At 69.4% G+C, this 114,011-nt stretch carries 103 protein-coding genes and 4 tRNA genes (2 of these 107 running past the window's edge); 44 read left to right on the top strand and 63 right to left on the bottom strand.

Features of this window, described 5'->3' with window-relative positions; translation table 11 throughout:
* Positions 1-205, bottom strand: partial view of a helix-turn-helix domain-containing protein gene (locus EER34_RS07585; RefSeq protein ID WP_205791407.1) — the 5' portion only. Its footprint begins 1,385 nt before the window's first position; only the first 205 of its 1,590 coding nucleotides appear in the window; its start codon is at positions 203-205; its stop codon lies beyond the left edge, outside the window.
* Positions 206-338: 133 nt separating this feature from the next.
* Between EER34_RS07585 and EER34_RS07580 the strand changes: the two genes are divergently transcribed.
* From EER34_RS07580 to EER34_RS07545, 8 genes are all read left to right on the top strand, one after another.
* Positions 339-2,204 (top strand): siderophore-interacting protein, encoded by a 1,866-nt coding sequence (locus EER34_RS07580; RefSeq protein ID WP_127474336.1) that lies wholly within the window; start codon positions 339-341, stop codon positions 2,202-2,204.
* A gap of 42 nt (positions 2,205-2,246) precedes the next feature.
* Complete coding sequence (locus EER34_RS17740; protein ID WP_127473885.1) at positions 2,247-3,245, top strand: ABC transporter substrate-binding protein; 999 nt, start codon at positions 2,247-2,249, stop codon at positions 3,243-3,245.
* Between the two features lie 35 nt (positions 3,246-3,280).
* Entirely contained in the window at positions 3,281-4,285 is a 1,005-nt protein-coding gene (locus tag EER34_RS07570; protein ID WP_240642175.1) for a FecCD family ABC transporter permease, read from the top strand.
* Between the two features lie 116 nt (positions 4,286-4,401).
* Positions 4,402-5,391 (top strand): FecCD family ABC transporter permease, encoded by a 990-nt coding sequence (locus EER34_RS07565; RefSeq protein ID WP_240642174.1) that lies wholly within the window; start codon positions 4,402-4,404, stop codon positions 5,389-5,391.
* Positions 5,388-6,212, top strand: a complete 825-nt coding sequence (locus tag EER34_RS07560) for an ABC transporter ATP-binding protein (protein WP_127473883.1) — start codon at positions 5,388-5,390, stop codon at positions 6,210-6,212. The genes EER34_RS07565 and EER34_RS07560 overlap by 4 nt, the downstream gene beginning before the upstream one ends.
* Before the next feature lie 480 nt (positions 6,213-6,692).
* Positions 6,693-6,923 carry a hypothetical protein gene (locus EER34_RS07555; RefSeq protein ID WP_127473882.1) on the top strand — a complete coding sequence of 77 codons (231 nt, stop codon included), beginning with the start codon at positions 6,693-6,695 and terminating at the stop codon, positions 6,921-6,923.
* Between the two features lie 2 nt (positions 6,924-6,925).
* On the top strand, positions 6,926-7,927 hold the full coding sequence (locus EER34_RS07550) for a zeta toxin family protein (protein WP_127473881.1): 1,002 nt from the start codon (positions 6,926-6,928) through the stop codon (positions 7,925-7,927).
* The gene (locus tag EER34_RS07545; RefSeq protein ID WP_164743486.1) at positions 7,924-8,490 is read left to right on the top strand and encodes a recombinase family protein; all 567 of its coding nucleotides are present in this window, start codon (positions 7,924-7,926) and stop codon (positions 8,488-8,490) included. The genes EER34_RS07550 and EER34_RS07545 overlap by 4 nt, the downstream gene beginning before the upstream one ends.
* A 4-nt stretch (positions 8,491-8,494) precedes the next feature.
* Here EER34_RS07545 and EER34_RS07540 read toward each other — a convergent pair whose 3' ends face one another.
* The 5 genes from EER34_RS07540 to EER34_RS07520 all read right to left on the bottom strand — a co-directional run bounded on the left by EER34_RS07540 (position 8,495) and on the right by EER34_RS07520 (position 10,797).
* Positions 8,495-8,701 (bottom strand): hypothetical protein, encoded by a 207-nt coding sequence (locus EER34_RS07540; RefSeq protein ID WP_127473879.1) that lies wholly within the window; start codon positions 8,699-8,701, stop codon positions 8,495-8,497.
* Positions 8,702-8,911: 210 nt separating this feature from the next.
* The gene (locus tag EER34_RS07535) at positions 8,912-9,166 is read right to left on the bottom strand and encodes a hypothetical protein (RefSeq protein WP_127473878.1); all 255 of its coding nucleotides are present in this window, start codon (positions 9,164-9,166) and stop codon (positions 8,912-8,914) included.
* A gap of 32 nt (positions 9,167-9,198) precedes the next feature.
* Positions 9,199-10,269, bottom strand: a complete 1,071-nt coding sequence (locus EER34_RS07530) for a hypothetical protein (RefSeq protein ID WP_127473877.1) — start codon at positions 10,267-10,269, stop codon at positions 9,199-9,201.
* Positions 10,266-10,580 carry a glutaredoxin family protein gene (locus EER34_RS07525; RefSeq protein WP_420845966.1) on the bottom strand — a complete coding sequence of 105 codons (315 nt, stop codon included), beginning with the start codon at positions 10,578-10,580 and terminating at the stop codon, positions 10,266-10,268. Before EER34_RS07525 ends, EER34_RS07530 begins: the two co-directional genes overlap by 4 nt.
* Complete coding sequence (locus EER34_RS07520) at positions 10,573-10,797, bottom strand: helix-turn-helix transcriptional regulator (protein ID WP_127473876.1); 225 nt, start codon at positions 10,795-10,797, stop codon at positions 10,573-10,575. Before EER34_RS07520 ends, EER34_RS07525 begins: the two co-directional genes overlap by 8 nt.
* A 113-nt stretch (positions 10,798-10,910) precedes the next feature.
* Here EER34_RS07520 and EER34_RS07515 point away from each other — a divergent pair, with 113 nt between their 5' ends.
* Both EER34_RS07515 and EER34_RS07510 read left to right on the top strand, forming a co-directional pair.
* The gene (locus tag EER34_RS07515; protein ID WP_240642173.1) at positions 10,911-11,501 is read left to right on the top strand and encodes a hypothetical protein; all 591 of its coding nucleotides are present in this window, start codon (positions 10,911-10,913) and stop codon (positions 11,499-11,501) included.
* Positions 11,494-12,666, top strand: a complete 1,173-nt coding sequence (locus EER34_RS07510) for a tyrosine-type recombinase/integrase (RefSeq protein ID WP_127473875.1) — start codon at positions 11,494-11,496, stop codon at positions 12,664-12,666. Before EER34_RS07515 ends, EER34_RS07510 begins: the two co-directional genes overlap by 8 nt.
* A 226-nt stretch (positions 12,667-12,892) precedes the next feature.
* Here EER34_RS07510 and EER34_RS07505 read toward each other — a convergent pair.
* The 4 genes from EER34_RS07505 to EER34_RS07490 form a co-directional block, all read right to left on the bottom strand.
* Positions 12,893-12,983: transfer RNA gene (locus EER34_RS07505), tRNA-Ser, on the bottom strand.
* Positions 12,984-13,040: 57 nt separating this feature from the next.
* Positions 13,041-16,733 carry a hypothetical protein gene (locus tag EER34_RS07500; protein WP_127473874.1) on the bottom strand — a complete coding sequence of 1,231 codons (3,693 nt, stop codon included), beginning with the start codon at positions 16,731-16,733 and terminating at the stop codon, positions 13,041-13,043.
* Entirely contained in the window at positions 16,733-23,581 is a 6,849-nt protein-coding gene (locus EER34_RS07495) for a DUF6603 domain-containing protein (protein ID WP_127473873.1), read from the bottom strand. The genes EER34_RS07500 and EER34_RS07495 overlap by 1 nt, the downstream gene beginning before the upstream one ends.
* A gap of 231 nt (positions 23,582-23,812) precedes the next feature.
* Positions 23,813-24,649 (bottom strand): class II glutamine amidotransferase, encoded by an 837-nt coding sequence (locus EER34_RS07490; RefSeq protein ID WP_127473872.1) that lies wholly within the window; start codon positions 24,647-24,649, stop codon positions 23,813-23,815.
* 111 nt (positions 24,650-24,760) lie between these two features.
* Between EER34_RS07490 and EER34_RS07485 the strand changes: the two genes are divergently transcribed.
* Positions 24,761-25,714, top strand: coding sequence for an L-lactate dehydrogenase (locus EER34_RS07485; RefSeq protein ID WP_127473871.1), 954 nt, complete (start codon positions 24,761-24,763; stop codon positions 25,712-25,714).
* 158 nt (positions 25,715-25,872) lie between these two features.
* Positions 25,873-26,643, top strand: a complete 771-nt coding sequence (locus EER34_RS07480) for a cupin domain-containing protein (protein WP_127473870.1) — start codon at positions 25,873-25,875, stop codon at positions 26,641-26,643.
* Between the two features lie 61 nt (positions 26,644-26,704).
* On the opposite strand, the gene EER34_RS07475 is transcribed toward EER34_RS07480, so the two are convergent.
* Positions 26,705-27,154, bottom strand: a complete 450-nt coding sequence (locus tag EER34_RS07475) for an SRPBCC domain-containing protein (protein WP_127473869.1) — start codon at positions 27,152-27,154, stop codon at positions 26,705-26,707.
* A gap of 58 nt (positions 27,155-27,212) precedes the next feature.
* Here EER34_RS07475 and radA point away from each other — a divergent pair, with 58 nt between their 5' ends.
* On the top strand, positions 27,213-28,583 hold the full coding sequence (radA, locus tag EER34_RS07470) for a DNA repair protein RadA (RefSeq protein WP_127473868.1): 1,371 nt from the start codon (positions 27,213-27,215) through the stop codon (positions 28,581-28,583).
* Positions 28,584-28,588: 5 nt separating this feature from the next.
* On the opposite strand, the gene EER34_RS07465 is transcribed toward radA, so the two are convergent.
* The 7 genes from EER34_RS07465 to EER34_RS07435 form a co-directional block, all read right to left on the bottom strand.
* Positions 28,589-28,978, bottom strand: coding sequence for a hypothetical protein (locus tag EER34_RS07465; RefSeq protein ID WP_127473867.1), 390 nt, complete (start codon positions 28,976-28,978; stop codon positions 28,589-28,591).
* Between the two features lie 134 nt (positions 28,979-29,112).
* Positions 29,113-29,517 (bottom strand): dehydrogenase, encoded by a 405-nt coding sequence (locus tag EER34_RS07460; RefSeq protein ID WP_127473866.1) that lies wholly within the window; start codon positions 29,515-29,517, stop codon positions 29,113-29,115.
* Positions 29,518-29,677: 160 nt separating this feature from the next.
* Entirely contained in the window at positions 29,678-30,379 is a 702-nt protein-coding gene (locus tag EER34_RS07455) for a FadR/GntR family transcriptional regulator (RefSeq protein ID WP_127474332.1), read from the bottom strand.
* A gap of 142 nt (positions 30,380-30,521) precedes the next feature.
* A complete protein-coding gene (locus EER34_RS07450) occupies positions 30,522-31,295 on the bottom strand; it encodes a 3-oxoacyl-ACP reductase (RefSeq protein WP_127473865.1) in 774 nt (257 codons plus the stop codon).
* 217 nt (positions 31,296-31,512) lie between these two features.
* Positions 31,513-32,874: an aldehyde dehydrogenase family protein gene (locus tag EER34_RS07445; protein WP_127473864.1), complete on the bottom strand. Its 1,362-nt coding sequence runs from the start codon at positions 32,872-32,874 to the stop codon at positions 31,513-31,515.
* On the bottom strand, positions 32,871-33,677 hold the full coding sequence (locus EER34_RS07440; RefSeq protein ID WP_240642169.1) for a gamma-glutamyl-gamma-aminobutyrate hydrolase family protein: 807 nt from the start codon (positions 33,675-33,677) through the stop codon (positions 32,871-32,873). Before EER34_RS07440 ends, EER34_RS07445 begins: the two co-directional genes overlap by 4 nt.
* Positions 33,678-33,690: 13 nt before the next feature.
* Positions 33,691-35,046 carry a glutamine synthetase family protein gene (locus EER34_RS07435; RefSeq protein ID WP_127473862.1) on the bottom strand — a complete coding sequence of 452 codons (1,356 nt, stop codon included), beginning with the start codon at positions 35,044-35,046 and terminating at the stop codon, positions 33,691-33,693.
* A gap of 162 nt (positions 35,047-35,208) precedes the next feature.
* On the opposite strand from EER34_RS07435, the gene EER34_RS07430 reads away from it, so the two are divergent.
* Entirely contained in the window at positions 35,209-36,756 is a 1,548-nt protein-coding gene (locus EER34_RS07430) for an amino acid permease (RefSeq protein WP_127473861.1), read from the top strand.
* 592 nt (positions 36,757-37,348) lie between these two features.
* Here the strand turns inward: EER34_RS07430 and EER34_RS07425 are convergent.
* Entirely contained in the window at positions 37,349-38,053 is a 705-nt protein-coding gene (locus EER34_RS07425; protein ID WP_205791401.1) for a hypothetical protein, read from the bottom strand.
* Positions 38,054-38,169: 116 nt separating this feature from the next.
* On the opposite strand from EER34_RS07425, the gene EER34_RS07420 reads away from it, so the two are divergent.
* Positions 38,170-38,505 carry a TFIIB-type zinc ribbon-containing protein gene (locus EER34_RS07420; protein WP_127473860.1) on the top strand — a complete coding sequence of 112 codons (336 nt, stop codon included), beginning with the start codon at positions 38,170-38,172 and terminating at the stop codon, positions 38,503-38,505.
* An 18-nt stretch (positions 38,506-38,523) separates the two neighbouring features.
* Here the strand turns inward: EER34_RS07420 and EER34_RS07415 are convergent, their stop codons facing one another.
* A complete protein-coding gene (locus EER34_RS07415) occupies positions 38,524-39,027 on the bottom strand; it encodes an amino-acid N-acetyltransferase (RefSeq protein WP_127473859.1) in 504 nt (167 codons plus the stop codon).
* 196 nt (positions 39,028-39,223) lie between these two features.
* Positions 39,224-41,749: an ATP-dependent Clp protease ATP-binding subunit gene (locus EER34_RS07410; RefSeq protein WP_127473858.1), complete on the bottom strand. Its 2,526-nt coding sequence runs from the start codon at positions 41,747-41,749 to the stop codon at positions 39,224-39,226.
* A gap of 205 nt (positions 41,750-41,954) precedes the next feature.
* On the opposite strand from EER34_RS07410, the gene EER34_RS07405 reads away from it, so the two are divergent.
* From EER34_RS07405 to EER34_RS07390, 4 genes are read left to right on the top strand one after another with little or no spacing between them, the layout of a single operon-like run.
* The gene (locus EER34_RS07405) at positions 41,955-42,692 is read left to right on the top strand and encodes a hypothetical protein (RefSeq protein ID WP_127473857.1); all 738 of its coding nucleotides are present in this window, start codon (positions 41,955-41,957) and stop codon (positions 42,690-42,692) included.
* A 23-nt stretch (positions 42,693-42,715) separates the two neighbouring features.
* On the top strand, positions 42,716-43,399 hold the full coding sequence (locus EER34_RS07400) for a hypothetical protein (RefSeq protein ID WP_127473856.1): 684 nt from the start codon (positions 42,716-42,718) through the stop codon (positions 43,397-43,399).
* Positions 43,399-44,022 carry a hypothetical protein gene (locus EER34_RS07395; RefSeq protein ID WP_127473855.1) on the top strand — a complete coding sequence of 208 codons (624 nt, stop codon included), beginning with the start codon at positions 43,399-43,401 and terminating at the stop codon, positions 44,020-44,022. The genes EER34_RS07400 and EER34_RS07395 overlap by 1 nt, the downstream gene beginning before the upstream one ends.
* Positions 44,019-44,252: a helix-turn-helix domain-containing protein gene (locus EER34_RS07390; RefSeq protein ID WP_127473854.1), complete on the top strand. Its 234-nt coding sequence runs from the start codon at positions 44,019-44,021 to the stop codon at positions 44,250-44,252. The genes EER34_RS07395 and EER34_RS07390 overlap by 4 nt, the downstream gene beginning before the upstream one ends.
* Positions 44,253-44,686: 434 nt before the next feature.
* Here EER34_RS07390 and EER34_RS07385 read toward each other — a convergent pair whose 3' ends face one another.
* From EER34_RS07385 to EER34_RS07370, 4 genes are all read right to left on the bottom strand, one after another.
* Entirely contained in the window at positions 44,687-45,622 is a 936-nt protein-coding gene (locus tag EER34_RS07385) for an endonuclease domain-containing protein (protein ID WP_127473853.1), read from the bottom strand.
* A 313-nt stretch (positions 45,623-45,935) separates the two neighbouring features.
* Positions 45,936-46,679: a hypothetical protein gene (locus EER34_RS07380; RefSeq protein WP_127473852.1), complete on the bottom strand. Its 744-nt coding sequence runs from the start codon at positions 46,677-46,679 to the stop codon at positions 45,936-45,938.
* A 130-nt stretch (positions 46,680-46,809) separates the two neighbouring features.
* On the bottom strand, positions 46,810-48,276 hold the full coding sequence (gene cls, locus EER34_RS07375) for a cardiolipin synthase (RefSeq protein WP_127473851.1): 1,467 nt from the start codon (positions 48,274-48,276) through the stop codon (positions 46,810-46,812).
* Positions 48,277-48,331: 55 nt separating this feature from the next.
* Positions 48,332-48,538 carry a hypothetical protein gene (locus EER34_RS07370; protein WP_127473850.1) on the bottom strand — a complete coding sequence of 69 codons (207 nt, stop codon included), beginning with the start codon at positions 48,536-48,538 and terminating at the stop codon, positions 48,332-48,334.
* Positions 48,539-48,729: 191 nt separating this feature from the next.
* On the opposite strand from EER34_RS07370, the gene EER34_RS07365 reads away from it, so the two are divergent.
* A complete protein-coding gene (locus EER34_RS07365) occupies positions 48,730-49,953 on the top strand; it encodes a DUF4192 family protein (RefSeq protein ID WP_127473849.1) in 1,224 nt (407 codons plus the stop codon).
* A gap of 5 nt (positions 49,954-49,958) precedes the next feature.
* Here EER34_RS07365 and lysS read toward each other — a convergent pair whose 3' ends face one another.
* The 14 genes from lysS to tilS form a co-directional block, all read right to left on the bottom strand.
* Positions 49,959-51,488, bottom strand: a complete 1,530-nt coding sequence (gene lysS / locus EER34_RS07360; protein ID WP_127473848.1) for a lysine--tRNA ligase — start codon at positions 51,486-51,488, stop codon at positions 49,959-49,961.
* Between the two features lie 76 nt (positions 51,489-51,564).
* The gene (locus EER34_RS07355; protein WP_127473847.1) at positions 51,565-52,347 is read right to left on the bottom strand and encodes an MBL fold metallo-hydrolase; all 783 of its coding nucleotides are present in this window, start codon (positions 52,345-52,347) and stop codon (positions 51,565-51,567) included.
* Positions 52,348-52,362: 15 nt separating this feature from the next.
* Entirely contained in the window at positions 52,363-53,211 is an 849-nt protein-coding gene (panC, locus tag EER34_RS07350; RefSeq protein ID WP_127473846.1) for a pantoate--beta-alanine ligase, read from the bottom strand.
* Positions 53,208-53,921, bottom strand: a complete 714-nt coding sequence (locus tag EER34_RS07345) for a DUF2520 domain-containing protein (protein WP_127473845.1) — start codon at positions 53,919-53,921, stop codon at positions 53,208-53,210. Before EER34_RS07345 ends, panC begins: the two co-directional genes overlap by 4 nt.
* Positions 53,918-55,657, bottom strand: a complete 1,740-nt coding sequence (locus tag EER34_RS07340) for a PH domain-containing protein (protein WP_127473844.1) — start codon at positions 55,655-55,657, stop codon at positions 53,918-53,920. The genes EER34_RS07345 and EER34_RS07340 overlap by 4 nt, the downstream gene beginning before the upstream one ends.
* Positions 55,654-56,238 carry a PH domain-containing protein gene (locus tag EER34_RS07335; RefSeq protein ID WP_127473843.1) on the bottom strand — a complete coding sequence of 195 codons (585 nt, stop codon included), beginning with the start codon at positions 56,236-56,238 and terminating at the stop codon, positions 55,654-55,656. Before EER34_RS07335 ends, EER34_RS07340 begins: the two co-directional genes overlap by 4 nt.
* Positions 56,180-56,677, bottom strand: coding sequence for a DUF3180 domain-containing protein (locus EER34_RS07330; RefSeq protein WP_127473842.1), 498 nt, complete (start codon positions 56,675-56,677; stop codon positions 56,180-56,182). Before EER34_RS07330 ends, EER34_RS07335 begins: the two co-directional genes overlap by 59 nt.
* Complete coding sequence (folK, locus tag EER34_RS07325) at positions 56,674-57,207, bottom strand: 2-amino-4-hydroxy-6-hydroxymethyldihydropteridine diphosphokinase (protein ID WP_127473841.1); 534 nt, start codon at positions 57,205-57,207, stop codon at positions 56,674-56,676. The genes EER34_RS07330 and folK overlap by 4 nt, the downstream gene beginning before the upstream one ends.
* The gene (gene folB / locus EER34_RS07320; RefSeq protein ID WP_127473840.1) at positions 57,204-57,578 is read right to left on the bottom strand and encodes a dihydroneopterin aldolase; all 375 of its coding nucleotides are present in this window, start codon (positions 57,576-57,578) and stop codon (positions 57,204-57,206) included. The genes folK and folB overlap by 4 nt, the downstream gene beginning before the upstream one ends.
* A complete protein-coding gene (folP, locus tag EER34_RS07315; RefSeq protein WP_127473839.1) occupies positions 57,551-58,393 on the bottom strand; it encodes a dihydropteroate synthase in 843 nt (280 codons plus the stop codon). The genes folB and folP overlap by 28 nt, the downstream gene beginning before the upstream one ends.
* Positions 58,390-58,977 (bottom strand): GTP cyclohydrolase I, encoded by a 588-nt coding sequence (folE, locus tag EER34_RS07310; protein ID WP_127473838.1) that lies wholly within the window; start codon positions 58,975-58,977, stop codon positions 58,390-58,392. The genes folP and folE overlap by 4 nt, the downstream gene beginning before the upstream one ends.
* A 10-nt stretch (positions 58,978-58,987) precedes the next feature.
* Positions 58,988-60,994, bottom strand: a complete 2,007-nt coding sequence (gene ftsH / locus EER34_RS07305) for an ATP-dependent zinc metalloprotease FtsH (RefSeq protein ID WP_127473837.1) — start codon at positions 60,992-60,994, stop codon at positions 58,988-58,990.
* A 147-nt stretch (positions 60,995-61,141) separates the two neighbouring features.
* Complete coding sequence (gene hpt, locus EER34_RS07300) at positions 61,142-61,693, bottom strand: hypoxanthine phosphoribosyltransferase (RefSeq protein WP_127473836.1); 552 nt, start codon at positions 61,691-61,693, stop codon at positions 61,142-61,144.
* A 9-nt stretch (positions 61,694-61,702) separates the two neighbouring features.
* The gene (gene tilS / locus EER34_RS07295; RefSeq protein ID WP_127473835.1) at positions 61,703-62,707 is read right to left on the bottom strand and encodes a tRNA lysidine(34) synthetase TilS; all 1,005 of its coding nucleotides are present in this window, start codon (positions 62,705-62,707) and stop codon (positions 61,703-61,705) included.
* A gap of 172 nt (positions 62,708-62,879) precedes the next feature.
* On the opposite strand from tilS, the gene EER34_RS07290 reads away from it, so the two are divergent.
* Positions 62,880-63,413 (top strand): inorganic diphosphatase, encoded by a 534-nt coding sequence (locus tag EER34_RS07290; RefSeq protein ID WP_127473834.1) that lies wholly within the window; start codon positions 62,880-62,882, stop codon positions 63,411-63,413.
* 69 nt (positions 63,414-63,482) lie between these two features.
* Here EER34_RS07290 and EER34_RS07285 read toward each other — a convergent pair whose 3' ends face one another.
* Positions 63,483-64,835, bottom strand: coding sequence for a M23 family metallopeptidase (locus EER34_RS07285; protein WP_240642167.1), 1,353 nt, complete (start codon positions 64,833-64,835; stop codon positions 63,483-63,485).
* A 220-nt stretch (positions 64,836-65,055) separates the two neighbouring features.
* Between EER34_RS07285 and EER34_RS07280 the strand changes: the two genes are divergently transcribed.
* The 3 genes from EER34_RS07280 (at position 65,056) to EER34_RS07270 (ending at position 65,380) form a co-directional block, all read left to right on the top strand.
* Positions 65,056-65,128: transfer RNA gene (locus EER34_RS07280), tRNA-Glu, on the top strand.
* A gap of 28 nt (positions 65,129-65,156) precedes the next feature.
* Positions 65,157-65,230, top strand: a tRNA-Asp gene (locus EER34_RS07275).
* 77 nt (positions 65,231-65,307) lie between these two features.
* Positions 65,308-65,380 (top strand) — tRNA-Phe (locus tag EER34_RS07270).
* A gap of 38 nt (positions 65,381-65,418) precedes the next feature.
* Here the strand turns inward: EER34_RS07270 and EER34_RS07265 are convergent.
* The 3 genes from EER34_RS07265 to EER34_RS07255 form a co-directional block, all read right to left on the bottom strand.
* Complete coding sequence (locus EER34_RS07265) at positions 65,419-66,687, bottom strand: FAD-dependent oxidoreductase (protein ID WP_164743485.1); 1,269 nt, start codon at positions 66,685-66,687, stop codon at positions 65,419-65,421.
* Positions 66,688-67,023: 336 nt separating this feature from the next.
* Positions 67,024-67,539, bottom strand: coding sequence for a glycine cleavage system transcriptional repressor (locus tag EER34_RS07260; protein ID WP_127473831.1), 516 nt, complete (start codon positions 67,537-67,539; stop codon positions 67,024-67,026).
* Positions 67,540-67,586: 47 nt separating this feature from the next.
* The gene (locus tag EER34_RS07255; RefSeq protein ID WP_164743484.1) at positions 67,587-68,252 is read right to left on the bottom strand and encodes a DUF305 domain-containing protein; all 666 of its coding nucleotides are present in this window, start codon (positions 68,250-68,252) and stop codon (positions 67,587-67,589) included.
* A gap of 257 nt (positions 68,253-68,509) precedes the next feature.
* Between EER34_RS07255 and EER34_RS07250 the strand changes: the two genes are divergently transcribed.
* Complete coding sequence (locus EER34_RS07250) at positions 68,510-70,294, top strand: LVIVD repeat-containing protein (protein WP_127473829.1); 1,785 nt, start codon at positions 68,510-68,512, stop codon at positions 70,292-70,294.
* 63 nt (positions 70,295-70,357) lie between these two features.
* On the opposite strand, the gene EER34_RS07245 is transcribed toward EER34_RS07250, so the two are convergent.
* Positions 70,358-70,717 (bottom strand): hypothetical protein, encoded by a 360-nt coding sequence (locus EER34_RS07245; protein WP_127473828.1) that lies wholly within the window; start codon positions 70,715-70,717, stop codon positions 70,358-70,360.
* 120 nt (positions 70,718-70,837) lie between these two features.
* Between EER34_RS07245 and EER34_RS07240 the strand changes: the two genes are divergently transcribed.
* Positions 70,838-71,866, top strand: a complete 1,029-nt coding sequence (locus EER34_RS07240) for a glycosyltransferase family 4 protein (RefSeq protein ID WP_164743483.1) — start codon at positions 70,838-70,840, stop codon at positions 71,864-71,866.
* Positions 71,863-72,981: a glycosyltransferase gene (locus EER34_RS07235; RefSeq protein ID WP_127473826.1), complete on the top strand. Its 1,119-nt coding sequence runs from the start codon at positions 71,863-71,865 to the stop codon at positions 72,979-72,981. Before EER34_RS07240 ends, EER34_RS07235 begins: the two co-directional genes overlap by 4 nt.
* 1 nt (position 72,982) lies before the next feature.
* On the opposite strand, the gene EER34_RS07230 is transcribed toward EER34_RS07235, so the two are convergent.
* The gene (locus EER34_RS07230) at positions 72,983-74,539 is read right to left on the bottom strand and encodes a sugar transferase (RefSeq protein ID WP_240642166.1); all 1,557 of its coding nucleotides are present in this window, start codon (positions 74,537-74,539) and stop codon (positions 72,983-72,985) included.
* A 488-nt stretch (positions 74,540-75,027) separates the two neighbouring features.
* Between EER34_RS07230 and EER34_RS07225 the strand changes: the two genes are divergently transcribed.
* Positions 75,028-75,594, top strand: coding sequence for a flavin reductase family protein (locus EER34_RS07225; protein ID WP_127473825.1), 567 nt, complete (start codon positions 75,028-75,030; stop codon positions 75,592-75,594).
* A 59-nt stretch (positions 75,595-75,653) separates the two neighbouring features.
* On the top strand, positions 75,654-76,799 hold the full coding sequence (locus EER34_RS07220; RefSeq protein ID WP_127473824.1) for a glycosyltransferase family 4 protein: 1,146 nt from the start codon (positions 75,654-75,656) through the stop codon (positions 76,797-76,799).
* Here EER34_RS07220 and EER34_RS07215 read toward each other — a convergent pair.
* The gene (locus EER34_RS07215) at positions 76,792-78,744 is read right to left on the bottom strand and encodes a glycosyltransferase (RefSeq protein WP_127473823.1); all 1,953 of its coding nucleotides are present in this window, start codon (positions 78,742-78,744) and stop codon (positions 76,792-76,794) included. The genes EER34_RS07220 and EER34_RS07215 overlap by 8 nt on opposite strands.
* 172 nt (positions 78,745-78,916) lie before the next feature.
* Here EER34_RS07215 and EER34_RS07210 point away from each other — a divergent pair, with 172 nt between their 5' ends.
* Both EER34_RS07210 and EER34_RS07205 read left to right on the top strand, forming a co-directional pair.
* Positions 78,917-79,459 (top strand): hypothetical protein, encoded by a 543-nt coding sequence (locus tag EER34_RS07210; RefSeq protein ID WP_127473822.1) that lies wholly within the window; start codon positions 78,917-78,919, stop codon positions 79,457-79,459.
* Positions 79,456-80,541 carry a hypothetical protein gene (locus EER34_RS07205; RefSeq protein WP_127473821.1) on the top strand — a complete coding sequence of 362 codons (1,086 nt, stop codon included), beginning with the start codon at positions 79,456-79,458 and terminating at the stop codon, positions 80,539-80,541. Before EER34_RS07210 ends, EER34_RS07205 begins: the two co-directional genes overlap by 4 nt.
* A 43-nt stretch (positions 80,542-80,584) precedes the next feature.
* Here the strand turns inward: EER34_RS07205 and EER34_RS07200 are convergent, their stop codons facing one another.
* Together EER34_RS07200 and EER34_RS07195 are read right to left on the bottom strand one after the other, a co-directional pair.
* Positions 80,585-81,721 carry an acyltransferase family protein gene (locus EER34_RS07200; protein ID WP_164743482.1) on the bottom strand — a complete coding sequence of 379 codons (1,137 nt, stop codon included), beginning with the start codon at positions 81,719-81,721 and terminating at the stop codon, positions 80,585-80,587.
* A 181-nt stretch (positions 81,722-81,902) separates the two neighbouring features.
* Positions 81,903-82,775 (bottom strand): glycosyltransferase family 2 protein, encoded by an 873-nt coding sequence (locus EER34_RS07195; RefSeq protein ID WP_127473819.1) that lies wholly within the window; start codon positions 82,773-82,775, stop codon positions 81,903-81,905.
* Between the two features lie 164 nt (positions 82,776-82,939).
* Here EER34_RS07195 and EER34_RS07190 point away from each other — a divergent pair, with 164 nt between their 5' ends.
* Positions 82,940-83,881: a glycosyltransferase family 2 protein gene (locus EER34_RS07190; protein ID WP_164743481.1), complete on the top strand. Its 942-nt coding sequence runs from the start codon at positions 82,940-82,942 to the stop codon at positions 83,879-83,881.
* A gap of 42 nt (positions 83,882-83,923) precedes the next feature.
* A complete protein-coding gene (locus tag EER34_RS07185; protein WP_127473817.1) occupies positions 83,924-84,961 on the top strand; it encodes a glycosyltransferase family 2 protein in 1,038 nt (345 codons plus the stop codon).
* Here the strand turns inward: EER34_RS07185 and EER34_RS07180 are convergent.
* Positions 84,958-85,782: a polysaccharide deacetylase family protein gene (locus EER34_RS07180; RefSeq protein WP_127473816.1), complete on the bottom strand. Its 825-nt coding sequence runs from the start codon at positions 85,780-85,782 to the stop codon at positions 84,958-84,960. The two genes, EER34_RS07185 and EER34_RS07180, sit on opposite strands and share 4 nt — an antisense overlap.
* A 141-nt stretch (positions 85,783-85,923) precedes the next feature.
* On the opposite strand from EER34_RS07180, the gene EER34_RS07175 reads away from it, so the two are divergent.
* Together EER34_RS07175 and EER34_RS07170 are read left to right on the top strand one after the other, a co-directional pair.
* Positions 85,924-86,997, top strand: coding sequence for a glycosyltransferase family 2 protein (locus EER34_RS07175; protein WP_164743480.1), 1,074 nt, complete (start codon positions 85,924-85,926; stop codon positions 86,995-86,997).
* A 56-nt stretch (positions 86,998-87,053) separates the two neighbouring features.
* Complete coding sequence (locus EER34_RS07170; RefSeq protein WP_127473814.1) at positions 87,054-88,124, top strand: GNAT family N-acetyltransferase; 1,071 nt, start codon at positions 87,054-87,056, stop codon at positions 88,122-88,124.
* Here the strand turns inward: EER34_RS07170 and EER34_RS07165 are convergent.
* Positions 88,113-89,219, bottom strand: a complete 1,107-nt coding sequence (locus tag EER34_RS07165) for a DegT/DnrJ/EryC1/StrS family aminotransferase (protein WP_127473813.1) — start codon at positions 89,217-89,219, stop codon at positions 88,113-88,115. The genes EER34_RS07170 and EER34_RS07165 overlap by 12 nt on opposite strands.
* Before the next feature lie 275 nt (positions 89,220-89,494).
* Here EER34_RS07165 and EER34_RS07160 point away from each other — a divergent pair, with 275 nt between their 5' ends.
* Complete coding sequence (locus tag EER34_RS07160; protein WP_164743479.1) at positions 89,495-90,457, top strand: glycoside hydrolase family 16 protein; 963 nt, start codon at positions 89,495-89,497, stop codon at positions 90,455-90,457.
* A gap of 53 nt (positions 90,458-90,510) precedes the next feature.
* Here the strand turns inward: EER34_RS07160 and EER34_RS07155 are convergent, their stop codons facing one another.
* From EER34_RS07155 to EER34_RS07140, 4 genes are all read right to left on the bottom strand, one after another.
* Entirely contained in the window at positions 90,511-91,641 is a 1,131-nt protein-coding gene (locus EER34_RS07155; protein WP_127473811.1) for a DegT/DnrJ/EryC1/StrS family aminotransferase, read from the bottom strand.
* Complete coding sequence (locus EER34_RS07150; protein WP_127473810.1) at positions 91,638-92,639, bottom strand: SDR family NAD(P)-dependent oxidoreductase; 1,002 nt, start codon at positions 92,637-92,639, stop codon at positions 91,638-91,640. Before EER34_RS07150 ends, EER34_RS07155 begins: the two co-directional genes overlap by 4 nt.
* Entirely contained in the window at positions 92,636-93,694 is a 1,059-nt protein-coding gene (locus EER34_RS07145; RefSeq protein ID WP_127473809.1) for a Gfo/Idh/MocA family protein, read from the bottom strand. Before EER34_RS07145 ends, EER34_RS07150 begins: the two co-directional genes overlap by 4 nt.
* Positions 93,695-93,777: 83 nt before the next feature.
* Positions 93,778-95,319: a glycosyltransferase family 39 protein gene (locus EER34_RS07140; protein WP_127473808.1), complete on the bottom strand. Its 1,542-nt coding sequence runs from the start codon at positions 95,317-95,319 to the stop codon at positions 93,778-93,780.
* 122 nt (positions 95,320-95,441) lie between these two features.
* Here EER34_RS07140 and EER34_RS07135 point away from each other — a divergent pair, with 122 nt between their 5' ends.
* Positions 95,442-96,641, top strand: a complete 1,200-nt coding sequence (locus EER34_RS07135) for a GNAT family N-acetyltransferase (RefSeq protein ID WP_127473807.1) — start codon at positions 95,442-95,444, stop codon at positions 96,639-96,641.
* Positions 96,642-96,730: 89 nt separating this feature from the next.
* Complete coding sequence (locus tag EER34_RS07130; protein WP_127473806.1) at positions 96,731-98,206, top strand: acyl-CoA dehydrogenase family protein; 1,476 nt, start codon at positions 96,731-96,733, stop codon at positions 98,204-98,206.
* 23 nt (positions 98,207-98,229) lie between these two features.
* Here the strand turns inward: EER34_RS07130 and EER34_RS07125 are convergent, their stop codons facing one another.
* On the bottom strand, positions 98,230-99,126 hold the full coding sequence (locus EER34_RS07125; protein WP_164743478.1) for a GT-D fold domain-containing glycosyltransferase: 897 nt from the start codon (positions 99,124-99,126) through the stop codon (positions 98,230-98,232).
* Between the two features lie 146 nt (positions 99,127-99,272).
* On the opposite strand from EER34_RS07125, the gene EER34_RS07120 reads away from it, so the two are divergent.
* Positions 99,273-100,220: a glycosyltransferase family A protein gene (locus EER34_RS07120; RefSeq protein WP_127473804.1), complete on the top strand. Its 948-nt coding sequence runs from the start codon at positions 99,273-99,275 to the stop codon at positions 100,218-100,220.
* Positions 100,221-100,260: 40 nt separating this feature from the next.
* On the opposite strand, the gene EER34_RS07115 is transcribed toward EER34_RS07120, so the two are convergent.
* Genes EER34_RS07115 through EER34_RS07100 form a run of 4 tightly spaced genes read right to left on the bottom strand, consistent with a single transcriptional unit; the run spans position 100,261 to position 104,345 of the window.
* The gene (locus EER34_RS07115; protein ID WP_127473803.1) at positions 100,261-101,307 is read right to left on the bottom strand and encodes a glycosyltransferase family 4 protein; all 1,047 of its coding nucleotides are present in this window, start codon (positions 101,305-101,307) and stop codon (positions 100,261-100,263) included.
* A 7-nt stretch (positions 101,308-101,314) separates the two neighbouring features.
* Complete coding sequence (locus EER34_RS07110; RefSeq protein WP_164743476.1) at positions 101,315-102,136, bottom strand: ABC transporter permease; 822 nt, start codon at positions 102,134-102,136, stop codon at positions 101,315-101,317.
* A complete protein-coding gene (locus tag EER34_RS07105; RefSeq protein WP_127473801.1) occupies positions 102,136-103,344 on the bottom strand; it encodes an ABC transporter ATP-binding protein in 1,209 nt (402 codons plus the stop codon). The genes EER34_RS07110 and EER34_RS07105 overlap by 1 nt, the downstream gene beginning before the upstream one ends.
* A 59-nt stretch (positions 103,345-103,403) precedes the next feature.
* Positions 103,404-104,345: a glycosyltransferase family 2 protein gene (locus EER34_RS07100; RefSeq protein ID WP_164743475.1), complete on the bottom strand. Its 942-nt coding sequence runs from the start codon at positions 104,343-104,345 to the stop codon at positions 103,404-103,406.
* A gap of 115 nt (positions 104,346-104,460) precedes the next feature.
* On the opposite strand from EER34_RS07100, the gene EER34_RS07095 reads away from it, so the two are divergent.
* The 3 genes from EER34_RS07095 to EER34_RS07085 are packed head-to-tail and all read left to right on the top strand — an operon-like array spanning position 104,461 to position 107,457.
* Positions 104,461-105,285 carry a hypothetical protein gene (locus EER34_RS07095; RefSeq protein WP_127473799.1) on the top strand — a complete coding sequence of 275 codons (825 nt, stop codon included), beginning with the start codon at positions 104,461-104,463 and terminating at the stop codon, positions 105,283-105,285.
* Positions 105,285-106,445: a glycosyltransferase family 4 protein gene (locus EER34_RS07090; RefSeq protein WP_127473798.1), complete on the top strand. Its 1,161-nt coding sequence runs from the start codon at positions 105,285-105,287 to the stop codon at positions 106,443-106,445. The genes EER34_RS07095 and EER34_RS07090 overlap by 1 nt, the downstream gene beginning before the upstream one ends.
* Before the next feature lies 1 nt (position 106,446).
* Positions 106,447-107,457: a glycosyltransferase family 2 protein gene (locus EER34_RS07085; protein ID WP_164743474.1), complete on the top strand. Its 1,011-nt coding sequence runs from the start codon at positions 106,447-106,449 to the stop codon at positions 107,455-107,457.
* Positions 107,458-107,486: 29 nt separating this feature from the next.
* On the opposite strand, the gene EER34_RS07080 is transcribed toward EER34_RS07085, so the two are convergent.
* A complete protein-coding gene (locus EER34_RS07080; protein ID WP_127473796.1) occupies positions 107,487-108,734 on the bottom strand; it encodes a glycosyltransferase family 4 protein in 1,248 nt (415 codons plus the stop codon).
* Positions 108,735-108,796: 62 nt separating this feature from the next.
* Here EER34_RS07080 and EER34_RS17455 point away from each other — a divergent pair, with 62 nt between their 5' ends.
* Both EER34_RS17455 and EER34_RS07075 read left to right on the top strand, forming a co-directional pair.
* Positions 108,797-110,113, top strand: a complete 1,317-nt coding sequence (locus EER34_RS17455) for an O-antigen ligase family protein (protein WP_164743473.1) — start codon at positions 108,797-108,799, stop codon at positions 110,111-110,113.
* The gene (locus EER34_RS07075) at positions 110,113-111,261 is read left to right on the top strand and encodes a glycosyltransferase family 4 protein (RefSeq protein ID WP_164743472.1); all 1,149 of its coding nucleotides are present in this window, start codon (positions 110,113-110,115) and stop codon (positions 111,259-111,261) included. The genes EER34_RS17455 and EER34_RS07075 overlap by 1 nt, the downstream gene beginning before the upstream one ends.
* Here EER34_RS07075 and EER34_RS07070 read toward each other — a convergent pair whose 3' ends face one another.
* The 3 genes in view from EER34_RS07070 to EER34_RS07060 are tightly spaced (at most 55 nt apart) and all read right to left on the bottom strand, a layout consistent with a single transcriptional unit that may run on beyond the window.
* Positions 111,262-111,861: an arsenate-mycothiol transferase ArsC gene (locus tag EER34_RS07070; RefSeq protein ID WP_127473795.1), complete on the bottom strand. Its 600-nt coding sequence runs from the start codon at positions 111,859-111,861 to the stop codon at positions 111,262-111,264.
* Entirely contained in the window at positions 111,858-113,573 is a 1,716-nt protein-coding gene (locus EER34_RS07065) for a tyrosine-protein kinase domain-containing protein (protein WP_127473794.1), read from the bottom strand. Before EER34_RS07065 ends, EER34_RS07070 begins: the two co-directional genes overlap by 4 nt.
* Before the next feature lie 55 nt (positions 113,574-113,628).
* A protein-coding gene (locus EER34_RS07060; protein ID WP_127473793.1) for a phosphatase PAP2 family protein crosses the window boundary here: on the bottom strand, positions 113,629-114,011 show its 3' portion. Its footprint extends 466 nt past the window's final position; 383 of the gene's 849 nt are visible here — the last part of the coding sequence; its start codon lies off the right edge, out of view; its stop codon occupies positions 113,629-113,631.

Raw genomic sequence — 114,011 nt, 5'->3', positions numbered from 1 at the left:
TGACCAGCCAACGGTTTCCGGCACTCATCGGAATCCAGACACCCTCACCTTCGCGGAGGTGGATCTCCGGATCGTCCTCGATACAGACGCTTGCCGCTCCCCTCCGGACCCAGAGCAGCAGATTCTCGCTCTGATCCCAGAGTCCGCTGGCCTGCACTCGAGGAATCGGTGGTGGTCCGCTGGTGCTGAGCGGCGGAAGATCCACGGCACACGTCCTAACTAAATGGCGAGCGGCGCACCCAATTGTAGGTGAGGGTTACCTAACCTGGAGAGCGGTCCTGCCGACGGTGGCGCGCGGCCTCGTCACCCGAACCCGTCCGAAAGGGACTGTCACCAGCATGCCGAAAACCTCGCGCCGGACGGCCGTGCATCCCCTGGCTCTCCGGGAAGTGGCGGTCGTCAGACTGGTGGATCTGACACCGGGGATGCGGCGGATCACGTTCGCCGGTGAGCAGCTGGGCGCGTTCACATCGTCGAACGGCTTCGCTCAGCCAGCGTTCGAGTCGAACGGCTTCGACGACGACATCCGCTTGGTCTTCCCGTATCCGGGCCAGACCGAGCCGGTGCTGCCGGTGCAGAAGGAGATGGGGCTGGATCTTCCCAGAGACCCGCGGCCCCTGTCGCGGATCTACACCGTGCGGCGGTGGGATCCCGCAACCGGCGAACTGGACATCGACTTCGTCAAGCACGGCATCGGCGTCGGAACGACGTGGGCCTACCGGGCCAAGGTCGGCGACCGCATCCACTTCTTCGGCCCGAGTTCGTCACGGGCGCTCCCGCAGGATGCGGACTGGCTACTCGTCGCCGGAGACGACACGACGATCCCCGCGATCGACCGCCTGCTCCGGGCGCTGCCGGGCGGCACCCGGGCGCAGGTGTTCATCGAGATCGCCGAGTCGGAAAACCGTCAACCTCTCCGGGAACTGCCCGGCGTGCAGGTCACCTGGCTCTCCCGCGAGGGCGCCGAGGCCGGCACCACCGCTCTGCTGCGGGATGCAGTCAGCACGTGCGACTGGTGGGACGGCAGACCGTTCGCGTGGGTTGCCGGCGAACAGGCGACCGTGCGCAACATCCGGCGCCATCTGGTCGAAGACAGGGAGGTCCCGAAGGAGGACATCGAGTTCATCGGGTACTGGCGTCGTGGCGAAGTCATCGCGCTGGAGACCGACGGAGCGGTGCCCGACCCCGCGAAGACGAGAACCCCGATGGAGAAGGTCCACGACTTGACGGAGTTGATCGCCCCGGTGGCGATCCGGACCGCAGTCGAGCTGGGCATTCCCGAGCTGATCTCCCGCGGCGTCACCGAGGTGAAGGATCTCGCCGTCCGCACGGATGCCGATGAGCGGGCACTCGCCAAACTGCTGCGCTACCTGGTCACCCTCGATCTCCTGACCGCGACCGAACCCGGCCACTACGACCTAACCACCGTGGGTGACGTCCTCACCGTCGAGTTCATGATCGACTTCCTGCATCCCGCCGGTGTTGCTGGTCGCGAGGTACTCGGCATCCACGGGCTAACCGAGTCGATCCGCACGGGACGGTCGTCCTATGCCTCGGTCACCGGGCAGACCTTTGCCGTGGTCCGCGCGGAACAGGACTACGAGAATCGCTACCTGGAGCGTCTGGCGAACTTCCAGGTCACGCTGGCCGAGCCCATTGCGACCTCCGACATCCTCACCGGCGTCGGGCACCTCGTGATCCACTCGGGCGGTGCCGGTGCCCAGGCGCGCGAGTTCGTCGCCGCTCACCCTGACCTGAAGGTGACGATCTGCGCGTTGCCCGCCCAGGCCGACTGGTTGCGCCGGGACCTTCCCGACACCATCCCCGACGAGCAGCAGCGCGCGCGGGTCACCGTGGTCGAGCAGTCCGTCTTCGAACCCAGCCCGGCGGCAGACGCGGTGTTCGTCATCCGTGCATTCAAGACCCTTCCGGATGCCGATGCCGCCCATGCCCTTCGCCGAGCAGCCGAGAACCTTGCCCCCGCGGGCCGGGTGCTGCTCGTTGAAGACCTCTTCGATACCGACGACCTCGACGAACACGACGGCGAAGCAGACCTGCTTGCGCTCACCGTGCACGGCTCGGGCCTCCGCACCGCCGCCGAGCTCGACGATGTCATCTCCCAAGCCGGACTCGTTCGCAGCGCTACGCACACGGTCGGCTGGGGCACGACCGTTCACGACCTCATACCCGCCGACACCCACTGACCCCCGTCGAAGACAAAGACAAAGACAAGGAACAACACAGCAATGACCATGACACCCCTGACGCGCCGCGGCGCGGGCCTCGCAGCCGTAGTCCTGAGCGCGGCGCTCGCCCTCACGGCCTGCGCCAGTAGCGGCGACGGCACCGGCGGAGCTGGGAGCGAGACGACCGGCAACACCCGCAGCATCACGGCGGACAACGGCACGACCGAGATCCCCACAGACCCGCAGCGCGTAGCCACGATCGGCAACACGACCCTGGCGTTCATCGACCTCGGCGGAACGCCCGTCGGCGCCACCGCGGAGTCGGAGTCCGTCGTCGGCCTGCTGCCCGAGGACCAGCAGGCGACGTATGCGGCGGCGACGCTTCTCGCCTCCAGCGCCGACGAGGTCGACATGGAGCAGCTCGCCAGCCTGAAGCCGGATCTCATCCTGGTTCAGATTCCCGACGAGGAGTTCGAACTGCTCGAGGAGCAGCTCGAGGCGATCGCCCCGACCGTGTTCTACGGCCTCGACAAGGAATGGAAGGCCCTCGCGGACGGAGTCGCAGACGCCGCCAACACCACGGATGCGCTCACCGAGCAGAAGGCAGAGTTCGAGGAGCTCCTCGCCAGGATCCAGGAGAGCTACGGCGAGATCATCGCCGACACGTCCTTCGTCGACATCATCCGCTGGGACTCGTCCGATCCGGGAACCTTCGCCATCGCCGACATCGGCTGCTCCGAGATCGCCAGGGACGACGTCGGCCTGAATCTTCCCGAAGCGGCCGAAGGCGAGGACCCGTTGGCTTGGACCGCCCGGCCGTTCGAGCAGCTCAGCGAGCTGACCGAGTACGACGTGATCACCTACCCCGTCGACGCCGAGGGCCAGCCGACCGAGCCCTTCGTCCCGGTCGTCGAGACCAACACATGGAAGGCACTACCAGCAGTGACCTCTGGTCACGCCCTCGGCGTGTTCTGCCCCGGCAACAACTCCTACGGGCAGGTCAATCGCTACCTCGAGTCGCTCGACAGTGCACTGGCGTCCCTCCCGACTCAGGAGTGACAACCTCCGCTCGCCGGCAAGACAGTCCGGGTACCGTGAAGGTGCCCGGACTGCGTCGTCATCTGCTCGGCCTGGTCATCGCGCTGATCCTGCTGGCCGCCCTGTTGGTGCTGAGCGTGTTGATCGGATCGACGTCGATCGCACCGTCAGTGGTTTGGGACGCACTGTTCAACCCGGCACCCGGCATCGATCAATTCGCGATCCGGGACTTCCGGATTCCGCGCACGATCGTAGGTCTGGTCGTCGGCGTCGCGCTCGGACTGGCGGGCGCACTGATCCAAGCGGTCACCCGCAACCCCTTGGCCGATCCGGGCCTCCTCGGAGTAAACGCCGGCGCCTCCTTCGCGGTGACGGTCGCGGTGGGGGTGCTCGGCTTTCGCGACATCCAGGGCTACATGTGGTTCGCCTTCGCGGGCGCGCTGATCGTCACGCTCCTGGTGCTCGCCCTCGGGTCGACTCGGCAGGGGTCCTCACCGGTCCTCATGGTCCTCGCCGGACTCTGCGTCGGCGCGGTCCTGGGAGGCGCGCGGGAAGCGCTGCAACTCACGAATCCGGACGCCTTCGACGTGATGCGGTCATGGAATGCCGGTTCGATCGCGGGGCGCCCTCTGGATGTCGTGTGGCCGATCCTGCCGATCCTTGTCATCGCCCTTGTCCTCGCCTTCGCGGTCTCGGGCTCGCTCAACGCGATGGCACTGGGTGACGATCTCGCCGTCACCCAAGGAGTCCGCCTACTGCGCACCCGCGTGCTCGCGGTGATCGCGCTCACCCTGCTGGCCGGTGGTGCCACCGCTATCGCCGGACCTATTGCGTTCGTCGGCCTAATGGTGCCGCATGTCGCGCGCTGGATCGTCGGACCCCACCAACGCTGGATCTTCGCCTACAGCGTGCTGCTTGCCCCGAGCCTGCTGCTGGCCTCTGACATCCTCGGGCGGGTCGTGATCCGGCCCGGTGAGATTCCCGTGGGCATCGTCACGGCCTTCGTCGGCGCCCCCGTGCTCATCGCGCTGGTGCGGCGCAAGAACGCGAGTGGTCTGTGAACACGCACAGCGGCCACGATCCGCACACCCTCTCCTCTCGGACGACTCAGCCGCCGGGGACGGGACCCGTGGACTTCGGGCGTCGGGAACTGGTGCTGCGACGAGGCCCAGTCGCCGTGCGGTTCGAGTGGCGATCGCTCATCGTCTGCTCAGCGCTCGCAGTCGCCATCGCGTGCCTGGTAGTGCTCTCGCTGATGACCGGCTCGTATCCATTGACACCAGGGCAGGTGATCTCCGCCCTCACGGGCGGGGAGCCCGCGCTCGTCAACGAGATCGTCGTCGAGTGGCGACTGCCACGGGTGACCGCGGCACTCGTATTCGGTGCGGCGCTGGGCATGAGCGGGGCGGTCTTCCAGTCACTGTTGCGCAATCCGCTCGCCGACCCCGGCATCATCGGCTTCTCCCAGGGCTCGTTCACGGGCGCACTGATCGTCATCCTGCTCGTCAACGGCGCATACTGGCAGCTGGTCTGCGGAGCGTTGCTGGGAGGAATGGTCACCGCCGTCGCCGTCTACCTGCTTTCCTACCGGCGAGGCGTGCAGGGGTTCCGGTTGATCGTCGTCGGCATCGGGGTCTCCGCAATGCTGGGCTCGCTCAACACCTGGTTGATCCTCAAGGCCGACCTGGACCAGGCGATGGCCGCAGCCGCGTGGGGCGCTGGATCCCTCAACGGCATCTCCTGGAACCAGGTCATCATCGGCGGCGCCTGCATCGCCGTGCTCATGCTGCTGGCAATGATGATGAGCCGGGCGATGCGACAGCTGGAACTGGGTGACGACACAGCCGCCGCCCAAGGGGTACGCGTGTCTGCGACTCGTCTCGGACTGATCGTGGTGGGGGTCGCGCTGACCGCCACGGTCACCGCCACGTCAGGCCCGATCGCGTTCATCTCCCTGGCGGCACCGCAGATCGGACGCCGCCTCGCACGCACCGCCGGGATCACCCTCGCGCCCGCGGCTTTCGTCGGCGCACTCCTCTGCCTGGGTGCGGACTACATCGCCCAGCACATCGTCCCCACTCCCCTGCCCGTAGGGATTCTCACCGTCATGCTCGGCGGCGGCTACCTCGGCTGGCTGCTGTACATCGAAGCCCGGAGACGTCTATGAACACCCGCACTACTTCACGACTCCACGTGGATTCCGCGACGATCGGCTATGACAAGCGCGTCATCTCAGAGCGTCTGTCGGTGTCCATCCCAGATGAGTCATTCACCGTGATCGTGGGGCCGAACGCGTGTGGAAAATCCACCCTCCTGCGTGGCCTGGCACGGCTGCTGAAGCCCTCGGCCGGCCAGGTCATCCTCGACGGTGCCGATATCAACTCGTACAAGACCAAGGAGGTGGCGCGGCGAGTCGGACTGCTCCCACAGACCTCGATCGCCCCCGACGGCATCACCGTGGCCGACCTGGTGGCTCGAGGCCGGTATCCGCACCAAGGGTTCGTCCGGCAGTGGACCGAAGAGGACGAGAAGGCTGTGGCTCGGGCCATGCACCAGACAGCGGTCGCCGACCTGTCCGGGCGCCTGATGGACGAGCTGTCGGGCGGGCAGCGACAGCGGGTGTGGATCGCGATGGCACTCGCGCAGCACACCGACATCCTCCTGCTCGACGAGCCGACCACCTTCCTCGACATCACCCATCAGATCGAACTGATGGAACTGCTCACCGACCTGCACAGCGTCGGCCACACCCTGGTCGCCGTCCTCCACGATCTGAACCATGCCGCCCGCTACGGAACTCACCTGATCGCCATGAAAGACGGGCAGGTCGTCGCCGAGGGCACCCCCGATCAAGTTGTCACTGCCCAGCTGGTCGAAGAGGTATTCGGCCTACGCTGCCTAGTAGTGCCCGATCCGGTCGCTGGTACTCCACAAGTGGTTCCACTAGGCCGAGACCGCAGGGCGGAGCACGCGCAGGACGGCCCTTGAGCAGCACGGCTGACTCGAGCGCCCCCGTCCGGCCCACACTCTGCGCCCATGGGCGCCGACTCTGCGTGACTGATCACTCAGTTCACGAGTGACCCGATTGGGCGCAGTCTCAATCCACCTTCGCGTGGGTGCGGCCGGGTTCAAGACGTGGGAGAAGGCGACGGTGCTCGCCGCTATCCGCCGTGAATGTTCGGCATCTCGGGATCGAGGGGCTGCTGCGCAAACTGAGCGAAGGACGTGTACTTGCAGGCGGGGCAGATCCACCCGCCGGCGATGTCTCGCATCACGATGCCGCAGCGAGGGCATCGTGGCTGCGCGGCTTCTTCGACTGGATCCACGCGCCACACCCTATCCCCGGCTGAAGTGTCCGGGGCAACGATTGTGCACCGATCACTCAGTATCCGCCCGATACCCATTGTGGGGCGAGCGCTACGATGGTGGGGGAGGTAGTGGATGCGCGAGGCGCGGTCAGCTTGGCGGGTGAGCGATGCCGTCGCGTACGACGAGTTACGTGCCCGCGTGAACGACGCCACGGCACGCCTTCTGGCAGTCGCGCAGGGCAGCTCTGACGGTGCGGACGCCGCCCGATCCGAGGTGATCGAACTTCGCCGCGAGTCGCTGGCCGTTGACGGGTTCGACCGCGCCGAAGTGGATGCGTTCCTGGCGCAGCTCGAGGAGCACTCGAGTGCTCCGCGCGAGGGCCCGGAGTGAGCATGGCGAGCCTCACGTCCGAGCAGCTCGATCTGATCCTTACTCGCGACATCGTGCCGATGACTTTTCCGCCGGCTGCAGATGAGCGCGAGCCGACGCTGACTCTGCTGCACGTTCCGCGAGGAAGTGGGGCGGCTCGCGCGACAGCCAGGCTCGCTTCGACGCGCCCGGCGCAAGCGGTCCTCTCCGCCGCTGACCTCCGCGCCTTCCATCCCTCATTCGAGGAAGCGCGGGGCGCTGGCTCGGAGCGCGCGCGGTCGGAGGTCGATGCCGCCGTCGCCGAGTGGTTCCGCGCCTGCTTGGTATATGCGCGCGGCAACCACCGGTCATTGTTGATCGAGGGACCTTTCATGACGCCGGCGACGGCGGCGGGAACTGCGCAGGGCTTCGCGGACGCGGGGTTCGCCACACGGGTTGCCGTGGTCGCGACCTCACGTGCGGAAGCACTGTTGACGACCATGTCCGTGCACCTCCGTTCGATGAGGGCACAGCGCCCGGAGCCGCTGCCGTCTCGCAAGGCGCGCGAACGGGACTGGGAAAGCACCGGCGATCTTGTGGCCGCGATGGCCGATTCCGCGGCGGTCGGTCGCGCAATTGTTATTGGGCGGAGCGGCGAGGTCGAAGCGAACGTCACTCACGGTGACCCCGGCGGATCCGCGGCGGTCGGGGCCGCGCTCCGAGCGGCGCAGGAGCGACCCCTCACAGCGTTGCTAGCCGCGCAGTGGCTAAGCGAGCTACGACGGATGACGGACTTCATCGATTCCCGGCGTGAGCCGATGGTCGAGGTGCGTGAGGCGTTGGTGGAGCTACATGTCCTCGGGATCCGCGAGATCGTGCCGCGGCTGCCGGTGCCGGCGGGATCTGAGGTTGTCTCTCGGGAGGAGAGGCGGCTGTCGGCGGAGTTGGTTCGACTGCGCAGATCGATACCGACAGCGGAGCGGCCCGACGCGACCGGGCCAGTGGTCGCCGGCCCGAGCCAGGGTCCGGAGGGGCCGTCGCGGTGACCCGAGTCGTCGGATACTCTCGCGGGTTCTCAAGCGACGCAGACGCCACGCTGGATGTCGCCGAGCTCACTCGCGAGGGCGCAACACTCGTCTTCAGCGACCCCGCCGGCGTGGACCCACGGGCACGACCACAACTTGCCAGGTGCCTGGACGAGCTCGCGGACGGTGACGTGCTGCTGGTGTCGAGCGCGGCGCGGTTGTCGCATAGCGTGAACCACTTCCTCGCAACGATCGTCGCTCTGGATGCCCGTGGTGTCGAGTTCCGCTCGCTCGCGGAAGCGTCACTGTCGACGGGGCTCAGCGCGGTCGCTCCCACCGCTGTGATGTCGGAGCTTGATGGACTACAGAAGCGTCTAGTCGGGTTACGGACCCGGGACGGGATGTCCGCCGCGTCGACGGCCGGGAGGCGTCCGGGGCGCCCGACGGTCATGACCGATGAGTTGGTGGCGATGGCGGTCGAGCTGCGTGCCGAGGAGCGTTCCTACGCGCAGATTGCCCGCGTGCTGGGCGTCAGCGCCAGTGCGGTCCAGCGAGCGCTGTCGATCACGCCGCCGGCCGATTAGGCATTCAGGGGACGATCGGCAGACCGGCGGGAGCGGCGCCCTCGAGGTATGCGCCGAGGACCGTCGTGAGGACTGCGCACACGGCGATGGTCAACGCCAGCCGCACTGCTGTTCCGGCGTCGCCGCGTACGGCAGCCACGCACAGTGTCGGCAGGCAGAGGGCGAGCAGGCACGCCGCGACGGCAGCGCCGCCGACTGCGAAAAGTGTCATGGTCTTCCTCCGTTCAACTGCAGGTTAAGTCGGTCTGGCAACTGGCTCAAGAGTGAGCGGATGCGGCGCAGTGCCGGGTCGTGGAATACCGAGCGCAGCGAGGCTATGCCGCGAAAGCCCGGAACGGAGCCGCGGAAGCGAACTATCATCGCCCGGCCAGACAGGCGGGCGCGTGACCGATTGGCAGAAGCATCGCGATTGGGCATCACCTCATGCGTCGGAGAGGTCGATCACGTCACGGATGAACGGTTGACGATCACGGGCGGGGTCGGTGATCAGCGCGCGGATCTCGTCCCGCAGTCGGCGCTGCACTTCCTCCGGGAGCCCCCTGAGCGGCTGAGTGCACCAGTCGAGGTCTTCGTCGATCGTGTACCCGGGCTCGTCGATGTGCTTGTCGGCGTAGTAGGAGAACGCGGCGACCGCGGTGCGGTAGATGGCCGACTCCGCATCTGACCGATCGATCATGGGGTGTCCTTCGCTTGATGATGTGTCGAGTGTCACAGTCCGATTCCTCTCGTGGTGGATGCCGGCCCGAGCGGCGGGGAGGCCGTGTCGATCGCCGGATGCCGCTGCCGCGGTTGGGTGCGCAGGCGGTCGTTGACCCGGCGCGCGATGGCGTCGAGGCGTGCCGCTTCTTCCGCGGCACGTTCGGCGCGCTCTCGGCGCGTCTGTTCCGCCTGGCGTCGCGCCGAGTCCTCCTGGAGTCGACGCCGGATGGAGGGGTCGGTGGCGAGGGCATGCGCGGCGCGTTGCCGGGCACTGTCCCGTGCCCAGCTGCGGAGTTCGCGCTCGGAGACCGGGTCTGGTTCGGCGCGTTCGTGTCGGAGCGCCCGGATCTGTGCGGGTGTCCGCTGCCTGCCGAAGAACTGCTCTGCTTCGAGGCGCTGTGTGGCGCGGTCCGAGGCCGCGAGTCGGTGCAGGCGTTGTGGTGGCAGCCCGGCAGCGCGCCGTCGCCGCTCCCGTTCCCGCCACGCCTGCTGCTTCGCCAGCGACTCCTCGCGGTGCGCCCAGTAATACGCCCGGCGGCGGGCCTTCACTTCCTCGGCGTGCGCGGCGTAGTAGCGCTCGGCGGCCAGCCGCTTCGATTCCGGGTCGTCGCGGTACTTCCGTCGCAGCCGCGCGTTGTGCTCCTCCCGGTGGGTCTCGAGCCATCGGCGGTTGCGCTCCCGCTTGTCCGCCCGGTAGCCGTCCGGGTCCTCGGAGCGCTTGCGCTGACGGTACCGGCGCTGCGTCTCCAGGTGCTGCTCCCGGTGAGTCGCGTACCACTCCCTTGCCGCGATCCGCTTCTGCTCACGGCGTCGGGCTTCCGCTCGCTGACGCGCGTTGTGCGCGCGCATGTACTCGCGCTTCTGAGCGAGGACGTCGTCACGATGTGCGGCGTCGTAGGCCGCGCGATACGCCTTGACATGGTCGGCGTTCCGCTGCCGCCACCTACGCTTCGACTCCGCAGATGAGTCCGCCCGCTGCTCGCGGCTGCGCCGCCCGGCGGCGCGGTTCCGCTCGGGATCATGATCGCCTGCGCGCGCAATGTCGTCAGCGGCAGGGACCGGCGTGGGGTCCGCGCTCACGTCGGCACCGACAACTCGTGTAGACGTGCACTCAGGCGCTTGATGAGGTCGGGCTGGAACCCGGACCAGTGGCTCTCCGGCTCACCCTCAACCACGACAACCGGCGCCCCCGAGTAGCCAAGCTCCTCGGTCACGTACTCCAGAGCTGCCGCGTTCTGCTCGTCCGCCAGCTCGACGCGGTGAACGTCGACGCCCTGCGCTTCGAGGAGCCGGCACGTCATGTTGCACTGCATGCAGTCGGGCCCGGTTGAGTACACCGTCACCGTCACCGTCGGCGCCGGTCGCGGTGACGGCTCGGTCTTGTCACCCATGCTTCTGCGCCTTGACAGTCGAGGCGGCGATCCATGCCTGCAGGTCCGCCAGTGGATAGACGACCGTGCGTCCAAAGCGGCAGAACGCCGGCTCCTTATGCCGGTGGCGGCGAATCGCCAGAGCGTTCTCGGTCAGGCCGGGCAGCAGCGACGCCACCTGGGCGGGTGAGAGGTACTGGTCGACCTCGGCGCCGGCCCGGTGTTCTGTGCTTGTCATGTCTAGACCCCTATCTGTATTTCCAAACTGAGGTTTAACACGAGTGTCCACCTTAGATGTACACTCGTCAAGAGGTTCTGAGAATCCGGCGAGCGGTAAGACAAACTAAGGGGGTGAAGGTCGACGTGAAGACACCCGAAGGCGATGACATGACCGCCGCGGCAGCCACCCTGCCGGTCGGGTCCGCCCTCCGGATCGCCCCCCGATTCGTCGCAACAGCAGTCGATGAGGAGTCGGGAATCGAGACCGGCGTGGAAGCCGAGTACGACCCGGACGAGGGCCGCTACGTCGTCCGCACGGTGGTCGCCCGCGCGCTCCGCCGCGGGGTTCGCGAAGATGACCTGCGGTACGTCGCCACTCAAGCCATCGTCCGGGCAGCCGTGCCGCAGTGCATCGCCCTCCAGTTGAGCGAAGACGACAACGCCCCCTGGACCACGGTCGCGGACCTCACGAGCAATGACGGTCGCATCATCCCGCAGTGGATGGCGGCCGCCGTCGCTCAACGCGGTGTCAAGGCCGAGCGGCACGACGTCATCGAGATCCTTTACGGCGTCTCCGCGCTCGCCGGCATCCCCCCGGTCAAGACCGTCCAAATCGAACTGGACGTCGTCCACCGCACCGCCTCCGACTGGATCGCGAAAGCACGAGCCGCCGGACGCCTCAAAGGGATGAACTATCACGCCGGCCGACAGGCGGATGGGTAGCGTCCAGCCCTATAAGACCAAGCAAGGCAAGCGGTACCTCGTCCGCTACAAGAAGCCGGACGGCACGCACGCCTCCAAGCGTGGGTTCCACACCAAGTTCGACGCACAGCAGTACCTCGCCACCGTCGATGTCGCGATCTCGACCAAGCGCTACATCGATCCGATGGACGCACGTGTCTCCGTGGGCGAGCTGGCCGCCGTGTGGCTCCAGGACCAAGCAGCCGTTCTCAAGCCGTCGTCCTTCCATCCGCTGCAGTCTGCGTGGAGGGTGCACGTCGCACCGCGATGGGCGGGCATCTCGATCAGTGACGTCCGGTACAGCGATGTGCGCGGTTGGGTCACCGAGCTCTCCCAGCTGCGTGGCCCTGCGACAGTCATCCGCAGCTATGGCATCCTCTCGGCCGTGCTGGATGCCGCGGTCCGGGACCGCCGTATCGCCGAGAACCCCGCCCGCGGTGTGCGCCTACCCAAGAAGGTGGCCAAGCGACGCGTATACCTGACACACGCTCAGGTCCACCTGCTGGCATCGCAGGCTTCCCATCCGGAGGTCGTTCTGTTCCTCGCCTACACCGGCCTTCGGTGGGGCGAGGCGACCGCGCTTCGCCTACGGGATCTCGACGCGGGTCGGCGGCGCGTTCACATCCACGAGAACGCGGTGACCGTCAACGGCAGGATCGAAACCGGGACGCCGAAATCGCACGTCGCACGCTCGGTGCCCTTTCCCGACTTCCTTGACGACGTGATGCAAGCTCTCATCGTCGGCAAGGCGATAGACGAGCTCGTTTTCGGCGACGGCAAGCAGCACATGCTGAGCCCGAACTCACAGAACGGGTGGTTCGCAGCGGCCGTGCGTCGCGCGATGGCGATCGATCCGACCTTCCAGCGCGTCACGCCGCACGACCTGCGCCACACCGCAGCCAGTCTCGCAGTCAGCGCGGGCGCGAATGTGAAGGCGCTGCAGCGGATGCTCGGCCACGCCTCAGCCGCCATGACGCTCGATCGCTACGCCGACCTTTTCGACGACGACCTCGATTATGTGGCCGCCGCGCTGAGCAACGCCCGACGGGCCGAGGTCAAACTCGACCGGCCTGCAGCGTCAAGGCTCATCCGCGCGGGCACCGAGTTCGTCATGCTCCCACCTCCGACATCGGGGCTTTCGATCTGAACTGAACGCCTAGCTGGCGGGTGATTCCCCGCGCTGTGGCACGGGGTGTGGCGGCCGGGGCAGTGGCCGTCCCGGCCGCTCGGGCGACCGTCAGACGAGCACCCGACACTTGCCTGAAGCGGCGGCGGGTAAAGCGGTTTTACCCGTTTTTTACCCACTTGGCCGATTTCACAACGAGAGAAGCCCCGCGATCCCAGTGTTTACAAGGGATCTCGGGGCTTCTAAGTGGCGGTGACGGTGGGATTTGAACCCACGGTAGGGGGTTACCCTACACAACTTTTCGAGAGTTGCACCTTCGGCCGCTCGGACACGTCACCGCGGAAGAGTTTACGTCACGCCGCGCGAACCCGCCAATCGAGCCGGCCGCGGCCCCGTCACGCCTCGGCGGTGACCGACACCTCGGCCCCGTCGGGAGCGATGAGCGTGACAACGACAGACACCGGCACCCCGAGCGGCACCCCGATCTCGACGGTCGATCCGATGAACCGGCCCGGGCGCCGCACCCGGCGGAACGCGATCGTCCCCGCCACCAGTGGCGGTCGGGGCGCGGCCGGCACGGCGGCCAGCTCTACCTCGGTGTTGAGCCCTCGCAGCGGCGGGAAGATGGGCCGCGGCGGACGGAACGGGCCCCGACCCCTTCCTCGCGCAGCCGTCACGCGCAGGCGGTAGGGCTGGTCCAGCGCCGCGTCGGTGGCGACGACGACCACCACTCCGGCGAGCGTCCGGGGCGTGATTCCGAGCAGGTCGAGTGTCGCGGCGGGAGGAGGCGGCGGGGGCGTCCAGCCGGGGATGGTCATCGAGCGCGTGGTGGTGCGGCCGCGGAGGTCGGTGATCGTGAGGTCGACAGAGACGGATGCCGCGGCATCCGTCCTCGAGAACCACATCGCGAGCGGCGACCGACCGGCCGACCGCATTCCGCGCTCGATCACCGCCGGGCCGCCGGGCGGGGTGATGAGCGGCGTCTCCCACAGGGATGCGAGCGCGAGCGGGCCCACGTCGACGGGGGCCGGACCTGCGCCGGTGATGCGGGCGCGAAGGGTGTGCGATCCGAGCGCGCCGGCAGCGATCGGCGCCGTGGTCGCGGTGCGCACCACGAGCCCGGTGTGCGCGGCATCCGTCTCCCCCGACTCGAGGTCTTCGAGGATGGGAGGAGTGTCTGGCGCGGCCAGCACCGAAACGACGTCCGATGCGGCGGAGTGGAGCCCTCGCACAGCCCGCTGCGGCTCGACGGCCTGTGGCACGGCCACCGCGCGCACGAGCCACGGCGTCCATGCGGGCGGCAGGGCGCCCTGCCATTGCGCCTCGTACACGAGGTCGCCGGTGACGGCGTCGCGCACCGGCGTCGCCCCGTCGAGCTTCACCTGGGCGACGACCTCGTCGAACGGCGGTCCCATCGTGTCGGCACGCAGGGCTGCGCGATCACTGCGGGTGCGCAGTAGTCGGAAGGTCTCGACAGGCAGCGAGCTCGCCGCTTCGAGCCTGAGCCTCACCTCCGAAGCCCCGGTTGCCGCCACCGGAGACGACCGCACGACGGGCGGCTCGGGCCGGCTCAGGCGCGGTGCGATGACCGCACGCAGATGCTCGTGCGGGTGTGTGCCGCCGATGCCCTGCGGCCACGGCGACTCGATCGCGGTGGAGGAGACGATCGTGACGGCGAAGAAGTGGATGTCGGTCGAGCCGCGCGGCAGCGTCACGTCGGTCGTCCGAGCCCCCGCGTCCACCTCGGCGACGCGGCGGAACACGCCGCGCCGGCGGTCAGGCGTGAGCGCGTCGTAGGCCGCCCGCGCGGCGACCAGCCGCTCGGACGGGCTCTCGGTCGCGTCCGCAGGCGGCGGGAGGCCCGCCGTCTGGCGGAGCGCGGTCTCGGCGCACTCCCACACCACGGCGGTCCGCGCGTCGGCACCGGCCGGCAGACTCCACGACACGGAGGCGTGCGAGCAGCCCGAGGCGTCCGGCAGGCTCGCGAGCGGCACGTCGGGCAGGAGCGGCGGGGGGAGCGGATGCACCGGCACGGGGCTCGCCGCCTGGACGTCGGTGCGCGCACCGAAGGGTGTGGGCGAGGGCCCTGCCAGCAGATGGCGGCGCGTCCACAGCGCCGCTCCCCATCGGCGGACGGTGGCGAAGTCGAGAGTCGGCACGGTGGCCGTGAGCCGGTACCGCCGTGCGCCCGACCCGCGCGCCGCGCCGCCGAGCGGAGCGGTGCCCTCCTCATTGAGCTCGACCACGGTGCACCCGACCCCGGTCGGAGTGTCGCCCGCGAAGGTGATCGCGAGATCGCGGTCGAAGCCGCCCGCGGGCACCGTTCCGGTCGGCGCCAGGACAGGGGGCGTGGCGGGCGGCGGGGCAAGCGGATGGAAGACGACGCGCACGTCGATCCTCGACGTGCGCCGCTGCGTCCACTCCGTGGCGATGTCGACCTCGAGGGTGGTCGGCGCGGAGGTGGATCCGGCATAGCGCGTGTCGAGCTTCGCCGTGACGATCGCCGGCAGCTCGGGCGCCGGCTCGTCGCCCGTGTAGGGCACATCGCGCCACGGCGACCACACGCCGAACACGTCGGCGACCGCGACGCCGTATCGCACGGCACGGCCGCCGCTTCCGAGCGGGATGACCGCAGGCGCGTGCATGAGCGACGCGCGGTCGAATCCCGGCTGACCCTTCGGTGCATCCGGTGAGATCGCGACGGTCCGCCAGCCCTGCGGATCGCGCCGTTCGATGATGGCGTCGGCCGAGGGTGCTCCGGCGTCGGAGACGACCGCCGCCTGCTGGGTGGGTGTGCCGAGCATGGCCGATGCAAGTGCACGCCGGTAGGAGAGGCGGATGCTCTCGCCCCACGCGTCGTCGGGCTGCCGGGGTTCAACGAGGCCGGCGCGGGTCGCGGTGAGCTGCGCCGGCGCCGGCACCTGCGTCAGCCGGGCGCCCCTGGGCGCATAGGCGGCGAACTCGGCCGACCCCATGCCGCCGGGCAGCGGCTGACCCTCGATCACCTGCTCGCCCGGCGCCAGCACGTTGGCGTATTTCCCGGTGATGAGCAGCTCGTCGCCTCCGATGGCGATCTCGTTCTCCTCCCCGAAGGGTTCGACGGTGTAGACGGAGCCGAATCCCGTCGCCAGATTCAGGAAGGGATCGACGTGCGCCGTCAGGCCGAGGACCGCCCAGGGGCGCACGTCCGCGTTCGCGTCGAGCGACGAGGTCGACGCCTCGTCCACGTGCGGCGCCGTCGTCGGCGTCCACGCCTGCACCTGCATCTGGCCGAACTCGGGCAGCCCGGGGTCGTAGAGGGCCTCCACCGCCGGGAAGACGAACTTGCGCACCTCCTCGATGAGCGACGGCGGGTCGGGCTCCTCCCACGGCGGCGCCTGCACGCCCGCGGGCGTCAGGCCGTCCCAGCCGAGGGGCGGCGCGCCCCGCGTGATCCGACGGATGGCGGCGTCGAACGGGCGCTCGGGCGCGTCGACCCGCCCTTGGTCCCTCGTGTCGTAGTCGCCGAGAGGCCCGTCGACGGGAAGGCCGACGAGCTCGAGCGGCTCCCAGTCGTCGGCGTTGACGATGTCGTGGAGGGTGGTGATCGCGACGGAGGGCGAATGGCCGTTGACGAGCACGGCCCACGTCGCGCCGCCGGTGCGCACGTCGAGCTGCGCCGTCGCTCCCGCTGGGACGCGCACCGCCCCCGCCCCGACTGTGCCGGCGAGCCCATCGCTGCCGACGCGGTAGAGGAAGAGGCCGACGGGCTGAGCCGGATCGGACGGGAGGCACCGAACGACGACGCGGCCGGCATCCACCCCTCCCCAGCTCAGCCGCAGACCATCCGGATCGCCGGTGACCTCGGCGTCGACGGGGTCGGGCTTGCGCCGCTGCGACACCGGGCGCCGCCACACCGTGAAAGGCCCGTGCGGCACGCCGAGCTCCGCGGAGCACGCCCACACGACACGGACGTCGCCCCACCGGCGCTTCAGCCGTTCCCAGTCCACTTTCTCGCCCAGCAGCTGCTCGCGCTCGCGTGCGACCCTGGTCCAGTCGATCTCGACGGCCTGAGCCCGCATGCGGAACGGATCGGCGATGCGTGACATCAGTCCTCCACCTCCCAGGGGGCCCGCTGCAGGTCGACGCGGACGGCGGTCGTCGCGGCCTCCGTCGTGGTCGTCGGCATGACGTCGCGGTGCACGAGGGCGAAGCGCGCCTCGCGTCCGCGGGCGGACGGCCCGAGGATCGCGATGGCACGTGTGCCGCCCGGTCCGCGGATGATCCGCTGCACCGTCGCGCGCGGCAGGTCGCCCGCGGCCGGAGGCGTCACGTCGGCGCGCAGCACAAGCCACTCCCCGGGCCGTCCCGCCCAGTAGCCGTGGCTCGGATCCGGCGCGTCCGGCGGTGCAGGCACCCACGTCGGGACGGTGCGCGTGCGCCACAGCGGCTCGCTGCCTTCGACGACCACCGCGAGCGGCTGGGGCACGTCGTCGTCGCTCCACAGCACGCGCGTGCGCGGCCAGCCCGGCACCGGCTCGACATCGAGGCCCGCACGCTGCAGCGCGTCGTCGACGGCCGCCCCGGTGGGCTGGTCGGCGAGCGCGGCGATCGGCGTGAAGTCGGCGACCGCTCGGTGCTCGACGGCGGCTCCGGAGGTGAGGGATGCCAGCTCCCCCCTGTCGCGGAACCGTGAGGTCGTGAAGCCGACGCGGTGCACGAGGATCGCATCCGCTCCCGTCCCCTTCACCACGCTGTGCACGTCGACGAGATAGTCCGTCAGCGGCTCGAAGTCGTACTCGAGGGTCGTCGTGTAGACGTTCGTGGCATCGACATCGACGTTCACGCAGTCGAGCCCGTCCTCGCCGACCACCTCGAGCACCGCCGTGTGCCACGGCTTGAGCACTCCGTCCGCGCTCTCCAGCGTCGCGATGACGCCGTCAGGGTCGATCGGAAGGGCCACGCCGTCTGCCGGCGTGCCACCGCCCGGAGGAGCCGGGTGATCGCCGGATGCCGCACGCACCGTCACCCGCAGCTCACGGCCGTAGGCATCGAAGAGACCGGTGACCCGCTGCGTCGCGAAGACTATGCGCACCTTCTCACGGGTGAAGACCCCCACCTCGTCCATGCTGGGCGAGGTGCTGGTGATCCACGGATCGAGGTCGATCGGGGCGGTGGACGCAGTGCGGAACGAGAAGGTCTGCGGTGTGCCGACCGGGTTCCAGCCGTCTCCGTCGTCGCCCGCGCCCGGCTGCGCCTCGCCCGTCTTGCTCGTCGCCTCCCACGTGACCGCGATGCTGTAGTCGGTGCCGGGGTGGAGGAGGGCGACATCGTCCGCACCCTTCGACAGCGCGTTGGAGAGCGCGGCCCGGTCGCGGTCGATCGTGAGTTCGTCCCACTCGTAGCGCTCCCGCTCGCTGGCGAACGCGCCCGTCGCGGCGACGACCACGAAGGGGTCGCTGAACTGCTTGCGCCCGCCGTCGCGACGGCGCCCGATGACGATGCGGGACGTGCCGTCGGGCACCCACTTGAGGGGCACGAACGCCGGCAGCAGCAGAGCACCGCTGTTGCGCAGGCGCCCGGCGATGACGCCCGCCCGCCACACCGGGTCCGCCCAGGGGCCGCCCGCGTCCACCCATTCGTCAGGCAGGCGGTGCGCACCGCCGAGCATGTCGGACCCGCTCACCGGACGCTCGTCGAGCGCCGTGCCGTCGGCGGCCTCGCAGCGGATGACGACGCCGTCGTTCAGTCCGCGCTCATCGACGAGCAGCAACACCGAGAACGCGACGAACGTGTCGTCCGCGCGGACGAACGCGACTGCGTCGCCGAGCTCGTGCGGGCGGAACCCGGTCTCGTCCCACGCGACCTTCACGAGCTGGCGCTCGTCCTCCGTACCCCACGGGGCAGGCTCGTCGAGGTCGCGGTACGGCGAGCGGAGCACGGCGCCGTGGCATCCGCTCTTCTGCCTGCGCGACCGGCGATCGATCGCCCGGCGGCCGTCTTCGAGAGCCTCGGCTGCCTCAGCCTCCCAGCCGTTGCGCTGCGCCACCGCCGCGAGATCATGCAGCGATCCGCCGTCACTCACGTAGGTCGCAGCCTCTGCGAGCGAGACGCCGCTCGTGAACGCCCCGGCGCTGAACGTCGTCGGCGGCAGCCCGTCCCACCGGCCGAACGGATCGCGAGGATCGACCGGATCGGCGCCCGGATCGAAGCAGAGCACCTGGTCGCCGATCACGACCGCCGGCGCCGTGCCCTGCACGAGATCGACGCGCGGGCGGATGCGCCACAGCTCAATCACCCGCACGCGCAGGTCGGCCGCCTGGGTGCGTGCGGTGCCCGGCGGATCCGGCCATGCGACGCCGGTGAGACGCCAGCCGTCGTCGCTCGGCCCGTCGGGACTGTCGTGGAATGTCCACAGAACCTGGGCGGGCGGCGCGCCCTGCCCGCAGACGCTGCCCCACTGATGGCGGACGGTCTCGACGAGGTTCTCGCCGTACGGGACGGCGGTCGGCGTGGCGGTCGGCAGCCAGTCCAGAAGCGCCAGCGTGGGTCCGGCGTGCGGGCCGGTCGCGGCGAGCGGCTTGATCCAGGTGCTCGGCGCATCGCCCGGTCCGACCCCGCCGGTGAGGACGATCGCGTTGACGCGGTACCGCCACCAGCGGTCGCCGACCCGCGTCCAGAAGTTCGGCCCTCCCGCAGGGAGGTTCACAGGGGGCGCGCCGAGGACCTCGACGTCTGTGCCACCCGGACCGCCGTTCATCTGGGGCGCGGTGTGGAACGCGATCAGTGGGATCGCGTCGATCGGCACCACCGGCACCGGCTCGCTCGTGCCCGAGCGCGCCGCGTCGCCGAGCTTCCCGTCGATGACCTCGCCGGCGCCCGTCCCCTCGACCTTGGCAGGGGTCCGTGCGATGAGCGACACACCCGCGACGAGGTCCCGCGGCTTCGGCGTGGGGGTGGGAGGTGCGCCGATCGTGAGGCTCACGCATCCCTTGACCGAGAAGAAGAAGAAGTCGACGCTTCCGCAGACCTCACCGTGCACATACGGCTCCTGCGTGGTCGTGCCGTCGGGATTCTGCCGGGTGCCGACCTGCACCTCGAGCGTCGCGCTCGCCGAGATGCCGACGATCCACAGGCGCAGCTCGCCTCGCACATAGATGAGGCCGGCGAGGTAGAACGGATCGAGTCCGAGGATGGCATCGAACCCGGCGGCGACCTCGAGGTAGAGCCCGACGGACTTGCTGCCCATGAGCACGGCCTGCAGGTGGAACCCCGTCGCCACGGCGAAGCCCGACGGCACCGACAGCACCGGCTGGGTCGCGAGCGTGATGCCGTTGCCGTGCACCATGAGGTACCCGCTGCCGCGGATCACGTCGAGCACCTCGACCGTGACGCGTTCAGCCGGGGGGAACCGACCGAGGTCGACGAACCAGTTCTCGGGGTTCGCCGTCTCGAAGCTCGCAGTGACGGGCACCCGCACCTTCAGGATGCTCTCGATCTCGTACGCGGCCACGATGCCGATGAGGATCTTGCCCGCGGCGAAGTCGATGTCGAGCACCGCGAAGAACGTCGCCGTCTGATCGCTCCCGAAGGCCGGCGGCAGACTGAGCACATCGGCCTTCATGATGAGCAGCAGCCTCGGGCCCGGCAGCTCGATCAGCACGATGCCGTCGAGGTGCACCGTGAAGCCGCCGTCGACCGTTCCGACCGCTATGCCGGCGGCGAAGGCGAAGGCGCCGGGCTCGAGAGTCCACCCCTCGGGCGCCATCACCTGACCTGTGCGCGGGTACTGCGCCATGACCCAGTCCAGCGCCGGTGTCAGGGACCCGGTGAAGGGGGACTCGTCGCGGCGATAGTTGACGCCGATGCCGCCCATGAAGCCGTAGATGCCGAGACCCGAGTTGCCCAGCAGGATCGGCACCGGGAACTCCACGCGGCCGCCGACGAGCACTCCCGTCACACCGCGGGCGGGGTCGCGCTCGACCGCGAGCACGGCGGCGACCCGGATGTTGACTGGGGTGACCGTGAGGTCGAAGGCACCGCGGAACCCGAACTCGGTGAACTCGAGCGATCCCGAGCCGTGGAGGGTGCCGGGGATCTCGATGCTCGCGCGCAGCTTCGTGATCTGCAGGTCGAGGGGCGGGCCGTCCAGGCGCACGCGGACGCGGACGGCATCCACGTTGACGATCCCGAGGTCGACGCCGAGACCGACCTCCACCTCGAGGTAGGTCGGATTGTCGCGGCTCACGCGGAAGCCGAGGATGCGGAGGATCTCGTCGAGCGGCGGCGTGGCCGTGAGCGCCCCTGCCGGCACGTCCAGCGAATAGCCGCGGCTCGGATCGAACACGGGCAGCGGCACGTATTCGAGAGGTGTCGCGCCCGTCCCCCACTCCGACCGCACGCCGATGGCCTTGTAGCGGGCCTTGATGGGCTTCGCGGGGTCGACGCGCACGAGCTCGATGTCGAAGCTGAAGGCGATCTCCAGATCGAGCAGGATGCTGATCTGCACGCCGCGATCGGATGCCGCGGTGATCCCATCGGGACCGAGCACGCCGCTCGACACGACGAGCTCACCGCCTCGCAGCATCAGCTCGTGGGTGTGGAGAACGTCGCTCGCGCCGAGCGCGACGCTGCCGAGGGCGACGATCGCGCCGGCCGCCGGAGAGAGCTCGACCGCGCTCGCGGTGAGCGGCGCCATCACCGCCAGCGCACCCAGCACGTTGAGCGTGTCGGGGTTCGCCTCGCCTTCGGTCATGATCGCCAGTCCGTCGAGGTCCTGCGCGGCGGAACGGAACTCGGCGGTGACCTCCCACGCGGCGCGGTCCTCGCTGAGCCGCAGCCGCACGAGGAACAGGCAGATCCCGTCTCCGGCGTTGCGGGCGCCCGAGCGCAGCGGGCTCTCGCCGCGGCGGGCGAGCGACGATTCGGCCGCGGTCTCGATGTCGAACTCGCCGTAGATCTCGGCGCGCACGAGGGTGTCGCGCACGATCTCGACGCGCACGCCGATCTTGCGGAAGCAGTCCGGCCGCTGCGCCTGCGGCGGCCGCGGGTCGGTACGGGGCGAAGGCGGCAGCACGGTGCGGGTGATGTCGGCCCGGCAGATCTCCTCGACCGCGGGCATGGGCTGCCACCGGGCGACGGCGAGCCACCAGTACGCGTCGCCGCGCGCGGGCCGCGGCGTCACCCCGTCCATCAGGCCCGGGATCGTCGCGGTCGAGTTCGCGAAGGCCGAGCCGTGCGGGGTTCCGGCCTGCACGTTGGTGAAGCCCGCGTTGCCCAGTGCGCGGATCGCGGCTTCCATCCGCCGTCGCGACAGCGCCAGGTTGCTGGTGTCCTGCACGGTCGAGCCCGGATCCTCGTGGGAGGCGTAGCCGTCGACCGTGATCAGCTGCCCGGCGCCGACCTGCGTCACGCGCCCGGCCATGGCGGTCTCGAACGACGAGCCGCCCGTCGCGCTGGTGGCCCTGCCCGACGCGGGGCGGTCCCGCATGTCGGCGTTGCTGTCCGCCCACGCCAGCCGCGCGTCCTCGCGCGACTGCTCCTCAGGACTGAGCGGCGGGACGGGAGCGGGGACCGGCGCAGGCGGGAGCTGGCCGGCAGTCGGGCGATCGAAGTGGAACCAGCATCCCGCCGTCTGCGGCACCCCGGCGGGAATCGTCGCGGTGACCGAGACCGGGCCGCCCGCGGCGACCGGCACCGTGAGCGTCTCGCCGGTCGAACCACCCCCGCTCCATGTCCACGCCACGCTGCGCCGGGGCTCGAGGCGCACCGTGACGTGCGTCGCAGTCTCGCTCTCCTTCACGATCACGTGCGTGCCGCGCTGGGTCGGGCGCACCTCCGTGGTCGACCCTCCCGCAGCGGAGCCGTTCGTCGCGGTCGTGTCGCGGGCGACGGTGATGGTGCGCACCACCGCGGGTGACGGCCCTGCGTCGTCGGCGGTCACCGTGATCGTCAGCGTCCCGGTCGCCGGTGTCGTGACCGGCGCCCGATCGTCGGTGACGGCCGCGGTGGAGCCGACGGCGATCGAGATGACGACGGGTGCGATGCCGCCCTCCGTGTCTACGATGATCTCGGAGTTCTCGGGGAGCATGGCGGTGCCCGTGCCCGGGTCGCCGATGTAGCGGCCGTTGGCCGCGCGGAAGCTGGCGCGGATGCGCGCAGCCCCACCACGGTTCACCACCTCGGCCTCGAAGATCCCGGTGACTCCCTGATGCTCGCCGACGCCGATCCAGAGGTTGCGCACGCCGGCGCTCACGGCGACGCCTTCCAGTCCCGACGGCGAGACGAACAGGCGCACCTCGGGCAGGAAGAGCCCTTGCCATGCCGCAGGCTGCACACGCGCCTCCGGGGGCAGGCCGGAGGGCGCTGCCTCGCCCGAGAGGTCGAGCACCGCGGTGCGGTACGCGAAGCCCAGTGTCGAGCCCGGCCCGACGAGCGCATAGGGCGGCTCCATGCGCACGCCTTCGTAGATGTCCTCAGTGCCGCCTCCCGAGCTCGTCGCCGACGACAGCAGCTTCACGGCGACGGACTGCCCCGACAGCTGCATGACCCTCACCCGCAGCTGCGGCACGACGAAGGAGACATCGGGGAACGCCGGATCGGGGATCAGCTGTCCCTGCGGGTCGAGCTTGGCGCCCACCAACCCCGGCACCTTGATGGCCGCGATCGGCGCGGTGATGACGACACGCCAGCCCGAGTCGGGAGCGCGAAGCTCGCCGACTGCGACGGTGATGTTCGGATCGCGCAGCTGGAGCAGCGATCCGCTCCCGCCCATGCCGCCCGTGGCGAGGTCGATCCCGGGGATGGCGGTGACGCTCTGGGTCACCGAGGAGACGTCCCACGTGCCGAACTCGTCGTCGTCGGTCGAGGTGGTGATCGGGCCGGTCATCTGCTCGAGCAGCGGGCGCAGCCGATCCGCTCCCCCGCCCGCATCCGACAGGGTGTCCCAGAGGCTCATGGCGCGCCTTCCGAAGGATGGAATCACCGATGGGGCGAATCCGCAGACTTGCCCCGATGTGTGGAACTTGCGTGGAACGGTCGCAACCCCACGCCGACCCTGCGCCTTGTCGAGCGCGTGCGGCGGACCCCCGTTGCGATGCGAGCCACATCCTCCTCCCGGCAGCGGGGGCGCGCAAGAGGCCGGGAGTCCGCACCCGCCGATCGCCCGGCCGGGCCCCGCCGAGACCGCTCAGGCCGGCAAGAACGCCTCGTGACGGTACCCGGTCGGATCGAGCACGGCGACGGTCGACTCGGGCACTTCGAGGAACACGCCGGGGAGGTCGTTGAGCGGTTCCGACACCACGACCTGCGCGTGATCGCCGAACGCGGCCAAGCGCTCCGCCTCGGGGTACATGGTCCGCAGCGTCGGGACGTCGGCGGAATGGAACAGCGTCCGCGAACGCCCCTGCGATGAGTAGCGGAACGCCCACACCGTGGCGCCGTCCGCAACGGCGACCGTCCCCTGCATCGGGAACTGCACACCCGCCGCGTGCCCCGCCTCTTCGACCTTTCGGATCGCGGCGCCGACGGCGGCGATCGGGTCGTCGGCGAGTCCATACGTCAGTGCGAGGTGGAACAGCACCTCGGAGTCGGTCGTCCCCTTGATCAGCGGGTACAGCGAAGGATCGATCGCGAGCACGAGTTCGCGCTTGATGAGCCCGAACTGCGCGATCGACCCGTTGTGCATGAACAGCCAGTTGTCATACCGGAAGGGGTGGCAGTTCGTCTGCTGGATCGGCGGACCTGCGGCCGCTCGCACGTGGGCGAAGAACAGCGGGCTCCGCACGGCCTCGCTGATCTCGCGAAGGTTCTGGTCGTGCCAGGCCGGCTCGATGCTGCGGAAGACGGCGGGATGCGCAGGGGACGAGGCATCCGCGGGGTACCAGCCGAGTCCGAAGCCGTCGCCGTTGACCGTCTCGGCCCCGAGCGGCGAGTTCAGCGACATCGCGACGACGGAGTGCTGCGCATCGAGCACGAGAGCGGAGGGCTGCAGCGCCTCTCCGGTGTAGGCCAGCCAGCGGCACATCCCTGCCTCCTGAGAACCCCGGCGCCACGCGGCCCCGCGTGCGAGTCATCGTAGAGCCGGGCGGTCGGGCCCGCCTAGCCCCGCGCCCGCGCGCCCTGCCATGCTGGTGCCATGGCTGTGATCGAGAACTCGAAAGTCACCATCGTGGGCGCCGGGAGCGTCGGTTCGAGCGCCGCGTACGCAGCGCTGATCCGCGGGTCTGCGCGGCACGTCGCCCTCTACGACATCGCGGCGCAGAAGGTCGAGGCCGAGGTGCTCGACCTCGCCCACGGCACGCAGTTCACCGGATCGAGCGACATCACCGGCGGCAGCGACATCTCGGTCGTCGAAGGATCGCACGTGGTCGTGATCACCGCGGGGGCGAAGCAGAATCCCGGCCAGACCCGCATCGAGCTCGCCGGGGTCAACGCGGGGATCATGCGCAAGATGATGCCGCAGCTGATCGAGGCCGCCCCCGAGGCGGTCTTCGTGATCGTCACCAATCCGTGCGACGTGCTCACGGTGCTGGCGCAGGACGAGACGGGCCTGCCGCCCGAGCGCATCTTCGCGTCGGGCACCGTGCTCGACACCTCGCGCCTCCGGTGGAAGCTCGCCGAGCGCGCCGGCGTCTCGACCGGCAGCGTGCACGCCTACATCGTCGGCGAGCACGGCGACACCGAGTTCCCGCTGTGGTCCCGGGCCACCATCGGCACCGTCCCGATCCTCGAGTGGGTGACGCCCGCGGGCGATCGGATGACCGTCGAGGAGCTCGACCGGATCGCGATCGACGTGCGCGACGCCGCCTACAAGGTCATCCAGGGCAAGGGCGCGACGAACTATGCGATCGGCCTGTCGAGCGCTCGCATCATCGAGGCGATCCTGAACGACGAGCACGCGGTCATGCCGGTCTCGCCCGTGCTGCACGACTTCCACGGCGTCGACGGGGTCGCCCTCTCGGTGCCGTCGATCGTCAGCGCCGCCGGCGCGGTGCCCGTCCGCGAGACGCAGTTCGCTCCGAGCGAGCTCGAGCTCTTCCACCGCTCCGCCGACGCGCTGCGAGAGGTGGCCGCCTCCCTCCGGGGCTGACAGACCGAGCGGATGCCGCGCCCGCGACGGGTCGCGATCATGGCGGGTCGAGGCATCCGCTCTTTTGCACGGCGCGACCGCCGCGCGGTCGAACACTCCTGATTAGGCTTGCCTGAGCGACTGCGGCATCCGACCGCGTCCGAGCGGAGGCGGTGCGGATGGGCGAGTACGTCACCGTGCCGATGCTCGGCGAGACGGGCTATGCCGTGCTCGACCGCTACGACCAGTCGGCAGACCCCGCGGAGTGGCTCGACCTCGAGTACACGGCCTGGCGCTCGTCGGGCGTGACGCGCTTCGCGCCCCTCACGAGCTACGCCGGCGAGGTCGAGTGCAACGGCTTCTGGAACCACACGCCGCCGCGCACCGACAAGGACGGCGTCTGGATCCCCGCGCAGGTCGAGAAGGCCCCGGCGCTCGTCCGGCGCGCCCGGGAGCCGGGCGCCGGCGTCGGACGCTGCCGGGTGATCGAGCTGCAGCCGAACGAGTACGCCGACGCGATCTACAACCTGCACCAGGACGACAACAACCGCCTCAATCCCGAGGGCACGGGCTGGGTCGTTCGGGGATTCTTCAATCTCACCGACGACCCCGACTCGCTGCTCATCCTGCGCCGCGACCGATTCGATCCGTCGACCGAGCTGCGGCTGCCGCTCCCCGCGGGCACGCAGATCGTCGTCGACACGCAGCGGTTCTGGCACGCGGTGTGGCACCGGGGCGATGCACCGCGCTACTGCCTCATCACGTCGTGGGAGTCCGGACCCGAGCTCGAGGCGTACATCCGCGCGCAGCACGGCTCGCCGCACGCCCAGAGCGTCGAGCTCGGCGCTGGGTTGATCGAGTCCGCCCAGCACGAGCTGCACCGCCGCCTGGAGGAGCGCAGCCACATGATGGAGGCGCTCGGCGCCGTGCTCGAGGATCCCGAGGCCTGACCGGCTCGGCGGGCCGGGGCATCCGCTCCCCGCTGGGAACAACCGATCGGATGCCGCGTCCTCACTCGACGAGCCGCGCCAGGTTGCGCAGCGACGACGCCAGGCCGACCGCGTGGTCGCCGGGGTCGATGCCGTGCGGAACGCCGGTCGCCTCGATGTCGACGTACGTGCCGCCGTCGCCCTCGGTGAAGGTCCATGTCATCGTCATCGTGCCGGCGTAGGCGGGGTCGTCGGACGGGAAGTCGACCTCCTCCACGAGGCGCTCCGGCGGGTCGACGTCGACGCGGCGCACCTCTGCGATGTCCTCGTCGGCGGACGCCTTGCCCCCGCCGGTCGGAGCCTCGTCGTACCGCAGGACCATGCGGTAGCCCGTCACGGCGTCGAACCGCTCGAACCGCCCGGTCATGCCGTCGGGCGGCAGCCAGAGCAGCATCAGGTCCGGGTCGACGAACGCCCGGAAGACGTCCTCAGGCTCGGCCGCGATGAATCGGGATGCCGCGTCCACGCGCATGCGGTCACCCTACGCCGCGCCTGGGAGGGATGTCGCGACCCCGCCGTACGCTGATCCCATGGCCGCCACCCGACGACCCACGCAGACGGCGCCGTACCGATGCACCGAGTGCGGTTGGACGGCTCTCAAGTGGGTCGGCCGCTGCGGCGAGTGCCAGCAGTGGGGCACCGTGGTGGAGGCATCCGAGCCCACCGGCCTGCTGCGATCGGTCACGCCCGTCGCCCCCGGCGCCGGGCGCCGGGCGCTGCCGATCACGAGCATCGACACGACCGACGCCCCCCGCCGCACGAGCGGGGTGGGCGAGTTCGACCGCGTGCTCGGCGGCGGTGTGGTGCCCGGTGCCGCCATCCTGCTCTCCGGTGAGCCCGGCGTCGGCAAGTCGACCCTGCTGCTCGAGGTCGCGGCGCGTTCTGCGCAGGCAGGTCGACGCGTGCTCTACGCGAGCGCCGAGGAGTCCACCGCCCAGGTGCGGCTGCGGGCCGAGCGCACCGGTGCGCTCCACGACGAGCTCTACCTCGCGAGCGAGACCGACCTGGCGACCATCCTCGGGCACGTCGACGAGGTGCAGCCCGAGCTGCTCATCGTCGACTCGGTGCAGACGGTGGCGTCGTCGCTGTCCGACGGCATGGCGGGGCATCCGTCCCAGGTGCGCGAGGTCGCGTCGACGCTCATCCGCGTCGCGAAAGAGCGCGGGCTGCCCGTGATCATCGTCGGGCACGTGACGAAGGACGGATCGATCGCGGGGCCGCGCATCCTCGAGCACCTGGTCGACGTCGTGTGCCACTTCGAGGGAGACCGGCAGACGTCGCTGCGCTTCGTGCGCGCGCTCAAGAACCGCTTCGGGCCGACAGACGAGGTCGGTTGCTTCGACATGACCGGCGCCGGCATCGCCGAGGTCCCCGATCCGAGCGCGCTGTTCCTCGGCCACGGCTCCCCAGAGCCCGGCACGTGCGTCGCGATCGCCCTCGAGGGCAAGCGGGCGCTTCCCGTCGAGGTGCAGGCCCTGACGATCAAGACGTCGGCCCCCAACCCGCGGCGCATCGTGAACGGCGTCGACTCGGCCCGCGTTGCCATGGTGCTCGCGGTGCTCGAGAAGAAGGCCGGCATCGTCACGAGCGATCAGGACGTCTACGTGTCGACGGTCGGCGGCGTGCGCTTCACCGAACCCGCTGCCGACCTCGCGATCGCGGTCGCCGTCGCCGGGGCCGTCCGCAACGAGGCCTCGCCGAAGACCCTCGCCGCGGTCGGCGAGCTGAGCCTCGCCGGCGAAGTGCGTCCGGTGACGCAGTCGCCGCAGCGCCGCACCGAGGCCGCCCGGCTCGGCTACACCGATCTCATCGACAACCGCTCAGGCACCCTGCGCGGGGCGCTCGACGACGTGCGAGCACGGGTCAAGCCCCGGCGCGGAGACGACATCCCGACGTTCTGAGCGGGTCAGCCCGGATCCGGGGGTGGTGCGGCCGCCCAGAGCGGCAGGTCGGGGCATCCGTCGGGGATGTACCAGCCGGCACCGGAGTAGTCGTTCGCGTCGCCACCGCCGACACCGATGACGTCACCGTCGCCGTAGCGGCCTCCGTACACGAGCTCATCCGTATCGAGTCGCGCGATGCCGATGGGGAAGACGGGGAGGTAGTCGCCGTACTCCGACTCGACCCACGCGCACTCGTCGTCGAGGTGGAGCGTGCCGCTGAGGAGCGCGTCCATATAGGCGTCGACCGGCGGCCGGTACGCGACGGGCCCGCTGCTCGGCAGAGCCGGCGCGCCGCACCCCGGCAGCAGTCCACAGGCTGCCGCAATGCCCAGGGCGGCGAGACGACGACGCATGGCGCGAGCGTAGCGTCGCGATGGCACTGCGGCGGTCACGATCGGGTATCGACCCGGCGCCTCGGGCCGGATGGGTCTGGCCTGACGGACACACCGGACACGACGCCGGCGAAAGCCTCGCGCCGCACGCGGGCTCAGGCGTCGAGCGCGGCGATCAGGTCGGTCGGCGAGGCCTGCAGCGGGTGCGGTCCCGCTATGTCGAAGAACACCGTCGTGATGTCGTCCTCGTGCGTGCTCAGGAAGGCGCGCAGCCACGCGGGGGACTGCAGTGCGACCCCGGGCGGGAGCGTCTCGGGCTTGTGCGCCGCGTCGCTGAAGAGCAGGAGCGCGATCTCGCCCGTGCGCGGGTCGCGATAGGTCCACACCTCGCCGACGTCGAGCGGGTTGTCGCGCTGGCCAGGACGCATGAGCGGCACGACGGTCGGCCCGTGCCGCAGCGCGAATGCGACAGCGGCCATGTCCTGGGTCTGCAGCGCGTCGCCGAGCTGGGTGTTGCGGAACTCGAGCGGTTCCTTCTTCGCGCGCTTCTTCCCGGCCATCAGTCCAGGGTAGACGCCATGTCCGCGTCCCCTGCCCGACGGCCCACGCGGCTATCGGGCGCGAGCGGCGCACGAGACGCCGCCTACCCCGGCGTGTCACTCCACCGAGGCGCCCCGAACCCGCCTGATTGCCGGGGGGTAGGCAGTGCGGGGGATCGTGTCAGGCGAGGAAGCCGCGGAGCAGCGCCTCGGTGCCGGCGAGGTGGTCGAGGACGGCGGCTTCCGCAGCATCCGCTCGCCCTGCGAGGATCGCGGTCACGATGTGCTCGTGCTGGATGTTCGCGTGATCGATGTTGCGCGGCAGCAGCGGGAAGGTGTCGAGCCATGCGTTGACCTGAGCGCGGTTCTCGGCGGCGAGCGCCATGAGCGACGGGATTCCGGCGGCCTCGGTGATCGCGAGGTGCAGCAGGGTGTCGAGCCGGCGGTAGTCGGGCTCGGATGCCGCGGCCACGGCCTCGTACCGCGCCCACAGCTCGTCGCGCTGAGCGGCGTCGAGGGCGCGGGACGCGGCAGCCCGCGCCGCGCCCGCCTCGAGCACGCGACGGAGCCCGAGCACGTCATCGAGCTGGGCAGGGTCGACCTGACCGGGGTCGGGCGGCTGAGGAAGAGGGTCGGCGACGAACGTGCCGCCGTAGCGCCCGCGGCGGCGGACGAGATACCCGGTGTCGGCGAGCTCGCGAATGGCCTCGCGGACGGTGTCGCGACTGACGGCGTAGAGAGCGGCGAGTTCGCGCTCGGCCGGCAGCGATTCCCCCGGCGCGACGACACCGAGGCGGATGGTCTGCACCAGGCGCGCGACGGTGTCTTCGAGGGCGTTCCCCTCGCGCACCGGCCGGTACACGGCCCGGCGCACCTCTCGCATCGGCGTCTCGGTCACGGTGTCACCGTGCCGCATACAGCTGCCGTGTCACAACTCAGGCTGATCTCCCCCGGCCGGGCCCGACACGCCGAGAACTCGGCCGCCGCGCCGCCGCCCAGGCTGAGCTGTGACCCACGTGCACAGCTCACAGCGGTGTCACGTACGCGTTGGTGATGCCGCCGTCGACGACGAACGCCGTCGCGGTGATGAACGACGCGTCGTCCGACGCGAGGAAGGCGACCGACGCGGCCAGTTCCTCGGGCTCGGCGAAGCGTCCCATCGGAACGTGCACGAGCCGGCGCTGCGCGCGCTCGGGGTCCTTGGCGAACAGCTCCTGCAGGAGCGGGGTGTTGACCGGGCCGGGGCAGAGCGCGTTCACGCGGATCCCCTGCCGGGCGAACTGCACGCCGAGCTCACGCGTCATCGCGAGCACGCCGCCCTTCGATGCCGTGTACGAGATCTGCGACGTCGCCGACCCGAGCAGCGCCACGAACGACGCCGTGTTGATGATCGATCCCTTGCCCGCAGGAACCATGTGCCGCAGCGCGGCGCGCGAGCACAGGTACACGCTCTTGAGGTTCACGTCCTGCACGCGGTCCCATGCCGGCAGCTCCGTCGTCTCGATCGAGTCGTCGTCGGCGGGCGAGATCCCGGCGTTGTTGAACGCGATGTCGATGCGCCCGAACTCCTCCGCCACGCCGTCGAAGAGCGCGTCGACGGATGCCTCGTCCGCGACGTTCACGTGCCGGTAGACGCCGCCCACCTCGGCCGCGGCGGCTTCGCCGGTCGTCGCGTCGAGGTCGGCGATCACGACCTCGGCCCCTTCGGCGGCGAAGCGTCGCGCGGTCGCCAGCCCGATGCCGGAGGCGCCGCCGGTGATGATCGCCACCCGGTCCTTGAGCCGCTGCGTCAGATCCATTCCTCGGTTCCCCTCTTCGTCATGTCCCGATTCCCCCGCTTCATGTCCCAGTTCGTCCCGGAATTCGGCCCTCGAACCGGGACGAAGTGGGACACCAGAATGTTCGTCCCGGCACTCGGCCCCCGAACCGGGACGAAGTGGGACACCAAACCGACCCTCCCGGCACTCGGCCCTCGAACCGGGACGAACCGGGACACGATGCCGGAACGGCCGGACATCAGGCATCCGCCGCGAAGTAGACGTTCTTGGTCTCGGTGAAGTGCTCCGCCGCGTCGGGCCCGAGCTCGCGGCCGAGTCCGGAGGCCTTCATGCCGCCGAACGGCGTCCAGTACCGCACCGACGAGTGCGAGTTCACCGACAGCACGCCGCTCTTCACCGCCCGCGCGACGCGGACGGCGCGGCCGAGGTTCTCGGTCCAGATCGAGCCGGCGAGGCCGTAGATCGTGTCGTTGGCGAGTCGGATGCCGTCTGCCTCGTCGTCGAACGGAAGCACCGCCACGACCGGGCCGAAGACCTCCTCCTGTGCGATCCGATCCCCGCGCTCGGCGAGCACCACGGTGGGCGCGAACCAGAAGCCGTCGCCGTCCGGGGCGGTGCCGCGGAAGGCGACGTTCGTCCCCTCGACGAACGAGGCGACCGACGAGCGGTGGGATGCCGAGATCAGCGGGCCCATCTGCGTCGACTCGAGCGACGGGTCGCCGACCCGCCAGTCGCGCACTGCGGGCTCGAGCAGCTCGAGGAAGCGGTCGTACACCGAGCGCTGCACGAGGATGCGGCTGCGGGCGCAGCAGTCCTGTCCGGCGTTGTCGAACACCGCACCCGGAGCCGACGCGGCGGCCAGTTCGAGGTCGGCGTCGTCGAACACGATGTTGGCGCTCTTGCCGCCGAGCTCGAGCGTGACCGGCTTGAGTGTCTGCGCGCACCCGGCCGCGACCGACACGCCGACCTCGGTCGAGCCGGTGAACACCACCTTGCGCACGTCGGGGTGCGTGACGAACCTCTGCCCGACCACGGAGCCCGAGCCGGTCACCACCGCGAACAGGCCCTCGGGCAGTCCTGCCTCGACGGCGAGCTCGCCCAGGCGGATCGCCGTGAGCGGCGTCAGCTCGGCCGGCTTGAGCACAACGGCGTTGCCCGCGGCGAGCGCCGGTGCGAATCCCCACGAGGCGATCGACATGGGGAAGTTCCACGGCACGATGATCCCGACCACGCCGTACGGCTCGTGGAACGTCACGTCGAGCCCGCCGCCGACCGGGATCTGCTGCCCGCTGAGCCGCTCGGGCGCGCCCGCGTAGAAGTTCAGCACCTGGGCGACGTGCGACGCCTCCCACCGGGCGGATTCGATCGGATGCCCCGAATTGAGCACTTCGAGCTGCGCGAGCTCCTCGACGTTGTCCTCGACGACCCGCGCGAACCGCCGGAGCGCGTCGGCGCGCTCGAGCGGTGCGCCCGCGGCCCACGCGCGCTGCGCGACGACTGCGCGGGCGATGGCCTCATCGACCTCGTCGACGTCTGCCCGCGGAACCTCGCGGATCGCGCGTCCGGTGGCCGGGTTGATCAACGTGGCGGAGTCACTCATGCGCGTCCCCCCTCTACGCCGACCGTGTCCCGATTCCTGCCGCCTGAGGCGCCGCCATCCGGCAGAAATCGGGACACGCCTTCGTTGGGGCGGGACGCCGCACGGAAGGCCGCCGCCTCGGCCACCAGTCCGGCGAACAGCCGGCGGTCTTCGGCGTTCTCCTCGGGGTGCCACTGCACCCCGACGAGATACCCGTCGCCGTCGGACTCGAACGCCTGCACCAGACCATCGTCAGTGCGCGCCGTCGCGACGAGCCCGTCGCCCAGTCGATCGACGCCCTGGTGGTGATAGCTGTGGACGTCGAGTGCACCCGGTCCGACCAGGTCCGCGAGCCGCGTTCCCTCGTCGACCAGAACCTCGTTCGTCGCGAAGACGCCCCCGCCGATGCGGTAGCGCTCGGTGCCGAGGTCGTCGGGAAGATGCTGGTGGAGCGTCCCGCCCCGGGCGATGTTGACCAGCTGCAGCCCTCGGCAGATCGCCAGGACCGGCATCCGTCGCTCCTCGGCTCCTCGGAAGAGCGCGAGCTCCCACGCGTCGCGGTCGGGTCGCGCGGGATCGGTGAGCGGATGCCTCTCCGCCCCGTAGAGCTCGGGCTGCACGTCGAGCCCCCCGGTGAGGATGAGACCGTCGAGGCCCTCGAGCACCACAGGAGCCGCGGCATCCGGAGCGGGCTGCGGCGGGAGGAGCACGGCGATGCCGCCCGACGCGGTGACCGCGTCGAAGTACTGCTGCGGAAGGAAGGCCGCGCGCACGTCCCACACGCCCTGCTTCGCCTGCTCGAGGTAGGTCGTCAGGCCGATCACCGGCCGACGCTCGCTAGAGGCGCTCAAAGCCACGCACCCTTTCCCAGTCGGTCACGGCGGCGTCGTAGGCTTCGACCTCGATGCGCGCCTGGTTCAGATAGTGCGCGACCATGTCGTCGCCGAACGCGGCGCGCGCGATCGCCGACTCGTCGAACAGCTGCGCGGCGTCGCGCAGGGTGGTCGGCAGGTGGTCGACTCCGGCGGCATATGCGTTGCCCGTGAGAGGCTCGGGCAACGGCAGCTCGTGCTCGATGCCGTGCAGCCCGCCGGCGATGATGGCCGAGATGGCGAGATACGGGTTGACGTCGCCGCCGGGGACGCGGTTCTCGACGCGCAGTGACGATCCGTGGCCCACGACGCGCAGCGCGCAGGTGCGGTTGTCGACTCCCCAGGCGACCCCGGTCGGCGCGAACGACCCGTTCGCGTAGCGCTTGTACGAGTTGATCGTCGGAGCGTAGAGCAGCGTGAATTCGCGGAGCGTGGCGAGGATGCCGGCGATCCAGTGCTCCATGAGGGGACTGAAGCCGTGGTCGCCGTCGCCGGCCATGACCGCCTCACCGTCGTCGGATCGCAGCGACAGGTGGATGTGACAGCTGTTGCCCTCGCGCTCGTTGAACTTGGCCATGAACGTCAGCGACTTGCCGTACTTGTCGGCGATCGACTTGGCACCGCTCTTGTAGATCGTGTGCTGGTCGGCCGTCTCGAGCACCTCGGCGTAGCGGAACGCGATCTCCTGCTGTCCGAGGTTGCACTCCCCCTTGACGCCCTCCGTGTAGAGGCCGGCTCCGTCCATGCTCAAACGGATGTCGCGCAGCAGCGGCTCCAGGCGGCCGGAGGCGAGAAGGTCGTAGTCGACGTTGTAGTCGGTCGACGGCTTCAGGTCGCGGTAGCCCTTGGCCCAGGCATCCCGGTACGAGTCGTCGAAGACGATGAACTCGAGCTCGGTGCCGGAGTAGGCGACGAGCCCGCGGTCGGCCAGACGGGCGCGCTGACGGCGGAGGATGTCGCGGGGCGACTGCGCGACGGGATCGCCGTTCTCCCACGCGAGGTCGGCCATCACCAACGCGGTGCCCTCGAGCCAGGGAACGCGGCGGAGCGTCGCCGGGTCGCTCAGCAGCATCATGTCGCCGTAGCCCGTGTCCCAGCTCGACATCGCGTACCCGTCGACGGTGTTCATGTCGACGTCGACCGACAGCAGATAGTTGCAGGCCTCCGCGCCGTGCGGGAGCACCTCCTCCTGGAAGAAGCGCGCCGACACCCGCTTGCCCACGAGGCGACCCTGGGCATCGGCGAAGGCGACGACGACCGTATCGATCTCGCCCTCGGCGATCGCTCCGTGCAGATCGGCGACGCTGAGGTTCCCCGGCATGTTCCATCCTCCTGCGTCATGCGGCGAGCGCGGCTCCGATGACCGCGCTCGTTCTCACTGTAACGAGAAATTCTCCTCCAAAGGTAGACACAACCTGCCAATAGGGATCACAATCAGCGCAAGGCGCACCCCCCGCGCCACACCCGAGCGCACGGAGGATCGATGTCACAGTCGAGCGATGGCTCTGCGAAGGTTGCTGGGGCGACCTATACGCGAGCTGGACAGGACTATTTCCAGAAGCGGACGCTGAAGCGTTCAGCCGGCGTGTGGGGGCTGTGGGGCCTCGCCGTCGCCGCAGTCATCTCCGGCGACTTCTCCGGGTGGAACTTCGGCATCGGGTTCGCGGGGTTCGGCGGCATGGTCATCGCCTTCGCGATCCTGGTGGTCATGTACTACGGCATGATCTTCTCGATCGGCGAGATGGCGGCGGCGATGCCCCACACGGGCGGTGCGTATTCGTTCGCCCGCTCCGCGATGGGCCCCTGGGGCGGACTGATCACCGGTGCCGCCGAAACGATCGAGTACGTGGCCACCACCGCGGTCATCGTCTTCTTCTCGGCTCAATACGCCGACTTCATCACCGCCAACCTGCTCGGATTCTCACTGCCCTTCTGGGTGTGGTGGATCATCCTCTACCTCGTGTTCATCGCGCTGAACGCGGCAGGGGCTGCGATCTCCTTCACGTTCGCGATCGTCGTCTCGATCATCTCGATCGGCATCATCCTGGTCTTCTCGGCAATGGCCGTCTTCTCGGGCGCATTCTCCTGGGATGCGCTGTGGGACATCCCCGCCGACGAGGGACAGTCGGCCTTCCTGCCGCACGGCGTCTTCCCGATCCTCTTCGCGCTGCCGTTCGCGATGTGGTTCTTCCTCGGCATCGAGGAGCTCCCGCTGGCGGCCGAAGAGTCGCACGACCCCGTGCGCGACATCCCCCGGGCGGGCCTCTGGGCCCGCGGAACGCTCATCGTGACGGGCCTGCTCGTGCTGGTGCTCAACACCGGGGTCATCGGAGCCGCAGCGACCGGACTCTCACTCGAGCCCCTGCTCGACGGCTTCCGCGCGATCGTCGGCGACGGCGCGGCCGCTGTGCTCGCCCTCTTCGCCCTGGTGGGCCTGCTCGCCTCGCTGCAGGGGATCATGTTCGCCTACGGCCGCAACATGTACTCGCTGTCTCGCGCCGGCTACTACCCCAAGTTCCTCTCGCTCACCGGCAAGCGTCAGACGCCATGGGTCGCCCTGGTCGTGGGCGCGGTGGTCGGGTTCGCCGCTCTCGTGCTCATCGACGTGGTGACGGCTCTCAACGAGGGCGCGGGTGCCGTCGCCGGAGCCGTCGTGCTCAATATCGCGGTGTGGGGAGCGGTGCTCGCCTACCTCCTGCAGATGATCTCGTTCGTCATCCTCCGCAGGAAGTTCCCCGATGCCAAGCGGCCGTATCTCAGCCCCTGGGGTGTCCCCGGCGCCGTCATCGCCGCCGTGATCGCGGCGCTCATCTTCGTCGGATTCCTGCTGAACCCGACGTTCCTGCCGGCGATCGTCGCCATCGGGGTCGTGTACGTCGTCATCCTGGCCGGATTCGCGCTTTTCTTCCGGCACCGACTGGTGCTCTCGCCGGAGGAGGAGTACGCGCTCTCCGGCGGCACTCACGGTGACCCGCAGGCCGAGGGGTACGACGCGATGGAGACCGAGGTGTTCGGCAGCGACAAGCCCTAGCAAGGGGGATGAGCGGGGTCGGAGTGGTCCGGGGGGACGCTCCGACCCCGCACTTACGCGAGGATCAGGGCGTCAGGCAGGAAAAAGCCAAGCGGCCCCCCCGCGCCGCCCGCCGAGGCGGTGGCTCGAGAGGGCCTACTGCTCGCCGGCGGCTCGTCTGCTCGTTGGGGGTCGAGTCTGCTGCTGGGGGACAGCGTCGAGCCGGGTCCACGGGAGCTAGCCTTCAGGCTACGCCTGGCGTGTCGCAGGGTCTGTCCCCCAATTGGGGGACAGATTTTGGCCCAAACGCGACGATTCCACGGGATTTGTCCACCAAAGTGGGGACAGACAAGGTCCAACCAATCCACGTAACCTGGTACACGAGGTGTCCCCAGCACCTCCGAGAGCAGTGTCCCCAGCACTCTCTCTTCATTGTCGAGTATCGCGCGCCATGGGGTGTGCTCGAATTGCTCGACGATGGCAGGCCCCCGGGAGTCCCCAACCCCGGGGGCCTTTTCTGTTCCCGTGCAGCTGTCGGCGGCCGGCGCCGCGAGTGTCCATCGCTCCGCGCGAATGTTCCCCGCGGGTGCTCCCCCACGCGCGCTGCGGATCGTCAGTAGAGCAGGAACTGAGCCGTGTCGGTCGAGGCGACGCCGCCGATCTCGACGGCGAGATGGTACGACGATCCCCCGCCCGGCGCACGCGGGCGCGTGTCGTCGTCGCATGTGCCGACAGCCGAGCGCGTGCGGTCCCAGGTGAGCGGCGCCGAACTCGTGACGGTCTGACCCGCGGTGAGGAGCACGATCATGTCGCTGGGCTCGCTCTGGCAGTCGGTCGATCGCCACCAGGTGTCGCTCCCGCTGGTCACGGTGAAGGCCTGACCGCTCGTGCCGACGTTGAACGTGCAATCCGTCGAGCCGGTGTTGGTCAGGCGGATGGAGAACGCCGGGGACTGGTCGGCGGAGTACGAGTCCTGGGTCGTGATCGCCTCGACGTCGATGTCGGTGGCGACGCAGGGTTCGGCTGACGGCGTGCCCGACGGAGACGGGCGGGGCGACGCGGTCGCGGCGCCGTCTTCCGACTCGGCGGTGGCGCTCGGCGTCGGCTCGGAGGACGGGACGGGGAGCGAACCGGAGCCGCTCGGGGTCTGACTCGTCTGAGGATCCGCAGCGCCCTCGTTCGCCGAACCGCTCCAGGGCTGCGCCACCAGGAGCCACACGACCCCGGCCACGATCGCGAGGATCGCCAGCAGCAGCACGAGCCGGCGGCGTCGGTACACCGCCGGGGAGTGCCGTCTGCGCGGGGGCTGGCCGGTCATGAGACCAGGGTAGGCGGCGGCATCCCTCCCACCGGGTCGGCGCGCCCGCGCCGGGCGTTCACAGCCGACACCGGGAATGCGGTCGATAGGGTCGACGAGACTCCCAGGAGGACCCCATGAAGTGCCCCACCGACGGTTCCGTGCTCGTGATGAGCGAGCGCTCGGGCGTGGAGATCGACTACTGCCCCACGTGTCGCGGCGTCTGGCTCGACCGAGGCGAGCTCGACAAGATCCTCGAGCGCGCGGCTCGCGAGTCCGGCCCGGCGGCGCCCGCCGCTGCGCCGTCGTACGGCGCGCAGCCCGGCTACGCGCCGACCGACCAGCGCTTCGCTCCGCCGGCGCAGGACCCGTACGGGCAGCAGTACGACCCGCGGTACGGGCAGCAGGGGTACGACCAGGGTCACAACCGCCGCAAGAAGAAGGAGCACTGGCTCAGCGACCTGTTCGACTGAGTCGGCGCGGCATCCGCTCTACAGGTCCTTGATCATCCTCGTGTTGCCCAGCGTGTTGGGCTTCACGTGGGCGAGGTCGAGGAACTCGGCGACACCCTCGTCGGGTGAGCGGATGAGCTGCGAATAGACGTCGGGATCGACCACCTGCTCGCCGATCGGCGAGAAGCCGCGGCGGGTGAAGAAGTCGACCTCGAACGTGAGGCAGAACAGACGCGTCAGCCCGAGCGTCCGCGCCTGGGACTCGAGCGCTTCCACGATCGCGCGCCCGACTCCGTGGTGCAGCCACTCGTCGACGACGATCAGCGTGCGGATCTCGCCGAGGTCCTCCCACATGACGTGGAGGGCGCCGCAGCCGACGAGGTTGCCGTCGGGATCTTCGGCGACGACGAACTGCTGGGTGGCCTCGTAGAGCACGACCAGGTCCTTGCCGAGCAGGATGCGGCGCTGGACGAACGGCTCGAGGATCGCCTGGATGCCGCGCACGTCGCGCGTGCGCGCCGGCCGCACCATGATCTCGCTCATCCATCAAGCGTAGAGCCCGACCCGGCTTGTCAAAGCGGCGGGCGGAATTCTCGCCGCAGCGCCTGCCGCGATCGTTCTCGGGCGATATGTCCCGCCGCTTTCACCGGGCTCGCCCATGCGCGGTGGGAGACGACGAAGAGCGGATGCCGGGGCATCCGCTCTTCGCTCTGTCAGGGGCCGGTACGGCCCGCTGAGGTCAGTCCGACGTGATCGCCAGGTCGGGCGTCGCGGCGATCTCGCCGTTGTGCACGACGCCGACGGCGACCTTGTCGCCCCGAGGCCCGTTCTCGAAGATGAACTCGCCGTTCTCGGCGTCGACCTTCACGTGGTCGCCGGAGTTCAGCTCGCCGTGGAGGATCTTCTCGGAGAGGCGGTCCTCCACCTCGCGCTGCATGGCGCGGCGGAGCGGACGGGCACCGAGGGCGGGGTCGAACCCGATCTCGATGAGACGCTCCTTCGCTGACTGCGACAGCTCGATCGTCATGTCGCGGTCGAGCAGGCGGGTGCCGAGGCGCTTGGTGAACAGGTCCACGATCTGGATCAGCTCGGGCTTCGACAGCTGCGGGAAGACGATGATGTCGTCGACGCGGTTGAGGAACTCGGGCTTGAAGTGCCGCTTGAGCTCTTCCTGCACCTTGCCCTTCATGCGGTCGTACGACGTCGCGGTGTCGCCCTCGACCTGGAACCCGACCGGGCCGCCCGCGATGTCGCGCGCGCCCAGGTTGGTGGTCATGATGATGACCGTGTTCTTGAAGTCGACCACTCGGCCCTGACCGTCGGTCAGACGACCCTCTTCGAGGATCTGCAGGAGCGAGTTGAAGATGTCGGGGTGCGCCTTCTCGATCTCGTCGAAGAGCACGACCGAGAACGGCTTGCGGCGCACCTTCTCGGTGAGCTGACCGCCCTCTTCGAATCCGACGAATCCGGGAGGGGCGCCGAACAGACGCGAGACGGTGTGCTTCTCTCCGAACTCCGACATGTCGAGCGAGATCAGCGCTGCCTCGTCGTCGAAGAGGAACTCCGCGAGGGCCTTGGCGAGCTCGGTCTTTCCGACGCCCGTGGGGCCGGCGAAGATGAACGAGCCCGACGGGCGCTTCGGGTCCTTGAGCCCCGCGCGCTGACGGCGGATCGTCTTCGAGAGGGCGGCGATCGCCTCCTCCTGGCCGATGACACGCTGGTGCAGCGCCTTCTCCATGAAGACGAGGCGGCTCGACTCCTCCTCGGTGAGCTTGAACACCGGGATGCCGGTGGCCTGCGCGAGCACCTCGGCGATCAGACCCTCGTCGACGACCGCGTGCGACGCGACGTCCCCCGAGCGCCACTGCTTCTCGAGGCGCAGGCGCTCCGCGAGGAGCGACTTCTCCTCGTCGCGGAGCGAGGCGGCCTTCTCGAAGTCCTGCTCCTCGGAGGCGACTTCCTTCTGCTCGCGCACGTTGGCGATCTTCTCGTCGAACTCGCGCAGCTCGGGCGGCGACGACAGGATCGACAGACGCAGGCGGGCGCCGGCCTCGTCGATCAGGTCGATGGCCTTGTCGGGGAGGAACCGGTCCGAGATGTAGCGGTCGGCGAGATTCGCGGCGGCGACGATCGCGCCGTCGGTGATCTGCACCTTGTGGTGCGCCTCGTAGCGGTCGCGCAGCCCCTTGAGGATGTTGATCGCGTGGGGCAGGCTCGGCTCGGCCACCTGGATCGGCTGGAAGCGGCGCTCGAGCGCGGCATCCTTCTCGAAGTGCTTGCGGTACTCGTCGAGCGTGGTCGCGCCGATCGTCTGGAGCTCGCCACGCGCGAGAAGGGGCTTGAGGATCGACGCGGCGTCGATCGCGCCCTCGGCGGCACCGGCACCCACGAGGGTGTGGATCTCGTCGATGAAGACGATGATGTCGCCGCGCGTGCGGATCTCCTTGGTGACCTTCTTGAGGCGCTCCTCGAAGTCACCGCGGTAGCGGGATCCGGCGATGAGCGAGCCGAGGTCGAGGGAGTAGACCTGCTTGTCCTTCAGCGTCTCGGGCACGTCGTTCTTCACGATCGCCTGAGCGAGACCCTCGACGACGGCGGTCTTGCCGACGCCGGGCTCGCCGATGAGGACGGGGTTGTTCTTCGAGCGGCGCGAGAGGATCTGCATGACCCGCTCGATCTCCTTCTCGCGCCCGATGACGGGGTCGAGCTTGTTGTCGCGCGCGGCCTGGGTGAGGTTGCGGCCGAACTGGTCGAGCACGGCCGACCCGCCCTGCGCGGCTTGCTGACCCTCGTGCGCGGCGCCGCTGACGGCGGCCGGCTCCTTGCCCTGGTAGCCCGAGAGCAGCTGGATGACCTGCTGGCGCACCTTGTTGAGGTCGGCGCCGAGCTTCACGAGCACCTGGGCGGCGACTCCCTCGCCCTCGCGGATGAGGCCGAGCAGGATGTGCTCGGTGCCGATGTAGTTGTGGCCCAGCTGCAGCGCTTCGCGAAGCGACAGCTCGAGCACCTTCTTGGCGCGCGGGGTGAACGGGATGTGCCCGGTCGGCTGCTGCTGGCCCTGGCCGATGATGTCCTGGACCTGCTCGCGCACGGCGTCGAGCGAGATGCCGAGGGATTCGAGCGCCTTGGCGGCGACCCCCTCGCCCTCGTGGATCAGCCCGAGCAGGATGTGCTCGGTGCCGATGTAGTTGTGGTTGAGCATCTTCGCCTCTTCTTGGGCGAGGACGACCACACGACGGGCACGGTCGGTGAATCTCTCGAACATCTTCAACTCCTTCGGGGCATCGAGGGTCTGCCGAGCCCTTCGCGCCTTAGAACGAGGGTAACGAGCGGGCGGATGCCGCATGCCGTTGTTCGCCAGGGGCATAGCGCAGCGGATGCCTTGACGCCGGCCGGCGGGGAGCATATCGTTTTTCGATAATAACGACTATCGATATGGAGCACGTGCGTCAGATGATCAGGACCGTTTCATGAGCATGGGCTGGCCGGACCTGCCGGGAGCGCTGCTGCTCATCGCCGGCGGGCTGCTTGCTGCCGCCGCGTTCATCGGCTTCGTGGCGTGGGACGCCCGTCGGCGCAAGAGCCCCGCGGTGGTCATCGATGTGGCCGGGGCCATCGCGCGCATCTGGGTCGCATTCACCGCGCTGCACCTCGTCATCACCTCCTGGAGATGGATGAGCCCCGGTGACACGTGGATCCCCGACGTTCCGGTCGTGGCTGATCTCCTCGACACGCGGACCTGCGGAGACATCACTTCTGTGGATGCCGCAGCGACGACGCTGGTGTGCGGCTACTTCCACAGCGCCGACGTCACTGTGGCAGGGCTCGACCTCGGCATCCGCGCCCTCCTCGCCGCATCCGACCTGCTGACCCTGGTCGCAATCGGCGTGCCCGGGCTGATCCTCGCGATCGCCTGCAGCCAGGCGCTGAAGGGCGTCCCGTTCGCGCGAGTCGTGACCCGCTGGCTGTTCGTAGGTGCTGTGGCGGTTCTCATGGCCGGACTCGGGGCAGAACTGCTCGGCAGCCTCGGGCGCACCATCCTGGCGAATGAGCTCTTCCCGGTGCCGGGCGAACACGTCACGACAGCGGGGGTCTATCAGGTGAGCGTGTCGTTCTGGCCGATCGGCGCCGCCTTCGCCCTCGGCGCGCTGGGCGCGATCTTCCGGCATGGCGAGCGCCTGCAGCGAGAAGCGGACCTGCTCGTATGACCGGCGAAGATGAAGCACCCGAGGTGGCCACTCAGACCTCTCCCGCGGTCCCGTTCGCCGTGCGCGCCGTGCCCGCGGTTGCGTGGGTGCTCTCGGCCCTGTTCACCGCGACGGCCCTGTTCCACGTGGGGTCGATCTGGTTCGCGCCGGCGGCGAACTACGAGGTGTCGGTCGCGCCGTACATGCCCGTCATGCTCCCCAACCTCGATGTGTTCGGCATCCATCCAGATTCCGTCGTGGGCGGCGGTCTCACGTCGGGAACGATGTTGATCGAAGGAGCCGATCCGGAGACCCGGATCTACGCGACACTGGCGACTATCGCGGTCACCGCGCTCTTCGTCGCCGTCGCCCTCACCATCGCGAGGCTCGCGAACTCGCTGCGACGCGAAGGCGGCGTGACCCCGATGCTGGCGCAATCCTTCGGGACGCTCTCCGTCGCGGTCTTGGTGCTCGGTGTGCTCTGGCAGTGGTGGGCGCAGGCCGCCGCATACCACGCGGGTTTCTTCGTCTTCGGGGCGTCCGGCGTGTCCGGCGACTACCCTGCGGTCGGCGAACCGAGCACGGAGGTCACCTTCGCGTGGCCGGATGCCGAGTTCGCCCTGACCATCGACCTCTGGCCCGTCTGGGCCGCCCTGGCGCTCGGCGCCGTCGCGGCCGTGATCTCCTTCGCCGAGCGCCTTCAGGATGAGACGAAAGGACTGGTGTGATGACCGCTTCGCAGCCGACCCGGCGCGCGATCTCCCGTTCGGACGCCGCGGCGATGATCTTCTTCATGCTGGCGGGCATCGCGATCGCGGTGGGAAGCATCGTCGCCGCGTGGATCCGCATCGCAGAGGTGCTCCCCGGCACCGATGTCCCTGTGCTGGCCGAGTTCGCCGGGACCGTGGCGGACGCCCCGATCGGACCCGGCGGCGCGCTCGTCCCCGTCCAGCTGAGCACCGCCTACATCACCGCGCCGCAGCTGCCCGCGGCATCCGTCGCGGCGCTCGTCGCGCAGCCGCTGGTCGCCGCGCTCGCCGTCGTGGTCGTCGTGGCGTGTCTGCTGCGCCTGACCTGGAACATGCTGCGCGGGCGGATCTTCGGCCGGGTCAACACCGTGCTCGTGACGACCGCGGGAATGACGGGACTCGTCGCCTACGCCGTCGTGCCCGGTCTGGGCAACATGGGGGCGAACGGCGCCTTCGCGCAGATCTCCGACAGCACCTTCGCGAACGTGGTCGGCACGGTCGACGTGTCCGGCCTCTTTCTCATCGCGTTCGCCGCGGCGACCGCGACCCTGGTCTTCACCGTCGGCGACCGCCTGCGGCGCGACACCGAAGGGCTCGTATGAGTCCTGCCGAAGACGAGGGCCCGAGCGGGGTCCACTGCCGGCTCGACGAACTGCTCGAGGAGCGCGACATGACCCTGACACGCCTGTCGGAGCTCGTCGGCGTCTCGGTGGTGAACCTGTCGATCCTCAAGAACGACCGGGCACGCGCCATCCGCTATTCGACGCTCTCGGCGATCTGCCGCGCGCTCGAATGCGAGATCGGCGACCTGCTGGTCCGCGCCGACGCGTAGCCCGCGCACCTCTCGCGCCTACTCGTGCCATCTCGCCCCGCGCGCCTTCTCGCGCCTTCTCGCACCCTTCTCGCGCCCTCTCGCGCCCCGGGCCCCTCGTTCAACCGCGCCGAGTTGCGGACCTTGGCCCCGCCACCCACCGCATGGCGCGGTTCGACATGCTTGAGCTCCGCTCGACCGCGCCGTTCGGCGCTGGCCGGGCCGCGGGGAACGCCGTTCGGCGCGGTCGAGGTCGCGCGAGGGCATCGCGAGGGCGGGCGAGGTCGTGGCTCGGGCGACGAGGGAGGGCCTCGGGCGAGGAGGGGCTCGGGCGAGGAGGGGCTGGGGCTTGGGCTGGGGCTGGGAAGGGCTCAGGCAAAGGGGCTGGGGATGGGGCTCGGTGGGCGGGGCTGGGGATGGGGCTCGGGCGAGGAGGGGCTGTGGCTGGGGGCGGGTCAGCGCTGGGCCGACAGGATCGCGCGGCGGACACGGTCGATCATGGGGCCGGGCTCCTCGAACACGTCGCGCTTGGTCACCCGGATCACGCGCCAGCCGGCTTCGATCAGCCGCTCCGTGCGCGCGATGTCGCGGTGCCATTGCTCGGAGTCGGTGAGGTGGTGCTCGCCTTCGTACTCGATCGCAATGCGCAGGTCGGGAAGCGCGAGGTCGACGCGTGCGAGCCACCTGCCGTTCACGATCACTTCGTGGTTCACGGAGGTCGGCGGCAGGCCCGCGTCGATCAACAGGAGCCTGAGCCAGGTCTCCGGTCGAGATGCAGAACGGTCGCACACGAGGGGCAGCGCTGCCCGTAGTCGAGCGATCCCCACGCGACGACCGGCCGCCAGCGCTGCCTGGAGCTGCTCGACGGTCGTCAACGCGCGCGCGTCGCTCTCGTGGATCGGAGCGCGTACGGCCGCGTCCGCCACCGCGACGAGGTCGTAGAGCTGCAGGTCACCCGCCAGCATCGCCCATGTGGAAGCCGGCGTCGTCACTCGCACACCGAGAGTCGGATGCCGGACGACGTGAGCGTGCCCGGGCTTCACCGAATGACCGTTCGTCCGAGGCCCTGCGGCGTTCCGGCGCGGCGCGAAGACGCCGACGTCGAGCGGCCGACCCACGAGCATGCGAACAGGAAGCGGGAGGCCCCAGATGACTGCGGCCGCGACGTGCGTGAAGAACTCGTGCTCGGTCATCCGCACGGCGTACTGGCCCACGCGGTGGAGCAGCAGCCGCTCGGGGCCCCTCGGGGCGTCACCGGCCCGCACGGCCCGCACGCCGTGGAACGGCCGCTCGAGATCACGGCCCCGCAGCCGAGACGGCGTCACGCCGGCAAGAAGGGCCGCCGCAGTCGAGAAGCTCGCGCCGAGCTGGGCTGGGATCGGCTGCGGCACACCCTCAGCGTGCCCCGCGCCGAGGCATCCCTCCCGTTGTCCACAGCCCTCGCTCGCTCGCCTCACGTCCACTCCTGGTGTGGAGGAAGGCCACGCACGCTCACCCGCGGCAAAGCGATTGTGCCCGCCGGCGACCCGTGCAACTCGCCGCGGTTGAGCCCGTCCGGTTCACCCCCACACGCCCGCAGACGGGGACAACCCAGGCTCAACCGCGCCAAAGGACCCGCAGCGCGCCGACGACTCGGCGCGGTCGGCCAGCGAGCCCACGCGGACCGACGGGATGCCTCGGCCGAGGCATCCCGTCGGTCGTGCGTCAGTTGGGGTAGATCGGGATCCGGACGTTGTCGAACTCGGCGCCGGTGAGGATGGCGAAGATCTCGGCGTCCTCATCCTCGACCTCGAGCACCGACGTGACCACGGCGCGCGGGGCCATGTCCATCGTGCAGACCTGATCCTCGGGCGGCGTGACGAACGTGACGGTGATCTCGGTGGCGCTGGTGGCCTCGGTGTTCTCGATGACCGGGGCGCACGACGACGAGCCCCACGAGAGGACGACGAACTGTCCGTCCACGTCGGTCCAGCCGGCTGAGGGCAGGTAGTCGGTCTCGCCGCCGCCGGTGAGGCCGGGCACGCCTTCGAGATCGGTGTCGCCACTCCAGCCGTCGCCGGTCACCTCGATCTCGAGGTCCTGCGTGGGGTCGACGCCCTCCGGGACGCCGACGAGCGTGACGCGCGGCACGAGATCCATCGTGCATGCGCTGTCGTCTTCGGGGTCGACCAGCGTCACGCTCAGCACCGAGCCGTCGACAGTCGCCTCCTCGGCGGTGGGGATGCAGGTGGAGCTGCCCTGGGTGACGATGCCGATCATGCGCCCACCGTCGAGCCAGGCCGCACCGACCTCCTGGTCGGCGGCGCCGTCGTCGTTGCCGTCGTCGCTCGACGTGGTGGGAGCGGTGGACGGGCTACCGCCGGAGCCGGTGGCGCAGGCGGTGAGAACGCCGGTGAGGAGCGCGGCGATGCCGAGTCCTGCGAGCAGAGTGCGAGTGCGAGGGGTCATGCGAGAACCTTCCTGGACCGAGCGGGATGCCCAGGCCGGAGGCATCCGTCAGCACTATGGTGTCGCAACCGGCCCGAGAATCTCAGGGAGGTCGGTAACGCACAGGTCACAATCACCCGGTGCGGGTGAGCTACTGCAGCGCGGATGTGAGCCGAGCGAGGTTGTCGAGAACCGTCGATCGCAGCGGCTGCTTCTCCCACTCGTCGAGGGTGAGCTCGCGGCTGAGGTCTCGGTAGCCGTCTTCGATCGCGCGCATCTCGCGGATGAACTCCTCGCCGCGCACGAGCATGGAGATCTCCATGTTGAGACCGAAGGAGCGCATGTCCATGTTGCTCGACCCGACGATGGCGACCTCGTCGTCGATCGTCATCGACTTCGAGTGAAGGATGTACGGCCGCTGGTACATCCAGATCTTCACCCCGGCGCGCAGCAGCGCCTCGTAGTAGCTGCGCTGGGCGTGGTAGACGAGTGCCTGATCGCCTTCCTCGGACACGAACAGCTCGACGTGGATCCCCCGCTGGCACGCCGTCGTGATGGCGAGCAGCAGTGCCTCGTCGGGCACGAAGTAGGGGCTGACGACGATGATCTTGTTCTGCGCCGCGTACAGCAGGCCGGCGAACAGCTTGAGGTTGTTCTGGAACTCGAAACCGGGGCCGGACGGCACGATCTGGCAGTCGAGATCGCCCGGCCCGGAGGTGACGTCGAACAGGTCGATCTCATCCGTGAGGATCTCGTCGGTCTCGCTGTACCAGTCCGACAGGAAGACCGCGTTGACGGATGCCACGACCGGGCCTTCGATGCGCACCATGAGGTCGACCCAGTGAAGGCCGCGCTTGATGTTCTTCTTCAGGTTGTACGTCGAGTCGGTCACGTTCTGCGATCCGGTGAACGCGACGCGGCCGTCGATCACCAGGAGCTTGCGGTGGTTGCGCAGGTCGGGGCGCTGGTACTTGCCCTTGAGCGGCTGCACCGGGAGCATCAGGTGCCATTCGGCGCCCATCGCGTCGAGGCGCTTGAGGGTGGTCTTGTAGTACGGCTTGCCGCGGTTGGCCCAGTGGTCGAGGAGGACCCGCACCGCCACGCCCCTGCCACACGCCTCTTCGAGGGCGCGGAACAGGTTGTCGGTCGAGGCATCCGCTTGGAAGATGTAGAACTCGATGTGGACGTAGCGCTTCGCGGCGCGGATGGCGTCGGCCATGGCGTCCAGGCTCTCCTGGTAGTCGCCGATGATGTGCGCCGCGTTGTCGCCGGCGAGCGGCATCGCGCCGAGGTTGCGGTTGAGCGTCACGAGCGATGTGAACCACGCAGGTGCGTGCGGGCGGAGCGTGCCGAAGTCGAGCGATGCGCTCGTGTCGTGGATGTAGTCGTTGATGCGCTCCTGCTTGCGCCGGCGTTTGCGGGGAAGTCGCGGGTTGCCGATCAGCAGGAAGAGGAACACGCCGACGATCGGGATGAAGTAGATCGCCAGCAGCCATGCCATGGCCGCGGTCGGCCGCCGATTGCGGGGCACGATGATGATCGCCGCGATGCGGATGATCGTGTCGGTGATGAAGACGAGCACCAGCCACCACGTCGGATCGAACGTGACGGTGATCACCTGTGCTCCTCGCGCTCCCCGGACAGCGTGTGCCCCACCTTAGTGGGGGTCACCGTCAGTGCTCGGCGGCGGCGGGGGCTTCGCCGGATGCGGCGGCCGGCGGCAGTCCGCGCTTCGCGCGCTCCTTCGCCTCGATGCGGGCGTATTCGCGGCGCTCGTTGCGGTCGGCGCGGATCACGCTGCGCATGACGTAGAAGAAGATCAGGCTGACGACGACGGTCGGAAGCAGCGTCCACACGACTGCGACCCAGTAATCGTCCATGGTTCCAGGATACGCGGGTTCACCGGCGAGACCGCTCGCCCGCTGCGGCGGCCGCCGCCTCGCGAGACGGGCGTCCGCCCCGACCTCCCCCCGTGCGGCGGTTCCTCCCCAGCCGCGCGCGGAGCGGGGCATCCTCCACATCGCGCGACCGGGCGACGCACGGTCGGCGAACCCGTCCAGAGTCGTCGTCCATGACCACCATCGTCAAGGCCGCGGGCGCCGCGGAATTCCTGTCACTCGTCCCCCGCATGCTCGGCTACGTCCCTACACGCAGCCTCGTCATGATCCCGTTCGAAGGGTCGCGCAGCATCGGCGCAATGCGCTTCGACCTTCCGGACGGCGAGCCGGACGCCGTCGACCGGGTCGCCGCGACCGTGATCGGCATGGTGTGCCGCCTTCCCGATGCCGACGCCGTCGCCGCGATCGCCTACACCGACGCGGGCTTCTCGGACGGTGAGGGGATGCCGCACGCCGACCTGTTCCGCGCGCTCGAGCGCCGGGCCCACGCCTGTGGCCTGGGCCTGACCGACGCGCTGTGCGTCGGCGGCGACGGCTGGGGGTCGGCGCTCGACGTCGAATGCCCGGCCGGTGGCCGGCCTCTCGACGACCTCGATCTCGAGTCGGCCGTGCTCGGCGAGGCGACGCCGGATGGGGATCAGGCTTCCGGCGCGGGGCTCCCGGCGCTCGATCTCGCCCGCACCGAGCGCGTCGGCCGGGCATTGGTCGCCTTCGAGCGGGCGGTGTCGGTGCTCTGCGGGGACGACGAACGTCGACCCCCCGTCGAACGGCGAGCGGATCGTGCGTCCGTCCGCGAAGACTCGACCGCGACCTCAGGCGCGGTCGAGGCATCCGCCACCACGGAGTCGGCGCGGATCGACCCCGCCGCGCTCGCCGCCGTCTGCGATCTCGACGACCTGCCGTCGCTGTTCGAGGAAGCGCTCGCATGGGATCCCGCCGACCTCGCTCCGTACGACGCCGCCGCCCTCGTGTGGTGCCTGTCGCGCCCCGCGCTGCGCGACGTCGCGCTCGTGCAGTGGAGCGGCACGGTCGCCGACGGCGACGAGGCGTTCGACGCGCAGCTGCGCTGGGAGGCGGGCGAGGAGTACCCCGTCCATCTCGCCATGCAGCTGTGGGGCGAGGGCGATCGGCCGGATCCGGATCGCCTCGAGCGGGCGCTGCAGCTGACGAGGCACGTCGCCGCTTCTGCGCCCCGGCCGTCGCGTCCCGGTGCGCTGGCGATGTGCGCCTGGCTGTCGTGGGCCCTCGGCCGGTCGACGCATGCCGAGGTGTACGCCGTCGAGGCGTGCGAGATCGAACCCGAGCACGGACTCAGCGAGATCGTGCGATCGTTCGTGCTCGCCGGGCATCTGCCCGACTGGGCGTTCCGGCGACCCGGGCGCGCGGAGGCGTCGTGACGCGACTACTTGACGAGCGGGAAGAGGATCGTCTCGCGGATGCCGAGGCCGGTGATGGCCATGAGCAGTCGGTCGATGCCCATGCCCATGCCGCCGGTGGGCGGCATGCCGTGCTCGAGCGCCCGCAGGAACTCCTCGTCGATCCGCATGGCCTCCAGGTCGCCGCGTGCGGCGAGCTTCGCCTGCTCGACGAACCGTTCGCGCTGGATGACCGGATCGACGAGCTCGGAGTATCCGGTGGCGAGCTCGAAGCCCCGGGTGTAAAGGTCCCACTTCTCGACGACGCCGGGGATCGAGCGGTGCTCGCGGACGAGCGGGCTCGTGTCGATCGGGAAGTCCATGACGAAGGTCGGACGCGTGAGGCCCGGCTTGACGAAGTGCTCCCACAGCTCTTCGACGAGCTTGCCGTGGGTCGCGTGCGGCGGAACCTCGACGCCGACGTCGGCGGCGAACGCGAGCAGCTCGTCGAGCGTCGTCTCGGGCGTGACGTCGCGGCCGGACGCCTCCGACAGCGACCCGTACATCGACAGGCGCTCCCACTGACCGCCCAGGTCGTACTCGGTGCCGTCCGCCCACGTCACGAGGGTCGAACCGGTCACGGCGACGGCGGCGTTCTGGATGAGCTCCTGCGTGAGGTCGGCGATGCCGTTGTAGTCGGAGTACGCCTGATAGGCCTCGATCATCACGAACTCGGGGCTGTGCGTCGAGTCGGCGCCCTCGTTGCGGAAGTTGCGGTTGATCTCGAACACCCGGTCGATGCCGCCCACGACAGCTCGCTTGAGGAAGAGCTCCGGGGCGATGCGCAGGTAGAGGTCCGCGTCGAACGCGTTCGAGTTCGTGATGAACGGACGAGCGGATGCCCCGCCGTGCTGCACCTGGAGCATCGGCGTCTCGACCTCGAGGAAGCCGTGGCTCGCGAACGTCTGGCGAACGCTGGCGTTGGTCTTGGCCCGCGCGATCACGGTGTCACGTGCGCGATCGCGCACGATGAGGTCGAGGAAGCGGCTGCGAACGCGGTTCTCCTCGCTCAGCTCGTTGTGGAGGTTCGGCAGCGGGAGGATCGCCTTCGCCGCGATCCGCCAGTCGCTCACCATGATCGACAGCTCGCCGCGGCGGCTCGAGATGACCTCGCCCTGGACGAACACATGGTCGCCGAGGTCGACGAGGTCCTTCCAGCGCTGCAGCGACTCGTCGCCGACGGCGGCCAACGACACCATGGCCTGGATGCGGCTCCCGTCGCCGGCCTGCAGCGTCGCGAAGCAGAGCTTGCCGGTGTTGCGGCTCGACACGACGCGTCCGGCGACGGCGGCGGTCTCGCCGGTCTCGGCGCCGGGTTCGAGATCGCCGAAGCGGGCCCGCAGCGCGGGGATCGTGTCGGTGATCGGCAGACTCACCGGGTAGGCGCCTCCCGAGGCATCCGTCCGCTCCTCCATGAGTCGCTCGCGCTTGGCCAAGCGCACGGCCTTCTGCTCGAAGATGTCCTCTTCGGTCGGCTCGGGGGCGTCGGCGGGCGCGGCCGCGGGCGTTTCAGTCATGGGTGGGAGCTCCTCGCAAAGTCGCCGCCAAGTCTATCGGCGCCGGCTCGGCGGTCCCTGTGCTCCGGACGCGGCCTCAGCCGAGGTCGACGGGCACACCCAGGGGCGCCCAGCGCACGCGGTTGCGCACCTCGACGGGCGCCGCCTCGAATACGCGCGCTGCCGCCTCCTCCTGCTCCGAGAAGTGGCTCCAGCCCTCGACGTGCACCGGCACCGCGACGCCCGGCTCGGCCAGGTCGATCAGCTCGACGGCGTCAGCTGCGTCCATCGTGTACGAGAGCGGACCCGTCAGCGGGAACTTCACCGCTCCGATGTGGACGAGCGCGACGTCGGGGCGGAGCGCGGCGGCGGCACGACGGAGCCCGCCGTACAGAACGGTGTCGCCGGTCATCCAGAGTCCGGGCCGAGCCTGGCCCTCGATCGTGAGGGCGAAGCCGACGACGGGACCGACGATGGGCCCCGTGAGCGGCGCGCCGTGGCGGCACGGGGTCGCCTCGACGGTGATCGTCCGCTTGCCCTCGGCGCTCAGGGTGGTCTGAGCGCCGGCGGCGAGGCCGCGTACATCAGGGTGGGAGGTCGCCTTCGCGCCTGCGACGGTCGTCAGCACGGTTGTGGCCCGGGCGAGACCGGCGCGACCCGCGTCGTCGAGGTTGTCGGCGTGGTGGTGATGGCTGAGGAGGACGACGTCGACGTCTCCCACGTCGTCGAGCGACAGCGCCGGCCCCGTCGTCTTGCGCGACGTGGTGCCGAGCGCGAAGGAGTATGTCCTACCCGGCGGATCGAACGTCGGATCGGTGAGGATCCGCCATCCGTCCCACTCGACGAGAGCGGTCGGCCCGCCGATCCGTGTCACGCGCATGCCGGCCTCCGAGCCTCAGCTGATGTAGATCAGGGCGCTGTCGATGAACCGATGGCCCGCGACGCTCGCCGCGATGAGCGCGAGCGCCGGACCCTGGTGACCCTCGTCCACCGGGAGGAACGACTTCGGATCCACCACGCTCAGGTATTCCAATCGGATGCGGGGCTCACCCATCAGGGCGGACTGGGCGGCCGCGATGCACGCGTCGACACCGCGGTCGGCGTTCGACGCCGCCGCATCGAGCGCGGCGGGGAGCAGCCCGGCGGCGGCGAGGTCGCGATCATCCAGCATCCCGACGCGGGTCGACACCGGCAGCCCGTCGTCGCCGCGCACGGTCTCGACGGTGGCGACCTCGACGTCGAAGTACAGGTCGCGGATCATCCGGCGGACCAGGAAGATGCGCTGCGGGTCGCGCTCGCCGTACACCGCGACGTCCGGCTTGACCAGGTTGAGCAGCTTCGCCTCGACGGTCAGGAGCCCGTCGAAGTAGAACGGTCGCGAACGACCCTCGTAGCGCAGGCCCAGATCGCCGGCCGTGACCTTCGTCGTCGCCGTGCCGTCGGGAAGGAGCTCCGCCGCATTGGGGGCGAAGATCACGTCGACGCCCAGCGACTCGAGGAGCTGCTCGTCGTCGTCCGGCGTTCGCGGGTACGCGGCGAACTCGGCGTGGGTCGCGAAGCGGAGCGGGTTCACGAACACCGACACGACGACGATCTCGGCGACCTCTCGGGCGCGGTGGACGAGGTCGATGTGGCCGTCGTGGAGAGCGCCGATCGTCGAGATGAGCGCGACCCTGGCCCCCTCGGGAGCTGCGGCTCTGGCCTCGGCCAGTCGGGAACGCAGCCCGTCGGTGGTGCTGATCATCCGTCGATCGTAGCGGTGGGATCGCTCGGCCCGGCGGACCCCGCGTCGGCGAGCGCATGGTCGATGGTCGTGTGCACCAGCGCCGAGAGGAATGCACCGGGATTCGGCACCCCGGCCTCGGTCAGCAGTCCGGCCGCCTGCCGCACGATCGAACGCGAGAACTCCGTCGCCGCACCGACGGCCTCGCCGTACACGGCGCGGTCCTCCTCGGAGATCACGACCGGCTCGCAGCCGAGCTCGACCGCGAGCGCCTGCGCGATCGGGAGGACCGGACCCGGGGCGGTGACCGCCGCGTATCCGGTGGAGAGCTGTCGCAGATCCATCGAGGTGCCGGCGAACACGATCGCCGGGTGGACCGCGAGCGGGATCGCACCCTGCGCGACGGCAGGCGCGAGCACCCCGGTGCCGAAGCCCGGATCCGTGTGGAGCACGAGCTGTCCGGGCTGCCACGCCCCGACTGCGGCGAGTCCGGCCACCAGACCCTCGAGCTGTTCGTGCGGAACCGCGACGATCACGAGCTCGCTCCGGCGGAGCACCTCTGGGGCGTCGAGCGTCGGCACACCGGGCAGGATCGCCTCGACCCGCTCCGGGTCCGACCCCTTCGTGATGCCGACGAGGGCGTGCCCCGCCCCGGCGAGGGCGGCGCCGATGACCGGGCCGACGCGCCCGGCGCCGATGATGCCGACGCCCAGTCGTCCGTCGCGGGTCATGCGCGCTCCTCCGCCGGGCGCGTCGGCTCGTTCTCGTCGTCCGACTCCGTGGCAGCAGGACGAGGGGGCTCGACCGGGACCGGCTCCGGCGGCGCCGAACGCTCCGGCAGCGACGGCGCGACCACAGGGCCGTCCTCTTCGGCCCACCGGTGCGACCGGTCTCCGGAGGCGGCCGTGACCGCGCCGCGGGCCACGCGGTCGAACAGCGCGAGGCTCTCGTCCCGGTCGATCGCGGCCAGATGCGCGTAGACCGGGCCGGTGACCACATGCCCGCGCAGTGACGCCACGCGCGACATCCGATCCAGCGGCCCCTGGTGCAGCCCGATGCTCTGCAGACGGGCGAGGGGCAGGATGGCGAGCTTGCGCCACACCACCCCGCGACGCAGGAGCAGCACGTCGTCGGTCAGCCGGAAGCCGTTCCGGCGGTAGGAGAACGGCCGGATCCACCACGCGCGGCGCGGGGTGTTGGTGAACGTGTCGCCCTCGACCGGTCCGAGGATGCCCTGCTGCACGATGAGCGGCCATTCGGACTCGGGGACGGTGGGCTGGAGCAGCCGCAGCACGCGCTCGACGTCGGCCGCGGTTCCGACCGGCAGCACGGTCGTGAACTGATCGGTGTTGGTGTCGGTGGCGGCGCGCCCGGTGAGCCGGTTGATGCGGATCATCCACCAGCCGGCCGGCCGCCACAGGATCGGCTGGGTGACCTCGACCGCGTGCACCCTGCCCGGCGGCACGATCTCGGTGACCGTCGTCAAGAGCCCGAACGTGATCCGCACACCGTCGGGCGTGGGCGCGATGGAGTACCTCAGCGACCGCATGATCGAGCGGATCCAATAGGCCCCGAAACCGATGATCGCCGGGACGAAGCCGAAGAGCAGCCACGTCACGCCCTGCGAGACGCCGATCACGATCGCGACGGCGGCGAAGAGCAGTCCCACCGTGGACATGCTCACGACATGGGATGCCACGAGCCTGCCGAACGGGATGTTGACGACCGAGTCCGGCACCTCGACCGGAAGCTCGGGTCCTTCGATGAGACCCGTGATCTCGCGGCCGACCGTCTGACCGAGTGCGGCCACGCGGCCGCCCTGACGTGCAGGCCCCGTCGTGGCCGCGGCATCCCCGAGCCGTCTCCCGGATGCGAGTCGCAGGATGTCGGCGCGCACCGCCTCGGCGTTCGGCGTCGACAGGTACTCCAGCTTGACGTTCGAGTCGGTGCCCGCGCCGACGACCTCGAGCTTGGCCGTGCCGAGCAGACGGGCGATCATCGGGCGCGTGAGGTTCACTCCCTGCACGCGGTCGAGCGGCGCGCGGCGCTGGGTGCGGAACAGAATGCCGCTGCGCACCTCGACGTCGTCGTCGGTGATGCGGAACGTGTGGAACCGCCACGACATGTAGAACACGGCGACGATCACGATCAGCACGCCGAGCACCGCGAGGACGGCCACCAGGTACAGGTTGTTCGCGATGACGAAGTCGACCGGGTCGCCGGTCCCCTCCCACTCGCTCATGCCCTCTTCGAACTCGTCGCCCATGCCGGGTGCGAGCCAGGGGAGGAAGAGGAACAGCAGCCGATCACGGAGGTTCGCGACGACGATGCCGATCACCACGATCAGGAACAGGCCGCCCCGCAGCAGCGGGGTGAGCGGGTGCAGCCGGTGCCACTCGCCGTCGCTGAGCGGCGAGCGCACCAGGTTCTGCGGCGGGGCGTCGGGCGAGGGAGCCGCGTCGGTCATAGGCCCGTGCGCCGGCTCTCGGCGACCTCGACCAGATGGTCGCGGAGCGTCTCGGCGGTCTGCTGCTCCAGGCCCGGGATGACCACGCCCGTCACGGCCGCTGCGGTGACGAACTTGAGCTGGGCGATGCCGAAGCCGCGGTCGAGCGGGCCGTGCGTGATGTCGACGAGCTGCATGCGCCCGTACGGGACGGCGACGAAGCGCTGCCAGAGGATCCCCTTGCGGAAGACGAGGTCGTCGTCGCGCAGCTGGTAGCCGATGGACCTGGCCTGGCGCGGGAGGATCGCGAGCGACCAGACCAGGATGACGGTGAGGATGCCGCCGGGGATCCAGGCCCACGTCTGATGCATCAGCAGCACGAGGACCAGCGTCACCGCCACCACCAGCAGCAGGAACAGGCCCGTGGAGATGAACTGCACCCAGACGTACTTCGGCGAGATCTGGTGCCACACGCCGGACTCGAGGACCAGCCGGTTCTCGGACCGGGGCTCGGCGAGGCGCTCGAACGTGCCGCCGGCCTGATCAGTGGCCGTGGATACGGGGCTCGAGTCCGGGCCCGTCGCCTTCGGGCTGTTCGTCATCGTCGTCCTTCCGGATGGTGCACAGGTGCTCCGCGACGAGCGCGGCCGCCACCAGGAGCGCACCGCAGACGGCCGTCGCGATCACCGTCGCCATCGAGCCTAGCGATGGTGTGACGGGTCGGGTCACGAGGAACAGGAGCAGCCCGACCGCCAGTCCGCCGAGTGCCGCGCCGACGATGCTCGACGCCTTCGCGAGCATCGCCACGCGCACGGCGCGGAACGGGTTGACGGCAGCGGTGCCCGAGCCGCGGGTCGCGCGGCGGATGGGCACCGCGAGCACGACGACGATCGCGCCGAGCAGCACGAGCATGATCGGCAGGGTGACGGCGGGCGTGAATGTCGCGCGACCCGACGACGTCAGCAGCTGGTCGAGCAGGAACCCCGCGGCGACGCCCAAGGCGGCCGAGACGAGGAGGATGCCCGCTCCCGTGCGCTTCATCCCTGTCCTCGCAGTCGCGCGAGCGCGGCGTCGACGCGGCCCGTGCCCGGCAGCGTCGCGTCGGGGTCGACGGCGAGCCACGGCACGAGGACGAAGTCGCGCTCCGCGGCACGCGGATGGGGCAGCAGCAGGGCCGGGTCCTCGCTTCGGAGATCTCCGTAGGCGATGAGGTCGAGGTCGAGCGTGCGGTCGCCCCACCGCTCGCGACGCTCACGCCCGTGGCGCTCCTCCACGGCGTGGAGGTACGACAGCAGCACCGACGGCGCGAGGCGGGTCGTGACCAGAGCGACGGCGTTCAGGTATGCGGGAGCCGAGGCATCCGGGCCATCGGGCTTCACCGCCACGGACTGGACCGGCTCGGACGCGCGCACCGCGTCGACGAGCGGCAGGCGTCGTAGGTCGTCGATCGCCGCAGCCATGGTCGCCGCACGGTCGCCGAGGTTCGCGCCGAGCGCGACGACGGCCTCGACCGAAGCATGCTCGGCGTGCGGCGTCGCGCCGTCGAATCCCTCGGCCAGGCGCCGGCTCATCGCGACTCCCTCGCGCGCTCGATCGTCACCGCGACATCGGCGAACGACAGGGGGATGGGCGCGTGCGGCTTGTGCACCGTCACGCGCGCCCGGTCGACGAGCTCGATCGTGAGGAGGTGCTCGGCGATGCGCGCGGCCAGCGTCTCGAGGAGGTTCACCGGCTCGCCCGCGACGATCGCTCCGATCTGCTCGGCCATCTCGCCGTAGTGCACGGTGTCGGCGACATCGTCGGTGGCGGCGGCACGCCGGGTGTCGAGGTGCAGGGTCACGTCGACCACGAAGTCCTGTCCGACGCGGCGCTCCTCGTCGTAGACGCCGTGCCGGCCGAAGACGCGCAGCCCGGTCAGCGTGATCTCGTCGGCGACGCCCATCGGCTCTCCCCCTCCCATGCCCGCGCGACGGCCAGCGCGTCGCGGGTCGCGGCGACGTCGTGCACGCGCACCGCCCAGGCTCCGGCCTGCGCCGCGAGCACGCTCGTGACGGCTGTCGCGAGGTCGCGGCGCCGCTCGCCGACATCGGCCTGAGCATCCGGATCGCCCGCGAGCGTCTCGGCGAGGAACCGCTTGCGGCTCGTGCCCACGAGCACGCGCGGTCCCATCCCGACGAGCCTGGCGGTGCCCCGCAGGGTCGCCCAGTTCTGCTCGCCCTTCTTGCCGAACCCGATCCCCGGGTCGAGGATCACCCGCGACGGTGCGATGCCCGCCGCAGCCGCGGCCTCGACCCGTTCTGCGAGCTCGGCGAGGACGTCGGTCACGACGTCGGCGTACGCGGCGCGGGCGTACATGTCGGCCGACGGCCCGCGCCAGTGGCCCAGCACGACATCGGCTCCGGTCGCGGCGACCGCTGCGAGGAGCTCCGGATCGGCGAGCCCGCCCGACACGTCGTTGACCAGCCGGGCACCGGCGTCGACGGCCGCCACGGCCGTCGACGCGTTCATCGTGTCGATGCTCACGTAGGCACCCGCCTGGGCGAGCGCGCGCACCACGGGGACGACCCGCTCCTGCTCGACGGCGGGCGCGACCCGCTCCGAGCCGGGACGCGTCGATTCCCCGCCGACGTCGAGGATGTCGGCGCCCTGCACGCGCAGCGCGAGCCCGTGGGCGACGGCGGCCTCGGCATCCAGGTACCGCCCGCCGTCGCTGAACGAATCGGGCGTGACGTTCACGATGCCCATCACGAGAGTCATTCGCGGCTCCCGAGCAAGGCGATCAGCTCGGCGCGCGCCACGGGATCGGCGAGCTCGCCCCGCGCGGCGATGGTGACGGTCGAGGCATCCGCCTGCTGCCCGCCCCGCATCGTCACGCACTCGTGAGCGGCGTCGAGGACGACCAGCACGCCCCGCGTGTCGAGCGACCCCGCGATCACGTCGGCGATCTGCTCGCCCAGGCGCTCCTGCACCTGCGGCCGCGACGCCAGGATGTCGACGACCTTCGGCAGCGCGCCCAGCCCGACCACCTTCTCGCCCGGCAGGTACGCGATGTGGGCGTGCCCGCGGAAGGGCAGCAGGTGGTGCTCGCACACGGAGCGGAAGCGGATGTCGCGCATCATCACCGCCCCGGACGGAAGGGTCTCGGGCGCCGGCCCGCGCGTCACCGAGATGGTGTGCGCGAGCGGGGCGGACGGGTCCTCCCCCACTCCGGCGAAGAACTCGCCATACGCGTCGGCCACCCGGCCGGGCGTCAGACGCAGCCCCGGACGGTCGGGGTCCTCCCCGATCGCCTCGAGCAGTTCACGCACGAGCGCGGCGACGCGCTCACGGTCCACGGCCACGCGCCCGAGCCTACGCGGTCGCGGGACGCGCCTGACCGGTCGGGCGGCGCTGCGGAGCCTTCTCGGTCACGGGCTGCTCGGCCTCGGTCTGAGCGGCCGCTCCGACCGGCTCGGGGCGGGCGGGAACGGTCACCGGAGGGAGCACGGAGACGGGCCGCTGCTCGCTCGAGAGCCACTGCGGACGCGGAGGCAGTCGCTTGACATCCTTGAAGATCTCGGCGAGCTCGAGGTGGTCGAGCGTCTCCTTCTCGAGGAGCTCGAGAGCGAGCTTGTCGAGGATGTCGCGGTTCGCGTTGATGACCTCGTAGGCCTCGTTGTGGGCCTGCTCGATGAGTCCGCGCACCTGGACGTCGACACGCTCGGCGATGCGCTCCGAGAAGTCGCGGCCGTGGCCCATGTCACGGCCCATGAACACCTCGCCCGACGACGAGCCGAGCTTGACCGGGCCGACGTCGTTGGTCATGCCGTACTCGGTCACCATCTTGCGGGCGATGCTCGTCGCCTTCTCGATGTCGTTGGAGGCACCGGTGGTCGGGTCGTGGAACACGATCTCCTCGGCGACGCGACCGCCCATGGCGTAGGCGAGCTGGTCCTGCAGCTCGTTGCGCGTCACGGAGTACTTGTCTTCGAGAGGGAGCACCATCGTGTAGCCGAGCGCCTTGCCGCGGGGCAGGATCGTGACCTTCGTGACCGGGTCGGTGTGGTTCATCGCCGCCGCTGCGAGCGCGTGACCGCCCTCGTGGTACGCGGTGATGAGCTTCTCCTTGTCCTTCATCACACGGGTGCGGCGCTGCGGACCGGCGATGACGCGGTCGATGGCCTCGTCGAGGGCGCGGTTGTCGATCAGCTGGGCGTTCGAGCGGGCGGTGAGGAGCGCGGCCTCGTTCAGGACGTTGGCGAGGTCGGCGCCGGTGAACCCCGGCGTCTTGCGCGCGACGACCTCGAGGTCGACGCCGTCGGCGAGCGGCTTGCCGCGGCCGTGCACCTCGAGGATCTTCGTGCGGCCCTTGAAGTCGGGCGCGTCCACGCCGATCTGACGGTCGAAGCGGCCCGGGCGCAGCAGCGCGGGATCGAGGATGTCGGGGCGGTTGGTCGCCGCGATGACGATGACGTTGACCTTGGGGTCGAAGCCGTCCATCTCGACGAGCATCTGGTTGAGCGTCTGCTCGCGCTCGTCGTGGCCGCCGCCCATGCCGGCGCCGCGGTGACGGCCGACGGCGTCGATCTCGTCGATGAAGATGATCGCCGGCGACGTCTCCTTCGCCTGATTGAAGAGGTCGCGCACGCGGCTCGCGCCGACGCCGACGAACATCTCGACGAAGTCCGAGCCGGAGATCGAGTAGAACGGTACGCCGGCCTCACCGGCGACCGCGCGGGCGAGGAGGGTCTTGCCCGTTCCGGGAGGGCCGTACAGGAGCACGCCCTTGGGGATGCGGGCGCCGACCGCCTGGAACTTCGACGGATCCTTGAGGAAGTCCTTGATCTCCTCGAGCTCCTCGATCGCCTCGTCGGAGCCGGCGACGTCCTGGAACGTGACCTGCGGCATCTCCTTGGTCACGAGCTTGGCGCGCGACTTGCCGAACTGCATCACCTTGCTTCCGCCGCCCTGGGCGCTCGAGAGCAGGAACCAGAACAGCAGGCCGAGGAGCAGGATCGGGATGAGCAGCGAGATGAAGCCGTCGAACCAGCTCGCGCGGGGGACGGCGTCGTTGAACCCGTCCTTCGGGTCGGCGGCGTCGATCGCCGCGACGACCTCATCGGCACGCGCCGAGACGTAGTAGAACTGCACGTCGCTCGCGCCCTCGTAGTCCTCGGAGAGCTTCATGTCGACCCGCTGGTCGCCGTCGGTGTTGACGACCTCGGTGACCGTGCTGCCGTCGAGGAGCTCGAGACCCTCCTGCGTGGAGATCTGCTTCGCGCCGTTCAGGCTCGAGATGAGCGAGAACCCCACGATCAGGAAGACCCCGATCAGCAGGACGTAGAAGAGCGGGTTGCGGGTGATCTTCTTGAAGTCCATGGTGCGGGCGCGAGCCCGATCCCTTTCGTCGACGAACCGGCCGCGCGAGTTCGAGTCGGCGCGCCGGCGGTGGAATCAGGGTATCGCGGGGCTCCTATGCCCCGTCTGTGCATTCGCCGGGGGCGTAATCGCAGACCGCTGGGAGCCTCAGCTGTAGACGTGCGGCGCCAGGATCGCGACATCCCGCAGGTTGCGGTACTTCTCGGCGTAGTCGAGGCCGTAGCCGATGACGAACTCGTTCGGGATGTCGAAGCCGACGTACTTGCAGTCGACCTCGACCTTCGCGGCATCGGGCTTTCGGAGCAGGGCGAAGACCTCGATGGAGGCCGCACCGCGCGACTCGAAGTTCTCGAGGAGCCAGCTGAGGGTCAGACCGGAGTCGATGATGTCCTCGACGATGAGGACGTGCTTGTCGTGGAGGTCGGTGTCGAGGTCCTTGCGGATCTGCACGACACCGCTCGACTTCGTGCCGGCACCGTACGACGACACCGCCATCCAGTCCATCGGAACGGTCATCGGCAGCGCGCGAGAGAAGTCGGCCATCACCATGACGGCCCCCTTGAGCACGCCGACGAGCAGGAGGTCCTTTCCGGCGTAGTCCTCGGCGACCCGGGCCGCGATCTCTTCGAGCTTCGCGTGGATCTGCTCCTCGGTGACCAGGATCTTGGTGAGTTCGCTCTGGATGTCGGCCGCGCGCATGGTGAGAGTCTAGGCGTCGCCGGTCGACGTGAACTCGAGGCGGCCGCCGAGGCGGCGGGCGCGGCATCCGGGCAGGTCGATGGGGCCCTGGCCCGACCAGTCGGTGACCAGCCTCGCGACCTCGAGGGTCTGCGCGCGCGTCAGACTCCGATGGAACTCGCTGGCCACGACGTGGCGGATGATCCGGTGGCGCAGGGCCGCGGGATTCGCGGCGAGCGCGGCCACCGACACCGAGATGCCGGCTTCGGCGTGCTCGACGATGTCTTCGATCGTCTCGTCGATCATGTCGTCGAAGGCCTCGGCGTCCTCGCGCAGTTGAGCGGCGGTGCGGGCGAGCGCCTCGGCGATGCCCGGGCCGAGCTCGGCCTCGAGGACGGGCAGCACCGTCTCCCGAACCCGCACCCGGCTGTAGCGCGGGTCGGAGTTGTGCGGGTCGTCCCACGCGTCGAGCCCCTCGGCGACACAGGCCGCGCGGGTGGTCGCGCGGCGCACCTCGAGGAGCGGACGCAGCAGGGCGACGCCGTCGAGATCGGATGCCGCGGCCATGCCCTGCAGGCTCGAGCCCCCCGCACCGCGGGCGAGGCCGAGCAGCACCGTCTCGGCCTGGTCGTCGAGGGTGTGGCCGACGAGCACCGCGGCCGCTCCTCGGTGCCGCGCGACATCCGTGAGCGCCCGGTACCTCGCGTCGCGTGCGGCCGCCTCCGGCCCGCCGTCGCCGGCGACGATCACGCGCTGGACCACCGTCTCGAGCCCCAGCGCTGACGCCGTCGACGCGGCGGCGGACGCGGCATCCGCCGATCCGTCCTGCAGTCCGTGGTCGATCGTGACCGCGACGGCCCGCAGGCCGAGCTTGGGCGCCTCGAACGCGACGGCCGCGGCGAGCGCGAGCGAGTCGGCGCCGCCGGAGAGACCGACGACGACGGCCTGGCCGGTCGGGATGCCGGCGAGCGCACGGCGCACGGCCAGCCGCACCTCGGCGACCGCGGGATCGAGACCCGGTCGATGCTGTTCCACCCACCCACCGTACTGATCGCCGGGACGCCGACGAGGCGTCAAGGATTCAGGAGACACGCCGCGGCCGACCCCGTCAGAACGCCTCACGACCGCGCTTCTCCTGAATCTGTGACGGCCCGGGCCCACGACTAGGCTTGTCGCGGCATCCCACCGTCTTTCGAAGGAGTTCCCCATGGGCGCGTACGACGCCGTCATCGAGATCCCGCGCGGCAGCCGCGTGAAGTACGAGGTCGACCACGGCACCGGCCGTGTCTTCCTCGACCGCATCCTCTACACCGCGTTCGGCTACCCGACCAACTACGGGTTCTTCGAGAACACGCTCGGCGAGGACGGCGACCCGCTCGACGTGCTGGTGCTGCTCGACTTCGACCTCGCCCCCGGCGTGCTCGCGAGCGTGCGTCCCGTCGGCGTGCTGAAGATGAGCGACGAGGCCGGCGGCGACGACAAAGTCGTTGCCGTGCTCGGCAAGGACCCGCGCTGGGCGCACATCCAGGACGTGAACGACATCCCCGAGTACACGCGCAAGGAGATCGAGCACTTCTTCGAGCACTACAAGGACCTCGAGCCCAACAAGTGGGTCAAGGTCGACGAGTGGGCGAGCGCGGCCGAGGCGGAGCGTCTCGTCGGCGAGGCGTTCGACCGATTCAAGGAGCACGAGGGCGAGACCCGCACCCAGGGTGAGGGCGTCGCCCCCAGCACGCTCTGACCTGCCGAATCGAAGAGCGGATGCCGTCACGGCATCCGCTCTTCGTCGTTCCGGCGTCGCGCGGGCCGGTCAGACCGAGATGCCTCGATCGGCCATGAAGTAGATGGGATTCACGGGGCCGCCGCCGATGTACACCTCGAAGTGGAGGTGGCAGCCGAACGAGTTGCCGGTGTTGCCCTCGCTGGCGATGAGCTGACCCGCGTTGACCCGCTGGCCCGGGCGGACGAAGATCCCGCCGTTGCGGATGTGGCCGTAGCCGGTGCCCACACCGCCGCCGTGGTCGATCTTGATGTAGTTGCCGTAGCCGCCGTTGTATCCGGCGTAGACCACGGTGCCGCCGTGGGCGGCGTAGATGCCCGAGCTGCACCCGGCCGCGAGGTCGACGCCGTAGTGGAACCCGCTCGAGCAGTAGCCGCTGCCGCACTGCACGCTGCGGGGGCCGTATCCGGAGCTGCGATAGCCGGAGGACGGGCGCGCCCAGCCCGACCCGCCGATCGATCCGCCGCCGCCACCGCCGCCACCGCCGCCCTGATTGAGCTTCTCGGCCTCTTCACGGGCACGGCGCTCTGCCTCTTCACGCGCTTTGCGGGCGGCCTCCGCGGCCGCCTTCACTCCGGCCTCGTACTGCGCGACGGTGCGGGCCGTGGTGTCCTGGAGCGCGGCCAGCTGGCCCTCGAGCACTCCCTTGCGGGCGTTCTGCTCGTCGAGCGCGGCCTGCGCCTCGTCGGCGGCCTTCTGCGACGCGATCATCTTCTGCTCCGCGACCTGCTGAAGCCGGTCGCGCTCGACGCGCTGCACCTCCGCCTGATCGGTGAGGCTCTGGGCGGAGTCGCGGGCGGTGACTGCGTCGGCGTACACGGCCTGGTTGCGCTCGAGCAGCTTGTCCATCGTGCCGAGGCGTGCCAGCAGATCGTCGGCAGAAGCGGCCGAACCGGAGAAGAACAGCTCGAGCGAGGTGTCGTCGCCGCCGTTGCGATAGAGCTGGGCGGCCACGCGGCCGGCCTTGTTCGCCGCATCCACCGCCGCCTGCGCCTGCTCGTCGGCCTGCAGCTGGAGCTGCTCGGCGCGGTAGACGGCGTCGAAGTACTCCTGCTGGGCGACGTAGAACTCGTCGGCGAGCTGCTCGGCGATCGCCTTCTTGGCGGCGACGTCGTCGGCGAGCGCCTGGATCAGGTTCTGGATGCGGGTGACCTCGGCCGCCTTGGCGGCTTGATTGGCCTTCGCCCGCTGCACGTCGTCCCACGAGGGGTAGCCCGCGGCGAACGCCGGGGCGACGAGCGGGCCGCCCACGGCGCCCAGGGTGGCGAGGGCGATGGCCCCGACGCCGAGCGCGCCGCGACGGCTCATCGAGGGCCACAGGGTGCGACGTTCACGCGGAGACGGTGCGCAGCCGCACTCATCGAGGGCGTCGTCGGTACTCACCAGACCTCCCCTCGTGACGTGAACACGTTTCACAGTAGCAACATCAGTCACATCCGCAACCGGTCTGCGATCATGCGACTCACCGCCTCGGGACAGCGGTCGCCAGGCCAGTGTCATCCGCGATGCGTCGATACACAAGGTCGCCACGCCCTCGATTGGCGCATTCGCATTCCATTGCGTATGCTTGACCCTCGGTAAGGCCGAGCCCCCGGGCTCACCCGGCCCCATCGTTTAGCGGCCTAGGACGCCGCCCTTTCACGGCGGTAGCACGGGTTCGAATCCCGTTGGGGTCACTCTCCGAAACTGATAACTGAATAGCATGGCCCTGTAGCGCAGTTGGTTAGCGTGCCGCCCTGTCACGGCGGAGGTCGCGGGTTCAAGTCCCGTCAGGGTCGCTCCGAGCGACGGGTCCTTCTTCGGGGGGACCTTTCGTCTAGGACGCGGCAGCAGTGTGAATTCGCGTACGCCGCGCGGCTCTGTAGCTCAGTTGGTAGAGCGCACGACTGAAAATCGTGAGGTCACGGGATCGACGCCCGTCGGAGCCACTGAGACCCTCTTCTGGCTTCTACAGGAGGGGGTTTCTTCATGCCCCCGGCGGCCCGCCGTCCAGAAGCGCAAGCCGTGGCGAGCCGGGCGCAAGGGCGCGCGCGACGGTCACGGCCGACCGGATCGCGCTCTCGTGCGAGTCGGCGTCGTCGGTGTACAGCCCCGCCAGCCACAGCCCGTGATCGCCCTGCAGCCGCCTGAGCCGTCGCTGCGCATCGAAGTAGGCGAGGTCGATCGCGCCGTGCTCGTACTCGGCGAGCGCGTAGACCGGCTCGGGCAGCTTCCGGTCGAACGTCACCCAGCTCTTGAAGACCGGCACCGAACGCCGCGGGTTCCAGATCGACAGTGCACTGTGGGCGCCGTCCCACCGCGCGTTGACGACCGACCATGCGGCGCGGTCGCGCGGCATCCGTCTCGGGTCGCCGTGGATCGCGACCCTGGTGTCGAAGTACGAGAATCGCTCGAGCTGCGCGGCCGCCGTCCCGAGCTCGGGGATCCCTCCGATCAGCCCTCGGGCCTGCCGCGCGTTCGTCGCCACGACGACCCGGTCGAAGGGGTGAAACTCACCGGCGGCGTCCGCCACGGTGAAGCCGCGAGCGTCGCGGGTGATTCCGCGGACGTCTGCGCCGAGCCGCACGCTGGTGCGGACCAGTCCGCCGGCCAGGGCGTCGATGTAGACCCGCAGCCCGCCCGGGATCTCGCTCTGCATCGGGGGCCGCAGCCCTCCGGGCAGGTTCGCGCCGAGGTAGTAGAGCGCGTTGTAGGCGGCGAACTCACGGAACTGCTCGGGCTCGACGCACCAGAACGACAGCAGCAGCGGGAACAGGAAGTCGTCGACGAACTCCTTCGGGAGGCGGCGGCTCTCCAGGTAGGCGGAGATCGTGACGCTGGTGTCGCGGCGTTCGCGGAATGCCGGGATGCCGGCGAGGAATCGCCGGAACCGCAGCAGCGTGCTCACCGCCTTCGGCGTGAGCGACGACCACACCGGCCCGCCGGGCCCGAACGGCGGCATGACCACGGCGCCGCCCCGCTGCGCGGAGAACACCGTCAGCGTCGCGGGGTACGCGCGGCGGGGCACCGCCAGCACGTCGAGCAGGCGGTTGAACGTGCGGTAGCTCGCACCCGGCGCGAAGAACTGGAATCCGGCGTCGACATCGAGACGCCCCTGGTCCGTCACGATCGCGACGGTGTGCGCGTGCCCGCCGAGCCGCTCGTCCTTCTCGAACAGGGTCACGTCGTGCTCGCCGTCGAGCAGCCAGGCGGTCGTGAGCCCCGCTGCTCCTCCTCCGATGACGGCGACCCTCACACCACTCCCGCCTCCGCCGCGTGCTCGGATGCCGGGACCGGCGTCTTCCGTCGCGCGTGGCTTCAATCTAGGCCCGTGGTCCGAACCTCAAGAAATGCTGAAGTTCCCACGAATAGGGTGTCCCCCATATGGGGGACACGATACATTGGCCTTACTGCGGATCCCGGGCATTCTGGGGAAGACGGCTTCTGGGGAAGCCCGCCCGAGATTCGCATAAAGGGGAACGTGGTCTGGGGCCACGGGAATTTCCGTATTGGGGATGCGGACGGCCTCCTCGAGGGACTCGGTGCAACCGGTCTCCCGGGGGGGCCGACACCTTTTCCGGGTGGGGCCGGGTCAGCCGCCGAGCACCACATCCACCTGGATCTCGGACGCGAGCCGCTCCAGATCGGCCGTGACCGTCGCGAGATCGACGGATGCCGGCATCCGCGCGCTGATCGTCGCCTCGAACAGGCGTCCGCCGTACATCGCCGCGTCCCGAGTCTCGCTCGTCATCCGATCGATCGACAGATCGTGAGCGCGGAGTGCGGCCGAGATCTCACGCACGATGCCGGGGTGGTCGTTGCCGAGCACCCGGATCGTCAGCAGACGCGGCGGCGCGGCATCCCGCGCACCGTCGGCACCCGAATGCACGCTCACGGTGAGGAGGCCGTCGAGCGACGAGAGCGCCGCTCGGAGATCGTCCACACGATCGGGCGCGAGGGAGATCTGGACGATCCCGGCGAAGGCACCCGCGAGCTCGGCGAGCTCACTGTTCTCCCAGTTGCCGCCGTGGGCGTCGACGACGTCCGCCACCGCGGCGACCAGCCCCGCACGGTCGTCGCCGACGAGGGTGAGGACGAGCGTAGTCATGGTCTCAGCGTAGCGACCGCATGCGGAACGCCGACTGTCGGGCCGGTTCAGCCCTCGCGCTCGGCCAGCATCTCCTGCATGCGAGCGATCTCGATGCCCTGGTCTGCCTCGACGTGACGAGCGAACGCGTCGATCTCGGACTCCTGGCCACCGCCCGCCGCGTAGAGCTCGCGGACCATCTGGATCGCGCCCTCGTGGTGGCGGATCATCGACTCGAGGAACAGCACGTCGAACGCGTCACCCTCGGCCGCCTCGAGCTGTGCCAGCTCGGCCTCGGTCAGGACGCCCGGCATGTCGGCCGGGTGGTCGTCATGCGAGGCATCCGGATCCCGCACCGGCTCGCCTCGGGTCTGCAGCCACTTCTCCAGCTGGGTCATCTCGTCGGTCTGGCTCACGTCCATGCGCTCGGCGAGGAGCAGGACGTCGGAGCCCTCCGCCCGCTCTTCGACGTAGCCGACCATCTCGATCGCCTGCGAGTGGTGGTGGAGCATCTCCCGCACGAAGACGACGTCCTCTTCGACATACGTCGGCGTGCCGAGCCCGGCGGCCTCCTCCGGCGAGAGCGTGCGGTTCGGCTCGCCCGGCCCCCCGAGCTGCACGACCGGCGTCGTGGGCAGCGGCGCGACCTCGTCCGGCTCGGCGGTGCACCCCGCCAGCCCGGCGATGAGGAGCACAGCTGCGCTCAGTGAGACCAGCCGGGTCGGCGTCGGCATCATCGAACCTCTCGTGGGGGGCGTCGCTCCATCTTGCGCGGCCGGACGGCCGGAAGCGAGCGGGCGAAACGAAGAATTCACGATCGCGGTAGCGGTGACTCGCGCGCCACCGATACGTTCCATTCATATAACTGCATATCCGTGAAGTATGCGAAGTGCGATCGGTCCCTCCCCCAGAAGGGGCGGAATGCACTTCGGCCTGAGCAACAAACCGACATATCGATGACGCATCGCTGATTTGGGAGGGCCACATCCGCATGAACACACGATCACCCCAGGGATCGCGCTGGAGAACACGAACACTCGCCGCCGTCGGCGCGCTGGTGCTCGGACTCTCGCTGACGACCGCGACCTCCGCGCTCGCCGACACCCCCGACTCCGACCCGCGCGAAGGACTGGCGCCGGGTCTCCACGACGCCGAGCAGGCCGCGAGCAACATCGCGCTCCTGTCCGCTCAGCAGAAGACCGCGCCGTTCACGACGAACTCCGACCTGGCCTTCACCGGCGACTACGCCATCGCGGGCAACTACTTCGGCTTCCAGATCTACGACGTCAGCGACCCGGCCGCTCCGTCGCTCAGCGGCACGTTCGTGTGCCCGGGCGGTCAGGGCGACGTGTCTGTCTACGGCGACCTGCTGTTCATGTCGGTCGAGTCCGCTCCGGGCCGCCTCGACTGCGGCACGCAGACCACACCGACCACCGACCCGCAGAGCTTCCGCGGCGTGCGCGTGTTCGACATCAGCGACATCCTGAACCCGGTGCAGCTCACCGCCGTCCAGACGTGCCGCGGCTCGCACACGCACACGGTCGTCAAGGATCCCGACGATGACGAGAACGTCTACGTCTACGTCTCCGGCACCGCCGGCGTCCGCTCGTCGGCCGTCCTGGCCGGCTGCACCGGTCAGCCCACGAGCAACACGCTCGAGGCTCACCTCGACGCCAACGGCGACCCGATCCTCTCGTCCCGGTTCCTGGTCGAGGTGATCAAGGTTCCGCTCGCGGCACCCGAGACCGCCGCCGTCGTGAACGAGGCGCGCCTGTTCACGGATGCCGCGACCGGCAGCCCCGCGGGCCTCTGGCCGGGCGGCAGCCATGGCGAGGGGCTCCAGAGCACGTCGGCGACGGACGCGTGCCACGACATCACGGCCTATCCCGAGATCGGCCTCGCGGCCGGCGCGTGCGAGGGCAACGGCATCCTGATCGACATCAGCGACCCGGTGAACCCGGTGCGCCTCGATGCGGTGACCGACCCGCGCTTCGCGTACTGGCACTCGGCGACGTTCAACAACGACGGCGCCAAGGTCGTGTTCACCGACGAGTGGGGCGGCGGAAGCTCGCCGCGCTGCCGCGCCGAGGACCCGCAGAACTGGGGCGCGAACGCGATCTTCGACATCGTCGACGGTCAGCTGGAGTTCCGCAGCTACTACAAGATGCCCGCGGTCCAGACGGCGCAGGAGAACTGCGTCGCCCACAACGGCTCGCTCATCCCGGTGCCCGGACGCGACATCATGGTGCAGGCCTGGTACCAGGGCGGTCTCTCGATCTTCGACTTCACCGACAGCGCCAACCCGGTCGAGATCGCGTACTTCGACCGTGGACCGAACGACGGCACCCGTCTGGTGACCGGCGGCTACTGGTCGACGTACTGGTACAACGGGAACGTGTTCGGCAACGAGATCGGACGCGGCTTCGACAGCCTCGGCCTCACGCCGAGCGAGTACCTGAGCGAGAACGAGATCACGGCGGCGGGCGAGTTCCAGCTGGATCACTTCAACGCGCAGGCGCAGCCGCGGTACGACCACGACCCGAGCTTCGCGGTGGTCCGGTCTTACGTCGACCAGGCGGAGCGCGCCGGCGACCTCGACGGCAAGGCGCTCACCGAGGTGCGCAAGCACGTCGACAAGGCCGAGAAGCTCGCCGACGGCCCCGCCGCCGGACGTGCTGTGGTCGCCCAGCTCGACAACGCCGCCCGTAAATCGGGAGCCGCGTCGGACTCGGCGCTGGTGGAGGCGCTGGCCGCTCTGGCCGGCACCTTCAGCTGACCGACTGATCGGAGGGCGCTCGGTGGCTTCGGCCGCCGGGCGCCCTTCGCGTCCGACCGGCGCTCAGTGCCCCTGGCGCAGCTCGGCCGGCACCGGGAACGGCAGCCGGAATCGCTCGAGGTCGGCGCCCACGGCGGAGGCCGCGCCGAACTCGTCGGCCACCACAGTCACACCGCGAGGACTCGCCTCCGCGATCCGGACGGGCCGTTCGCGCCCGTCGGGGAAGGTCAGCGTCCATCGGTCGGCGAGGTAGCCGATGCCGAGCTCCTCGAGCAGATCCTCGGCTTCGAGCCACTCCAGCGGTTCGACGGTGAGCGCACGGCCGAGCAGGTCGTGCACGCGGAATCCGTCGCCGTCGGCGACCATCCAGCCCAGTGTCTCGCCATCGGGGCGGCGGTGTTCGATCCAGTCGGCGGGCAGCACGGCGGCGAGCCTAGCAGCGCAGCGACGCGGTCGGCTGGTCACGGGCGGGGCACCTCGGGTGGGATGGCATCGGTCCGCTCCGCCATTGCTCGTAGACTTCAGCGAGACCACGCGAGAGGGGTGACCGACGTGCGGGTGGTGCATCTCGTGTGCTCGACCGGCTTCGCCGGGGTCGAGCGGTACATGGTGAACGTCGCGATCGGCCTCGTCCGCGCCGACGTGAGCGTCGTCGTCATCGGCGGAGACGACAGCCAGATGCGTTCCGCGTTCGCCGGCACCGACGTCGAGTGGCTCCCCGGTCACGACATGCGCAGCGCGCTCGCGTCGCTTCGCACGTCGCCGGTCCCCGACATCCTCCACACCCACATGTCGCAGGCGGATCTCGTGGGCTGGTGGTACCGGCGCGGGACCGGTCGGCGCTCGCGGCACGTGAGCACACGGCACTTCGCCGGCCGGCGTGGGGGCAGCGCCGTCGCCCGAGCGCTCTTCCGGCCGATCGGGCAGTCGCTGGCGGCACAGATCGCGATCTCGCACTTCGTCGCGCAGAACGTCGAACCCCCCGCCGAGGTCGTGTACTCGGGCGTCGAGTCGACGGATGCCGTCACGCCGCGCGGCCGCTTCGTCTTGGCCGCGCAGCGACTCGAACCCGAGAAGAAGACGGCGGATGTCATCGAGGCGTGGGCTCGCTCCAGCGGCCCCCGGGACGGCTGGCGGCTCAGGATCGCCGGTGACGGCTCGGAGCGCGATGCGCTCGAGGGTCTCGCACGAAGCCGCCAGGTCGCGGAGTCCGTCGACTTCCTCGGCCACCGGACCGACGTCCCCGACCTCCTCGCCTCGGCTGCGCTCGTCGTCGCCCCGACGCCCCGGGAGGGACTCGGAATCCTCGTGCTCGAAGCGATGGCTCACGGCACCCCCGTCGTCGCCGCGGGTGGCGGCGGGCATCTCGAGACGGTGGGGATCGCAGCGCCCGGCCTCCTCTTCGCGCCCGGCGACACGGCGGCCGCGGCTCGGATCATCGACGAACTGCTCGCCGACCCCCTGCTGCGGAAGTCGTCCGGCGACGCACTCCGAGGACTCCAGCAGGAGCGCTTCACGATCGAGGCCCAAGTCGCGGGCACCCGAGCGGTCTACGAGCGGCTGTTCACGTGAGCCGCGACCTCGTCGTCCTGTCGCTCGAGTCATGGGACGACATCTGGCGCCGGAACCAGTACCTCATCGACGGGCTGCTCCGCCGCGATCCATCGCTGCGTGTGCTCTTCGTCGAGCCGTCCAACGATCTCCTGCATTCGGCCATCTCCGGTCGGGGTGTGAAGCGAGGGCGCGGACTGCGGGCCGCGCAGGGATACGAGGGCAGGCTTCACCTCTTCCAGCCCGACAAGCTGATGCCGCGGGTCGCCGGTCCTGCCGCAGACGCGCTGCTCCGCGGAGAGGTGCGCCGAGCCGTCCGCCGGCTCGGCCTCTCTTCGCCCGTGCTGTGGGTGAACGACCCCAGCTGGGCGGGACTCGTGACCGCCACCGACTGGCCGAGCGTGTACGACATGACGGACGACTGGCTCGCAGCCGATCGCCCCGACCGCGAGCTCCGCCGCATCGCCGCCAACGAGCGGGTGCTCATGGCACGCTGCGCCGCGGTCGTGGTGTGCTCGGAGGGCCTGCGCGAGACGCGCAGCTCGCAGCGGGATGTCGTCCTCGTCCCGAACGCCGTCGACGTGGAGCGGTATCGGCTCCCGCGCGTGCGGCCCGCCGATCTGCCGGAGCGCGCGGCGGTGTACGTCGGCACGCAGCACGAGGACCGGCTCGACGTCGAGCTCGTCCTGCGGACCGCGGATGCCGCGGCCTCCGTCGACGGTTCGATCGTGCTCGTCGGCCCCTCAGCTCTCGCGGCGGCCAACGTCGCGCGACTGGCGGCCCATCCGCGCGTGGTCCTGCTCGGCCCGAGGCCCTTCACCGACGTGCCGGCCTACTTGCAACACGCCACCGTGCTCGTCGTGCCGCACGTCGTGAACGACTTCACCGACAGTCTCGACCCGATCAAGCTGTACGAGTACCTCGCCGTCGGGCGGCCGATCGTCAGCACTCCCGTCGCGGGCTTCCGATCGCTGACGAGCGCGTCCGTGACGATAGCGGATGCCTCGGACTTCGCCGGCGCCGTCGGCGAAGAGCTTGCGACGGACCGACCGACCGTCGTCGAGTCGACTGTGCCCGATTGGGCGGACCGCGTCTCGGCGTTCGGCGACGTGCTGGCGCCGCTCTACGTCCGCTGACTCAGTACGCGCCCTCGGACTTGAGAACCGCTCCGACGGTCTTGCAGAGGATGAGCAGGTCGCCGACGACCGACCAGTTCTCCACATACCGCAGGTCGAGACGAACGCTCTCCTCCCACGACAGGTGCGAGCGACCGCTGACCTGCCAGGGACCTGTGATGCCCGGGCGGATGTAGAGGCGGCGATACGTGTCGTTCGCGTAGTAATCCGTCTCGCGAGGCAGCGGCGGGCGCGGCCCCACGATGCTCATGTGGCCGAGCAGGACGTTGAAGAACTGGGGAAGCTCGTCGATCGAGAACTTGCGCAGGATCGCCCCCACGCGTGTGACACGGGGGTCGCTCTTCATCTTGAAGAGCGGACCCGATCCTTCGTTGTCCGCTGCGACCACGTGGAGCATGTCCTCGGCGTCGACCCGCATCGAGCGGAACTTGAACATCGGGAACACTTCGCCGTCACGCCCGACGCGCGGCTGCGTGAAGAAGACCGGGCCCTTGCTCTCGAGCCGGATCGCGAGGGCGATGAACGGCGTCGCGAGGCCGACGAACACGAGCGCGATCGACGCAAGGAAGATGTCCAGGGCGCGCTTGGCGAGGTGCCGGCCGCCCTCGAAAGTCGGGATCTCGACCTGGATGAGCGGCAGGCCTTCGACGGGTCGCAACGACATGCGGGGTCCGGCGACGTCGACCAGAGGGCTCGAGAGGGAGAGCTCGGCGGCCGTGCCCTCGAGCTGCCAGGTGAGCCGCTTGACGTAACCCCGGTCGCCCTCCGGCAGACTGGCGAGGATCACGGAGTCCGCACCGAGCGCCTCGGCCTGTGCGCGGACGTCGGCGACCTCTCCGACCGAAGGAAAGCGGCGGTCGTCCACGACCACGTCGCCACCGTGCGGGTCGTCGAGGATCACTCCGACGACCTGATACGCGTGCAGTCCGTCCGTCTGGAGGCTGTCGATGACGTACTCGACGTCGTAGCGGTTTCCGACGACGAGGGCCCGCGACACGAAGTGGCCCGCGACGCGCTGGCGCTGGAGCCATCGACGCGAGATCCACCGGCTTGCCAGAATCCCCAAGGTGCCGAGCGGCAAGGCGATGAGCAGCTGCGTGCGAATGCCCTGCGACTGCATGATGACGAACGCGATCGCGGCGATCCCGAACGCCATCCCCGTCGCATGAAGAACGCGGCGGTACTCGACGCCCTGCCCGATGACACGGGGCGACCGCGTCTGGAAGAGGCTCAGGAGCAGCAGCCAGATGGAGGCGGTCAGGATGAAGACTCGACCGTACTGCCACGGGGCGTCGGTCAGATCGACCTGCGCGATCGCTGCGATCTGGATCCAGGCCGCGACGCCTGTCGATGCGATCACGACACCGGTGTCGGCGAGGCGGAGGCGCCAGCGGTACGCGCGCTCCCAGCGGAGCCGGTTCTCGAGCGTCGTGTTCGCCGTCGGTGCGACTGCGGCCCTGAACTTGGGCTCTGCACGGTCCACCGAAACCAACGGTGCGGGCGGATTGCCCGCGAAAGGGGTCGCCGCCAGGCGCTGCCCCTCGTCGATAGTCGTCACGACGTTGCCCTCCCCAGTGGGCACAAAGCACGAACGTCCGTAGACGTGCGTGGCATTCCCCAGTTACCCGCGATCCCACACCGCGGTCATATATCCCTGCGTCTGCTGCTTCCCTGCGTCCTCACCTTCCCAAGAGGAGGACGCGCAACAAGAGATACATAGCGCACTCTATCGCCATCGGCGAACGAATAGTGAGAGGTTCCTCATTATTTCCGAAGGGTTGGCCAAGGGCACTCGCAGAGCGTCGCCGCCGCGACGAGACTGAAGCCGGCGGGATCCGTATCCGTCGTGCGCCCCTCCACCGGCGAGGCGTACAGTTGAACCAAGTCCCTGACCAGGCGTGCAGAAACTGGGCGTGATGCTCGCCGTTCGGGCCAGGGACTCGGTGAGGTCACACGGGGGAACCGAGTCAGCCGACCGGTCAGGTATCTGAACGGCGGTCGAACGACTCTTCCCGGGGGAGCGTAGAACCGGACTGGGGAGGGACCATGACCTTGACACACGAGATCGCGGCGAACGCCGACCTCGACATCCAGCCGGAAAGCAGCGCACCGGCGGGAATCAGTCCGGAAGAGCTCAAGGCCGTGTTCCGAGACCACCCCGCGGGAATCGCCGTGATCACCGCCGATGCGGGCGACGGTCCCGTCGCCATGACCGTGTCGAGCGTCTTCTCGGTCTCCGCCGCCCCTCCGCTGATCGTCTTCTCCGCGTCGGTCCTCTCCTCGAGCACCCCGACGCTGCAGGCGGCCGAGACGGTCGTGATCCACATGATCGACACCGACTCGCTCGACCTGGCGGTGCTCTGCGCGACAAGCGGCGTCGACCGCTTCGCCGACACCGACGCCTGGACGCGGCTCGAAACCGGGGAACCGGTGTTCCACGGCGTCACGCGGCGGGTCCGCGCGCGCGTCACGAGCCGGCTCGACGCGGGCTCGTCGACCGTCATCGTCGTGCATGCGCTGGAAGCGTGGCACGACCCGGAGCACCGCCCGCAGCCGCTCGTGTACCACAACCGGACCTGGCACACTCTCAGCGACTCCAGCACCATCTCCTGAACGCCAGGCGGTCGCGCCGCGAAGCCGGCCGCCCGCGCGGACCTGGCTAGCATGTCTGAATGCGCGTCGCGATGTCGTCCTATGCCTTCAACAACGAGGGCGGCATCGAGCGCGCGTCATACGAACTGGCGCTGCGAATGGCCGACCGGATAGACCTCACTCTGGTCTCCGCGCACATCGATCCGCTGCCGCCGGCGCCTCTGACCTGGCATCGGGTGCCCATGAAGCCCGCACCGAGGTTCGCGATTCCGATGACCTATTCGGCGGCGGCGAGCCGCAGCATCCGAGGCCTCGACTTCGACGTGATCCACAACCAGGGCGGGTGCGCGACGCGCATGCAGGACGTCATCACCGCGCACAGCTGCCACCGTGCATGGTGGGAGATGAAGCTCCGCAACGGCGAGGCGCTGCGGGCCGTCGCCAACCCGTTCCACCACGCGGTGCTGCGTGTGGAGCAGTCCAACTACCGGCCGGATCGGTTCCGCCGGGCGATCGCGGTCTCGCCCAGCGTGGGTCGTGAGCTGACGCAGTACTACGGCGTCGATCCGGATCGCATCACCGTCATTCCGAACGCCGTGGACGTCACCCGCTTCCAGCCTGCGGATGCCGCGGACCGCCGCGCTCGCGTGCGTGCCGGGCACGGCTACACCGACGACGACGTCGTCCTGCTCTTCGTCGGCAAGGAGTTCCGCCGCAAGGGGCTCGCGGCGATCATCGACGCCCTGCCGTCGCTGCCCGCGGCGGCGAAGCTCCTCGTGGTGGGCGGTGCCGATCCGGCCGCCTTCCGCGCTCAGGCGAGGTCTGCGGGAGTGGGGGACCGCGTCACCTTCGCAGGCCACTCGCCCACCGTGGAGGACTACTTCCAGGCGGGGGACGTGTTCGTGTTCCCGACGATGTACGAGGCCTTCGGCCTGGTGATGCTCGAAGCTGCGGCGGCCGGTCTCCCCGTCGTCGCGACCCCGCTCGGCGTGGCTGAGGAGTTCATCGAAGTGGGCCGGAACGGCGCGTACGTCGAGCGAGACGGGGCCTCGGTCGCCCGAGCCGTCGCACCACTTGTCGCGGATCGCGATCTGCGGCGACGCCTCGGCGAGAACGCGCGGGCGGATGCGGAGCGGTACACGTCGTGGGACACCGTGGCCGCGCGGACGCTCGAGGTCTACGAGGACGTCGCGGAGGCCAAGCGTCGCGACGGGGTGCTCAGGTGATCCGCTCGGAGTAGGCGACCGGGCCCTCGAGGAAGATCGCACGCCGCCGGCGGGCGGCCCTCCGCGCGTCGCCGCCGGCGACGAGGGCGCGGACGGTGGCTCCGACGATGACGCCGGCGCGGAAGATCTGCCACCCCGCCGCGCCGAAGTGCTTTCGCTGGTACTTCTCATTGCTCGCGAAGAACATCGCCTCGCGACGCGTGCCGTCGCCGCCCGTGCCGGCACCGATGTGGGATGCCTCGACCGACGCGACGGCGATCGACCAGCCGGCGTCCCGTGCCCGCTTCTGCCAATCGACCTCTTCGGCGTACAGGAAGAATCGCTCGTCGAACGCCCCTATGTCGGCGATCGCCTCGGCTCGGAGGAGAAGCACCGAGCCGATGGCGAACCCGTGCCCCCGGTCGAATCGGCCGAGGCCCAGGGCATCGATCCATGCGCGCGCGGGACTCGGGAACGGCCACCACACTCGCGAGGGCTGCCCGGTCGCGGGATCGACCTGCGTCGCGCCCACGGCCGCGATGCGCGCCCCGCTGTGCAGGGCCCGGTGCATGTGGTGCACCGCGGCCCCGCCGATGCGGGCGTCGGGGTTGAGCAGGAGCACGTCGTCGCCACTGAGCCCGCGATCGGCCAGCGATCGAAGTGCGACGTTGACGCCCGCGCCGAAGCCCAGGTTGGCGCCGGGGTCGACGTAGTGCGCACCTCGGCGCTGCGCCAGGACCTTCGTCGCCGCCGACGAGGAGTTGTCGACGATGGTCACGGCGAATCCCTCGCCGAGCTCCTCGAGCGCTCCGTCGAGCAGCGTCGGATCCCCATAGGCGATCGCGACGACCTGCGGGGGCCTCGCCGCGCCGCCGTCGCACGTCGGGACGACGGCGCGGTACAGGGCGCTCTGCTGCTCGGCGACGCGCTCCCAGGTGAACTGGTCCGCGCGTGCGAGTCCGGCCGCCCGCAGCTCGCCCCAGCGCGCGTCGACGAGCGCGGAATCGATCCCGTCTCGGAGTGCGTCAGGATCGCCGGGCTCCACCAGCACCCCCGCATCGGCGACGACATCGGGAATCGCCCCGGATCGGCTCGCGACCACGGGGACGCCGGACGCCATCGCCTCGACCGCGACGCGGCAGAACTGTTCGAGCCACCCCGGCCAGGGGACCGACGGCACGGCGAGCAGGTCGAGTCGTCGATAGCGGTCCGCGAGCTCATCTCCCTGGGCGAAGCCGAGGAACGACACGCGGTCGGCGATGCCGAGTTCGGCGACCAGCGCGACGAGCTCGGCGTGCTGCGGGCCGTCTCCGGTGATCTCGATGCGCCATTCGGGTCGGGATGCCGCGGCCCGCAGCAGTGTCGCCACACCCTTGTACGGCTCGAGGCGGCCGACGTAGCCGATGACCGGCCCGTCCCGCGGAGCCGTGCGCGCGCCCTGCGAGAACTGCGCGGTGTCCACCCCGAGCGGGATGAGCTGCGCGGGGCCCCGCAGCCCCTTGCGTACGAGGATCTCTCCGGCCTCACGGTTGCAGACGTACGCGGCGGCAGCACCGCGGAGCGCCGCGCGCTCGAACCAGCGGAACGGGATCGGATATCGCTTCTCGATGTTCTGCGCCGAATAGAGCACGTACGGCGCGCGAGAGCGCCGAAGCCGGCGGAGGAGGAGCACCTCGGCGGTCGCGAGGGAGAACGGCTCCTCGTGCAGGTCGATGATGTCGGGCTTCGCGCCCAGCAGCCGCCAGATCGGGCGCGGGTTGTACAGGAACGCGTTCGGATGCGTGCCGATGGTGCGGGCGCCGGTGACGAAGGCATCGTCGTCCAGGTCGAGCTCGACGACCCTGCCCCCTTCGTTCCAGGATTCCGCCGAGACCATCCGAACATCGAAACCCAGCTCTCGCAGGCGTCGTTCCCGCGCCCGCCATGCCGAGACCACGCCGTGATGGGCGACGCGAAGCACTCTCATTCGGCCCCTTCCCAGGCCAGCCTAGCGACGAGCCGAATGACGCGGTCTCGCAGAACTCGTGACTGACGAATGAAGTCGCGAAGGGCTACAGTGTCAGCATCACCTGCGGGCGGCGACAGCCGATCCCCCAACCGCATACGAAGGCCCCCGACCTTTACGAAGGGATCGCCCGATGCGGACGCCGCCTGAGCCCTCGGCTCGCCGCCGAGCGCTCTCGATGATCCTGCCGGCTGTGGTGTCGGCGGTCATCCTGATACCCAACCTCGTAGTCATCGCTCTCGGGGTCGAGGACTTCCCCTTCACCACCGCACCGATGTTCGCCCACTACGTGGGTCCGGACACCACCCTCTACGCGCTCAGGCTCGAGGGTGTCCGAGACGGCGCGTCCGAGCCGTTTCCGATTCAGGAGACGAACCTCAGCTCGATCGAGTTCCAGCGGCAGCTGTCCTCCTGGTACTACCGACCGATGACAGACACCGCTCCGTTCCGCGACCTGAGCGGAGCGTCCACGCCCGAAGTGTTCGCGAAGGTCATGGCCGACTACTTCGGGGCGCTCACCGATTTCCTGCGCGAAGAGCGGGGGATCTCGTATGACGCCGTCGAACTCTACGTCGACGTCGTCGACAGCTCGGGGAACATCATCGAGAGCGAGCCGGTCGGAACCTACGACATACCGACGGACAGCTACACCCAGACGTACCGGGCAGACCGATGACGACCTCTTCACCACAGCGCGCGGCGCGGCTGACGCGTGTTCTGTCGCTGCTCTGGGTCGGTCGACTGAGCTGGCTCCGGATCGCGCTCGCGCTCGCCTTCGGTGAGCGCACACTCGAGCTGGTGCAGTCGTGGCACAACGATGTACCGCAGAACGGCGGCCACGGATGGGTGATGAGCGTCGTTCCCCAGGGGGTGACGGAGCTCCTCCTCAGCTACCCGAACCGAGTGGCGGGCGTCGTCATCGTTCTCATCGTGCTCAGTGTCATCGGACTGGGGAGCAGGCCCGCACTGTTTCTCCTGGTCCTCATCGGCCTGTTCGCGCGCGCTGTCTCGTGGAACAACGGCATCTTCGATCACGAGTCGTCCCTGACCACTCAGGTGCTGTTCGTCCTCGTCTTCGCTCCTGGCACGAACGCCGTGTCTCTCGAACACGTCGTCCGGTGGTGGCGCGGAGGTCGCAAAGATCTCCTGGCCACTCTCACCGCCCCCTATCGGCAATGGGGGGTCATGCTGATCCTGGCGCTGCTGGCCGTCACGTACACGGCATCGGGACTGTCGAAGCTGCGTTTCGGCGGCTTCGAGTGGCTGAACGGCGAAACGCTCGGGTTCTATCTCAGGGGCCTCACCGCCGGCGACACCGTGTATCTGGTCGGCGACGGGACACCCACGTGGCGGGACGACTTCGGTCTGCAGATGTACACATTCGCGAACCCGAGGTTCGGCCAGTACGAGCCGGCCGCGCTCGCGCATTTCGTCGACTGGATGGCACACACGCCCGCCGTCATGGCGGTCTTCGCGACCGCTACCGTCCTGCTCGAACTCGCCGGCTTCCTGCTCTTCGTGCCGAGGCTGCGCAGCGTTCTGCTGGTCGGCTACATCGGCATGCACACCACGATCGGCCTCCTCATGGGGCTGCCGTTCCACGAATACCAGATCATCTGCCTGTTCCTCATCGAATGGGAGCGGATCGTACCCTTCGTCCTGAACCTCTTCGCCAGGAAGCGGGACAGCTCCCACGTCGACTCAGCCAGCCTCCCACCAGACGTTCCGCGCGACCGGGCAGATTCGTCCGGCCGGTGAGGGACGATGGATGACGCGGTCAGGACTCACCGCCCGCCTGGCCCTACGAGACGTGTGGGGTCTGCCCGCGCCCGATCTCGGTATCGGGGGAGACCGGACGCCGCTCGGCATCCGCTGCAGCCGTCTCTACCGACGCCGGGCCCTCCGCCCTCGTGACCCACCGTCTCGGCAGATGCAGCCACGCAGGCTGGTCGTAGAGGACCGCGGCACGTTTCGTCAGCCGATGGATGATGAGGCTCACCACGATGGCGAAGGCCGTGAGCAGCGGCACAAGGAACGGCTCGAGGAGCGGCGGAATGACGTCGATGGAGGAGATGATGAGCCACCCTGCCGCCAGCGGGTACCACTGCAGCAGATACACGTAGAGAGTGCGTGAACCCAACTGGAAGAGCCAGTCGAACGCGGCCCACCTGGCGAGCAGGACTGCCGCACTGCAACCCGCAGCGACGGCGAGAACGCTCAACAGGAACCAGACCACCAGGTGCTGGGCCGAACTCGAGTCGGTCCCCAGCCAGCCCTGCCAGCGGGCCACGACGACGAGTGCCGCGTAGACGACGGGGGCGATGAGCGTATGCCACAACCGCAGCCGCGGGACGAATTCGCGCAGGCGGGGCCCGATCTGGGCCGCAAGCAAGAAGAAGAAGAAGTACTTGCCGACCTTGCCCCACGAGCTAGCAGGGTCGACCACCAGTCCCGACTCGCACAGCATCGTCAGCACGAAGGCCAGTGAGAGCTGAACGGCGAACGGGAGCTTTCTCGCGAACCAGCCGACCAAGAAGTACAACGCGATGGCGAAGATGAACCAGGTCGCGCCGTTCGGACCGCTGGAGTCCATCAGGAGCTCGCCCACATGACCGGGGAGTTGGAGCGCATGGAACACGCCCCACACGACGACCACCCCCGTGATGATCGACCACAGCACGTAGAGCCAGGAGAACTTGAGCACTCGGAGGTCGATGACGTCGCGCAGCCTCATCGCGAGAACGCGGGAGGCGAAGATGCCCGCCATGAAGAAGAACAGCGGCATTCGGAACGACTCGAGCACAGCCGAGTAGTCGACCCAGTGCCACACGTGCACATCGGTGACCACCGGGAACGCCGCATGAAGGAACACCACGAGGATGATCGCAATCCCCTTGGCGACGTCTATCCATCGTTCGCGCGGCTTGTCTGAGGGCATGCGCGCACCCCGCTCCCCAAGTGCAGACCCCATGTCACGAGCGATGCTCGCACTCTGCGCTGGGAAGTATACCCCTAGACCTCGGTTCGCGAGAGGTAGTCCTTCTCGGCGTCGCGAGCGACGCGGTCGCGGAAGACGCGGGCGCGTGGGCTCCGATGCGCTGGTCTTCGATCGAGCTCCCTCATCGCCGGCCGATCCCTCTCTCGACGGCGACGGGACCGCGACGGAACAGCGACATCCGAGCACGCGCAGCGCGTCCACGCTCCCCGCGGAAGACGAGCACACGCGGGATGCCTCCGACGACGATCGACCATCGGGCGACCTGCCACCCATACCAGCCGTAGTGCTTGCGGAGGAAGCGCTCGAGACCGGCTTGGAGGAAGACCTCCCGCCGATCGAGGTCGGTGCTCGTTCCGGCGCCGACGTGCATGGCAGTGACCTCTTCCACGGCGACGTTGCTCCACCCGGCCCGGTGCGCACGGTATTGCCAGTCGGCCTCCTCGGCGTAGAGGAAGAAGCTCTCGTCAAATCCCCCGACGGCGGCCAGGGCCGCCGCATTGATGAGGAGGACCGAGCCGATGACGTAACGCGGCTCCGTCTTCACCAGACGACCGAGCTTCACCGCGTCGGCGACGAACTGGATGGGCCTCGGGTACGGCCATGTCACCTGCTGGTGACTTCCGTCGGCGTACACCTGCGCGGGTCCCACGGCCGCGATGCCGGGCTCTCCGTGCAGCACCTCGCGGAGCCTGTCTACGACCTCCGGCTCGACGACGGCGTCGGGATTGAGGAGGAGCACATCAGCACCAGGCAGACGGCGGCGCGCGAGTGCGAAGTTCACCCCGGCTCCGAAGCCGAGGTTCGCACCCGGATCCCAGTATTGCGCGCCCTCTTCATGCGCGATCCGCGCGATCTCGGGCATCGACGAGTTGTCGACGATCGTGACCGCGAACCCGCGCACCGGGGCGAGCGCGTTGCGCACGAGCTCAGGTGCGCCATATGCGACCACGACGATCTCGACGTCACCGTGCCGCGCCGCGTCCCCGCCGACCATCGCACCCCCATCGCGCTGGGCGCCTCTCCGACGCGCCGCCGCGGTCCAGCCTATGGGAGCACCACCTGCGCCGGTGATCCTCCATGATGGAACCGAGCGGCCGGGGCGACCGTCCCGCACGGCGCGAGGGGAGGCACGGGATGGCGGCACCCGATCGACCTGCCGTGAGCGTCATCATCCCTGCGTACAACGCGGCGGAGTTCCTCGGCGATCAGCTCGAGGCGCTCGCGGCGCAGCAGACCGACCTCTTCTTCGAGGTGCTCGTATGCGACAACGGCTCGAGCGACGGAACCGCGGGGGTCGTGGGCTCCTTTTCCTCGCGGATGCCGCACACGCGGCTGATCGACGCGTCGCGGCGTCGGGGCGCGTCGGCCGCGCGCAACATCGGCGCGCGTGCCGCCGAGGCACCGCTGCTGCTGTTCTGCGACGCCGACGACGTCGTGGACCCCGGCTGGGTGAGCGCACTGTGCGCCGGCCTCCGTGACGCTCCGTTCGTCGCCGGCGCTGTCGAGCACAGACTGCTCAACCCCGGACGGGAGTGGGATTTCGGCTGGAACGAGCCCACCTTCTACGATCCCGCCCTGCCGCAGTTCCCCGCGTGCGGATCCGGAAACATGGGCGTGCGCAGTGACGTGTTCGCGGAGGTCGGCGGATTCGACGAGTCGTTGCTCGCCGGCGAGGATCTCGATTTCTCATGGCGCGTACAGCTCGCCGGGCACCGGCTCGTCGGAGTGCCCACGGCAGTGATCCACTACAGAAAGCGCGGCGGGATCAGGGCTGCTGCGCGGCAGGGGCTCGTGAAGGGCGCGGGCACACGCACGCTCGCGCACCGATTCGCGCTCGTGCGCGACGCGTACGGCCGCCAGAGGGTGTCTCCTGTCGCCCCGTCGCCATCGGTCGACCACCGCCCCCGCCGCTGGGCGGAACGGTTCGACAGGCTGCGCCGCCTGCCCCGCAAGGCGCTCGAGATCCTGCGCAATCCCGCCGCCGTCACGCCCTACATCGCCTCACTCGCATTCCAGTGGGGATACCGCACGGCCGAGCTCTCGGGCGTGGTGCAGCTGCCGCCTCCCGGCCGACTCCCCCCAGTCGTCCGCGCCCCCTGATCGACCCCGGGCTCCAGCCCACCGAGACGCTACGATCACCGAGTGACCCCCGACACCCCCTCGGAAGCGGCACTCCCCGCCGTGAGCGTGATCGTTCCTGCGTACAACGCGGCGTCGACCATCGCCCGGCAGCTGGAGGCGCTGTCGCGACAGCGGGTGGATGTCGAATGGGAGGTCATCGTCAGCGACAACGGCTCGACCGACCGCACCGCCGACATCGCGCGTTCGTGGGCGGGCCGGCTGCCGCTGCGTGTGGTCGATGCCTCCGCTCGTCGTGGCCCCTCCTCCGCGCGCAACGCCGGCGCGGCCGCTGCCCACGCGCCGCTGCTCGCCTTCTGCGATGCCGATGACGCCGTCGCCGACGACTGGCTGGCACACCTTCTGCCGACGCTCGAAGCGAATGACGTCGTCGTGACGTGCGCCCGCATCGAATCGCCGTTCTCGACGACCGAGCGACCGCTGTTCGACCTCGTCACCACTCTGCGGATGCCCTTCCTGCCTGAGCTGCCGTTCGGCAGCAGCTCGCGACTGGCGGTGAGCGCCGAGGCCTTCCGCCGGGTGGGCCGCTTCGATGAGTCGCTGCGCACGGGCGAAGACGTCGACCTCTCGTGGCGGCTGCAGCTGTCCGGCTACCGGCTCCACGAGTGCCGCGATGCGCTCATCGATCATCACCATCGCAGCGGATTCATCGCGACCGTGCGCCAGTATGCGGGCTACCAGCGCGGCAGACGCGAGCTCCAGCACCGCTATGCGCAGGTCATCGACGAGTTCAACGCCGCTCGCGGCACCGCGCCCGATCCGGACTGGGAGGCCGGCGTGGTGAACGCGGCGCAGCCGACGGTCGACGCACCCTCCTCACGAATGGGCCGAGTGGTCGCGTATCTTCGCGACCCCGATGAACGACGACAGTTCGCGCGACGGGTGATGCAGTCCGGGCGTCTTCGCGCGGCGAGGTCGCTCGGTCTGTTCCTGGGCCGGATCGTGGGCCGGATCGACTCCTCGCAGCAGCAGGTTCCAGCGTCGCTCGCACGGACGTACATCGACCGTGAGCGCCCTTTCGTGCGCCGCCCGACCAGCTAGCCGGCAGAACGACGCCAGATCCACTCCTCCCACCGGTCGTACCTGCCGCGAAGGAGAGCGTCGAAGATGCGCGGCGAATCGACCCTCGTCACGAAACTCCGGGCGGCCGTTCCGGGAGACCGCGTCTCCTCGGCCTGCGCGTAGATCACCTCGTACCCGAGCTCCAGAGCGGCCTCGTGCGCCCGGACGGGCCAGTTGCCCGACTGGCCCCACGGGATGGCGAAGGTCGACGTGCGAATGCCGGTGCGCCTCTCGATGAGCTCTTGGGCGCTGCCGATCTCGTGCACCGCCTGCTCCTTGCCGATGCGGGAGAAGTCCGGGTGGCTCGCCGAGTGATTGCCGATCTCTGCTCCGAGCTCGGCGAGGCGGCTGACCTCGGCCCAGCTCAGCGCGTCTCCTCCGAGTCCGTCCTCGGACCAATCCGAAACGACGAACACCGAGAAGGGGATGTCGTATGACGCGAGAATCGGCGCAGCTGCCGTCAGGACGCTTCGAGGCCCGTCGTCGAAGGTGACGCTCAGGTCGAGCGGTCCGCCACCCGTGCGCACGATGTCGGCCGCCGGAACGAACCGGTACCCCGCATCGAGAGCGGACTCGATCTGCTGGCGGAATCTGCCCTCGTCGACATCGTTGATCCCCCACCTGGGCTGGCCGACCGAGTGATAGCACAGGATGCGGCCGGCTGCTCGCTCGGAGTCGCGCCCGCCGGTCGCCAGCGCGTGCCGGTCCAGGAAGACGCGCGCACCCTCGGCGCCGCCTCTCACGTCCGACGCCAGGGAGGCGAGCCGGGCGCGAATCCCCAATCCGAACCGGATCTCCACCGTCGAACTCTAGCCGAGGCGGGGCCATCGGCCGTCGGCCTACTATGGACCTGTTCGCCGCGGCCGGGCGAACGGTGAGGAACCGTCTGCGTGAACCGCGGCATCCTCGCAACGCCTCGTCGAGGGAGGATGCCACGCACGATGAGGAAAGTCACCCCCGTCCCGCTGATGACGACGCCCACCGTGAGCGTCGTCATCCCCTGTTACAACTACGGCCATTTCCTGCCGTTCGCCGTCGAGAGCGTGGTCTCGCAGGAGGACGTCGACGTCGACGTCCTGATCATCGACGACTGCTCGACCGACGACAGCCTTCAGGTGGCGGAAGGTCTGGCGGCGCGCTTTCCTCGCGTGCGCGTCATCCGCAACGAGAAGAATCTCGGCCTCATCGGCACGGCGAATGCGGGACTGGCGATGGTCACCGGAACCTACGCACTCCTCATCTCCGCCGACGACGGGCTGGCGCCGGGGGCGCTGGCACGTGCGGCTGCGGTGATGGAGGCGCATCCCGACGTCGGGCTCACCTATGGTCCCGTCGTCTACGCCACGGGTCCCGACCTGCCCGACGACATCCCCGAGCCCGCAAGCCACTGGGTGATCTGGGACGGCATCGAATGGGCCGAGCGCCTGTTCCGCAACGGGGCGAACCAGATCTACTCGCCCGAGGCGATCGTGCGTACGTCGACGATGCGCGAGGTCGGCGACTACGACCCCGCCGTTCCCTACACGTCCGACTTGCAGATGTGGCTGCGCTTCGCGGCGCAGACGAACGTCGGCTTCATCGCAGGGACGGTCCAGGCCTACTACCGCGTGCACGGCGCGAACATGTCGATGACCCAGGGCGGCATGGTCGGTGATCGCCGAGAGCTGGGCGAACTGCGACACCGAATGGCCGCGTTCGTCTCGGCGTCGAAGAAGTTCCCGCGCGGAGCGCGGTATCTGAGAGACGCGAGTCGTTCCGTTGCCAGATACGCACTCCTCCTCGCTCGCATCGAACGGGACGCCTCACGCAACCCCGACTACGTCGATGAACTCGTGACCTTTGCGGCTACGCTCGATCCCGCGTCGCGCCGCCGCGCTGCCTGGGCCGCGTCTCGCACGCGCAGAGCAATGGCTCGGACGCTCGCCCGCACAGGGGTGCGCAGGCTTCTGGTCGCGCCCCGCGTCCGCGAGACGGGTCGCAGCAGAGCCAGCAACGACGACACCGGGGTGTTCTGACCGACTGCTAGCTTGTTGTTCGGTACCTGGTACCGCCGTGTAGAGAGTGGGGTGCGGTGGCTGCGGTCGAGCGAGTGAGCCTCATGGTCGAAGCCCTGCGGGCGCGGATGCGCGGCCTGCGGGTCGTGATCGAGGAGGCGCCGAGCGCAGAGTTCCTCGCCGCCCTCGAGAGCCTTCTGCCTCCCGACGATGAAGTCGCCCGCTTCGTCCATGCGGCACTGGCCGAGCCGACGGGCATCCCCAAGCGAAATGTGGTCGTGCTGCACCGCGGCGAGCCGGTGCTCGCGACGACGCTGCGTGCGAGACAGGACCACTGGGAACTCGCGACGACGACCGTCGCGCCGACTCTGCCGATCCCGTGTCGGGACGGGTTTCTCGAACCTGCGCTCTCGTCGCTCGGACTCCGCATCCTCATCGTGGATCACGTCGGCGACGCGAAGAAGGACTTCACACGACAAGAGCTGCGCCCTTTCGACAGCTATGTCGCGCAGCTCGACGGGTTCGACTTCGACGCCTATTGGCGATCGACGCGCCTCCGCGAGGACATCCGCCGAGCGCAGCGCAAGGCGCCGGACCTCGAGGTCGTGCAGGACGACCTGGCTGCCGTGACGTGGTCCATCGACACGTGGGAGGGCCGTTGGACGGATCATCCGAACGACGAGGCCGGCGCCGCAGACGACCTGCGCGCGGTCTGGCCCGAAATGCTCCGCCGAGGGCGGCTGATGTCGACGGGACTCGTGACGCCTGAGGGAGCACCGGTGGCCTTCAACGTCAACATGGTCGACGGTGACACGCTGGTCGGCCTGATCACCGCACGCGATGTGACCGTCCAAGGTGCGGGGTCCATCGGCACCCTGGCCGCGATCGAGTGCTTCGATGCCGCCCGCAGGGCCGGGCTCGCGAAGGTCGATATCGGCGGCTACCACGACCACTACAAGCGTCGACTGACCCCGGTGGGCAGAACTGCGTACGCGGTCGAGATCGCGCCCCGCATCTTCGCATTCGACACCGTCGCCCGGGTCGAAGGGGCAGCCCGTGCGGTGAAGCGCCGTGCGCGGCGGATGGCGGCGTCGCTGATGCCGCGGCGCTCTCGCCGAGGCGAGACGGCGGATCCGTCAGAGCAGTGACCGCAGCGTCTCGGCGACGTACCGCTGGTCGTCGAGAGTGATCCCTGGATACATCGGCAGACTCACGATCTCTGTCGCCAGCCTCTCTGCGCGTGGGAACCGGCCTTCGCCCTGGGCCAGGAAGCGGAACGCAGGCAAGAGGTGGATGGGCTTGGGATAGTGGATGCCGGCGCCGATGCCGGCTTCCGTCAGACCTGCGAGCACGCGCTCACGGTCGGCCACCCTCACGACGTACAGGTGGAACACGTGCTCGTTGCCGTCGGCGACGACGGGGAGCTGGACGCGCTCGTCACCGTCGAGCAGCTCGCCGTACACGGCGGCCGCGTCTCGCCGCAGCTGATTCCATTCGTCGAGGTGCTCCAGCTTGGCGGAGAGCACCGCCGCCTGAATGCCGTCGAGTCGCGAATTACGGCCGAGGAGACTGTGCTCGTACCTCGCGATCCCGCCGTGGTTGCGGAGCTTGCGGACTGAGTCGGCGAGCGCAGCGTCGTCGGTCATCACCGCGCCTGCGTCGCCGAACGCACCGAGGTTCTTACCCGGGTAGAAGCTCGTCGCGGCCACGTCGCCCAGGCCGCCGGTCATCTCGCCGTTTCGGCGCGCGCCCTGCGACTGGGCCGCGTCCTCGAGGATGAGGATGTCCTCGCCCACGACTGCACGCAGCGCCTCGACCGGCGCCGCCTGACCATAGAGGTGGACCGCCGCCACCGCTCGCGTGCGCGGCGTGAGAGCATCGGCGACGCCCTCGACCGAGATCAGGAAGTCATCCGTGCAGTCGACGAGGACCGGGGTCGCTCCGACTCGGGCCACCGCCTCCGCGGTGGCGGCGAACGTGTTCGCGGGAAGGATCACTTCGGCGCCTGCGCCGACGCCGGCCGCCTCGAAGGCGAGTTCCAGGGCATCCGTGCCGTTTCCGACACCGAGGCAGTGCTCGACCTCGCAGTAGCTCGCGAAGGCGCGCTCGAACGCGTCGGCGGCATCGCCCAGAATGAAGCCGGAGGTGTCGATCACGCGGGCGATCGCGGCATCCGCTTCCGCGCGGATGCGCGCCGTCTGCCAGCCGAGGTCGACGAAGGGTACGGTGCGCCGTGCTGGCATGCAGAAACTCCCTGGGGCTCCGGACGGTTCGAGTTCAGACACTACCGCCCGCGGTCGCGCCTCTGCTTCGCCGATGTACTCCGACGAGGCCCCGAACCGCCGCCAGAGCCCCCGTCACGAGCATGATCTCCCGCGAGCACGCCTCGGTGCCGCGAACCGCGGGTACGATTGTGCGCGGGGATACATGGCTCGGAGGACGCCGGACCGGCGCGCGGGCCATGACTGCAGGTACGGACGATCGCGGCCGGGGGCCGCGCAACCCGGAGGTCCATGACATGCGTCGCGGTGACCCCCGATCCACGCGCTTCACGCGGTCGACTCTGGTCGCCGTCGTGGTCGGCGGGATGCTGTGCGGGTGCGCTGCATCCTCCGGCGGAGCCGCCTCGACCACCGACGGCTCCCCGTCGATGCCTCCTCCCGCTCCCGCGCCCGACTCCTCCACACCCCTTCCGTTCGAAAGCGTCACGGCCGGCACGGGGCTCGTCTGGTCCGACGAGTTCGACACCGACTCCGAGTCACGATGGACGACGTGGAAGCGCATGGAAGGCGCCAGGGGGTGGGGGAACGGGGAACTGCAGAACTACACCACCTCCGACGAGAACTCCTTCGTGTCCGACGGAGCGCTCCACATCGTGGTGAAGAAGGAGCCCACGGTGGATGCGGACGGGATCTCGTCCGAATACACGTCCGCACGCCTGATGACCTACGAGACGTTCCGGTACGGGCGGATAGAGGGTCGGATCAAGATCCCGGTGGGCGTGGGCTTGTGGTCGGCGTTCTGGATGCTGGGTACCGAGCACACCCCCGGCGCACCATGGCCCAGTCGAGGAGAGCTCGACCTGATGGAGTACGTCAATCAAGCCCGTGAACTCAACAGCGGCGTCATCGGCGTGACCGACGCGGACGCGCCATGGAGTTGGGTCAACGCCCTCCCGGTCGACGCTCTGTGGAGCGAAGCGTGGCATGTGTACGCGGTGGACTGGACCTCGGACTCGGTGAGCTACTCGGTCGACGGTCGCGAACTCGGAACCTTCCGCAAGGAAGATCTGGAGACGGGAAACCTCTGGACCTTCGACAACCCGTCCCACATCATCATGAACGTCGCCGTCGGCGGACGCTGGCCAGGCGACGACATCGACGATTCCGCACTGCCGGCTCAGTACCTCGTCGACTACGTGCGCGTCTACGATTCCGAGCTGCGTGACGTTCCGGAGTCGTGGCTCCCCAAACCGCCGTAGAGGGGCCGACCGACCCCCTGCGCTCACGCCGGGCGTTCAGGAGTCCGAGCGGCTCATCCGATCGCGCCCTCGCGGAGGACGACGATCACGCGCTGCTGCTCGTCGGCGGTCATCTGGTGGAACACGGGCAGAATCAGGGTGTTGTCGGTGAGTCGCTCCGTGATCGGGAGATCCACGTCGGTGTCCGCATAGGCGGCCTCGCGGTGAGAGGCCATGATTCCGCGGCGTGCGGAGATGTCGGCCTCGCCGAGGGAGACGAGAAGCTCTTCACGGCTCAGCGGGTACGCGGGCTCGACCTCGACCCAGAAGGACTGGAAGTTGCAGGTTCCGTGCGGCGGATCGGCAACCGCGCGCAGTCCGTCGATATCGTCGATCGCCTCGGCGTAGACAGCGGCGATCTCACGGCGACGGTCGACGACCTCGTCGAGTCGCACAAGCTGTACGCGTCCGACTGCGGCCTGCAGATCGGTCATCCGGTAGTTGAAGCCGATCTCTTCATACTCTTCCTTGGGCGAGACGACGCTCGCATGCCGGGCGGACGCGGACACGCTCATGGCGTGCTCGCGGAGTCGACGAGCGCGCGCGGCCCAGTCGGCGCGCGACGTCGTGACCATGCCGCCTTCGCCGGTCGTCAGGATCTTGCGCGGGTGAAACGACCATGCGGCGATCTCCGCACCGGCACCGACGGGTCGACCCTTGTAGGTCGACCCTGCTGCACACGCGGCATCCTCGATCACCACGATCCCGCGCGGATCGCACAACGCCCTGATCGAATCCAGGTCGACGGGGACGCCCCCCTGATCGACGACGATGACGGCCCGGGTGGTCGGAGTCAGAGCGGCCGCGACGGTCTGGGCAGTGACGTTCCCGGTGAGCGGATCGACGTCTGCGAAGACGGGCCGGGCGCCGACGTACGTGGGTGCGTTCGCCGTGGCGATGAACGAGAACGACGGCACCACGACGTCATCACCGGCGCCCACCCCGGTGACCTTGAGCGCCAGGTGGAGGGCCGTGGTGCAGTTCGAGACGGCGACGGCATGGGCGGCCTGCTGCTTGTCGGCGAACTCCTCTTCGAACGCTGCGACCTTCGGCCCCTGCGCGACCCAGCCTGACTCGATGACGGCGGTGACCGCCTCGACCTCCTCCGCGCCGAGCCAGGGGCGCATGACGTTGATCCGGCTCATGCGCTCTGCTTCGGGAGTGTGCGCCCGGCGGCTATGTCTTCGCGCAGGGGACGCCACCACTCCACGAGCTCCGCGAGACCCTCGTCGAGCCCGGTCGTCGCCCTGAAGCCGAGATCGCGTTCAGCCGACGACGTGTCTGCGAGGCGCCGCACGACGTCGTTCACGACGCGGGCCGGCGCGAATTCGACCGCGAGATCGGAATCCATCACCTTGAGGAGCAATTCGGCGAGCTCGAGCAGGCTCGTCTCTGTGCCGCTGGCGATGTTGTAGACCCCTTCGCGAACGTCGCTCCCGGCCGCGAGGATGTTCGCCCGGGCGATGTCCTTCGCGACGACGAAATCCATCGTCTGCTTCCCGTCGCCGAAGATGATCGGAGGGAGGCCATCCGCAATGCGCTCCATCCAGCGCACGAGAACCTCGGTGTAGAACCCGTGGACGTCCATCCTCGGCCCGTAGACGTTGAAGTAGCGCAGAAGGACGTAGTCGAGGCCGTACATCGCGCGGAAGCTCTTCGCCATCCCCTCGTTGAAGGTCTTGGCGGCGCCGTAGAAGGTGTCGTTGTTGTAGGGGTGATGACGTTCGTTCGTCGGGAACGACTCGGCCATGCCGTAGACCGACGCCGAGGAGGCGGCCACGAGCTTGGCGACCCCGTGCTCGGCGGAGGCTTCGAGCACGTTGAAGGTCGCATCCACCATCGTCTCCAGCGCGAGACGAGGTTCCTCGGCGCACTGCGTGATGCGGATCGCGGCCTGGTGGAAGACGACGTCCTTGCCCTTCACCGTGTCGTGCACCGTGTCGCGATCGCGGACATCGCCCTCGATCAGACTGACCCTGCCCGAAGCCAGGGCGCGGTCGAGGTTCGCGACCCGACCGCGCACGAGGTTGTCCACAACGTCGATGTGCGCGACGCCCGCATCCAGCAGCTGATCGACCAGAGTCGACCCGATCGTGCCGGCTCCCCCAGTGACGAGGACGTCGGCGCCCGCGAGTTCCGTCATGCGACTGTCTCTTCCCTCTCAGCGCCGACCGTGGCCGGAGCACTGTGTGCCTCGAGGCTTCTCGAGGTTGCATCCAGCACTTTCAGTACGCGCAAGGCGGCGTGGCCGTCTGTGCGGGGTGCCCTCTGCTCGCGAATCGCCGCGGCGAACTCGCCGACCATCAGAGACAGCGCCTCGACCTCGGGCAGAGCCGGAACCCAGGTGTCGCCGTATCGGTACGACACCTGGGCGGCTGCGCGCTCGGCGTCTTCCGTCACGGTCACGAAGTCGATGCCCCGGTCGTAGACGCTCACCCGCTGGGTCGGATTCAGGTCGTCCCACACCAGCGTGCGCCGGGTCCCGCCGACGATGAGCTGACGGATCTTGGTCGGGCTCAGCCAATTCGCGTGCACATGGGCGATCACGCCGTCGGCCAGCTGCATCACGAGGTACCCGACGCAGGCCTTTCCGAGCCCCAGCGGATCACCGCCGTGCGCCGAGACCGCCTGAGGGCGAAGTCCGTCGGGAAGGATGAAGTCCAGGATCGAGAGATCATGGGGAGCAAGGTCCCAGAAGACGTCGACATCGGGCTGCACAAGACCGTGATTGATGCGCACCGAGTCCACGAACGTGATGTCGCCGAGCTCTCCCTCATGGATGAGCTCGGCGATCTTGAGAACCGCCGGCGTGTAGCAGAAGGTGTGGTCGGCCATCAGAACGACACCCGCTGCCTCGGCGGCGGCCACCATCCGCTCACCGCTTCCCACGCTGTCCGCGAGGGGCTTCTCGGTCAGGACATGCTTGCCCGCCGCGATCGCCGCGAGCGCAATCGCCTCGTGCGTGCGGGCCGGTGTGGCGATCGCGATGGCATCCACGCCCTCGATGGCAAGCGCCTGTTCGACCGATCGGACCGCGACCGCCGATCGGGTCGTCAGCGCGAGGCGCTCGGCACGCTCGAGGTCGAGGTCGCAGACCGCGGCGACGTGCCAGTCCTGGCTGAGATTGAAATTGCGTACGAGATTGGGTCCCCAATATCCCGCACCGACGACAGCAACGCTCAAACGACCGTCCTGCATGTGCCCCCCTCGACCAGTCCCCGCATCACACCCCGGTTCGACCTTATGGTACGGGAGGCGGCGGCGCGTATCGCGGGCAGATGTCAGCGGGTGAACAGCGTCAGCTTGCTCACCGGCAGGTCGACGACCGCAGTCGGGCGGAACTGCTCCGCCTCGAGGGCCTCGTCCCATTCGCCGCTTCGCTCCCCGGTGGAGACGACCCAGATCCTTTGGACGCCGACGTCGACCTCGAGGTTCTCGGGGGTTGTTCGATCCCCCCACAGCGCGACGGGATTGTCGTGCCCGTGGAAGGTGATGTCGCGCAGACCAGCCGTCTCATCGGGGTAGAGGTCGAACAGCAGATGTGGCTGGTCCCATGGCTCGTCCTCAATGAGCACTCCGTCCCCCTCCTGCCCCTCGTTCTGGAGCGCACGCGCGACATCGGTCCAGTCCGTGCCGTGGGCGGTGTCGTCGCGCATCGCGAGATAGGGCGGCGCCGACAAGGCCACCAGCACGCCGACCAGCGCGACCCGCAGCCAGCGGGCGCCCACCGCCGCGACACCGAGTGCTCCAAGCAGCGAGACGGCGGGAACGCACATCGTGAGGTACTCCGGCGAGTAGTAGGGCGTCCCCACGAGGGAGACGGCAACGAGCAGAAGCGACGGCAGGGCCAGCCACACGATGCTCAGCTGGGCGAGTCCGCGGACCACGCCGCCCTGCCGCACGCCTGCCACCGCGCCCAGCGCAGCGAGTCCAAGGAAGACAGCAGCGGTGAGATAGGCGACCCAGCCCGGGTAGGTCGAGTCCACGTGAATCGTCCCCGAGAACCACTGCGTGACGAGCACGCTCTCGAAGATGTCCCACCCGATCGTGTCGATCCACGAGACCTGAGCTCGCTGCTGATAGCCCAGGAGCGCCACGGGCACCGCCGGCAGGGAGCCGGCGATGGCGGAGATCGAGAATGGGACGGCGTGCACGCGCCACGGGCGGTGCAGCAGAACGGCAGTACCGAAGGCGACGACGACGAACGCGGTGAAAAGGAAGGTGAGCAGAGACAGCGCGACGAGCACCCCGACGACGATCCATCGCCACACCCTTCCGCGCTCGAGAGCGAGAAGCAGCGCGAAGGCGAGCCAGGTGACCAGCGCGACCTGAACCCCGGGGGAACGCCCGAGCGTCGCCACCAGCAACGACGCCGGAGTCACGATGAGCAGAATGCCCGCCACGATCCCGACAGTGCGCGAGACGAATCTGCTGCCGATGAGGACGATTCCGCAGACAGCGATCCCGACCGCGATGGCACTCGGCACACGGAGAGCCACCGCATCCGCCCCGAAGACGGAGAACCATGCGTGCATGGCGGCGTAATAGACGGCGTGGACCGCATCCATGTTGGCCGACACCATCGCCCACAGTGCCCCCGGCGACCGGGTCGCAATCGATATCGTGACTGCTTCGTCGCCCATCAGCGACGGGTCGTCGATCCGCCATACGCTCACGGCGACGGCGATCGCGCCGAGCGCGACGGCCCACGGCCATGGGCGCGGATCGGGGGCCGGCTGAATTGTGAACCGCATCCGCTCCCCCAGGTGCTCGGTCGTGGCCCGTGAACCCCACGACTCAGTGCCGACGCCTGCGCGCGGCACCCATCTGGCGCCATGCTAGGCCGTGGCGGCGCGCACTCGGTCGAAACAGCCCTCGCAGCTAGGCTTGAGGGCGGGGACGACGCGTCGGGACGGGCAGTCGACGCGGCAAACGGAGGACGACCATGCGGCCGAAGCTGCTCAGACTAGCCGACCTGACCGAGTCGGACTTCACGCGGTGGTCGGCCCTGTCGCAGCGCGCCGCCGAGGCGAACGCCGCGCTCGATCCGCGCTTCCTGGCGCCGGAACGCCTGGGCGAAGAAGGCGGCCACCTCCTGCTGGTCGCCGAAGAGGGCGACAGGTGGTTCGGGCTGCTCCGGGTATTCCCGACCGAGGCCCCCACAGTGCCGAGCCTGCAGGGGTACGGCACGTGGGATCCGCCAGTGGCCGGTCCCAGTCATCCCGTCCTCGACAGAGACCGTGCGACGGAGGCCCTCGCAACGATCGCCCGAGGGGTTCGTTCACACCTGCGCAGCGGGTATCTGACTCTTCGCGGATACCCCGCGACCGGTCCGCTCGCCGACGCGCTTGCGGGACTGCGACACCAACGCGCGACCCGGGCGCGCGTGCTGGGAACCCACTCCGCGGCATGGGCGTACGCACTGCCGGGCGCGACGCCGCCCCCGGCGGGTCAGCTGATCCTGCCCGCAGACATCGATCCCGAATACCGCAGCTACAGCTCGCGCAGGGTCCTTCGCACGAGCGCCCGCCGGTTGGCGGAGGCTGCCGGTGGACCGCTCACTCTGCACGACGCCACGGCCGATCCTGCGGCGATCGATCGATTCGTGGCGATGCAGGCATCGGGCTGGAAGGGGAATCAGGACCACGGCGGGACGGCGGTGGCCCTCGACGACCGCACCGAGCAGGCGTTTCGCGACAAGGTCGAGGCGTTCGGCGTCTCCGGCGATCTCAAGGTCCTCGAGCTGTGGGCCGGCGCCCGATGCGTGTACTCGACCGTCGTGTTCGTCGCGGGCGGCGTGGCGGTGGGCTACCTCGACGCGTACCAGCACGAGTTCGGCCGCTTCTCGGCGGGCAGCCTCGCGCGGACTGCCGTGTGCGCGCATCTGCGAACTGTGCCCGGAATCGAGGGGATGAATCCCGGCATCTACGACCAGTACCCCGAGGCCTCGAAGATCTATCCGGACCGGCGGGAGTTCCTCGACGTGGTGATCGGGGCGGGAATCGTGCCGTCTGCGGTTGTGGGGATGCTCCCCCGGGCGGAGCGATCCTCGGTCGTGCGCAGAGGGCTCGCACTCGTCGTCCAGGCAGAGCGCTTCGCGATGCGCGCGACGGGAGCGCTCCGGCGCCGCCTGGGACGGGTGTGACTCGCGGAAGACACCCGGGCCTGCCGGTGCCAGAATGAACTCCTGGCCGTGCTTCGCGATCCTGGGGCGACGCTAGCAAGGGGGACGACATGACGACCGACGCGCTCATTGCACTTGTGGCGGTGATGATGGCGGTGCTGCTGCTCATCGCGATCGTGGCCGCGACCGCGGTCGGCCTGCTGCTCTGGCGGCGCTGGCGACGCAATCACCCGAAGGAAGCCCGCGCCGCGAAGCCGACTGCCGCGCCGGCACCGGGGCCGGGGCCGGCGGGGACTCCCGTCGCAACGATGCGCCGGGATGCTCCAGCCCCGCTGAGCACCGAGACCGTACCGAAGGGCGACGCGCCTGCCGACGACGAGCGAATCCTCGCACTCGGGCTCGAAGAGCCCACGTCGATCGAGGCCGTGCTGCGCAACCTGCAGACGGTGAAGCCGCTTCTGAAGGCAGAGGCGGCAGAGAGCGATCGGATCGGCCGCACGACACCGCTGGCGGGCCGCGCGCTTCGGGCAAGCGGTCTCTACCGGTGGGGCTTCCCCGCAAACAGGGGCGGCCTCGGCGCGACGTATGCCGAGAGGCTCGAGGCAGTCACACAGATCGCACGGATCGACGCTGGCATGGCGTGGGTCGTTCACTGGATCAGCGCCCACGGCGAGCTCACCCGACGGCTCGATGACGAGGCCTTCGCCGAGCTCTACCCGAGCACTGATCTGCCGACCGTGTTCTCGGCCACCCCGCTCGCCCGTGCCACTCTCACCGAGGGCGGCACCATTCGCATCGACGAGGCGAAGTGGCGGCTCGGCAGCGGCGGATACCACGCGGACCGCTGGCTGGCCGGGGTGAAGGTCTGGGATGCCGCGGGCAAGCCCGTGATCGACGAGACGACCGAGGAGCAGCTGTTCCTCGGGGTCTGGCTGCCGGCGGACAAGGTCCGTCAGGCGGACGATTGGAACCCTCTGGGAATGCGGTCGACCGGGAGCGCCACGTACTACCTCTCCGAGCCGATCGAGATCCCCCGCCGCTGGAGCTTCAATGCCGGCGCCGAGGTGCGGCCGTACTTCTTCCCCTTCATGGGGGTGATGACAGGTGCGGCTCAGCACCTCATCGACCTCACTCTCGAGACGCTGCGTTCGAAGCGCGCAGCGGGCATCGCCGTGGGCGCACATGACATGTCCCGACTCACCGAGGCGATGGCCTCGCTCGACATGCTGGTCTTCAGCCTCCGCGGTTATGCCGGCTATCTCGACTCGGTGGCGGCGGAACGCCCCAGCGGTGTGCTCACGAAGGCCGAGCTGGCGTGGGTCCACACTGTCGGGATGCCCGTGCGGTCTACCGTCCTCAACATCCGCGACGTGGCCGCAGACATCTACGGCACCGGTTTCGTGTCGGCGAATTCCGAGTTCGGACGCGTGCTCCGTGACATCCAGGTCGCGCTCGCGCACGCGTGGTTCCGCCTCTCCGACACTCAGGCGGACCGGAGCTGGCGGGTCAGCCTGATGCTCGACGATCCGACGATCGTCCCGCTCTGGGACGAGAGCTGGCCCTTCGATCATGCCCTCGAGAAGTGAGCCCCTCCGTCGGGCGGAGCAGGTCAGTCCGGGCGGAAGAAGATCTCCCCCGCGGCTGATCTGCCAGTCCGCCACCATTCGTACGACTTGGAGATGTGGCCCAGATCGAGAGCCCGGTATCCCGCGCGGTGAAGATCGTACGCAAGGACCGTCGCCGTCGGTCCGAGGATGGCGATCACGAGGCTCCCGGGTGGAGACTCCAACGTCCGACTCAGGATGTCGTCGTAATGCTCGAACGCGTCACTGCTCGGGGCGACGATGTGGGTGACCGTGGAGGCATTGCCGAACAGGTCATGGCGGTAGCCGTCGAAGATGCCCTCACCGTGGACGATCACGATCCGTTCGCCGTCCCAGATGCGCCGGCACTTCTCGAAATAGCTCTCGCGGTCGAAGGCCTCGCCGAAGGTGCTGTGGGCCAGCGACACCTCGGTCGCCGCGTAGGTGGTCCCGGTCTTCAGGTAGGGATTGAGGATGCGGCGCAACCGCGGCGCCGAACGCAGGCAGTACTCCCACATTCCTTCGGACAGTTCCGAGCTCAATTCATAGGTGAAGCTCGGGATCGCGACCAGCAAGTCGGGCTCGTCTGATCGGAGAACCTCTTCCAGACGCCGGGTGAGCTCGGAACCCGGCTTCTGAAACAGTTCGAACCCGCCCGCCATGGTCCACAGATCGCCGCCGCCGAAGCGGGCGATCGACTTGCCCCCCACGAGTGCGTCCAGAGTCTGGTCGACCGTCATGATCACCGGCGCTTCGGACATCTGGGTGCGGTAGATGGTCCGCTCGAAGACAACCCGCTGCTCGGCGAGCGCTGACTCGACGATCGCCCGCTGACTGAAACGCGAGCGAGCCCACTCGATGAACCGCTGCCGACGTGCCCGCCCCGGAATGAGGTTCGCCACAAGAACAAGGAAGTAGTACATGGCAGCCATCCCCTCGCCGCACTAAATGTACCCCCGCGATCAGGCACAGGGGCCGTTCCCGCTCGCGCAGTCTCACGGCATACCCGATTCCTCCGCGCTATCCTCGATGAGTCGCCTCGGCGACCGACACTCGGGCGGGGGATGAAGTGCCGGATCAAGGCCACCAGCGCGCTCCAGGAGCCCCGGCGGACGATGCATCCCTCCCGCTCGTGAGCGTTGTCGTGGCCACCAACCGGGTCAGCCCGTTCCTCGCGGCGGCACTCGAATCCTTGGCCGATCAGACGCATCCCCGCGTCGAGGTCATCGTCGTCGACGACGGGTCGCCCGACCCGGAGGCGATCGAGGCGACCGTCATGGCGGCGACCCCTTCTGCGCGCATCCTCCGCCGCTCTCCCGCTGGCGTGTCCGCGGCTCGCAACGCAGGCGCGTCCGCGGCGACCGGCGAACTCTTGGTCTTCTTCGACGACGATGATCTCTCCGCGCCTGAGAGACTCTCCCGCCAGGCGACGCGACTGAGTTCCACTCCGGCAGCGGTCGCCTGCTATTGCGGCATGAGAACGATCGATGCCGAAGGCCGTGTACTGGTCGAGGCGGATCAGACAGCCGTCCGCGACAGGCTCGACGTCGCGCGACGGCGCACCGGCATCCTCCTCGGCAACCTGATGGTCCGTCGCACCGAGTTCGAGGCTGTCGGCGGATTCGACACCAGCCTGACGCTCGCGGAGGATCTGGACCTCGTCCTGAACCTCTCGGAACGTGGCGACTTCGTTTTCGAGCCCGAGGCACTCTTCGACTATCGCCTGCATGGCGGGAACAACACGTCCCGGCACCGCGAGCTGACCGCGTCGATCGACCGCATCGTGCGCACCCATCGCTCGCGTGCCCAGCTCGTCGGCGACTCCGCGCTGGCCGATGCCCACAGCGAGAGCCTTCGCGCCAACGCTCGATTCGCCTGGTGGGGGGCCATGCGACACGCCCGCGGGGAGGTGCGCGCAAAGCGCTGGGGCCCGGCACTGTCCGACGCCTTCTGGGCGGCACGCATCGCGCCGTCGGCTCCGTTCGACGCCGTCGGACGGCGCCTACGCCGGCGGTGAACCGCGCCGCCGCGACAGTAGCCGGCGAGCCACTCCGAGTTCAGCCCTCGCGGCGGTAGAGCGTCTCGTATCGGTCTACCACCGACGAGAGAGTGAACGCGTGCGCCCTATCGGCGCTCGCGATCGACAGTTCGGCACGCCGGGCGTCGTCGGTGAGCAACCGCAGCAGGGCGGCACCGATCACGTCCAGCTCGCTCAACACTCCGGCGCGCCCCTCGTCGGTGACGTACCGCGCGCCCACGTTCGGGGTCGCGACGACGGGAAGGCCGCAAGCCATCGCTTCGGCATACGGAATGCCGAAGCCTTCGTACTCCGACGGCAGACAGAACACCCACGCGCGCTGGTAGGCCTGCACGAGTTCGGCGTCGCTGAGAGCGCCGAGAACAACGACTCCCGGTCCGGCGTCGGCGGGAGCGTCGCGGCAGACCATCTCGAGTCGGGCGTCGGGGAGCGCCGGGAGCACGTCGCGCTGGAACGCGTGGGCCAGCGCGCTGCCGCGCTTGCGATTGCCCCACGTTCCGACGAAGAGGATGGTCGGCGACGCGCTTCGCTTGGCCGGGTCTGGCCGGAAGCGGCCGGCGTCCACGCCGTTCGGGATGACGCGCCGCACCCACGGCATCCACCGCCTCGTCTGCGGCGAGACGGCCACGGTGACGTCTGCAACGACGGATGCGAGCACCTCGGTGAGGCCGAGGAGCAACATCCGCAGCTTCTCCTTGAACCCAGGGATGCGCCGCGCCTCTTCGAATCCTGTGCCGTGCATGGTGCGAACGTGGACCGGCACGCGACGACGCCACAGCCAGTAGTCGTCGCCGTGGGCGTGGATGACGTCGTAGCCGGAGTAGTCGACCCGGCGCAGGGCGAGGGCGAAACGGAAGGTCCGCAGACTGCCGGCGAGCCGCAGCTCGCGGTGACCGTACAGTGCGCCCTCGACGGGCGGGCACGCCGAAAGCATGTCGACTCGATGGCCACGGCGGGCAAGCTCGTTCGCGAGCTCGTGAGCCTGATAGCCCACGCCGATCTTGCTGCCGCTGGGAAGGTAGTACGAGATCATGGCGATCCGCAGCGGCCGGGTCGAAGCGCTCATGGGCTGGTCAGATGACGTCGGCGAAGAGTCGTTCGTTGCGCTGGAACGACAGGACGCCGAGAGTGATCGACACGAGTGCTGCGACGGCGAGAGCCAGCACCTGCCACAGCTGGGGCGCACTCTGTCCCAGCAGCGACCACCGGTACGCCTCCATGAGCCACGTAATCGGGTTGAGGTTGAAGAGCCACTCAAGTCCGCTCTCGTCGACAGCCTCCATCGAGTAGGCGATGGGCGAGGCGTACATGAGGATCTGCATGAACCACGGCAGGAAATACTGCACATCGCGGTACTTCACCATCCACGACGACGCAGCCAGGCCCAGGCCCAGGCCCAGCAGCACCGTCATGACGACCCACACCGGGAGGAGAAGGATCGGCCACCCCGGGTTGATGCCGAAGACGAACAGCAGCACGACGAAGAGACCGAAGCTGACGGCGAAGTCGAGCAGGATCGGGATCAGCACCGACAGCGGCACGATGATGCGCGGGAAGAAGACCTTCTGAACCAGCGCGAGGTTTGCCACGAGCGAGGTCGACGCCCGGTTGACGATGTTGTTGAAGAGCGACCAGGCCATCTGACCCGCGAAGGCGAAGATGAAGTAGGGCACGCCACCGCTCGGAAGCTGCGCAATGCCGCCGAACACGATGGTGAAGACCCCCGCAGCGACGAGCGGCTGCACGAACACCCACGCGACGCCGACGGCCGTCTGGCGGTAGCGCAGCAGGATGTCCTTCTGCCCGAAGCGCCAGAAGATCTCGCGCGCGGCCCAGACCTCGCGCCAGTTCGGCATGTTGAATCGGCCGGGAGGCTCGATGATCGTGCGAGACATCACGCCGCCTCGTAATCGAAGTCCGCGAGCACCATGCCGTGTGAGAGCGCTTCTTCGCCCGCGAGCTCGGGGTAGGGGCTGTGCTCGACGACTTCGATGACGTCGGCGCCCTCCCACGCGTCGTGTACGCCCGCCTGGCACACGAACATGTCGACGGTGTAGCGGCCCGGCTTGAGCCACAGGTTCTTGATCCGGAGGCGACCCGCCTGATCTTCCTCGGGGTCGAACCAGTGCCCCGTGAGCCGCGAGTCGCACTGAGCGACGACCGCGCCGTTGACGTCGGTGATGTGCGCCGACACGAAGTACTTGCCTATGAGCGACGGGTTCTTCCCGACGTTGAACTCGATGACCTTCTCGTCGGCTGGTTCCTGGGTCTGCTCCGTCACCGCCACCCGGGTGAGCCGCAGCCATCCGGTGCCCGGTCGGGACGCGGCATCCTGCTGCTCGGTCTGGAACTTCTCGAACGTGTCGCGGTACCGCGACATCGCCCCCTCGACCGATCCGTGGTACCCGAGCTGCCCCTTGTCGAGAAAGAGAGCCGACGTGCACAGCGCGGTCACCGTGTTCATCTGATGGCTGACGTAGAGCACGGTGCGACCATCCCGGGCGACGTCGCGCATCTTCGCCAGCGACTTCCGCTGGAACTCGGCGTCACCGACGGCGAGCACCTCGTCGATCGCGAGGATCTCGGTCTCGAGGTGCGCCGCCACCGAGAAGGCGAGGCGCACGTACATTCCGGACGAGTAGCGCTTGACCGGCACGTCGAGGAACTTCTCGACGCCGGAGAAGTCGACGATCTCGTCGAACCTGCGCTTGATCTCCTGGCGGCTCATGCCGAGGAGGGCGCCGTTCTGGAAGATGTTCTCGCGCCCGGTCAGCTCGCCCGAGAATCCGGTGCCGACCTCGAGGAGTGAACCCACACGACCACCGAGGCTGATCGTTCCCGTGGTGGGCGCGGTGATTCGCGTGAGCAGCTTGAGCAGTGTGCTCTTGCCCGCGCCGTTGCGTCCGACGATGCCCACGGCCTCGCCGCGGGGGATCTCGAACGTCAGGTCTTTCAGCGCGTCGAAGTCTTCGAAGTGGGTGCGCGTCAGGGGATGGCGGATGCGGTTGAGGACGGCGGAGGTTATGCGATCGACTCGCTCGCCCGCCACCTGGATTCGGTACGACTTCGACAGGTGTGAAACGCTGATCGCAGAGTCAATCATCCGGCTCCTTCCCCACAGGAACGGCGCCTCGGAATGAGCGCACACGCCCATTGACCCTATCACCGGTGCCGGCTCGTGCCCTTCCGCGCCAGCCGACCGACGATCGCCCCGAAGTACGCCCCTGCAGCACCCGTGACACCCCACGCGGCTTCGCGTCCCGCCTCGGCGAAGCGCCCCCGACGTAACGCGGCGAGCGTCGCGAGGCCGGCATCGTGCGCGGCCCGCGCGCGCTCGCGCGACCGGTGCTCTCGCAGCAGCTGTGCGGTACGCGAGTCGCCTCGCGCGTCGGCCGCCCACGCGTGGCGGGCCAGGATGCCGTCCACCGCCTCACGACGCAGACGCACGTTGTCGATCGCCGTGCTGGTGGCGTTGCCGTCGTGACGCCGGTAGCCGACGAGCTCGTCGGGCGCGCACGCGAAAGTGCCGCGCGAAAGGAGGCGCAAGGCGAGCTCGAAATCCTCCATCATCGACAGTTCGGGACTGAATCCGCCTACCTCGGCGAACGCCTCCCGTCGGATCAGCATCGCTCCGCAGATGTGCGGCATCCGCGCTCGGCCCGCAAGCATCTCATCCGCGCGGGCCGGTTCTGCGGGCCAGGCAGGGTCGAACGGTCGACCTGCGGCGTCCATGTGCCATCCGCCGCAGTAGGACGCCGGCGCCGACCTATCGTCCTTCAGCAGGGAGACCTGGCGCTCCAGTCGCCGGGGATGCCAGACATCGTCGTCGTCGAGAAAGACGACGAGATCGCCGACGGATGCCTCGACCCCCGCGTTGCGGGCAAGCGAGACCGTCACCGGCGGAGGCACATGCACGACCTTCGCCCGGGATACGCCGGCGACGAGGTCGGCAAGCGCGTCCGGATCGGGCACACCGTTGTCGACGATCACCAGCTCCCACGACGGGTAGGTCTGGGTGACGACGGAATCGAGGGCCTCAGCCAGGTAGGGCGAGCTGCGGTTCGTAGCGACGACAACACTCACGAGCCCGAGGTCTGCGTTCATCTCGCCTCCCTCCCGCATCGCAAAGACAGTACCGGATCACGCTCCCGCTAGGATCGGAGCGCCAGACCACCGAACATGACGAGATCTGTGAGAGATGCGACTCAACGCTTACATCATGCTCGGTGACCCCGCCTTCCTCGGCCCGAGCGTTCGCTCCTACTATTCGATCGTCGACCGCATCGTCGTGTCGTATGACGAGAACGCGATGTCCTGGACTGGCACGCCCCTTCCCATCGCCCGGTGCCTCGAGATCCTGCACGAGCTCGACACCGACGGGAAGTGCGACTACCGGCCGGGGCATTTCGCCCGCGAGGGTTTCGATCCGCTCGCGAACGACACCTACCAGCGTCAGACGGCTCTTGGTCAAGCCGAGGATGGCGCCGACTGGGTGCTCCAGCTCGACACGGACGAGGTCATGCCTGAGCCCGATGTCTTCGTCGAGATGGTGGAGCGCGCCGACCGCGCGGGAGCCTGGGCGCTCGACTTCCCCGCGCGCTGGCTCTACACGAGAGTGAAGCCCGGCCGCTTTCTGGAGGCGAGCACCAGGTTCTGGCGCCTCGCGTGCTCCTTTCCCGGCCCGCTCGCGGTGCGGGCGGGCGTGCCTCTGCGGCTGGCCCGCCAGACCGATTACCCCCTGTACCGGGTCGACGTCCGGCCGTGGAACACCGATCCGGCCGCCGCTCCCCACACGATCGTCAACGAGGTCATCTCCCCTGACGCCGCCGTGATCCACTACAGCTGGGTGCGGTCGGCAGCCGATATCGCCCGCAAGGTGGGCTGGTCAGGACATTCCGAGGAGTGGCGCCACAGCGGCAAGTACGGCCTCTGGCTGCACGCCACCCGCAAGCCGCGGACAACAGTGCTGAGAACGCCCTTCTCGCCACTGTGGCGGCACTACCGGGTCAGTCGTGTGCGCGACTTCCCGGGCGAAGGCATCTGATGCGCATCGCTCTCGTCGCGAGCTCCTACCTGCCGCGGTTCGGCGGCGTCGAGGAGCATGTGCACGAGCTGTCACGGAGACTGCGCGCCCGCGGCCACGAGGTCATGGTCTGGGCCGTCGACCAGGGCGACGACGTGCCCGCACAAGACGACGGCCGGCCGCTGCGCTATCTGCCGACCCCGCTGCCCAGTCGATCGGCGGGTGGTGTACTGCGATTCGCAGCTGCGCTTCCGGTCGCCCTGTCGGCCTGGCGAAAGGCATTCGTGCAGGACGCCCCCGACGTGATCGTCATCCAGTGCTTCGGACCCAACGGCCCGTGGGCGGCGGCGGCGGCGAAGCGCGCCGGGGTTCCTCTCGTCTACGCGAACCACGGCGAGACGTTCATGGACGCGCACGACTCCTTCGCGTCGTCACGGCTCCTGCGACGATCGCTTTCCGACGTGCTGCGCGATGCCGCCGCCGTGACGTCGTGCTCGGCGTACGCGGCGGCCGATCTCGTCCGCTTCGGCCCGCGCCGTGAGGTGACCGTCGTAGGCAACGGGATCGATCTCGACACGGACGCCGTGGCCCTCGCCGCACCGCTGCCTCCTCGTTATTTCGCGGGCGTGGGTCGCCTCGTGGAGAACAAGGGCTTCGACACCTTGATCGAGGCCTATGCGGTGTCGCGCGACCGACTCGACGGAGCGGAGCTCGTGATCGCCGGCGACGGTCCGCACCGAGAGGCACTGGTCTTGCGTGCGCGGGAGCTCGCGGTCGGTCCGCATGTGAGATTCGTCGGCGCCCTCCCACGAACGCAGGTGCGCACGCTGCTCGACGGGGCACTGGCGCAGGTCGTCCCCAGCCGGGTCGAGGCGTTCGGGATCGTCGTCCTCGAGGGCTGGCGATCGGGCATCCCCGTCCTCGCCACGGAGCGAGGCGGCCCGGCGGAGTTCATGACGGACGGCATCGACGGGGTGCTGTTCGACCCCGAGGATCCCCAGGAGCTGGCCCAACTACTCGTGCGTGTGGCCGCCGATGCAGAGCTGCGTGCGAGGCTCGGATCCGGCGGTCGCCAATCCGTGGCCGGGTTCACCTGGGATCGTGTGGCCGATGAGTATGAGAAGGTCTTCCGCACCGCAGTCCCGGGCGACCGTGCCAGGCGTTCAGAATCGAAGAGTTGACATGACGACACCGACCAATCCCGGAACGACGGTCTCCGTAGTGGTCATCACCTATGCCCGGCCCCAGTACATCGCCGAATGCCTGCGGCATCTCTACGAGATGACCCGCCGACCCCACCAGATCATCGTCGTCGACGGATCGCCCGACGATCGCACCCGCGAGCTCGTATCGGCCGAGCACCCCGACATCGAGTACATCGGCCACAGTCTCGGCAGAGGCACGATGCCCGAGTCGCGTCAGCTGGGACTCGCGGCGGCGACGGGCGACATCGTGGCGTTCATCGACGACGACGCGTATGTCGATCGCGAGTGGCTGGCCGAGCTCACACGCGTCTATGACGACGACCCCGCGGTCGCCGGAGTGGGCGGACGCGCCGACAACGGCATCCCGGGAGAGGATCGCGAGGGAGTGGGCACGATCGGGCGGCTGCTGCCCAACGGCGACCTCACGGGCTACTTCGGCGCGAACTCGCTCCGACCCGTCGCCGTCGACCACTTCCTCGGCGCGAACCAGTCCTACCGTCGCACCGCTCTCGAGGCGATCGGCGGCATTCGCGGCAACTATCCCGGCACGTGTCTGCGCGAGGAGTCCGACACCTGCCTCCGACTCACAGCCGCAGGCCACCGGCTCGTCTTCGCGCCACGCGCCCTGGTTCGTCATGTCGCAGCCCCGTATCAGATCGGCGGCCAGCGCTTCGATCGGCGGTACCTCTACTACTCCAGACGCAACCACGTCATGCTGCTCGCCCGCGTGTTCGGCTGGCGCACCCCATACCTCCCGCGCTACTACGTGACGGCTCTCCGGCAGCAAGGGCACTACTTCACGCTCGTCGGCCGGCTCATCGCCAAGGGCCGCGGCGAGGATGGTGAGAAGGCGACGCTGCGGCGACGCGTGACATCGCCCATCATCCTCACCCGCTCGGTCGTCGAGGTGGCGGGTCTCGTCACGGGTGTCTGGGCGGGAATCGACGGACGTCGACGCGATCGCCGAGCGGGAGTCGGCACGCCCTGACGCGAGTGTCGCGCCGGCGCTTCATCGCTTCATCGGCGCACGTGCGACGCTGACCTGCGGTCGGCGAGAACGCGCGACCAGGTGCGGGCCACGGTCGACCAGGTGTTCTCGATCGCGAATCTGTCCCGCGCGAGGGCGCGTGCGGCATCCGCCATCTCGCCCGCGTCGGCGGGATGGTCGAGCATCCATCGGATGGCGTCGGCCAACGCCCTTTCGTCGCCAGGACGCACCAGGAGGCCGAAGGGGCTGCGACGCAGCCCGTCGGCAAGTGGGGTCGCCGTCGCATCGGGATCGATGATCTCGGGCACACCGCCCGCATCCGCGCCGACCACGGGGGTCCCCGCCGCCATCGCCTCGACGATCACCTGACCGAACGGCTCGGGAACAGGGGATGCGTGCACCACGATCGTGAGGCGCCGCATCTCGGCGTCCGCGTCACTCACCCACCCCGTCCATTCGAGGGATGGCGCGAGCTCCGTCGAGCCCGCGACCAGCGCGCGCAGAGCCTGCTCCTCCGGCGCGTCCTCGAAGAGTGCGCCACCGACGATGCGGTACCGCACACCCGGCCGCGTCGCGGCCAATCGCCGCGCCGCCTCGACGAACACCCGTTGACCCTTCGTCGCGCTGATGCGACCGACGATCCCGACGACGGGCTCGGCTGCGGGATCGCGCACCGGTCGTTCTCCTGCGAACGATGCCTCCGGCAGCCCGGGGTACGCGATGATGATCCGTTCGGCCGGCACACCCCGCAGGGTCGCCGCGGTCGCACGAGAGTTCACGACGACGCGCCGCGGCCCGAAGCGCGCGAGCAGTCGCAGTGCGGTCGCCAGTGGACCGGCCAGATAGTCCGGCGCGAGGCGATCGTGCAGGTGCCACACCCACGGCGTGCGACGAGGACGCGCCATCCAGACGAGGATCGCACTCTTGAGCGAGTTGGCGACGACGAGATCGGCGCCGTCGTCGCGAAGCGCTCGGCGCAGATTCCGCGCAACGCCGAGCGACGCGCTCACGTTCTGCCAGATCGCGGTCATCGATGACGCGGCGGCGGCGCGGGTGACCCGGGTGAGGTCTCCGCTCTCGAGCACGCGCGTCGGCACCCCCACGCTGCGCAAGCGCTCGGGGAGCACTCCGTCCTCGAGCACGATCGCGGAGACATCGAAGCGGCCGCGTTCGCGAGCATCGAGCAGCCGTACGAGCGCGACCTCCGCACCGCCGAGCTCGCCCGTGTGGGAGACGACCACGACCCGAGCCTGCTCTTCGCTGTGAGAGGTGGTCACTCCGACACCCTAACTGCGCCCGCACGCGCGCGGGACGGGGGGATGCGCCCTACGATTGCCCTGTGACCCTCCTGCCCGCAGGCACGACGCTTCGGGGAGTCAGCACGACGATTCTGGGCGTGCTCGTCCTCCTCGTGCTCGGCGGCGCCATGGGGCTCGCGAGCGCGGAGATGCCGGACTATGCGCTCTACATCGCGCTGGGCGTCCTTCTCGTCGCCGTCGCGGCGATCGATCTGACCCTCGTGCCTGTGCTCGCCGTGCCGGCGGTGTTCGCGGTCCAGCGCATCGGCCCGATGAGCGGATCGGACTTCCTGCTGGGCATCGCGGTGCTCGTCTCGCTGCTGCTGGTGCGCGGGCGCGGGCTCATCACCATGCAGCCCCTCCTTTGGTCCGGCGCGTTCTACATCGCACTGACCGCACCCCAGCTCATTCTCAACCGATACGCCGAGAACTACATCGAGTGGGCACATGAGCTCGTCCTCGTCCTCGGCGCGATGATCGTGGGCTTCGTGATCGGCCGCGAGGGCCACGCGCGGCTCGCACTCGGGATCTTCGTCGCGATCTGCGTCGCGATCGGCGCTGTCGCCGCCGTCACCGCGCTGGGCAACGGCTTCCAGCCTGTATATCTCGGCGCTTGGCACAAGAACGCGATCGGGGCGTTCCTGATGATCGGCCTCGTCGTCGCCTTCGCCAACCCGCCGTGGCTCGGCTGGCCGCGCTGGGCCGCGTGGACGGCGTTCGTCGTGTGCGGCCTCGGGATGGCCGCTGCGCAGTCCCGCCAGGCGATCGTCGGTGCGCTCATCGGGGTGTTCATCATCGGACTGCGCCCGCGCTTCCACAACGGCAAGCGGTCGCGATGGATGTGGCTGATCCTCATCCCCGTCGGCTGGTTCGTGTATCAGGAGGTCGTGGCGCAGCTCGCCTCCGACAACGACTTCAGCTCGGCGGCACAGCGCATCACCTGGTACGGCATGTCGATCACGGTGTGGCTGCAGTCCCCCATGTTCGGCGTCGGCCATCGATGGTGGACCACTTGGCACACGGGCTTCGGCGGCTTCCAGCCCCCGAACGCCGAGCTGGAGGTGCTCACCACCGTCGGAGTCCTCGGACTGATCGGATTCCTCGGCATGTTCGCCGGCGCGCTCTGGGCGCTGGCCCGGATGAACCCCGTCTACGGCACCCTCGGGCTCGCCGTGGTCGCCGCGAAGCTCGCGCAGAGTCAGTTCGACCTCTACTGGGTCGCCGGGCACGCTTCGCTCCTGTGGATCATCGCCGGCATCTGCTACGGCATCCAGGAGCGCGACAGATCCCAAGGCATCGAGTGGATCCCGCATCCCGTGCAGACGGTCTGGCGTCGCACGCGCGGGGTGCGCATCTGATGCAGCGGATCGTTCACGCGCTGACGCCGGGCGACCACTTCTCCCCCCAGACGGGCTCGGCCATCCCCACCGTGGTGCACGGACTCGCCTCGGCCGCTGCGGGCGATGCCGAGTGTGCCCACAGCGTGCTCGTCGACGAATCGACCTTCCGCCCGCGCTACGCGAGCGCGGAGGCGATCGAGTACACCGGCGCGGGCTATCCGGCCGGGTGGGAACGCGGTCTCGACCTCGGCCTGTCGCGCATCGGCCTGCCACGCATTCGGTCGCGGCGTTCGTATCGGCCGCTCGTGGACGCGCTGAGTGCGCAGCGGCCGGCGATCGTCGTCGCCCACAATGCCCCCGTCCTGCCGGTCATGCTCGCATCGACGCGGCACACGTCCGTCTACTACGCGCACAACGATCTTCCGCGGGGAATGTCCCGCCGCGAGGCCACCCGCGCGCTCGATCCGGCCGGCGCCGTCATCGCGGTGAGCGCCGACCTGGCGGATCGCCTGAGCGACCGCGTCTCTCCCGCCGTCGCCGCCCGCATCCACGTCGTCGAGAACGGCGTCGACACGGATGCCTTCCGGCCGCCTCAGAGGCGCAGCGCCGGTGCGCCTCTCCGAATCATGTTCGTCGGCAGAGTCGTCCCCGAGAAGGGTCCCGACGTGCTGCTCCGCGCCGCCGCGGCGCTCGCGCGGGAGGACGTCGAGATCGTCATCGTCGGCAGCCAGGGGTTCGACTCCGCTGCCGCCCTCTCTGCGTACGAGCAGGAGCTCCGCACACTGGCGGCGTCGGTCGCCGGAGGAGTCTCCTTCGAGCCGTTCGTCGATCGCTCCGCACTGCCGGCCCTGCTTCAGTCGGCCGACATCTTCATCGCATCGTCCCGATGGGCCGAGCCCAGCGGGCTGACGATCGGAGAGGCCATGGCGACGGGGCTGCCGGTCATCGCGAGCGACATCGGCGGCATCCCCGGCGTGCTGGGAGAAGCCGGGATCCTCGTCAAGGCAGACGACGACAGGGCGCTCGGCGAAGCGATCGCCGCGCTGCTCGACGACGACGGGCGGCGCGCTCGAATCGGGGCCGCGGCGCGTCGGCGCGCGGAAGAGCACTCGTGGGCGCGATCCTGGGGCCAGCTGCGCACCGTGCTGGATGGTATTCAGTCCTGATCAGACGCGCGTGGCGCCGAGCGCCGCGACGATGCGGCCGAGAAGAAGAGTCTGCTCGCGAGCCATCTGCACCCAGCCGCTCGCCGGCGAGTTGATGGGGTCGGCGATGTCGTCGTTCTCGTCGTCGCCGAGGAAGTCGGTGCGCGGCCGATCCTGGGCGACGTTGTCGAGCCAGCTGCCCAGCGCCATTCGACGCGGCTTCGGGTGGTCGGCGATCCATCGGTCGAACTGCTTGAGTGTGAAGATCCGGCCGAGCAGCTGGGGGTTGTCGGCCACCAACTCGCGAGCCTGGGCCCTCGCCATGGTCAGGATCAGGTCGAATCCGTCGAGATCGGCACGGTCGAGTTCGCGGCTGCGATGCGACGAGAAGTCGATGCCCAGCGTGGCGCCGGTCTCGATTCCCGCGCTGGGCATGGGGAAGCCGCCGGCCATGAGGCCGCCGGAGTGGATCTCCAGCGAGTCGTCGGCGAGCCGCTCTGCGATCGCCGCCGCGAAAGGGGAGCGGCAGCGGTTCGCCTGGCACACCATGAGGACGTGGGTGACTCCGGGCTGCGGGTCGGGCGACCTCATGGGGAAGGACCGGTCGTGGGACGCCGTCATGACGCGTCGCTTGCCGTCTTCCGGTCGGCCTCGGACGAGTCCGGGGGCTCGGGGGCCGATTCCCCGTCATCCGCGCCCGTTCGCAGGCGGCCGCGTGATTCCGGTCGGGGAGTCGTGTTGAGCAGCTTGCGCAGGTCGTCCATCGTGTCCTCGGGGGCGCCGTCCGGCGTGCTCGATGCACGGGCCGTGTCCGCGGCAGCGCGCTGATTCACGTAGTACGCCGAGTAGGTCTTGGGCAGCTTCCGACGGCTGCGGTTCGCCACGACGCCGATGACTTCGGCCCCTGCGGCCCGCAGCGCCGTCACGGTCTCGGCGAGCATCACCCGGTCGGTCTTGCGCACCGACGCGATCACGACCGCGCCGTCCGACTGCAGCGCCAGAAGAGCCGCGTCGGCCATGCCGATCGCCGGTGGGGAGTCGATGATGACCACATCGGCGAGCGTGCGCAGGTGGGCGACGACCTCTCCGAGCACGGGTCGCGCCAGCAGGTCGGCGGGGTCCGGCGGTTCGGCACCGGCGGGGAGGATGCGCAGGCGACGGTACTTCGTCGTGTTCAGCCGGGTCTCGACCGCCTCGCGCCACAGTGCTTCGCCGATCTCGTGCTCGTCGAGGATGTCGGCGAGGCCCTCGCCGTCGGCGGCCTCCCCGAAGTAGCGCCCGAGGTCGGGTCGGCGGAGATCTCCGCCGACGAGGATCACGGTCTTGCCGGCGCGCGCCCACGCCATTGCGAGGTTCGCGGAGACGAACGACTTGCCGTCGCCGGGCTCGACGCTCGTGATGACGGCGACCGACTCCCGGGGCGGCAGGAAGACCTGGAGCGTCGATCGGAGGGTGCGCAGGCGCTCGCTCAGATCGGTCCGCTCGTTGTGGGCGACAGGAAGCGGCGGGGTCGTGTTCGCGACACTGCGATCCCAGCTCAGCTCGCCCAGCGAACGCGCGTCGGCGATTCCCTCGATCTCGTCCTCGCCTCGCAGCCGGTTGTCGAACTGATCTCGGATGAGGGCCGCCGCGATGCTCACGATGATTCCCGTGGCGAGAGCGAGAAGCAGGACGATGAGCGCGGACGGCACCGTCGACTCGCCGGGCTGAGCATCCGTCACGATCGCGGTGGCGGCACCGGCGTCGTTGACACTCTCGATCGAGAGGTTGATGCTCGTCATCTGCGAGAGCGCGGTTGCGAGATTGGTCGCGGCGATGGCATCACCGGGGTTGTCGGCGACCTCCTGCTGAAGGGCGCGTGCCTCCGCGATCGCGTCGGTCTGTCGCTGCTGCAGTGTCGCCAGAGCGGTCGCCAGCTGCTCATCGACGTGCGCCGTGTACGCCGAGGTGAGTGCCGCCGCACGAGCTTGCGCCTGATCAGGAGACGAGCCGACCGCGCTGATGTAGAGCCGCGTGAGTGCGGTCGAGTCGTCGACGTCGGCCGAAACGGATCCCGCGAGAGCAGCAGGGTCCTCCCCCAGCTGCGCGGCCGCTGCCGCGAGGACCGCCGGCGATGTCGCGGCCTCCTGGCCGACATCGACGGCGACGCCGCCGACCTCGCCCGTCACCGCGCCCACCGAGACGACGTCGTTGAGCCGGACCAGCGAAGAGCTCACGTACGTCACGGTGCGCACCTGCAGATAGAAGACTGCGGTCAGGAGCGCGGCGATTGTGACGGCGGCGATGATCCACTTGCGCTTCCAGAGCACATCCAGAATCTGTCGGAGCGTCAAGAGCAGTCCCCCATAAGGCGTCCGTGCCCCCGTGGACCGGGACACCTGATCCAGGTTACAGGCCTTCTTGCCGCCCAGCACTGCCAGGCGCGATCGGTCTCACCGGATTCGCCGGAAGAAACGGGCGGTGCACCGCGATGACGAAGACGACGATGCCGAGCGTGGTGAGCACGACCGCGAGCCCCAGCTGCGTGGGATGATCGCCGGCGCCGAAGAGTCCGAGGCTCGCGAGAAGGTAGACGAGGCCGATCGCCACCGCGATCACGGCGCCGATGACCGTTCCCCTTCGCAATCGCGAGGTGACCGGAAGGGTGGCCCTGGCAAGGGCGGCGAGCGCGAAGGAGACAGCGCCGGTCAGCAGGGCGCCGGCCAGCGAGTCGCTCGCCCGATGCGCGGAGGAGAGCACCGACGCGAGGGCGACGAAGGAGACGAGAGCGC

The organism is Microbacterium sulfonylureivorans (assembly GCF_003999995.1).
Taxonomy (GTDB): domain Bacteria; phylum Actinomycetota; class Actinomycetes; order Actinomycetales; family Microbacteriaceae; genus Microbacterium; species Microbacterium sulfonylureivorans.
This window is presented reverse-complemented; position numbering and strand designations above follow the sequence as displayed.

Bases quoted from the DNA above. Each gene is read 5' to 3' on its own strand.
- EER34_RS07580 (WP_127474336.1), top strand. From the start codon at position 339: ATGCCGAAAACCTCGCGCCGGACGGCCGTGCATCCCCTGGCTCTCCGG.
- EER34_RS17740 (WP_127473885.1), top strand. From the start codon at position 2,247: ATGACCATGACACCCCTGACGCGCCGCGGCGCGGGCCTCGCAGCCGTA.
- EER34_RS07560 (WP_127473883.1), top strand. From the start codon at position 5,388: ATGAACACCCGCACTACTTCACGACTCCACGTGGATTCCGCGACGATC.
- EER34_RS07550 (WP_127473881.1), top strand. From the start codon at position 6,926: ATGGCGAGCCTCACGTCCGAGCAGCTCGATCTGATCCTTACTCGCGAC.
- EER34_RS07540 (WP_127473879.1), bottom strand. From the start codon at position 8,701: ATGACACTTTTCGCAGTCGGCGGCGCTGCCGTCGCGGCGTGCCTGCTC.
- EER34_RS07535 (WP_127473878.1), bottom strand. From the start codon at position 9,166: ATGATCGATCGGTCAGATGCGGAGTCGGCCATCTACCGCACCGCGGTC.
- EER34_RS07525 (WP_420845966.1), bottom strand. From the start codon at position 10,580: ATGGGTGACAAGACCGAGCCGTCACCGCGACCGGCGCCGACGGTGACG.
- EER34_RS07520 (WP_127473876.1), bottom strand. From the start codon at position 10,797: ATGACAAGCACAGAACACCGGGCCGGCGCCGAGGTCGACCAGTACCTC.
- EER34_RS07510 (WP_127473875.1), top strand. From the start codon at position 11,494: ATGGGTAGCGTCCAGCCCTATAAGACCAAGCAAGGCAAGCGGTACCTC.
- EER34_RS07500 (WP_127473874.1), bottom strand. From the start codon at position 16,733: ATGTCACGCATCGCCGATCCGTTCCGCATGCGGGCTCAGGCCGTCGAG.
- EER34_RS07495 (WP_127473873.1), bottom strand. From the start codon at position 23,581: ATGAGCCTCTGGGACACCCTGTCGGATGCGGGCGGGGGAGCGGATCGG.
- EER34_RS07490 (WP_127473872.1), bottom strand. From the start codon at position 24,649: ATGTGCCGCTGGCTGGCCTACACCGGAGAGGCGCTGCAGCCCTCCGCT.
- EER34_RS07485 (WP_127473871.1), top strand. From the start codon at position 24,761: ATGGCTGTGATCGAGAACTCGAAAGTCACCATCGTGGGCGCCGGGAGC.
- EER34_RS07480 (WP_127473870.1), top strand. From the start codon at position 25,873: ATGGGCGAGTACGTCACCGTGCCGATGCTCGGCGAGACGGGCTATGCC.
- EER34_RS07475 (WP_127473869.1), bottom strand. From the start codon at position 27,154: ATGCGCGTGGACGCGGCATCCCGATTCATCGCGGCCGAGCCTGAGGAC.
- radA (WP_127473868.1), top strand. From the start codon at position 27,213: ATGGCCGCCACCCGACGACCCACGCAGACGGCGCCGTACCGATGCACC.
- EER34_RS07465 (WP_127473867.1), bottom strand. From the start codon at position 28,978: ATGCGTCGTCGTCTCGCCGCCCTGGGCATTGCGGCAGCCTGTGGACTG.
- EER34_RS07460 (WP_127473866.1), bottom strand. From the start codon at position 29,517: ATGGCCGGGAAGAAGCGCGCGAAGAAGGAACCGCTCGAGTTCCGCAAC.
- EER34_RS07455 (WP_127474332.1), bottom strand. From the start codon at position 30,379: ATGCGAGAGGTGCGCCGGGCCGTGTACCGGCCGGTGCGCGAGGGGAAC.
- EER34_RS07450 (WP_127473865.1), bottom strand. From the start codon at position 31,295: ATGGATCTGACGCAGCGGCTCAAGGACCGGGTGGCGATCATCACCGGC.
- EER34_RS07445 (WP_127473864.1), bottom strand. From the start codon at position 32,874: ATGAGTGACTCCGCCACGTTGATCAACCCGGCCACCGGACGCGCGATC.
- EER34_RS07435 (WP_127473862.1), bottom strand. From the start codon at position 35,046: ATGCCGGGGAACCTCAGCGTCGCCGATCTGCACGGAGCGATCGCCGAG.
- EER34_RS07430 (WP_127473861.1), top strand. From the start codon at position 35,209: ATGTCACAGTCGAGCGATGGCTCTGCGAAGGTTGCTGGGGCGACCTAT.
- EER34_RS07425 (WP_205791401.1), bottom strand. From the start codon at position 38,053: ATGACCGGCCAGCCCCCGCGCAGACGGCACTCCCCGGCGGTGTACCGA.
- EER34_RS07420 (WP_127473860.1), top strand. From the start codon at position 38,170: ATGAAGTGCCCCACCGACGGTTCCGTGCTCGTGATGAGCGAGCGCTCG.
- EER34_RS07415 (WP_127473859.1), bottom strand. From the start codon at position 39,027: ATGAGCGAGATCATGGTGCGGCCGGCGCGCACGCGCGACGTGCGCGGC.
- EER34_RS07410 (WP_127473858.1), bottom strand. From the start codon at position 41,749: ATGTTCGAGAGATTCACCGACCGTGCCCGTCGTGTGGTCGTCCTCGCC.
- EER34_RS07405 (WP_127473857.1), top strand. From the start codon at position 41,955: ATGAGCATGGGCTGGCCGGACCTGCCGGGAGCGCTGCTGCTCATCGCC.
- EER34_RS07395 (WP_127473855.1), top strand. From the start codon at position 43,399: ATGACCGCTTCGCAGCCGACCCGGCGCGCGATCTCCCGTTCGGACGCC.
- EER34_RS07390 (WP_127473854.1), top strand. From the start codon at position 44,019: ATGAGTCCTGCCGAAGACGAGGGCCCGAGCGGGGTCCACTGCCGGCTC.
- EER34_RS07380 (WP_127473852.1), bottom strand. From the start codon at position 46,679: ATGACCCCTCGCACTCGCACTCTGCTCGCAGGACTCGGCATCGCCGCG.
- EER34_RS07370 (WP_127473850.1), bottom strand. From the start codon at position 48,538: ATGGACGATTACTGGGTCGCAGTCGTGTGGACGCTGCTTCCGACCGTC.
- EER34_RS07365 (WP_127473849.1), top strand. From the start codon at position 48,730: ATGACCACCATCGTCAAGGCCGCGGGCGCCGCGGAATTCCTGTCACTC.
- lysS (WP_127473848.1), bottom strand. From the start codon at position 51,488: ATGACTGAAACGCCCGCGGCCGCGCCCGCCGACGCCCCCGAGCCGACC.
- EER34_RS07355 (WP_127473847.1), bottom strand. From the start codon at position 52,347: ATGCGCGTGACACGGATCGGCGGGCCGACCGCTCTCGTCGAGTGGGAC.
- panC (WP_127473846.1), bottom strand. From the start codon at position 53,211: ATGATCAGCACCACCGACGGGCTGCGTTCCCGACTGGCCGAGGCCAGA.
- EER34_RS07345 (WP_127473845.1), bottom strand. From the start codon at position 53,921: ATGACCCGCGACGGACGACTGGGCGTCGGCATCATCGGCGCCGGGCGC.
- EER34_RS07340 (WP_127473844.1), bottom strand. From the start codon at position 55,657: ATGACCGACGCGGCTCCCTCGCCCGACGCCCCGCCGCAGAACCTGGTG.
- EER34_RS07335 (WP_127473843.1), bottom strand. From the start codon at position 56,238: ATGACGAACAGCCCGAAGGCGACGGGCCCGGACTCGAGCCCCGTATCC.
- EER34_RS07330 (WP_127473842.1), bottom strand. From the start codon at position 56,677: ATGAAGCGCACGGGAGCGGGCATCCTCCTCGTCTCGGCCGCCTTGGGC.
- folK (WP_127473841.1), bottom strand. From the start codon at position 57,207: ATGAGCCGGCGCCTGGCCGAGGGATTCGACGGCGCGACGCCGCACGCC.
- folB (WP_127473840.1), bottom strand. From the start codon at position 57,578: ATGGGCGTCGCCGACGAGATCACGCTGACCGGGCTGCGCGTCTTCGGC.
- folP (WP_127473839.1), bottom strand. From the start codon at position 58,393: ATGACTCTCGTGATGGGCATCGTGAACGTCACGCCCGATTCGTTCAGC.
- ftsH (WP_127473837.1), bottom strand. From the start codon at position 60,994: ATGGACTTCAAGAAGATCACCCGCAACCCGCTCTTCTACGTCCTGCTG.
- hpt (WP_127473836.1), bottom strand. From the start codon at position 61,693: ATGCGCGCGGCCGACATCCAGAGCGAACTCACCAAGATCCTGGTCACC.
- EER34_RS07290 (WP_127473834.1), top strand. From the start codon at position 62,880: ATGGGCGCGTACGACGCCGTCATCGAGATCCCGCGCGGCAGCCGCGTG.
- EER34_RS07260 (WP_127473831.1), bottom strand. From the start codon at position 67,539: ATGACTACGCTCGTCCTCACCCTCGTCGGCGACGACCGTGCGGGGCTG.
- EER34_RS07255 (WP_164743484.1), bottom strand. From the start codon at position 68,252: ATGCCGACGCCGACCCGGCTGGTCTCACTGAGCGCAGCTGTGCTCCTC.
- EER34_RS07250 (WP_127473829.1), top strand. From the start codon at position 68,510: ATGAACACACGATCACCCCAGGGATCGCGCTGGAGAACACGAACACTC.
- EER34_RS07225 (WP_127473825.1), top strand. From the start codon at position 75,028: ATGACCTTGACACACGAGATCGCGGCGAACGCCGACCTCGACATCCAG.
- EER34_RS07220 (WP_127473824.1), top strand. From the start codon at position 75,654: ATGCGCGTCGCGATGTCGTCCTATGCCTTCAACAACGAGGGCGGCATC.
- EER34_RS07215 (WP_127473823.1), bottom strand. From the start codon at position 78,744: ATGAGAGTGCTTCGCGTCGCCCATCACGGCGTGGTCTCGGCATGGCGG.
- EER34_RS07210 (WP_127473822.1), top strand. From the start codon at position 78,917: ATGCGGACGCCGCCTGAGCCCTCGGCTCGCCGCCGAGCGCTCTCGATG.
- EER34_RS07205 (WP_127473821.1), top strand. From the start codon at position 79,456: ATGACGACCTCTTCACCACAGCGCGCGGCGCGGCTGACGCGTGTTCTG.
- EER34_RS07200 (WP_164743482.1), bottom strand. From the start codon at position 81,721: ATGCCCTCAGACAAGCCGCGCGAACGATGGATAGACGTCGCCAAGGGG.
- EER34_RS07195 (WP_127473819.1), bottom strand. From the start codon at position 82,775: ATGGTCGGCGGGGACGCGGCGCGGCACGGTGACGTCGAGATCGTCGTG.
- EER34_RS07175 (WP_164743480.1), top strand. From the start codon at position 85,924: ATGAGGAAAGTCACCCCCGTCCCGCTGATGACGACGCCCACCGTGAGC.
- EER34_RS07165 (WP_127473813.1), bottom strand. From the start codon at position 89,219: ATGCCAGCACGGCGCACCGTACCCTTCGTCGACCTCGGCTGGCAGACG.
- EER34_RS07160 (WP_164743479.1), top strand. From the start codon at position 89,495: ATGCGTCGCGGTGACCCCCGATCCACGCGCTTCACGCGGTCGACTCTG.
- EER34_RS07155 (WP_127473811.1), bottom strand. From the start codon at position 91,641: ATGAGCCGGATCAACGTCATGCGCCCCTGGCTCGGCGCGGAGGAGGTC.
- EER34_RS07150 (WP_127473810.1), bottom strand. From the start codon at position 92,639: ATGACGGAACTCGCGGGCGCCGACGTCCTCGTCACTGGGGGAGCCGGC.
- EER34_RS07145 (WP_127473809.1), bottom strand. From the start codon at position 93,694: ATGCAGGACGGTCGTTTGAGCGTTGCTGTCGTCGGTGCGGGATATTGG.
- EER34_RS07135 (WP_127473807.1), top strand. From the start codon at position 95,442: ATGCGGCCGAAGCTGCTCAGACTAGCCGACCTGACCGAGTCGGACTTC.
- EER34_RS07130 (WP_127473806.1), top strand. From the start codon at position 96,731: ATGACGACCGACGCGCTCATTGCACTTGTGGCGGTGATGATGGCGGTG.
- EER34_RS07125 (WP_164743478.1), bottom strand. From the start codon at position 99,126: ATGTACTACTTCCTTGTTCTTGTGGCGAACCTCATTCCGGGGCGGGCA.
- EER34_RS07115 (WP_127473803.1), bottom strand. From the start codon at position 101,307: ATGAGCGCTTCGACCCGGCCGCTGCGGATCGCCATGATCTCGTACTAC.
- EER34_RS07110 (WP_164743476.1), bottom strand. From the start codon at position 102,136: ATGTCTCGCACGATCATCGAGCCTCCCGGCCGATTCAACATGCCGAAC.
- EER34_RS07105 (WP_127473801.1), bottom strand. From the start codon at position 103,344: ATGATTGACTCTGCGATCAGCGTTTCACACCTGTCGAAGTCGTACCGA.
- EER34_RS07100 (WP_164743475.1), bottom strand. From the start codon at position 104,345: ATGAACGCAGACCTCGGGCTCGTGAGTGTTGTCGTCGCTACGAACCGC.
- EER34_RS07095 (WP_127473799.1), top strand. From the start codon at position 104,461: ATGCTCGGTGACCCCGCCTTCCTCGGCCCGAGCGTTCGCTCCTACTAT.
- EER34_RS07090 (WP_127473798.1), top strand. From the start codon at position 105,285: ATGCGCATCGCTCTCGTCGCGAGCTCCTACCTGCCGCGGTTCGGCGGC.
- EER34_RS07085 (WP_164743474.1), top strand. From the start codon at position 106,447: ATGACGACACCGACCAATCCCGGAACGACGGTCTCCGTAGTGGTCATC.
- EER34_RS07075 (WP_164743472.1), top strand. From the start codon at position 110,113: ATGCAGCGGATCGTTCACGCGCTGACGCCGGGCGACCACTTCTCCCCC.
- EER34_RS07070 (WP_127473795.1), bottom strand. From the start codon at position 111,861: ATGACGGCGTCCCACGACCGGTCCTTCCCCATGAGGTCGCCCGACCCG.